This window comes from Burkholderia sp. AU45251, from assembly GCF_030482905.1.
GTDB classification, from domain to species: Bacteria; Pseudomonadota; Gammaproteobacteria; order Burkholderiales; family Burkholderiaceae; genus Burkholderia; species Burkholderia aenigmatica.
Genome location: NZ_JAUJQH010000001.1, coordinates 343701 through 457170, shown reverse-complemented (window position 1 = coordinate 457170; position 113470 = coordinate 343701). Strand labels below are relative to the sequence as shown.

Sequence of the window (113470 nt, the reverse complement as noted above, 5' to 3'; positions counted from 1 at the left end):
CGTTAGCCATCCAGACACCCCTACATTGCGTCGATAAACGCGCGCTGCCGCGAACGGCCGCGCGCCGGTTGACAGAAAACACCAGGCCGCCGGGCAGGCATGCACCCGGCGGCAGTGACGGCGGGCACGCCGGCCCGCCATCGTTCCGCATGGGGCCGCGCTCAGCGCGCGGCCGCCGTCGCCTTGCGGAGTTTCGCGACGTCCGCCGCCTGCACCGCCGGCGCGCCGTTGTTCCAGCCGGCGCGCATGAACGTCAGCACGTCGGCGATCTGCTGGTCGTTCAGCTGGTTCGAGAACGCCGGCATCGGATACGCGGACGGCACGCCATCGATCACGAGCGTCTCGCTGCCGTTCAGCGTCACGTTGATCAGCGACGCGGCATCGGCTTCGAGTACGTTCGGATTGCCGGCGAGCGGCGCGAGCAGCGGCGCGTAACCGCGTCCGTCCACGCCGTGGCAATGCAGGCAGTAAGCGTTATACACCTTCGCGCCCGGATCGGCTGCCGGCCGGCCCAGCGCGACCTGCGTCGCCTTCGGATCGTAGCGGTACGGCGGTGCGCCCGTGCCGCCCGTCGCCGGCAGCGATTTCAGGTAACGGGAAATCGCCGCCAGATCGTCGTCGGAGAGCGCCTGCGTGCTGTGGTTGATCACGCTGACCATCGAACCGAACGCGGTCGCATGGCGGTTCGCGCCGGTCTTCAGGAACTGCGCGACCTCGGCCTCGTTCCAGCGGCCGAGCCCCGTGTTGGGTTCGCCGGTCAGGTTCGATGCGAACCAGTTGTCGATCGGCGCACCCGACAGGAATGCCGCGCCGCCTTCGTCGAGCGCCTTCTCCTGGAAGCCGACACCGCGCGGCGTGTGGCACGACCCGCAGTGCCCGAGCCCCTGCACGAGATACGCGCCGCGGTTCCACATCGCGTCCTTGGACGGTTTGTCGGCATAAGGCGTCGTGTCGAGGAACACCATGTTCCACAACGCGAGCGGCCAGCGCATGTTGAGCGGCCACGGGATGTCCGACGGCCGGTTCGCCTGCTTCACCGGTTCGACGCCGTGCATGAAGTACGCGTACAGCGCCTTCACGTCGTCGTCCTTCAGCTTCGCGTACGACGGATACGGCATCGCCGGATACAGGTTGTGACCGTCCTTCGCGACGCCCTTGCGCAGCGCGCCGGCGAATTCGGCCTCGGTATAGCCGCCGATGCCCGTGTCCGGATCGGGCGTGATGTTGGTCGTGTAGATCGCGCCCATCGGCGTGACCATCTTCAGGCCACCCGCGAACGGCGTGCCGCGCGGCGCGGTGTGGCACGCGACGCAGTCGCCCGCTTTCGCGAGATACGCGCCGCGCGCGACGAGTGCGCTGTCGGGCGTGGCGGCCTGTGCGGTCACAGCGGTGCCCAGCGCGCAGAGCGTGCCGATGGCGATCAGCGACGCACGAAGGGCGTGAGCGGCATGGGTCAGGGTCAGATTTCGCATCTCTTGTGTCCTCCCCTTACGCCGTCTTCAGCTGGTCGCCGACCGGCAGCTTGCGCAGCCGCTTGCCGGTCGCCGCGAAGATCGCGTTCGATACCGCCGCGGCCGTCGCGGCCGTGCCCGGCTCGCCGATCCCGCCCGGCGCTTCACCGCTTTTCACGAGATGCACCTCGATCGGCGGCGTCTCGTTGATCCGCAGCATCCGGTAGTCGTTGAAGTTGCTCTGCACGACGCGGCCGTCCTCGATCGTGATCTCACCATACAGCGCGCCCGTGATCCCGAAGATGATGCCGCCCTGCACCTGTGCCTCGATCGTGTTCGGGTTGACGACCATACCGCAATCGACCGCGCACACGACACGCTTCACCTGCACCTCGCCGTTATCCACCGCGACGTCGACGACGATCGAGAAGAAGCTGCCGAACGCGTGCATCACCGAGACGCCGCGCCCTTGCCCCTTCGGCAGCGCCGGGCCGCCCCAGCCGGCCGCCTTCGTTGCGACGTCGAGCACGTTGCGCGCGCGCGGTGTCTTGTCGAGCAGCGCGCGGCGATACTGCACCGGGTCGGTCTTGGCCTGCGCGGCCAGTTCGTCGATGAAGCTCTCGACCACGAACGTGCCGCGCGTCGGGCCGACGCCGCGCCAGAACGCGGTCGGTATGTGGCGCGGCTCCTGGCGCACGTAGTCGACCAACTGGTTCGGCAGGTCGTATGGCAGCTCGGCGGCAACCTCGACCGCATCGGGATCGACGCCGTGCTGGAACGCCGGCGGCGCGAAGCGCGCCATGATCGACGAGCCGACGATCCGGTGCTGCCACGCAACCGGCTTGCCATTCGCGTCGAGGCCGGCCGAAATCCTGTCGTAGTAGCACGGCCGGTACATGTCGTGCTGCACGTCTTCCTCGCGCGTCCAGACCACCTTCACCGGTGCGTTGACCTGTTTGCCGATCTTCACGGCCTGGCCGATCATGTCGGTCTCGAGCCGCCGGCCGAAGCCGCCGCCGAGCAGGTGGTTGTGCACGACGATCCGGTCGGGCGCGAGGCCCGTGAGTTGCTGCACGGTATCGCGCGCCCGTGTCGGCACCTGCGTGCCGACCCAGATCTCGCAGCCGTCGCCGCGCACGTGCACCGTGCAATTTACCGGTTCCATCGTCGCGTGGGCGAGCAACGGTTGTTCATAGACGGCGTCGACGCGTGTCTTCGCATTCGCGAATGCCTTGTCGACGTCGCCGTCCTTGCGTGCGACCGCGCCCTTGCCGTTCGCTGCCGCATGCGCGAGATCCGCGAAAAGATCCTTCGTCGAGACCTTCGCGTCCGTGCCTTCATTCCACTTCACGACCAGCGCCGATGCGCCACGCTTCGCGGCCCACGTGTGATCGCCGACCACCGCCACCGCGTTGTCGACGCGCACGACCTGGCGCACGCCGGGGATCTTCTTCGCGGCCGCATCGTCGACGCTCGCGACCGTGCCGCCGAACACCGGGCTGTTCACGATCACCGCGTACAACATGCCGGGCAGGCGCACGTCGAGCCCGAACTGGGCCGTGCCGTCGACCTTTTCCGGTGAATCGAGCCGCTTCGCGGGCGTGCCGATCAGCTTGAAATCCGCCGGCTTCTTCAGCGCGACATCCTTCGGCACCGGCAGCTTGGCCGCCGCATCGGCGAGCTGGCCGTACGACGCGCGCCGGCCGCTCGGCGGATGCTGCACTTCGCCGTTCGCGGCGCGACAGGATGCCGGATCGACATGCCATTGCTTCGCGGCGGCCGCGACCAGCAGCGTGCGTGCGGTCGCACCTGCACGACGCAGCGGTTCCCACGCGTAGCGAATCGACGTCGAGCCACCGGTGAGCTGGCCGCCGAGCAGCGGATCGAGGAACAGCTTCTCGTTCGGCGGCGCATGGTCGAGCGTCACGCTCGACAGCGGCACTTCGAGTTCTTCCGCGACCAGCATTGGAATCGACGTATAGACGCCCTGCCCCATCTCGACCTTCGGCATCACCAGCGTGACCTTGCCGGCGCGGTCGATCTGCACGAACGCGTTCGGTGCGAACACGCCGGCGCGCGCGGTTTCATCGCCGTCGCCGCCGATCACCGAACGGCGCGCATCGTCGCCCGCGGCCGGCAGGCTGAAACCGAGCAGCAGGCCACCGCCCGCCGCCGCGCCCAGCGACATGCCGAGCTTGAGGAACGAACGGCGCGACACGCCCGCGCCGGCCCGACCTGCTTCGATCAGTCCTCGGGACATGTCAGGCCTCCTTGGCGGCTTGCTTCACGGCCGCGCGAATCCGGTTGTACGTGCCGCAGCGGCAGATATTGCCGGCCATCGCCGCGTCGATGTCGGCGTCGCTCGGGTTCGGGTTCGATGCGATCAGCGCGGTGGCGGCCATCACCTGCCCCGACTGGCAATAGCCGCACTGGACGACGTCGAGCTCGCGCCACGCCTGCTGGACCTTGTGGCCGGCCGGCGTCGCGCCGACGGCTTCGATCGTCGTGATCTTGCGGCCCGCGACGGCCGCGACCGGCAGCACGCACGAGCGCGCGGCGACACCGTCGAGATGCACGGTGCACGCGCCGCACTGGGCGATCCCGCAGCCGAACTTCGTGCCGGTGAGGCCGACGACGTCGCGCAGCACCCAGAGCAAGGGCATGTCGTCGGGGGCGTCGACCGAGCGGGTTTCGCCGTTGATGTTGAGGGTGATCATTCAGCCTCCGGGGCCGGTGTATTGGGGAGGTGGCGCGAACGGCGCGCCGCGTGATGTCGTCATCGCCGCCGCGTGCCGTGCGGCGGGTGCCGTGCGGCACGGGTGGGCTCGGGCCGCGACGGTGGTGCTGCGTGGTTACTCGGCGACGTCGATGCCCGACAGCACCTTGATGACCGGCGGCGCGGTGAACCAGTCGGCCGACTTCGTACGGAATTCACCGAAATACGGGCTTGCGAGATGCGCGTCGAAGGCGGCCTGGTCGTCGTAGATCTCGTACAGGTGCAGGTTCGGCGAGCCGTCCTGCTCGCGGAACAGGTCGTAGCGCCGGTTGCCCGGCTCGGTGCGCGTCTTCGCGACCATGCTGCGCAGTTCCGCCTCGGCGGCCTCCGCGTGTTCGGGTTTCAGGAACAGGGAAGCAATCACGTGAAGCGCCATCTTGTCACTCCTATCGAAACGGAATCGGGAAAGCCGCCCGCCGGCGTCAGGTATTTCATGTAACGCCGGCGGGCGGCCGGTTGTTGCTGCAAGCCGGTACTGTCGTGTCAGGCCAGTTCGTCCGGACCCACGCGCACGACGACCTTGCCGAAGTTCTTGCCGGCGAGCAAGCCGATCAGCGCTTCAGGCGCATCGGCGAGATCGGGGACGACGTCCTCGAGCGTCTTCACCTTGCCATGCGCGACCCATTCGCTCATTTCCTTCATGAACGGCGCATAGCCGGTTGCATAGTGATCCAGGATGATGAAACCCTGCATCCGGATGCGCTTGCGCAGGATCGTGCCCATCAGTGCCGGCACGCGGTCGCGGCCGGTCGATACAGCCTTGTCGTCGTAGGCCGCGTCGTTGTAGTGCGCGATGATTCCGCATACCGGCACGCGCGCATGGTCGTTGAGCAGCGGCCACACCGCGTCGAACACGGCCCCGCCGACGTTCTCGAAATAGATGTCGATGCCGTTCGGGCAAGCTTCCTTCAGCTTCTCGGCGAACGCCGGGTCGCGGTGGTCGACGCACACGTCGAATCCGAGCGTATCGGTTACATACGCGCACTTGTCGGCGCCGCCCGCGACGCCGACCACGCGGCAGCCCTTCAGCTTCGCGATCTGGCCGACCACCGCGCCGACCGCACCGCTGGCCGCCGCGACGACCACCGTTTCACCGGCCTTCGGCTCGCCGATCTTCAACAGCCCCGTATAGGCGGTGAAGCCCGGCATGCCGAGTACGCCGAGCGCGTACGACGGATGCGCGAAGTCGCGGCCGAGCGGAATCAGGTCGCGGCCGTCGGACACTGCATAGTCCTGCCAGCCCGCACCCGCGACCACGAGGTCGCCTTCGCGGAACGCGGGCAGGTTCGACGAAACGACCTGGCTGACCGTGCCGCCGACCATCGGCTGGCCGAGTTCGGCCGGCGCGGCATAGGACGGCGCGTCGCTCATCCGGCCGCGCATGTACGGGTCGAGCGACAACCAGACCGTGCGCAGCAGCACCTGGCCGGCGCCGGGCGTCGGCACCTCACCGGATTCGGTACGGAAGTTGCCCGGCGTCGGCGCGCCGACCGGGCGCGAATTCAAGATGATCTGGCGGTTTGCGGTCTTGCTTTGCGGCATGTAAGCCTCCGTCAACAGGAATGGACGTGCTTCGTGGGCACGATCGGATCAGGGATGGACCAGCAGGAGACGCGCGCATGCGGCGGCGGCGCTCAGGCCGTCGCGACTGCATGCGTGCGGTTGAAACAATCGGGACAGCGTAACGCGGCGTGGCACGTTCGTCATGCGCATTGAGTAGACCAGTCGTCTAGAAAAAGGGTAAAACCAAGGCGCGCCAATGCGCGCCCGGGTTACGCCTGCGCTCCGCTCGGCTCGAGCGGCGGCAGGTTCAGCATGCGCCGCGTTTCGACCATCGCCCGTTCGAGCGGTTTGCGGTTGCGGTGAATCTTTTCCAGCAGCGTCGCGCCCAGCCACAGCTCGTAGAGGATCGCGGCCGTATGCGACGGATCGGCGACCGCGCTCAGCGAGCCGTCGGCCAGCCCGGCCTCGATGCCCCCCGCGAGCCGCTCGATGATCTGGCTCGTGCCGTGCCGCAGCACCGCGCGCATCGCTTCCGACAGATCCGACACTTCCGCGCCGAGCTTCACCGCGAGGCACTTGCCTTCCGGATCGTCCGCGCATTGCGTGTGCAGCCAGTTGCTCCAGTACGTCATCAGGCGCTCGGCGCCCGTGCCGGCCTGGTGCTTGAACAGGTTGTCGAGATGCGCGAGATAGCCGTCGAAATACGATTCGAGCAGGGCTTCGCCGAATGCCTCTTTCGAGCCGAAGTAATGGTAGAACGAGCCCTTCGGGATGCCCGCCGCAGCGAGAATCTCGTTCAGACCGACCGCCGAAAACCCCTTGTGGAGCATGATCGGCTTGGCGATGTTCAGGATGTGCTGGCGGACTTCCGCGCCTGAAGATGCATTCATGATGGCGTATGGTAGCAACGATTAGACCGGTCGTCTAGTAACGTCGATCCGGTATGTTGAGCGGCACTTTACCCGATCCCCGCCGGGCACCCAAACGTTGCGCCGGCATGCCTCGCTCCGCTCCCGCCCTGGCGGGTGCACGACGTCACACGCACGACTCGGTTTCGTCGCGGGCGTTTCATCGATCTCCCGCATAAATACGCGCGGCGCACATGCCGGCAATCGCAGCATTACGGCCGGCATTGCACACGTGTGCAATGCGCCGGATCGTCGTTGCCGCCTCCCGAACCCGTGACCAGGAACGCCCATGACCGCTTCGAAACCCGAACGCCCGTCCGCGCCGAACCGCCGGCGCTTCATCCAGCGCGGCGCCGCGCTGACCCTGTCGCCGCTCGTCGGCACATTGGCCGCCTGTGGCGGCGACGGCAACCCGACGTCCGCGTCGTCATTCGCCGCCGCCGGCGCCGCGGATGCGTCCACGCGCAACTACGGGATCGCCGACCGCTCGATCACGATCAACGTCGTCAATGCGATCCCGTCGACGGCACTCGCGTACGGTAATGCGGCAAGCCAGAGCGGCTCGCTGCCGCAGGCGTCGCAAGCGCAGATTTCGACCGGGCAATCGACCGCCGTCAGCGCGTCGAACAGCTGGGGCGATTGCACCGGATCGTTCAGCCTTGCCGGCGGCGACGCGTCGTTTGCGATCGCGTACACGCATCCGTTCGGGTCGCAACCGACCACCGTGAGCGTCACGCCGTCGGCCGGCTACGTGTCGGGCGCCGACGCCGCCACGTTTCCCGGTCACGATTCGGTCGCGAATCTCACGCTGTATCGCGGTGTCGCGACGGCAAACGGGGCGTGGGTCGTCCCGCTTGCGCAGCTCGCGACGCCGCCGGCCAACAACTGCCAGGATTTCGCGAACAGCATGTTCGGCAGCAACGTGCGTACGGCTGCGGCAATCCAGTCCGCGTACCAAAGCACGGGCCCGCTCGGCTACGTGCCGCCCGCCGACTTCACCGGCGGCCAGCTCGCGGGCTTCGTCGCCCAATGGGTGCAGCGCTGGCAAAACGGCGCCGCGTATGGCGTGCTGCCCGCAGCCGATGCGCAGCTCATCGATGCGCTGAACCAGTACGTGTCCGGTGCATCGAACGCCGGCCCGCTGACGATGTGGGTGCCGCAGATCGCGTGGCAGGCCGGTACCGATCCGGCGGTGTTCGCGCTGACGGGGTATCGCGCGTTTCCGTTCGTCGATGCGCAGGGCAACTGGAACGCGGGCACGCTGTCCGCGTTCCTGACGCTGCTGGCGGCCGGTTCGCATATCGTCGCGATCAGCGCGACGAGCGACCTGCCGGCGGGCATCACGATGCAGGCGTTCGACAGCTTCATGGGCGCGAGCGGGCTGACGACGTCGACCGATATCGGCAACTCGCATTACGCGTCGGTCCTGAACACGACCGGCCGCTATTACCTGAGCGTCGGCAGCGATTTCGCGCCGGCGAACTGCGGGCTGATCCTGTCGTTCCTGTACGGGCGCACGGTGAACAACCTGCTCGCGGGTGCCGGCACGTACAACACGTTTATCCAGCTCGAAGGCTGGCAGGCCGGTGGGTCGCGGCACAACGCCGACTATGCGACGTATCAGCAGACGCTGTGGAACATCTCGACGTATGGTGCGTCCGCGTATAGCGAGAAGCGTGCGACGTCGATCTTCCTTGCGCCCGCGGGGTGGACGCCGCAGGTCTACCAGACGACGCGGATGATGCCGTACGTCGGCGCGTATGCGCAGTCGAATGGCTCGCCGCAGGGTTGGCTGAACACGTCGCTCGTCACGATTCCGGCGGATGCACCGGCGCTGCCGTCGCGGTATGTGTCGAGTTGATTTGGTTGGGTGGGCGAGTGGTTGGGGGTGTAGCGGTATCGCTGCTTGCTTACCCACTTGCTCGCTTACGGGCTTCACGCGTGCGTCACCATCGGCTGACGCGCGCGTGCGGTTTTGCCGTCAGCGTGGCGCTTCGTCGGCGCGCTTGCGCGTGCGCGCGCGCCGCTCATCCCGTTGCGCGGCGGGCGCAGCCTTCGCGCCCCGCAACGGTGCCCGACGCGCGAGCACCGTCATTTCCCGTCGCAGCGCATCGAGTTCCTTGCCGCGCGCCACATCGGTCGCCTGCGCGCCGTCGAGCTGCCCCTGGAGCATGCCGCATCGATGCAGCGCGTCGCCGAGTTGCGCCTGCAGCGCGGCCACGTCCTTGCGCTGCTGCGCATCGCGCTGCTCCGTGCGGGATGCCGACGCATCGAGTTCCTTTTGCAGCCGAGCGGCCGCGAGGCGCTCACGATCGATTTCCTGAAGCGCCCGCTTCTCCGACGCGCGCAGGCGCTCCTCGGCCCGGCCGGCGTCGTCGCGCAGCCGGTCGAGCTGGGTGGTGAAATCCGCGCGTGCCTGCGCGAGTGCGCGATCGCCTTCCGCGTTGTCAGTCGTGAGGCGTTCGATATCGGCTTGCAGCGCCTGCCGCGATGCGTCGTCCGCCGCCCTCGCCTGTTCCAGTTCCTGAATGCGCACCTGCGCGGCCAGCAGCGCGGCCGTGCGTTGCTCCAATGCAGTTTCGGTGCGGGCCAGTTCAGCCTGCAGCGCCGCCACGTCCGCCTGTGCCGCCACCCGCTCGGCTTCGACCTCTGCGCGCAGCGCATCGAGCGCGGCGGCCGCGGCGGCGCTCGACCGATTCCATAGCGCAGCCACCAGTTCCCCAGCGGCCGCCTGCAGATCGGCTGGCAAGTCGGGATGCTCGATGCGGACACGACTCTTCTCCCGCAGCTCTGCCCAGAACTCGCCGAGGACGGCCGTCGGCGTGCTCATGCTGCCCTTGCGGACGAGCTGGTACAGACGGTTCGCGGTGGGCGTGATGCCGAAGCGGAAGAACAGCAGCGCGCAGGCTTCGCGATACAGCTCGCGGGTTTTCGGGAATTCGGCCTTGAGGCGCTCGATTTCGGCGGTCAGGCGGGATTCGTCGGCAGCGAGATCGGACATGGCGAGGTTGGGTTGATGATTTCGTCAATAATATAACGTAAACCGTTAAATATCCAATTCAACAAGCCGTGTGATTTGACATTATTTCTATAATGTCGAGATTGGCGTGTGGATTGCCAGTCACGCTGGTTGTCGTCGTGCCCGATTGTTCATACGCTTATGGATCACTCCTGCCTGGAGACCCGAAATGGTGGACTTCAGATTGAACGTGCCGATGGTCGATCAGAGTGGTGTAAAGAAGACCAAGTCAGGATCCAAAGCACTGAACAACGCATGCTGGTATGCGGCGGCGTGCATGGTGTCGTACTTCCACCGCCCCGGGCCGCGTCTGGGTATTCCGGCGCTCTGGCAGGCAGACCAGGGGCTTCCCCCGTCGAGGATCCCTGACTTGTGCGCGGCCGAAGGACTCGTGGCGCTCAATCAGCCCACGGTCATTACGCCCGAGTGGCTGGCCGCGGTCCTGAAGGACTTCGGTCCGATCTGGGCCGCGGGGCATTTCCTGGACAGGCCTGGCCAGCCTGAAATCGGTCACGTGATCGTCATCACGGGGATCAAGCACCGCACCGTTCATTACAACGACCCGGAGGGGCCGCCCGCGCGCACGATGCTTCTGGCGACACTCGACACCGGACGGTGGAAACCCGACGGACTGCTGGTGAAGGGGCCGCACCGCTATTGAGTCCATTGCGGGCGTCCCTCCACCCTCCCGTCAATAACGCCCCAGCAACCGCCTCCGAAAACCGTCAACATGGCGCAATTGAAAGCCGGTTGCGCTGCCTTGCCGTGTCGTCGGCATTCATCCGGTGCGTCCGTCAAGCAAACAGAACAACAAGGAGCCCGCGTTGCGCACATTCCGGATCGGCTTCCGCGGCTTGTTCGTCAAGCTCGTGCCGACGTTCATCGTCGTGGGGTTCGTGGCGATGGTGCTGTCGTCGCTGCTGACGAGCGTGCTGTGGCGCGCGCATGCCGAAAGCGACATCCGACGGTTTCTCGGCAACCTCGACCGTCCTGCGCTGGCCGCCGCGACCGGCGCCGTCGACTGGCGCGACCCGGTTGCGTGCCGCGCCGCGGCCGACGCACTGTTCTGGCAGATCGCGCGGGTCGGCGCGCGTGACGTGATGGATTTCGCGCCGATGATGGGTTTCTTCGGCACCGGGCGACTGCAGGTGCGCATTGCGCGACCGGATGGCGCCGGATGCGCGACCGCGCCGGCCGCGTCGCCACTGCTGTCCGACGCGTTCGCAACTACCCCGGCCGATCCGGCCGCGCCCGACACGATGCTGCGCCGCGACGGCGACTGGGCCATCGTCACGCCCGTCGCGCTGGCGGGCGGCGCCATCGCGCGGATCGGCGTCCATTACTGGCCAGGCTGGCAACTGCACTACGAGATCGCGGACGATGCGTCGGCGTACGACCTGATACGCACCCTGCTGTATCTCGGCGCGATGGGCGCGAGCTTCGCCGGGCTGCTGGTCTGGTTGCTGGTGCGGCGCGTGCGGCGGATGACGGCCGCCGCCGATCGCTGGGCGGCCGGCGACCTGTCGGCGCGGATCGCCGATGCGTCTCGCGACGAGCTCGGCGAACTGGCCGCGCATTTCAACCGGATGGCCGATGCGCTCGCGCGTGCATTCGGGATGCAGAAGGCGCTCGCGGTGTCGGTCGAGCGCACGCGGATCGCGCGCGACCTGCACGACACCGCGAAGCAGCGCAGCTTCGTGCTCGGCCTCAAGCTGACCGAGCTGGATTACGAGGCGCAGCGCCACCCCGACCTGTTGCCGACGGTCGGCGCGGCGCGGCGTCTGGCCGATCATCTTCAGCAGGATCTCGACAACGTGGTGACCGGCTTCAGCCTGCCCGCGATTGCCGAGGACGGGCTGCGTGCAGCCGTTTCGCAGGCGGTGCACGACCTGCTGGCCGGCTCGGGCATCGATTGGTCGCTCGATCTGCCGGAACGTGCTGCGCACACGCTCGACGCTCACCCGTCGGCCGCGCACGAACTGCTGATGATCACCCACGAGGCCGCCGCGAATGCGTTGCGCCATAGCGGCTGCCGTCGTATCGACATCGCGTGCGAACCGGGCGACGCCGTGCGTGCGCCCTCCGGCGCAGCGTCGTCGCGCTGGCGCTGGGTCGTGCGCGACGACGGCAGCGGCTTCGACCCGGCTGCCGTGCCGACCGGTATGGGGCTCGGCAACCTGCGCTGGCGCGCCGATGCGCTACCCGGCGGCATGCTCGACATCGCGTCGGGCGCGGACGGCACGCGCGTGACCGTTCATTTCCATCCGATGGAGACGGCATGACCACCATCCTGATTGCCGACGACCACGCGGTCGTGCGCGAAGGCATCCGCGGGCTGTTGCGGCTCGATGCGTCGTTCGAGATCGTCGCGGAAACGGACGACGGCGCGTCGACGATCGAGCAGGTACGCACGCATCGTCCCGACGTGCTGCTGCTCGACCTGATGATGCCCGGCATGGGTCACACCGGCGTGCCGGCCGTGATTCTTGCGATCCGCGCGACGAGCGCCGATACGCACATCATGGTGCTGACTTCGTCGGACGACGATGCGCTCGCGCTCGCCGCGATCGACGCCGGCGCCGATTCGTTCCTGCTGAAATCGATGCGCGGCGAGCGTCTGCTGCAGGCGATCCATGCGGCCGTCCACGGCGAACCCACCCTTCACCCCGGCATCGCGCAGCGCATGATCGGCGCGTGGCGCAAGCCGCCGCGCAGCCCGTTCGCCGGGCTGACCGCGCGCGAACTGGAGGTGCTGCGCTGCCTGGCCGAAGGCGGCAGCAATGCGCGCATCGCCGCGACGCTCGGCATTACGGAAAAGACCGTGAAGACGCATCTCGGCAACGTGATGTCGAAGCTGCATCTGTCCGACCGCACGCAGGCCGTCGCGCTCGCGTGGCGGGAAGGACTGATGGCGCCGAAGCCCTGACATCCGCTGCCGGCAGCGCGTCGGCAGTACGCCCCGCCACGCATTCCAGCGTCGCGCACCGGCCCCGGCGATACGCACCGTCTGCGACTTTGGTCGCATCCTTTCCGGCCCGAGCACACGACCTTCGCCCGATGTGCGGACGCGACGGCGTCTCTAAAGTGGCGCTGTCGCGCGATCACGCGCATTCGCTACGGCGGAAACATGAGACCTCTCTGGCTGCTGTTCCTTCCTGCCGCGCTGGCGGCGTGCGTGCCACTCGAGCCTTCCGCCGCCGGCCGCGACGTGCGCATCGTCATGCGCGACCCCGGCGGCAGCTGCCGTCACCTCGGCGACGTGACGGGCAGCCGCGGCAACTTCCTGACCGGCGGCTTCATCCCGGACGCGACGCTCGAGACCGGCGCGCGCAACGACCTGAAGAACCGCGCGGCCGCGCTCGGCGGCAACGTCGTGGTGCTGCTCACGCAGCGCGGCGTGCAGAGCGGGAGTTTCGACGGCAGCGAAGGCGGCTATCTGCGGCAGACGGGTGTTACGCTGACCGGCAGCGTCTATCGCTGTCCGGGCACCGGAGCGTGACGATGCGCCTGTTTGCGACCCTGATCTGGAGCCTCGGCGTGTCCGGCTGGTTGCCCGGCTGCGGCCGCGACGCCAACGAAGCCGTCATGCCGGGCGGCTTGCCGGCGCCGCCGCCCGGGATGCGGTGCGCCGCGTCCTGGCCGGACGACATGCCGGAAGCGATCGCGACCCGCATCGTGACGCCCGCCGCGCCACGCGTGGCGCAACGGGCGCAGTAACGCGCCGGCACCGGTTCAGCGCGAGGCCGGCGCGGCGACTGCCGCCCGTGACGCGCGTCCGCGCTTCGCCGGGTGCGTCTCCGGCATCCGCCAGTACACGAGCAGCGAAATCGCCGCGCACGCGGCGACGTACCAGAAGAACATCGTCTCGTTGCCGCTCGCCTTCAGCCGCAGCGCGACGAATTCGGTCGTGCCGCCGAGGATCGCCGTCGTCAGCGCATAAGGAAGCCCGACCGCCAGCGCGCGGATCTGCGGCGGAAACAGCTCGGCCTTGACCAGCATGTGCACCGACGTGAAGCCGCTCAACACGACGAGCCCGGCGAACACCAGCGCGAACGCGGCGAGCGGCTCGTGCACGTGCCCGAGCGCCGTGAAGATCGGCACGGACAGCAGCGTGCCGCCGATTCCGAACCACAGCAGCACCGGCCGGCGGCCGACGCGATCCGACACGAGGCCGAACAGCGGCTGCAGCGGCATGTACAGCAGCAGCGCGGCGGTGCAGATCCAGGTCGCCGTTTCCTTGTGCAGCCCGACCGAATTGACGAGGTACTTCTGCATGTAGACCGTGTACGTGTAGAACGCGACGGTGCCGCCGACCGTGATGCCGATCGCGAGCAGCAGCTCGCGCCAGTGGGCCGCGAGGTCGGCCGTCATGCGCGTCTTCGCCGCGCGCGCCCGGCTGGCGATGAACGCATCGCTCTCGACGACGTTGCGGCGCATGTAGAGCGCGAACAGCGCGAGCACGCCGCCGACGAAGAACGGAATCCGCCAGCCCCAGCGTTCGAGGTCGTGCGTACCGGCAAAGATCCGCTGCATCGCGAGCATCAGGCCGAGCGCGACAAGCTGGCCGGCGACCACGCTCACCTGCAGGAAGCCGACGTAGAAGCCGCGCCGGTCCGGCGGTGCGATTTCGCTCAGGTAGGTCGCGCTGGTGCCGTATTCACCCCCCATGCTGAGCCCCTGCAGCAGCCGCGCGGCGACGAGCAGCGCCGGTGCGAGCACGCCGATCGTCGCGTAGCCGGGGGTGACGGCGATCAGCATCGATCCCGCGCACATCGCGAGCACCGATTTCGTCAGTGCGGCCTTGCGTCCGCGCCGGTCCGCATAGAGGCCGACGAGCCAGCTCCCCGCCGGCCGCGCGACGTATCCGACCGCCGCGATCGCCGCGGTGTTCATCAACTGCACGGTCGGCCGGTCCGCCGGAAAGAACGCCGGCGCGAAGTAGATCGAGAAGATGCTGTACGCGAGAAAGTCGTACCACTCGATCAGGTTGCCGGCCAGGCCGCCGACGATCGAACCGATGCGCGGCGGCTCGCCGGCCGCTCCGGTAGGGAAAGTTGCCACGGGTTGTCTCCTGTCCTGTCTTGTCCTGGCATGGTCATGCCGGGCGGCCGTCCTCGCCGCCCGTGTGCCGGCGCGCTTATGCGCGATCGGCCCCGTAGCGGGCATCGAGCGCGTCGAAGCGCGCCTTGTCGACGAGCCGCTGCCGTTCGGCGAACGGCGCGACGAGCGCGGGATCCTCGTCGAGCCGGCCCGTATCGCGCAGCACCGTCAGCGCGGCCTGCATCCCGTGCACCGCGCCCTGCAGCGCCGCGTTCGCGTACAGCACCACGCCGTAGCCGAGGCGCGCCAGGTCGTCGCGCGAGCGCGTCGGCGTCTTGCCGCCGATCACGATGTTGATGAGCTGCGGCGTGTCGAACAGCGCCGGCAGCCGCTCGACGTCCTCCGCCGTATCCATTGCCTCGATGAACAGCACGTCGGCCCCCGCTTCCGCGTAACGGTGCGCGCGCTCGATCGCGTCATCGATGCCGTGGACCGCGGCCGCATCGGTGCGCGCGACGATCAGCAGGTTCGGATCCACGCGTGCGTCGACGGCCGCCTTCAGCTTGCCCACCATCTCGCCGGCCGGAATCACTTCCTTGCCCGCGAAATGGCCGCATTTCTTCGGCAGCACCTGATCCTCGAGCTGGATCGCGTCGGCGCCGCTGCGTTCGAGCGTGCGCACCGTGTGCAGCACGTTCAGCGCATTGCCGAAACCCGTATCGGCATCGACCATCAGCGGCAGCTCGACCGCATCGCGCACGCGTGCGGTGTGCTCGGCCAGCTCGCCGAGCCCGACGAAACCGAGATCGGGCAAACCGAGCGACATGTTGGTGACGCCGGCGCCGCTCAGGTACAGCGCGCCGAAGCCGAGATCGGCCGCGACCCTGGCGCTGAGCGCATTGAACGTGCCGGCGACGAGCAGCCCCTGGCGGGCGGCGATGCTGCGCCGGAACCCGGCGCGACGAAGTGCGGTGTGATCGGACATGCGGAGCCTCATTGGTCGAAACGGAACAGGGTTCTCGGCGCATCGCGCAGCACGCGCATGCGCTCGCCGGGGTCAGGCAACCAGCGCGCGAGCGCCGCATACGCGCCATCGAAATCGACGCGCTCGCGATGCTGCGTGTGCGGCCAGTCGCTGCCCCACACCAGCCGCTCGGCCGTGAACGCGGTGCGCAGCGCCCGCGCGGCACCGAACGCGTCGATCGCGCCGTCGCCGGCCACGCTGTTGCGATACGCGGCCGACAGCTTGACCCAGACGCGGCCGGTATCCGCGAGCAACAGCAGGCGGCGGAAGCTGGGCGCGCGCTCGCCGAGTGCAGGCGACGGGCGACCGAAATGGTCGATCACCAGCGTGCACGACTGCGCGAGCAGCGGCGCGGTGATCGCATGCAGATCCTCGATGCCGCGATGGATCTCGACATGCCAGCCGAGCGCGTTGATGCGGGCGAACAGCGCGCGCCAGACGGGCGCGCCGAAGTCCGGGATCGGCAGCCCGACGAGGTTCAGCCGCATCCCGACCACGCCAGCCCGGTCGAGCGCGTCGAGATCGCTGTCGGAAATCGCCGGATCGACCATCGCGACGCCGCGAAAGCGCTGCGGGTAACGGCGCAGCACGTCGACGAAGTACGTGTTGTCGGTGCCGAGGAAGCTCGGCTGCACCAGCACCGCGTGCGTGATGCCATGCGCGGCGAGGTGCGCGACGTACGCGTCGAGCGACGCGTCGTAGTCGGGCGCATGCCGGATCACGGGCGCGAGCGGCAGGCCGCGCGCGAACACGTGCGCATGCGCATCGATGGCGGCCACGGCGGGGTTCCCTGCGTACCACGCGTCCACTGACGGCGCGGCCGGAACCGGTTCGGCGAGGTGATTCACGAGACAATCCATGACGAGTCTGCAAGAGGCGCCCGGCCGCTGCACCGGGCGATTCGATGACGGGAGGCGGCGAGCCCTACAGCGACGCCTCGGCGCGCGGCTGGCTTTCGGCATTCGCCTCGCCGCCCTGCGCCGCACCGGACAGCCGCAGGCTGCGCGTTTCGGGCAGGAACCACACCGCGATCACGACCAGCCCGTATGCGATGCCCGCATCGATGCCGAGTGCCGTGCCGAGCGGCAGCGACTCGCCCATCCGCCCGACCAGCACCGGGAAGCCGGCCGACACGATGCGGCCGAAGTTGTAGCAAAAGCCGACACCGCGGCCGCGCACGTTGCGCGGGTAAAGCTCGTTGAAGAGCGCGCCGAGCGTCGCCGGGATGCCGGCCGAGAACAGGCCGAGCGGAAAACCGAGCAGCAGCATCGCGACATCGTTCAGCGGCAGGAACACGTACAGGTTCACCATCACCGCGCAGCATGCGGCGAACAGCATCACGTTGCGGCGGCGGCCGATCTTGTCCTGCAGGTACGCGCTGAGGAAGCAACCGCAGATGAACGCGACGATCACGACCGCGAGATACGCGCCGGTGCCGAGCACCGACAGGTGCCGCTCGGTCTTCAGGTAGGTCGGCAGCCAGATCGTGATCGCGTGATAGCCGCCGTGCGCGCCGACGCCGATCAGCCCGCCGACCACCGTCGCGCGCACCACGGAGCGGTCGAAGATGCCGATCGTCGGCCCTTCATCGCCGCTCGCCGTTGCCTGCGCCGATGCGTCGACCGGCGTCGCCCGCGGCGGCTCCGGAATCGCGCGGCGGATATACAGCACCAGCAGCGCGGGCAGTGCGCCGATCGCGAACAGCACGCGCCACGCCCATTCGGCCGGCAGCCATGCGAACACCAGCATGTACAGCAGCACGGCGCCGCCCCAGCCGAAGCCCCATGCACTCTGCACGATGCCCATCGCCTTGCCGCGATGGCGCGCGCCGACCGTTTCGGCGAGCAGCACCGCGCCGGCCGTCCACTCGCCGCCGAACCCGAGTCCCTGCAGCGCCTTCAGCACCAGCAACTGTTCGAAGTTCTGCGCGAACGCGCTCAGGAACGTGAACAGCGAGAACCAGCACACGGTGATCTGCAGCGCGCGCACGCGGCCGTAGCGGTCGGCGATCATGCCGGCCAGCAGCCCGCCGAGCGCGCCCGACACGAGCGTCGCGCCGCCGATCAGGCCGGCCTGCCCCTTGCCGATGCCCCAGGTCGTGAGCAACGCGGGGATCACGAGACTGAACATCTGCGTGTCGAGCCCGTCGAGTGCCCAGCCGGCAAAGCAGCCGCGCAACGTGCGCCGTTCGGTCGTCGATAGCTCGCGGGTCCAGTTCAATGCAGGTCTCCTCGTGTCGTCATGCCGTCGCCGGGCGCCGGATGTTGTGGCCCGATGAGCATCCTATGAAGCGTGGAGATAATTCGCTACTATGTTTTGAATAATTATTCATAACGCTAGCTTATGGAAATCAGGCACGTTCGCTACTTCCTCGCGATCGTCGATACGGGCAGCTTCACGCGCGCGGCCAGCGAGCTCGGGATTGCGCAGCCGGCGCTCAGCCAGGCCCTGAACCGGATGGAGAAGGAGTTGGGCGTCCGGCTGTTCGACCGTTCGCGGCGCGGCGCCACGCTGACTGCCGCCGGCCTCGCGATGGTCGACGACCTGCGCCTGAGCCTCGCACGCCTCGACGCGGCCGCGCATCGGGCCGGCGAAATCGGCGCGCAGCGCGCCGGGCGCCTGACGATCGGGTTCGTCAGCGCCGCGCTGTTCGACACGCTGCCGCGCACGATCCGCGCGCTGCGCGCAAGCACGCCCGACGTCGAACTCGTGATGCGCGAGATGAGCAATGCCGAGCAGGCGATTGCACTCGAGCGCGGCGAGATCGATATTGGCCTGCTGCATACGCCGGTCCCCGTCAACGGCCGGATGCGCGAGAAGCTGATCCGGCGCGACCCGCTCGTCGCCGTCCTGCCGAACGATTTCCGGCGCCAGCCCGACGGCACGGTCACGCTGCAGGATCTCGCCGGCACCGGCCTCGTGTGGTTTCCGCACGACCAGTTGCCGCTGATCCGCGCGGGCATCCTGAGTGCATTCCGGCAAGCCGGCCACCCGGTCGACATCGTGCTCGACGTGAACCGCACGCTGACCGTGATCTCGTGCGTCGCCGCCGGATGCGGCGTGTCGCTGCTGCCGCATTCGATCCATACGTTCGCGTTCGAAGGCGTCACCTACAGCACCATCCGCGACGGCAGCGCACTGCCGCTGTTCGAACTCAGCGCGATCTGGCCCGCGCGGTCGCGCCCAACGCTCGCGGATCGCTTCGCCGCGCTGCTGCCGTCGGCAGACGTGCAGCGCTGACCGGCCGGGCGGCGTCCTGCGCCTGTCACCGATCTGCCACCGTCGACCGGTAGCGTTCGGGTCTGACCCACGCTATCGACAGACGAATTCGCCATGCAGCGCACGTCGCGCGCCACGCCCCACGATTATGCGGCTACGTCCCGCGCCCTCGCCGTCAGCCTCGCGATCAACCTGTTGCTGCTCGCCGTCGAGACGGTCGCGGCCGGGTCCGCGCATTCGTCGGGCCTGCTGGCGGACGTCGCGCATGCGGCAATCGATCTCGCGGCCGATGCGCTGATCCTCGTCGCGTGCCGGCTCGACGCGCGCCTGCCGCCGGAACGGCGCCCGACCTACGAACCGCTCGCGCTCGCGGGCCTCGGCGCATTGCTCGTTGCGACCGGCGCGCAAATGATCTGGCACGCGATGAACCGGTTCACGACGCCGCCCGTCGTGCAGCCGGGCGCGACGACGCTCGCGCTCGTCGCCGTCACGCTTGCCGGCAAGGCCGCGCTGTCGCACTGGATGCTGCGCAAGGCTCGCGAGACGGGCTCCGCGCTGCTCGAGGCGAGCGGCTGGCATGTCCGGACCGATGCGCTGTCGTCGCTGCTGGCGGCGCTCGCGATGAGCGCGGCGCTGATCGGCTTCGGTCGGCTCGACGATCTGGCGGCGCTCGCGATCGGCGCGCTCGTGATCCGCACGGGCGTTGGGTTCATCCGGCGCGGCTGTGCGCAGTGGCCGGCGCTGTCGGCATGGGCGGATCGGTCGACGCGCGGCTCGTGAACGCAGGGGGCATCGCCCATGCATCGCGGGCGGCTGAATAGTCGCTACCGTCCCCGCTGAACGAACAAGAGGCTCGCATGTTGCGAGCCTCTTTTGCATGATGTCGCCGCTATCGTCCGGCACGCGACGCGTTGACCGATGTCGATGTATCGCCAGACGAATGCGGCCGGTTCCGATGGATCGGCATCGGCAGTCGCTTACCCGAGCGGCACGACGCTTCCGAGCAGAATCCGCACGAGCGTCGCCTGGCGTGTCACGCCCGTCTTCGAGAAGATCGCGCGCAGGTGCGTGCGCGCCGTGTTCTTGCTGATCCCCGATTCCTCCGCCGCCTCCTCGAGCGTCAGCCCGTTCGTCAGCAACAGCGCGAGCGACGTCTCGGCGGGCGTCAGGTCGAACAGCTTGCGAATGATTTCCTGCGCGCCCTGCGGCTTGCGGTCGGGGTCGCGCAGGAACAGCGTGACGGCCGGCCGCCGCTTGTTGTCCTCCGACCAGTCGGACAGCAGCACCGTGCGCACCAGCAGCCCGAGGCGCGGCTTGTCGAAGCTGCGCGTGATCGGCATCGCTTCGACGGTTGCCGCGGCGGTGCCGTGGTGTCCCATCACCGCGTGGCGGATCAGCCGCTTCAGCGTGCGGTTCTCCTGTGCGTCGGCCGCCTCGATCGTGCCGCGTGCAATCGTCAGGCCGTTGTTCTGCTTGAGGATCTCGTCGGCGACGCTGTTCAGGTCGATGATCGTGCCGTTCTCGTCGAGCGTGATCGTGCCGATCTGCATCCGGTTGATCGCGTTCGCATAGATCGAGCGTTCGACCTCGGCCGTGTCGAGCCGCGAATGCAACTCGACCGCGCGCTTCAGGTGCGGCAGCAGCAGCGCGCAGATCGCCTTGTCGCGCGCGGAAAACGGCTTCGACGCATGGTTGCGGCACACGCGGAAGCGGCACTCGACGCCCGACGACGTGCGCAGGTCGGCACCGAGGATATAGCGCACGTCCTGCGGCTTCAGGAACTGCTTGTACAGTTCGCTCGACAGCCAGCCCGTGTCGCCGAATACCTCGTCGACCGTGACCACGCGATCGGCCGGCAGGCCGACGAACGGGTCGAGCGAATAGTAGTAGTTGTTGTACGACGCCTCGCCGTCGCCCGGGACGACCGGCCCGAATTCCGACGCGTGCACGGACAGCGGCGCGCGGCGGTCGCTCGCGGCCGCACGCAGGATCAGCGTCACGTAGTTCGCCTGCAGCCAGCGACGGACCAGTTCGAGCGCGCCGGCCCACGGCGGTGTCTCCAGTGGCCCCTGGTAGATGCGCGCCATCAGCTCGCTGAAATCCGCGACGCCGATGTCGGCCTCGTCACTGGTTGCCTGGCTCTCTTGCGGAGCCCATCTCGTCTCCATCAGCACGCTCCATCCTCCATACGACATGTTTCCGGCGCGACCCAACCGCGCCGCCATGATTAAGACGCGTCTAAATTCCGGCGTCATCGGGAGATTCACTGAATGGTGAGAATTGGCGATCCGGACGAACCAACCATCGTCCGATCGGATGATGTGGCGCCCTGCCCGCTGCGCTGGAATGCCCGTCAGGCCGTGCCGGCAAGCGTCCGGCGCGGACTCAGGGAAAACCGCGACACGGGTTTACCTGATTCAAACCGCATACGATTCAGACAGGAGTCCCCATGCCGCTCGACCCACAGGCGCAGGCGCTGCTCGCCGCGTTCGCCCAGGCACCCGCGATCGATTTCGCGCAGCTCACCGTACCCGCGTATCGCGCGAGTCTTGCCGCCGGCGGCGCATTCGCGCCGGGCGATGCCGTCGCCGCTGAAGAGGACTGGCAGATCCCCGCATCGGGTCGTCAGTTGTCCGCACGGCTGTATCGGCCCGCTGCCGACGGGCCGTTGCCGCTGACCGTGTTTTTCCACGGCGGCGGCTTCGTGTCGTGCGGCATCGATTCGCACGCGAACCTGTGCCGCAGCCTCGCGGCCCGTGCGCGCACGCTCGTGTTGTCGGTCGACTACCGGCTCGCGCCCGAGGCGCGCTTCCCGGCCGCCGCGCACGATGCATGCGACGCCGTGCGCTGGGCCGCCGCCAGTGCGCGCGATCTCGGTGCGCGCGCCGGCGCGGTGGCGGTCGCCGGCGACAGCGCCGGCGGCAATCTTGCGGCGGTTGCCGCGCTGCAGTTGCGCGGTTCGGGCATCGCGATCGCGCACCAGTTGCTGCTGTATCCGGTCGTCGATTGCGCGACTGAGCATCCGTCGTACGAAACGCTCGGCACCGGCTATTTCCTGACGGCGGACATGATGCGCTGGTTCAAGCGGCACTATTTCGACGACGGCGCCGATCGCGCGTCGCCGCTGGCAAGCCCGCTCGCCGCGCCGGACGTCGCGGGCGCGGCACCGGCGACCATCGTGAGCGCCGAATTCGATCCGCTGCGCGACGAGGCCGAAGCGTATGCGTTGCGGCTCGCACAGGCCGGCACGCCGGTGACGCTGGTGCGCTGGCCGGGCCAGCTTCACGGCTTCGCCAGCATGCTCGGCGCCATCGATGCGGCCGACCGCGTGCTGACCTTCGGCGCTGACGCGCTGCGCCGCGCCTTCGGCGCGACGGAGGCACCATGACGCTCGCCGGTACGCTGGAGATCGTCGACGCGCTGCGTGCGGGCCGGATGGTCCTGCTCGTCGACGAAGAGGATCGCGAGAACGAAGGCGATCTCGTGATCGCGGCCGATCACGTGACGCCCGACGCGATCAATTTCATGGCGCGCTTCGGACGCGGGCTGATCTGCCTGACGCTGACCGCCGAACGCTGCGAGCAGTTGCGGCTGCCGCCGATGGCCGATCGCAACGGCACGCCGTTCGGCACCGCGTTCACCGTCAGCATCGAGGCGGCCGAAGGCGTGACGACGGGCATTTCGGCGGCCGATCGTGCACACACGATCCGTGCGGCGGTGCGGGCGGGTGCCCGTCCGGACGATCTCGTGCAGCCCGGCCACGTGTTCCCGATCGCCGCGCGCCCGGGCGGCGTGCTCGTGCGCGCGGGGCATACCGAGGCCGGCTGCGATCTCGCGGCGCTCGCCGGGCTCACGCCCGCCTCGGTGATCTGCGAGGTGATGAACGACGACGGCACGATGGCGCGGCTGCCCGAGCTGAAGACGTTCGCCGCGCGTCACGGGCTGAAGATCGGCACGATCGCCGACCTGATCCATTACCGACGCGAACACGAATCGCTCGTCGAACGCGTCGGCGAGCGGCCGCTGCATACGCCGTGGGGACGATTCCGCGCGATCGAGTATCGCGACACCGTGCACGGCGCGCCGCATCTCGCGCTCGTGCGCGGCGAGCCCGATCCGTCGACGCCCGTGCTGACACGCGTGCACGAATGCCATTCGCTGCTCGACCTGCTCGATGCGGAGCCGTCCGCGCATTCGTGGCCGCTGCATGCCGCGCTGCAACGGATCGACGCGGCCGGCTGCGGCGTGGCGGTGCTGCTCGACTGCGACATGCGCGGCGACGCGATGCGGATGCCGGCCGGCCCTGCCCGCCGCGACGGACGCGTGACGGGGATCGGCTCGCAGATCCTGCGCGAGCTCGGCGTGCGGCGGCTGAACGTGCTGTCGAGCCCGTTCCGGCTGCCCGCGCTGTCGGGGCACGACCTGGAGATCATGGCGTTCATTCCGCTCGGCGACGACGATCCGGAAAGCGCACGGAGCGCGCACGCGAACCCGCTGCGGGCGGCGTGAGGCATTGACGCGGGATGGTCGGCCGGTTTTCCGTTTAACAGGCTATCGTTTGTTTTGGTTAAATACAGCCTTGGATTTGTATTTTGACGATACATGCCATAGACTGTATTTCCCGATTACAAACGATCGCCTGTCATCCCGCGGAGCGCCCGATGGCCTTTCCTGTCCAGACCCTGACCCAGCTGCGTCCGATACTCGTCGGCTTCCGGAAAGCCGCGGGCCTCACGCAGGCGCAATTGGCCGCCCGCCTGGGCGTCACGCAGCAATCCTACGCGCAGCTCGAAGCCAACCCGTCGGCGGTCAGCATCGAGCGGCTCTTCAAAGTGCTGAACACGCTCGGTGTTCACATGACGCTCGCGCAAGGCAAGCAGGATGTCCCGGCGGAATCGGCCGGCCCTGTTCCCGCGCCCGATGCCGCGCCGGCGGTTCGCAAACCGGCGGCGAGCAAACGCAAGCCGGATGCGGCGCGCGGCACCACGCCCGCCAAAAGTCCCGCCAACCCCACAACCGGCGTCGCACGCAAGCGGCCCGCGACGGCAACACCGGCCAAGCCACGGGTATCGAAGCGGGAGGACTGGTGACGATGGCCACGCGCACCCGTCACGACCGGCTCGACCTGTGGATGAACGGCATTCCGGTCGGCTACTGGGAAGTCCGGCGCGGCGTCGAGCGTCTCGTCTACCTGCCGGCCTGGCTCGACGATCCGCAGGGGCGGCCGCTGTCGCTGTCGCTGCCCTTCACGCCCGGCAACCAGCCGCACCAGGGCGCGATCGTCGCCGATTACTTCGACAACCTGCTGCCGGACAGCGAGCCGATCCGCCGTCGCATCGCGCAGCGTTACCGGCTTCGATCGACGGCGCCGTTCGAACTGCTCGCGTCGATCGGCCGCGATTGCGTCGGCGCGATCCAGATGCTGCCGCCCGGCGAAACGCCCGTCGATCTAGAGGCGATCGACGGCGTGACGCTCGACGACGCGGCTGTCGCCGACGTGCTGCGCCACGCGACCGCCGCGCCGCTGCCCGGCCGCCCGGAGCCGGAAGGCGACCTGCGCCTGTCGATTGCCGGCGCGCAGGAAAAGACCGCGTTGCTGCGCCAGGGGAACCGCTGGCTGCGGCCATCGGGCAGCACGCCGACGACGCACATCTTCAAGCTGCCGCTCGGGCGTGTCGGGAACATGCAGGCCGACATGCGAACGTCCGTCGAAAACGAATGGCTGTGCTCCAGGCTCGTCGCCGCGTACGGGTTGCCGGTCGCGCGGTGCGAGATCGGCCGGTTCGACGACCAGAAGGCGCTGATCGTCGAGCGCTTCGACCGGCGCGCTTCGCGCGACCGCACGTGGATCCTGCGGTTGCCGCAGGAGGACATGTGCCAGGCGACCGGCACGCCGTCGGGCGCGAAGTACGAATCCGACGGCGGCCCCGGCATCGAGACGATCATGGGCATCCTCGCGAATTCGGCCGACGCCGCGCACGACCGGATGAATTTCTTCATCGCGCAGCTCGTGTTCTGGGTGCTGGCGGCGATCGACGGGCACGCGAAGAACTTCAGCATCGCGCACCTGCCCGGCAACACGTACCGCAGCACGCCGCTGTACGACGTGCTGTCCGCGCATCCGATCCTCGGCACGCGCCGCAACCAGCTTCCGCCGCGCCGCGCACGGCTCGCGATGGCCGTGTGCGGGAAGAACCGGCACTACGTGATCGGCGAGATCCAGCCGCGTCACTGGATCGCGCAGGGCCGGCGCGTCGGCCTGACCGAAGACGACGTGCGCGCCGCGATGGCGGCCGTCGCCGCACGCACGGAACCCGCGATCGCCGAAGCCGCCGCGCAGATCCCGGCGGATTTTCCCGCGGACGTGGCAGACGCGATCTTCGATGGCATGCGCCGGCAGGTTCGCAAGCTCGGGGCTGGCGAACCCGCGTAATGGCTTGACGGGTGGCTGTTGGGTTTGGGGCAGGCTCGAGCGTCGGGTGGCTTTCGATGCATCGATCGAGGTCAGGTCCGTTTCAGGTCGCGCTCGCGCATCGGCCGGGCTTGAGAACCGGATATGGCGATTCAATGCACGGACTCGATAGATCATCCGGGCCGGACGCACACATCCGCCGCGATCGAGATCCCGTCCAGTACAGGTTGCGCTGGCGCATCGGCCAGGCTCGAGAACCGGATACGGCGATTCAATGCGCGGACTGGACGGCTCACCCGACCGAACTGACGCATCCGCCGCGATGCTGGAATGGAAGCAGCCGGCATCGCATCCCGTCGGATGACGAACGAAGCTTCCGGGGCGCGAGGCCGGCCTGGCTGGCGCGCCCGACGGCACACCGGCTTGCCATCACCGCCACCCGGCTCGTCCACCCGGACGATGCGCGCCTGCGCCGCCGCCGCACAATGGTCGCCGTGCCCATTCCCGACACCCGCCCCCTCATGGAATCCGCCGACCTCACGACCGCGTTCAGCCCGCTGCAGATCGGCCCGCTGACGTTGCGCAACCGCCTGATCAAGTCCGCCACCAACGAGGGCATGACGCCGAACGGCGTGCCGTCGCGCGCGCTCGTCCGCTTTCACGAACGCATCGCCGAAGGTGGCGCCGCGCTGACGACCGTCGCGTACTGCGCGATCAGCGACGACGGCCGCACGTTCGTCGACCAGGCGCGGCTCGACGTGCCGACGGTCCGCCAGTTCCGCGCGCTGACCGACGCCGTCCATCGCCACGGTGCCGCCGCCTCCGCGCAGATCACGCACGGCGGCTGCTTCACGTTCCTGCCGTCGCTGTCGACCGCACGGCCGTTGAGCGCATCGGGCGGCTTCAACAAGGTCGGCGTGATGAGCGGCCGCTTTCTGAAGCAGGCGATGACGCGCGACCAGATGTCGGCCGTTGCCGACGAATTCGCGCAGGCCGCACGCCATGCGCGCGACGCCGGCTTCGATGCGGTCGAGATCCACATGGGGCACGGCTATCTGCTCAGCCAGTTCCTGTCGCCGCTGTACAACCGCCGCCGCGATGCGTACGGCGGCGACGCGGCAAGGCGCGCCGCATTCCCGGTCGAGGTGCTGCGCCGCGTGCTCGATGCGGTGGGCCGCGACCTCGCCGTCGTCTGCAAGATCGGCGTGACCGAAGGCGTGCGCGGCGGCGGCACGGCCGACGACGCATGCGAAATCGCGCGGCGGCTCGAAGCCGAAGGTGCGCACCTGCTCGTGCTCAGCGGCGGAATGAACGTCGAATCGGTGTGGCAGCTGTTCGGCAGCCCGCTACCCGGCGACGCGCGCGCGAATGCCGACAACGCGATCGTGCGCGCCGCGATGGCGCTGCAGAAGCTCACCGAGCCGAAGATGGGCGCGTTTCGCGAGATGTATTTCCTCGAGCACTCGCGGAAAGTGCGCGCGGCCGTCAGGATGCCGCTCGCCTACCTCGGCGGCGTACGTTCGCGCGGGAACGTCGAGCTGGCGATGCGCGAAGGGTTCGACGCGGTCGCGCTTGCACGCGCGCTCGTATTCGAGCCGGGTTTCGTCAACGGGCTGCGTGACGGCCGGCTCGCGCAGTCGGGCTGCACGTCGTGCAACCGCTGTGTCGTGTCGATGTATACGCCGGGCGGCACCGCGTGCGTGCTGCGCGAGCCGAACGACCCCGCGCCGAACCGCGTGCCGGCCGTCGGCGCGTGAAGCATCAGCTATCGCGTGTGACGCCCGATGCGGGCGCCGCGGCCGCTCAGCCGGCGTCGCGCGCGCGGGCGAGCGCCGCGAGATTCCCTTCCCCGAACCCGTGATGCCCTTTGCGCTGCACGACTTCGAAGAAGATTTCGCCGGGCCGCCGCTTGACGAAGGTCTGGAAGAACAGGCGCGGCACGCCGTCGCTGCCGATCTCGCCGTCGACCAGCACCGCCCGGCGGCGCAGCGCGTCGAGATCGACGCCGTGCCCCGGTAGCCGCGCGTCGACGTCGTCGTAATAGCGGGCCGGCGGCTCGATGAATTCGACGCCGTTCGCACGCAGCGCATCGACGCACGACAGGATGTCGTCGGTGGCCAGCGCGACATGCTGCACGCCCTCGCCCGGATGGTCGGGAAGATACGCGTGCATCAGCTCGGTGCGCCGCGTACCTTCCTCGTAGACCGGAATCCGCACCGCGCCGCACGGCGACACCATCACACGCGATTCCTCCGACACATGCCAGTGCGCGTCGATTTCGTGGATCTCGCGAAAATGCAGCAGGTCGTGGTAGAAATCCAGCCACTCCTGCATGCGCCCCGCGCCGACTGTCTGCGTGAAATGATCGACCTGCTGCAGCCCGACGCCCACGCAGTCGAGATCGGTATGCGCGGTCGCGATGTCGATCGGCCGGAAATCGATGTCGAAGATCGAGATATCGCCGACGCCGCCACGCTGGCCGTCGCGCCCGCGCCAGCGGTCGACGAAATAGAGGTGCGAATCGCCGATGCCCTGGATCGCCGGAATCTTCAGCTCGCCGACCCCGACCTTCTCGCCTTCGAACGCCCACGCGCCGAGCTCGATTGCCCGCTCGAACGCGCGCCGCGCGCTGGCCACGCGCAACCCGATCGCGCAGACGCCCATCCCGTATTCCTCCGCGTAGCGTGCGGCGAACGATTCGGGCTCGGCGTTGATCAGGAAATGCATCTGCCCTTGCCGATAGAGCGTGACGTTCTTGCTGACATGCCGCGCGATCGCCTTGAACCCGAGCTGCTCGAAGCGCTGCGCGAGCGCTTCCGGCACGGGCGCCGCGAATTCGACGAATTCGAGGCCGGCCATCCCGAGCGGATTGGCAGCCGGATCGGCAACGGGCGGCGTATCGCTGGACAGGGGGTGGGAATTGCCGGGCATTCCAGTCTCCGGGGGCATGCGTCGATGGGGATGGCGCCCGTCGCGTGCGGCATGCGCGGCCAGGGCGGCCGCCGCGCATCCGCCCCGAACGGGCGAGTTATCAATGCTGCCGATTTTAACCAGATCGTTCACGCCGGCACACCCTGGCCAAACGGGATATCGCCACGCCGCCTAGTGCAAACCCGGAAAGCGTTCGATAATCGCACGGATTTGAACGATAATCGCGCACCTTGCCCGTTTGGCCAATTGCCGCCGGGCGGCGCGCGCCCTATTCTCCGTTCACCCACCGACTTCAATGCAGCATCGGACGCGGCACCGCCACGATTCCTCGATGCGCCGTGCCAGGAGACACCGCCATGACCCCAACCATCGACACACTCGACGCCACCGTCAGTGCCCGCATACGCAGCCAGGCCCGCAAGGCCGCGATCGGCAGCTTCGTCGGCGCCGTGGTCGACTGGTACGACTTCCTGCTGTACGGGATCGTCGCCGCGCTGGTATTCAATTCCGAGTTCTTCCCGAAAGTCAGCCCGACGATGGGCACGCTCGCGGCATTCGCGACCTTCGGCGTCGGCTTCCTGTTCCGGCCGCTCGGCGGCGTCGTGTTCGGTCACTACGGCGACCGGCTCGGCCGCAAGCGGATGCTGGTGCTGACCGTGATGCTGATGGGGCTGTCGACGGTCGCGATCGGCCTGCTGCCGGCGTTTTCGACGATCGGCTGGTGGGCGCCCGTGCTGCTGGTGCTGATGCGCGCGATCCAGGGTTTCGCGGTCGGCGGCGAATGGGGCGGCGCGGCGCTGATGGCCGTCGAGAGCGCGCCGAAGCAAAAGAAGGCGTTCTACAGCAGCGGCGTGCAGGTCGGCTACGGCGTCGGCCTCGTGCTGGCCACGGGCATCGTGTCGATCCTGAGCCACACGCTCGGCGAGGCCGCATTCAAGTCGTGGGGCTGGCGCCTGCCGTTCGTGTTCAGCATCGTGCTCGTGCTGATCGGGCTGTGGGTGCGCAAGAACATGGACGAATCGCAGGAGTTCGTCGACCAGGTCGAACACGGCAACCGCAAGCTGCGCCTGCCGGTGCTCGAAGCGCTGACGCGCCATCCGAAGGCGTTCCTGCTGATCATCGCGCTGCGCCTCGCCGAACTGTTCACGATGTACATCGTCACCGCGTTCGCGCTCAGCTATTCGACGACGAATCTCGGCATGTCGCGCGACCTGTTCCTGAACATCGGCCTGCTGGTCGGCGCGGTGAGCTGCGTGACGATCCCGTGCTTCGCGTGGCTGGCCGACCGCTACGGCCTGCGCCGCATCTACCTGATCGGCGCGCTGATCGGCGTCGCGTCGGCGGTGCCGTTCTTCCTCGCGCTCGAGGCGCGGTCGATCGCGTGGATCGTGATCTTCTCGATCCTGCTCGCGAACGCCGCGCACGACATGGTCGTGAGCGTCCAGCAGCCGCTGTTCACCGAGCTGTTCGGCGCCGAATACCGCTATAGCGGCGCGGGCGTCGGCTACCAGTTCGCGAGCGTGGTCGGCGGCGGGTTCACGCCGTTCATCGCGGTAGGCCTCGTCAGCGTGGCCGGCGGTTCGTGGCACCTCGTCGCCGGTTATCTCGCGGTGGGCTGCCTGATCTCGCTGGTCGTCGCCGCGCGGATGCGGGCGGCGCAGTAACGCAGGAAACGCCCGTCGCCGTTACGCGCGAACGAGACGCGGCAAACGTGCGTAAAGGCGTTCTACGAGTTGTCTGGCGTTTTCGCCGTAATGCAACTCACGGTGGCAGTTTGGGCAAACAGCCACCGTATTCGACACAAGATCGGGACCCAACTCCGCCAGCTTGCGGACATGGTGCGCTTCCAAATACGGCAGGCCATCTGCTCCCTTGAACGGCGCGGGCTCGCTACAGCATTCGCACGTCCCGTTCGCTTGCGCCAATACCCACGCCTTGACCAATGGATCGCGGCGAATTTGGGTCACGGTCGCACTGGTGGCCGCAGGATTCGCGTTTCCCGGCGGTGGCGCAATCTGCGCCTTTTTCAACGCGTCGCGCACGTCGAGTTCGAATTTCACGGCCGGAGCAGCCGGCCGCTGCCCCAGTTCGTTGATGAATTGCTCGATCAGCACACCGTTCGAACCAACGTTTTTCGCCGGCTTGAGCCCGGGAAGCCATTGGCGCCCCATCAACGCCAGTACATAGGAAATATTCTGCATTCGGTACTCGAACGCTTTCGCCGTGCGATTGAACAGCCCGGCCAGCCTGTCGTACACGGCCTTCTTGACGTAAGGCTGCCCCGCGCGCTCGCTCTCGAGCATTTTGAGATATTCATCGACTGAAGAACGGAGTTCTTCATGCGTCCACGGCCGACCGTCGGCATTCGCGGAAACGTCGTCAGATACGAGGGATTTTGGTGTTGGCGTCGACATGAAGGGCCGCATTCGGGAGTCCGGTCTCTATTTTACGAGATAAGAAACCGGTCTGATCCCAGTCACCGCAGCTGACTATTTCCGTTTCTGCGCGCCAGTCTTAGCGTTGGATTGCCGATATCGTCCGTGTCCAACGTCAAACACCGTCAATCACACCCACCGATTCCCCCTTTTCCCCTCTGAACATTCCACGCCGCCCGCCGACCAATGGCATCATATGGGCCTACGTCAGTCACCGATACGCCCCCATATCATGTCGAATCTCATCGTCCACGGCGGCACTCCGCTGCGCGGGGACATCAAGCCGTCCGCGAACAAGAACGCCGTCCTGCCGATTCTGTGCGCCACCCTGTTGACCGATCAGCCGCTGCGTCTCATCGGCGTGCCGGATATCACCGACGTACGCAAGATCCTCGACATCTTCCGCACGCTCGGCAGCGATGTATCGGTCGACTTCACGACTGGCCTGCTCGAGCTCCACCATCGCAACACGAAATTCGATCCGGCGGTCCATCGGCTGCCGGAAGCGATGCGCTCGTCGATCATGCTGATCCCGCCGCTGCTCGCGCGTTTCGGCGTCGCCCGCCTCGAGAACGACGTGAAGGGCTGCACGCTCGGCGTGCGCGAAATCGATCCGCACGTCGAGGTGTTCGAGCGCTTCGGCGCGCACATCGAGCGCACGCCCGATTCGCTGATCGTCCGCACCGACGGCCCGCTGACGGCCAACGACCACTGGCTCGACTACGCGTCGGTGACGACCACCGAGAACTTCGCGCTGTGCGCGACGACCGCGAACGGCACGTCGACACTGATGAATGCCGCGTCCGAGCCGCATGTGCAGGAGTTCTGCCAGTTCCTCGCGATGATCGGCGTCGCGATCGAGGGCATCGGCACGTCGCGGCTCTGCGTGACGGGCGGCCGCAAGCTCGGCGGCGGTGAGTTCCGCTTCGCCGAGGATTTCCACGAGATCGCGACGTTCCTCGCGCTCGGCGCGATCACGGGCGGCGACATCACGGTGCGCAACTCGTCGCCCGAACACTTCCCGCTGATCGACCGCACGTTCGCGAAGTTCGGCGTCAACGTCACGCACCGCGACGGCTGGTCGCGCGCGGAACGCGACGGCCCGCTGCGCGTGCGCCGCCCGTTCACGCAGAACATTCTCACCAAGGTCGAAGCCGCGCCGTGGCCATACCTGCCGGTCGACCTGCTGCCGATCTTCATCGCGCTCGGCGTGCGCGCGGAAGGCAGCGCGATGTTCTGGAACAAGGTCTACGACGGTGCGCTCGGCTGGTCGGGCGAACTGTCGAAGTTCGGCGCGCACGTGCTGCTGTCCGATCCGCATCGTCTGATCACGTTCGGCGGCCTGCAACTGACGCCGGCGCGCGTCGAGAGCCCGTACATCATCCGCGTCGCGATCGCGCTGCTGATGGTGGCCGCAAGCATCGAAGGCCGCTCGGAAATCATGAACGCGCTGCCGATCCGCCGCGCACACCCGCACTTCGTCGAGAACCTGCGTTCGGTCGGCGCGAACGTCGAGTGGACGAGCAGCGAGTAACGAGCGCTGCGCCGGAGGCGGTACGCGTGATATCGCGGCCGCCTTTTCCCTTTCCGTGTTCTTCCGGCTGCCTCGACAGTCAGCCCGGCAATCAGCATCACCTGCCCGTCGGCCGGTTCCAGCCGGCCGTGCTCCCCGCTTGGCGTCACTCCCCGCAGTCGACGTCGCCCGCGCCCATGTGATCGAAGCCGTACAGCATCACGCGGTCGTCCCGCGTGCGGGATGGCTCGGCCGCTGGCCGAGGCTGTCGTCGGTCGGGCTCGATGAATACCGGACGCTCGTGTCCATCCAGTTGTCCGAAGCCTTCCGCAGCCCTGAAAACGGCGCACCTCGCCACGACGTCATGACTGCCGCTCAGTGCGACGTCCCCAACGCCATCGTTTTCACTACGCTGCGGAACAGCGGCAAGGCTTTCGGCATGTCTTCCACATAGGTCGCGCACGTCAGGCTGATCCGGTAGTTCGGTGTATCGCCGAGCGCCATGTACAGCCTGACGCGCTCATGATCGGGCCCGATCTTCGGCGAATACACGGTTTCCTGCCCCTTCACGCCGCCGCCGAGCTCGATCGGCGACATGCGCTCGATCACGCCGAGGATCGAAATCGTCGACTCGATCGACGCCTTCAGGTTGGCGATCGCCTCCGGTGAATTCAGTTGGCGCTGCGATACGTCGGCCATCGCGGAAGATTGCGACTTCAGCGCCACCGCGCACAGGCTGCTCGATTTCCCCGCATAGCGCGGCACCGGCTCGGGATTCGTCACGTCGACGACCAGCGGCATCGACGGCCGCGTATGCCGTTCCCCCAACTGCAGCGGCACCGGCACCGAGAACGACAGCCCCGTCATCGCATCGCTGAACCGCCGCCCGTCGCCGGCATCCGGTTGCGCCGAGCCGAGATCGAAGACGATCGGCACATTGAGCAGCATCGAATCCTGGGGCATGTCCGGCGAGAACGCCGGCACGTTCCCGCCCCGGAACGCGGCCACCGCCGCCTGATCCAGATCCGTATAGCCCGACGACTGCCCGATTTCCACCTGCGTCACCGAACCGTCGCGGCTGATTCGTGCGCTCAGGCGCGCCTTGTAAGTGCCGGACGACGGATGGCCCGACCCGGCCGGGATCTGCAGCCGCTGCAGGATGGCCTGCCTGACCGCCACGGTCCATGCGTCCTGCGTGGCCGGCACCCCTGCACAAACCTGCGCCGCCGGCAACGACACCAGCGCCGCCAGCACGGCGCAGCGGGCGATACGGCGGGCGATTGGCAGGAGGAGATATCGGTTGTCGTCGACGGTCATGTTCCGGGCTCGGGGCACACATCCAGCGTCGAATCATACAAGCCCGGCCATGCGTTGCGACAGAGCCGATTTGCGCGATAATCGCCCATTCGTGCGCGATTACCGCGCACCCAGGCGCCCCTCCTACGATGAAAAAGCCCGAACTCGACCGACGCGACTGGATTGCCGGCCTCGAAAAAGGCCTGGCGATCCTCGAGGCGTTCGACAGCCACCACGCGCGCATGACGCCCACCCAGGCCGCCGCGCGTACCGGCCTCACGCGCACGGCCGCGCGGCGCTACCTGCTGACGCTCGAATCGCTCGGCTACGTGTACACCGACGGCAAGCTGTACGGCCTCACACCGCGCGTGCTGCGGGTCGGCTGGTCGTACTTCGATTCGGCGCGGCTGCCGCGCACGGTCCAGCCCTATCTGCAGCAATTGAGCGCATCGCTGAACGAGTCGGCGTATGTGAGCGTGCTCGACGGCTGGGAACTCGTGTTCATCGCGCGCAACGGCGTGTCGCGCGTGATGACGACCGGCTTCGTGCTCGGCGCGCGCGTGCCGGCGCCGCTGACGTCGCCGGGTGTCGTGCTGCTCGCCCATCATCCCGATCGCGAAGCCGTGCGCGCGTGGCTCGACGACACCGAACTGCCGCCGTTCACGCCGCACACGATCACCAACAAGGCACGCCTGCTCGAACAGGTCGACCAGGCACGCGACGCCGGTTTCGCGGCGATCGAACAGCAATTGCAGGTCGGCGTGCGCGGGATCGCGGTGCCGCTGAAGAACCGTCACGGCGAAGTGGTCGCCGCGCTGAGCACGAACATGCCGATCGGCGCGGAGACGACCGACGCAGCCGTGCGGCGCGTCCTGCCGCACCTGCAGGAAGCCGCGCTCGCGATGCTGAATGTGCTGTAGCGGCAGCACCCGCCCAGGCCGCGGCCGCCCGATCTCGTTACGCGACGGATGGCGCCCACCTGCCGGAATCGGCAGTCTGCCGGCAGCGCTTCTTCCGTCTCACCCGATCCGCCACCACCGCGGCAGCAGATCGCGCACTTCGCGCCGCCGGTAACGGTCGTCGATCAGATGCACGACGCCTTCGTCGTGCTCGGTGCGGATCACGCGCCCGGCCGCCTGCACGACCTTCTGCAAGCCCGGATACAGGTACATGTAGTCGTAGCCGTTGCCGAAACGCGTGTCCATCGCGCGCCGCATCTGCTCGTTGACGTCGTTGACCTGCGGCAGCCCGAGCGTCGCGATGAACGCGCCGATCAGCCGCTCGCCGACCAGGTCCACGCCCTCCGAGAACGCCCCGCCCAGCACCGCGAAGCCGACACCGCGCCCGCCCGCGTCGAAGCGCGCGAGAAACGCGTCGCGCTCGCTTTCGGCCATGCCGGGCGCCTGCGCCCAGACGGGCACGTCCGGATGCCGCGTCTGCATCAGCGCGACCACGCGCCCCAGGTAATCGAAGCTGCTCAGGAAGCCAAGGTAGTTGCCGGGCCGCGTCGCGTACTGCGCGGCGATCAGGTCCACGATCGGTTCGAGCGAACGGTCGCGGTCGCGCCAGCGCGTCGACACGTGGCTTGCGACGCGCACCGTCAGTTGCTCGGCGCGGAACGGCCCGTCGACGTCGAGCCAGCCCGTGTCGCCGGGCAACCCGAGCGTGTCGCGATAGAAATGAAACGGGCTCAACGTGCCCGAGAACAGCACGGTCGCGCGCGCGGCTTCGTAGCGCGATGCGAGAAAGCCGGCCGGAATCACGTTGCGCACGCACAGCGTCGACTGCACGCGGCGCCGGCGGCCGGGCGCCGCAACGCCGTCGAGCGCCGGCTGGCGCGGCATCGGCTCGCCATGCAGCGTCGCATCGAAGATCGACGCGCTGTCGAACGCTTCGGCCAGCACGCCGAACTGGATCGCCTCGAAATGAAACCGCAGCAGCGCGTCGCCGTTCGCGCGCGGCGCGTCGGTCAGGTGTTCGCCGATCGCCGCGACGAGATTCTGCACGGCCGACACGATCGGGCCCGGTATCTCCGGATATGCGGCATAGCGCTCGGCCTGCGCGCGATTGACCGTACCCCATGCGCGGGCGAGCCGGTCGAAGGCCTTGCGCAGCGCGGCGGGCGCGGCCTCGCGCGCGGCCGCGAATGCGAACGGATCGAGCGACGCGCTGTACATCTTGCGCGCGCGATCGAGCAGGTTGTGCGCTTCGTCGACGAGCACGCCGACGCGCCACTGGTTCTGCTGCGCGAGCGTGTGCAGCATCGCGCTGCCGTCGTAGTAGTAGTTGTAGTCGCCGATCATCATGTCGGACCAGCGCGCGAGCTCTTGCGACAGGTAGTACGGGCAGACGTCATGCGCGAGCGCGGCCGCGCGCACCGTGTCCCGATCGAGCAGCCCGGCCTCGATCGCCGCATCGCGCGCGGCCGGCAGCCGGTCGTAGAAACCTTTCGCGAGCGGGCACGATTCACCGTGGCACGCGCTGTCGGGATGCTCGCATGCCTTGTCGCGCGCGACGAGTTCCAGCACGCGCAGCGGCAGCGCGGGCGTGCCGGCGCCGAGCGTCGTCGCCGCTTCGAGCGCGAGCGCGCGGCCAGGTGTTTTCGCGGTCAGGAAGTACACGTGGTCGAGCTCGCCCTCGCCGCAGGCCTTCAGCAGCGGAAACACGGTGCCGAGCGTCTTGCCAATACCGGTCGGCGCCTGCGCCATCAGGCAACGCTCGTCGCGTGCCGCGCGATAGACGGCCACCGCCAGCTCGCGCTGGCCGCTGCGGAACTGTCCGTGCGGAAACGCGAGCGCGCGCAGGGCCGTGTCGCGCGCCGCGCGATGGGCCGTCTCGCGCTCGGCCCAGCCGACGAAGCACGCACACTGCTCCGCGAAGAACGTCGCGAGCTCGGCCGCCCCCAGCGTTTGCGTCAGCATCGTCTCGCGCTCGGACACGATGTCGAAATAGACGAGCGCGACGTCGATTTCCGTGAGGCCGCGCGCGTCGCACATCAAGTGCGCATAGACCTTCGCCTGCGCCCAGTGCAGCACGCGATGGTTGGCCGGCATCGCATCGAGGCTGCCGCGATAGGTCTTGATCTCCTCGAGGCGGTTCGCCACCGGATCGTAGCCGTCTGCGCGGCCGCGCACGGTGAGCGCGCCCCACGTGCCCGTCAGCGCGATCTCGGTTTCGTAGCGTGCGCCGCGGCTCGACGTGACCGCGCCGTGGCCGGCGATGCCTTCGAGCGCGGTCGGCGCGGGCGTGAAGCGCAGGTCGAGATCGCCGCGTCGCGCGGTGAACTCGCACATCGCCCGCACCGCGACGACGTAGCTCATGCGGACAGACCCGCCGCTTCGGCGTACGCGACGCCTTCACCGGCCCACTCGACATCGATCACGCGCACCGGGATGCCGTGCGCGACGCAGTAGGCGAGCCAGCGCGTCTGGTTGTCCTGCAGGCGGTCGCCGGGGCCTTTCACCTCGATCAGCTCGTAGCGGCGCTCACCGGGCCAGAAGCGGACGAGATCGGGCAGCCCCGACCGGTTGCTGCGGATATCCGCGAGCAGGCGCGTGAACCACAGCCGCAAGTGCTCGGCCGGCAGGCACGCGAGCGCCTCGTCGAGCAGTTCGTCGCTCAGCACGCCCCAGAACACGAACGGCGATTGCAGCCCCGCCTTCGTCGCGAAATGCCGGCGAATCGTGTCGCGATAGGCGCCCGAATCGAGTTGCGCGAAACACGCGGCGAACGCGTCTGCCCGGCGCGCGGCGAAATCGGGCGCGTGCAGGTCGGCCGGGCCGCGTTGGAACGGGTGGAAAAACGCACCGGGCACCGCCGCGAACACCGGTTCCCAGCACAGCAACCCGAACAACGAATTGATCAGTGTGTTTTCGACGTAATGAACCGGCGAAGCCGCTTGCGCGAGATGGTCGCGCACCGCGAATTCGACGCTGACGAACGCATCGGGGCGCGCCAGCACGAGCGTTTCGCGCGGTACGTCCGCGGCGGCGGCCGCACGTTCGACGCGCTGGCCGAGCCGCCGCTGCAGGCGCGGCAGCATGCGCTCGACACGCTGGCGTTCCTCGTCGCTCTCGAAGCCGCGGCGCGCATCGAGCGCCAGCGCGAGCGCGTGGTCGTCACGCCCGCAGCGTTCGAGCACGCGGATGCGCCGATGGCGGCTGCCGGGCCATGCGCTGCGCGCATACGCGTCGAGCGCGGCAGTCCAGTCGGCCCGGCGCTCGCAAGTCTGCCCGAGCGCGAACAGCAGCTTCGCGCGACGCGTCGCGAGCCACGGCTGCCCGCAGCCGACCGCGTCGATCGCGCGCATCAGGTCGTCGAACGGCAGATCGTCGGGCCATGCGTCGAGCGCATCGCGGCACATCTGCAGCGCGAGATACGCGTCGACGTCGCCTCGCTGCTGGAACGCACGGGACGACGGTGCGATCGGCACGCTTTCGTACTGGAACACGCCGAGATCGGCGAGCACGAACTCGCTCCAGTCCTGATGGAGATTGCCGAAGAACATCAGGCGCAGCCGGTCGCACAGCGCGCCCACCGTCACGCGCAGCACGCGGTCGCCGGCCTGCGCGCACCACGCGTCGAGCGGTTGCGCGACGTCGTGCTCGGGCCGCAGCCGTTCGAGCCATTCGGGCTTGCGCTCGCCCGCATGCGCGGCGAGTGCCGGGAAGATGCGCAGCAGATCGGCCTTGGTCGATAGCGCGAACAGTTCGTCGAGCGTCAGCGCGGGCGCCGGATCGACCCAGCCGAGTTCGACGAGCGGCGCGGCCGCGTCGAGCGTGCAGCCGATTTCGTCGTACACGAGCTTGCTGGCGCGGAAGTCGGCCCCGTTGCGCATCAGCATCCGCACGAGCAGCGCGCGCGACGCCTGCGGCAGCGTCGCGAACTGCCGGACGAACGCGTACTCGTGCGCGTCGAACAGATCGTCGTAACGCTCGCCGAGCCAGGCCAGCGCGCGTTCGAAATTGGTCAGGTAGTAAAACGCCGGGGGCGTCGGCGAAGCAGGCGTCACGGGGATTGTTCACTGTACATTTGTACAGGTCGGAATCATATCAAATGTGCCGGCAGATGCCCCACCCCGTATCGTCGCGCCCTGCTGCCCGGCCGCCGTCAGAACTGGTAATTCACCGACATGTCGAACACGCCGTTGGTCGACTGCTGCGTGATCGGGCTACGCGCGGCGCGGCCGACGAGCTGCTCGATCGCGCCGTCGATCGTGACGAACCAGTGCTTGTTCACGAACCAGGCCATCGTCACGCCCGCGCCGAACGACTTGAGCCCGGCCCCCGACGAATAGGCCGGCAGCCCGGAACGCGCGGCGGCGCCCTGGTTCACGCCGAACCAGCTGTTCATGTAGCGCGAATCGGCGAACGACACGGTCGGCCCCGCGAACCAGAAGAAATGCTCGTTGCTGCCCGGCAGCGGCATGTACGCGGAGAAATCGCCGACCCAGCCATTCGAGCCGCCGAGGCTGCGCCGGATATCCGCGCGCAGCACGAGCGGAAATTCCTTCGAGATCACGTAATCGGCCGCCAGTTTCATCACCGGTGCCGCGTTGATGTTGTCGAGGCCGTTCAGGTGTTCGGTATCGTCGGCCGAACGGCGCCCGAGGTCGTAACCGACCGACAGGCTCACGCGCCAGTTCGGCCCGCGCAGCACGTTCGCACCGAGCCCCTCGCCCGTCGACAGGAAGAACAGGTCGCGATAGCGGATGTCGAGATTCGGGCCGCCCATCACGCGATAGCGATCGGAGCCCGCATAGCGCGGCTGCAGCGTCATTGCGGCCCCCACGCTGATATCCCAGGTGGAGATGTTCGGGTCGTACAGTTTTTCGAGCGGCACACCCGCCGAGTATTGCCATTCGCCGAGCGGCGAAGGCGTCTGGGCCGACGCGTCGCGGGCACCGGCCGCGGCGAGCGCCGCAAAGGCCGACACACCGGAAACGAACCGGCGTGCGCCGGGCGACAGCAAAGGGCGAGCAGCAGTCATCAAGGCGGTCCCCGTCGGTTGCGCGAATCGAACCTGAAGGAAAGCGCATCGCGCCTCTTCGGCTGCAGCGGCTGGCAGCCTGCGGCGCGAACGTAGCGTGCGCTGAATTAACGGACATCCTACGCGACACGCGCGCAGACGCAAAGCGCCCGCTACGCGCGGGCACTTTGCCGTAGGCCGGCACCGACCGGTGAAGCGTGGTGGAATCAGAAGCGCTCGACGTGATAGTCGCCGGCCAGCGCGGCCGGGCTGCGTGTCGACATCATCCGCGAGAAGCCATCGGCAAGCCTTCCGAGCGCGAGCTGCTTCTGGCTCGCATCCCAGTGCGTATAGGTGTCGTACGCGGCATCGTCGAACGACACGGTGACGGCGACCGGGTGGCCGCTGGCGCGAAAACCGATCTGCAGCACGCCGCCCGGCAATTCCTCGATGTGATAGCGCAACGAGCGCGATTCGAAATAGCGGCCCAGCACCTGAGCGATCGCGCGCTTGTCTGGCGATTGCACGTGAATGTCCATGAGGGTCCTCCTTTTTTCAGGTTTCGCGCGGCCGGTTGTGGCGCACCGCTACCTCCCGGCATCCGCATCGGCGGCGGGTGCGACGGTGGGTCGCCCTGCGGCAGCCCGTCGGGTACCGGCGGATCGACGGGATCGTCGTGCCCGGGCGGCGGCGGATCCGGGTCGACGTCGGGCGTTGTCGGCTCGGGGCGGTGCAGCGTGAATGGCGTCTTCATGTCTCTCCTGCGCGACGGCGCGCGCATCTCGATGGCGCTGGCACCGCGCGCAAGCGGCGTGCCCGCTGCCGCGCCGTTTTCCTCCGGTTGCCCGCTCCGGTCGGGCGCTGCGGTGCGGTGCGCTCAGTCGTCGTAGGCCGCCATCACCAGCCACATCGCGCGCCCCTCCGCGATCAGCCGCACCGCGAGCGCGCACCGGTCGGACGGCGTGCATTGCGCGACGAGCGCCCGCTGCGCGCGCTCGGGGCCGTCGTAGACGGTGTCGTTCAGTTCGCGTACCTCGTCCTTGCCGTCGAACATGCGCCGCTCGGGCCGATAGACCAGCGATTCGCGCTTCCACGTGTCGAAACGTTCGCGCACATGGGAGAAATCGCCGCCGCATACGTTCGCGTCGTAACGTATCCTTTTCTTGGATGCATTCATCACGATGTCCTCTCGTCCACGCCGACGGCGCGCGTGGCTGCGCCGCGCCCCGTCCGGTTCCGCCGACGCGCAAGCGTCGTGCCGTCGGCCCGCGCAGGCATGGCGCTTGCGCCCGCATCCATGACCAAGGAGGTTCGACCATGACCGTTCACGCCCCCGGCCGCCACGACGCCGTGTCACCGGCTGCCGGACTGCTCTGGCTCGCCACGTCGCGCCCGCCGTCCAAAGACAAGACGGAGGAACGCATCGACGAGGGACTCGAGGAGACGTTTCCGGCCAGCGACCCGCCCGCCGTTGGCGGCGCGACCCGTATCGATCCTGCCAAGCCGTCCGGCAAGCACGAACGCCGCGCGCCGCACGTTCCTTCCCCGCCCCCCGATCACGGCTGACGGTGGCACCCGGCCCGCGCTGCGCGGCGGCGCAGCGGCGCGCCGGAGCAATCCGGAGTTGATCTGATGAAACGCCTTGAACGCAGATGGCATGAAATCAGCGGCGCCGCCGGCGTCGCTGCGCTGGCGGCGATCGAAAGCGCAGTGGTGCTCGCGATCGTCGCGATGACGGGCATCGGCCACTGACGTTCCGCCCCGCCCGTTCACGGCTGCCGCCGTGGAAGATGTACAAGCGGGCTGGCAAATTTCTCCGTCGCCTGGCGGTCGCGCCCCGGCGTGGGCGGCATGCGCGCGGCACGCCGTCTGCTTCCTCATCGTCTCGCTCACGAAGGAGACGTTCATGTATCGCGTCACCGAGATCATGTCGCGCGACGTGGTGTGCGTCGCGCCGACCGACACGATTCGCCATGCGGCCGAACTGATGCGGCGCTTCGATATCGGCGTGCTGCCCATTTGCGACGGCACCGAACTCGTCGCGATCGTGACCGATCGCGACCTCGCCGTGCGCGGACTATCGCACGGTCATGCGTCCGATACGCCCGTCAAGGCGGTCGCGTCCACGCCCGTGCAATGGTGTGTCGAGGACGACGGCGTCGGCGACGTCCAGCAGCGGATGGCCGACGCGCAGTTGCATCGATTGCCGGTGCTCGACCGCAACCGGCGGCTGGTCGGCATCGTGTCGCTCGGCGACATCGCGACACGCGCGGGCGGCCCCGAGCGCGACGAGCTGGCCAATACGCTCGAGGACGTGTCGCTGCCGCGCCGGCGCTGACCGGCGCCCGTTCATGCCGCGTGGCCCGCCCCGGGGTGCCGCTTCGACCAGGAGGTGTTCGATGACAACGGACAGACCGTCGCGCGCCGACACGCGCATCGTCGGCGGCATCCGTCGCGCGGCGTGCCGGGGAGCGGCGACAAGCTGCTCGCCGTGCCGTGGAACGTGCTCGTGCTCGACGTCGGGCGCAAATGCTTCGTGCTGCCGGTCGCCACCGAACGCGTGCGCGAAGCCCCCGGCTTCGACCGGAACCGCTGGCCGGCCATGGCCGATCCGGACTGGGCCGAGGCACTGCATGCGTACTACGGCAGTTCGCCATACTGGCTGATCGAGGAAGGCGAAACGGTGCTCGACGCACCGTCGTGCCACGTGCTTTCCGTTGCGTCCATCGTGCCTCCTTGCCTCGTGGCTGACCGGGCGAGCGTCCGCGCCGGCGGCTACCGGCCGCGGGTGTGCCGACCGTGCTCGGCGTCGGGTGCGACATCGGCAATCACGCTCGCCAGCGTCGGCATGTCCACCGGCTTGCACAGATACGCGTCGAAGCCGGCGGCCATCACGCGATGCCGGTCGGCGTTGCCGGCGTGCGCGGTGACCGCGATGACGGGCAGATGCCCGCTGCCGCCCGGCAAATGGCGGATGCGGTCGAGCAGCCAGAAGCCATCGCCGTCCGGCATCGCGAGATCCGACAGCACGACGTTCGGCGCTTGCCGTTCCACCACATCGAGCGCGTCGTGCCCCGATTGCGCGGTCGACACCTGTGCGCCCATCGTTTCGAGTGCCGCGGCAAGGCTCGCACGCGATGTCGCATCGTCGTCGACGACGAGCACGCGCTGGCCGTCGAGCGCCACCGTGTCCGGCGTGCCCCCCGCGTGCAACAGGTTCTCGGCCGGATCGGCGGCGTCCCAGCCTGCCGGCAGCGTGACCGTCACGGTCGTCCCGCGCCCGGTGCCGGCACTCGTCGCGACGACCTCGCCGCCATGCAGTTGCGCGATGTTGCGCACGATCGACAGGCCGAGCCCGAGGCCGCGCTTCGGCGACGCGAATGCGCGTTCGGGCCGGCTGAACGTCTCGAACAGATGAGGCAGGTATTCCGGCGCAATCCCCTGCCCGGTATCGGCGACCGACAGCCGCACGCGCTCGCCGGCACGGGTCAGCGACACGACGATGCGGCCGCCCGGCGGCGTGAACTTGATCGCGTTCGACAACAGGTTCGACAGGACCTGACGCACGCGCTCGCGGTCCGCCGGAATCACGCAGGTCGGCATCTCGCATTCGGTCGACAGTTCGAGCCCACTCGCCTGTGCGGTCGCGTCGAGTTCACGCGTGGCGTCGCGCACGACCCGCACGAGATCGACCGGCACGCGCTCGAGGCGCAAGCGGCCCGTTGCGAGCGCCGACGCGTCGAGCAGGTCGGCCACCATGTGCGACAGCGACCGCGCGCTGCGATCGATCGCATCGACCGCCTGTTGCGCGAGCCCCTGGCCATCGACGTTGCGCAGTACCTCGACCCAGCCGTAGATCACGTTCAGCGGCGTGCGCAGTTCGTGCGACACCGTCGCCAGCAGCTCGTCCTTCAGCCGGTTCGACGTGTCCGCCTGGGCACGAGCGTCGCGCGCGCCGCGCAGCGAGCGCATGTTGCGCCGCTCGCCACGACGGCGTTCGCGCGCTTCGCGCAATGTCATCGACAGGCCCGTGCAGTGGCCCTGCGCATCGACGATCGGCGACGCGGCGAAGGTTGCACGAAAACGGCTGCCATCGCGCCGTATGCACAGCACGTCGAGCGGCCCGACCAGTGCATGCAGGTTCGCGAACGATGCGGGCACCGGATGCCGCCGCAACCAGCGCGGCGCGATCATCGCGGTGATATCGCGCCCGGTGGCCTGCGCCGCGTCGATGCCGAAGATCCGTCGCGCGGCCGGATTCCAGCTCGTGATCCGGCGTGCGGCATCGACCCCGACGATCGCGTCGGGCGACGCATCGACCACGCGGCGCAGCAGGCCGTCGTCAGGGACGGGAACGGGGACGCGGGCGGCAGGCGCCGGCTCGCGCGCAGCGGCGTCGCCGTCGTCATCGGGTTCGCGCAGACGATCGTTCGCGAGCAACGGCTTCACGGCCATCACGAGCACGCATTCGACGAAGCTGATCGCGATGAATGCGCCGGCCTGCGCGAGCAGCGTGGCCAGCGGCGCATCGCGCCACCACAACACGCCGATCACGGCCACGCTCGCGGCCGCCGCGGCCAGGCCGCCGCCGAACGACGTCAGCCATGCCGCAGCCGCCACGCCGACATAGAAAGGCAGCGGCGCAAATGGCGCATGCTCGCCGACGACGCGAACCGCCCACGCCTGCAGCGCGGACGCCAGCCCGACGGCCAGCACCACCCATGCACCCTGCCGTAACAGCTCACGGGTCAGGGTTCTCATTGCATCCTTGCGTCGCGCCGGCTCCCGTCGCACGGTGTCATGCCGCTGGTCGGCAGCAGGCCTGCCGTCGAGCGTGCCGGGCGAGCGTGATGGCATCCGCAAGTGGCATACCCGATTCCGGCCGTGGATGGCCGATGGCACGCCGTGCCGGTTACCTGGCTGCCTGGCGGCCCCAAGTACGGGGGCGGCGGCCGGTCGGGCACCGACCGGTGTCACGGGCCGCATCGGCGCATCATGGCCGCGACCGGCCTTTTTATCGAAATGCTGTAAAAAAGCACCGATACGACCCAGGATGGCCCGGAAGTGCCGCGATTCGTGTCAGGAATCGATGGCCTGTTTCTTCCGCCCTCGCCGCGCACATTGGAAATTTCTATTCCGCGGCACCTTTACGGTCGTTTCGCTGTCGATGATAAATATTGCAATCAACGGAACGCGTGGTGCCGATTTTCAAAACGGCCCGCCAACACCGATGGGAGAAACCGCCAACCGTTCGAAGCAGCGCGCAGACGGCCGCCGGCTGTCAGGCCGGTCGTCCGCGATGCGCACGCTGCTCGGCCGCATCGAAAAAATCGCGCCGACCCGCGCGAGCGTGATGATTGCCGGCGAAAGCGGGGTCGGCAAGGATATCGTCGCGCGCCGGTTGCACGATCTCAGTGCCCGGCGGGATGGCCCGTTCGTCCCCGTGAATTGCGGCGCGATTCCGCCCGATATCGCGGAATCGCAGTTGTTCGGGCACGAGAAAGGCAGTTTCACCGGTGCGATTGCGCAGCGGGAAGGTTTCTTCGAAGTCGCGCGCGGCGGCACGCTGCTGCTCGACGAGATCGCGGAAATGCCTGCACCGCTGCAGGTGAAACTGCTGCGGGCGATCGAATCGAATGCGATCGTCCGGGTGGGCGGCACCGACGCGATTCCGCTCGACGTGCGCATCGTGTCGGCCACGCGCCACAACCCGGCCGAAGCCGTGCGCGACGGCCGGCTGCGGGAGGACCTGTTCTACCGCCTCGCCGCGTTTGCGCTGTACGTGCCACCGCTGCGCCAGCGCGACGGCGACATCGAGACGATCGCGCTGGAATTCGTCGACGCGCTCAACACGCGGCATCACTTGCACAAGCGGCTGACCGAAGCAGCGATCGCCGCGTTGCGCGCGTATTCGTGGCCCGGCAACGTACGCGAGCTGCACAACACGATCGAGCGCGCGTACATCCTGGCGGACGAGGGTATCGACGTCACGCTGCCGAAGCCGGCGTTGCCGCCCGAGCGCCTGTCGGAGAACACGATGGCGCTGCCGCTCGGCGCGACCTTGCACCATGCGCAGCAGCGCTTCATCGCGGCGACGCTGCGCCACTTCGATGGCAACAAGCCACGCACCGCGAAAGCGCTCGGAATCAGCCTGAAAACGCTCTACAACCGGCTCGCGCTGATGCGCGACGGCGGCCGCTCCTGAGCGGTGCGGCCGCGCTTCCCGCGCGCCGCGTTACGCGACCTTGAAGCGCCCGACCGTCGTCGCCAGCGCGTTCGCCTGCGACTGCAGCGCGGTCGCGGCAGCGGTCGACTGTTCGACGAGCGCCGCGTTCTGCTGCACCATTTCGTCGAGCTGCGTGACCGCGCGATTCACTTCCTGGATGCCGCGCGTCTGCTCGTTCGCCGCGTGCGTGATCTCGGAGATGATCGTCGTCACGTTCGACACGTTGGAGACGATCTCGCGCATCGTATCGCCGGCCTGACGCACCTGCCCGGACCCGGCCGACACGCTCGCAACCGTCGATTCGACCAGCACCTTCACTTCGCGCGCGGCCTGCGCACTGCGTTGCGCGAGGCTGCGCACCTCCTGCGCGACCACCGCGAAGCCGCGGCCCTGCTCACCCGCGCGCGCCGCTTCGACGGCCGCGTTCAGTGCGAGGATGTTGGTCTGGAACGCAATCCCGTCGATCACGCCGATGATGTCGCCGATCCGGCCCGATGCTTCCTCGATCTTCTCCATCGTCGCGACGACGTCCGACACGACCACGCCACCATGCGACGCGATCCGCGACGCGGCCGCCGCGCGTTCGTCGGCCTGGCCGGCCGCCGCTGCCGACTGGCCGACGGTCGCGGTGATCTCTTCCATCGATGCCGCCGTTTCCTCGAGGCTCGCCGCCGCCGATTCGGTGCGCGACGACAGATCCTGGTTGCCCGCCGCGATCTCGTTCGCGGCCGTGCGCACCGATTCGCTCGCATCACGGATCTGGCGCATCACGTCGTTCAGCTTGTCGACGAAGCTGTTGAACGAGCGTGCGATGTCGGCCACTTCGTCGCGGCCGTCAGCCGGCAGGCGCTGCGTCAGGTCGCCGGCGCCCGAGCCGATCGCGGCCATCGCCTGGCGCACTTGCGACAGGCGGCGGAACGCGGTCGCGGTGATCGCGCCGATGATCAGCGACGCGACGGCGACGATCACGAGCAGCGTGATCAGCGACGCGGTCAGCAGCGAGCGCATGCCGGCCGTCGCTTCGCTCTTGTCGAGCAGCACCAGCGCGTACCAGTCGGTGCCCGGCACGGGGCGCGCGCGCACCAGCTTCGCGTCGCCGCCGACGCTCACCTCGACGGGCGCGGTCGCGGCCGCGATCGTCGCGCCGTTCGTCGCGCCGAGTTCGGCCGACACGTCGGCGACCGGCTTCAGCGTGAGCTTCGGGTCCGGGTGCGCAACCACGTGGCCGTTGCTGTCGATCAACATCCCGAAGCTCGCGGGCGTCGGGTGGATCGACTTCACGTTCGCGATCACGGTGTCCATCGACACGTCCGCGGCGACGACGCCTTTCAGGGCGCCGTCGCGCAGGATCGGTACCGCGAACGTGACGACGAGGTTGCCCGTGCCGGCGTCGACGTAAGGCGGCGTGACGACCGGCTTGCCGGCCTGCGCGGCCTGCTTGTACCACGGGCGGCCGGTCGGATCGTAGTCGGGCGGGATGCCGGTCGGGTCGGAGAAGTGGAACGCCTTGTCGGCATAGCCCGCGTAGACGTTCGTGAAGCCGCCGGCCGTGGCCATCTGCTTGAACACCGGCAGCGGATCGGGAGTCAGCGCGGCATCCTGCAGCGACGCGATCATCCGGCTCCGGGTGGCGACCCAGTCGGCGATCCCGACCACGTGGCCGCTTGCGACGGAGGTCAGGTTGCGATCGATCGCGTCGTCGTTGTACGAACGCGCGATGAAATAGTTGATGAGCGTGGTGGCGACGAGCGCGAATACGACGATGGAGACGCACGCGGCGAGGATGCGGGCGCGGATGGACGAGAACATGGCAACGACTCGGTAAGGGAGCGCGAACGCCCGGTGGACGAATTCACCGGGTAAACGGCAATCGCGCCGCTTACTTGAGGCCGCCGTGACAATTCAGTGAAACGTATGACGAAACGCAACGTCGGTTTTCAGGAGGGCGCCGGGATCGCCGCACCCGGTCGGCACCGCGCGCACACGCCGTCGCCGGATGCGACGACGGTGCCGGCGATCTTGCGCACGGCAATCGAAAGGGAATGGGAACAGGCCGGTTCGCTGTCGACGGATGCCTGCATGTCGATCAGGATCCGGCCCTGGCCTGGCGGCGAAGCGCGTCACGTCCGCGGCGTCAACCGCGGCGCGTGCCCGTCACAGGCGGTGGCTCGGACGCGGATCGGATTCCGTGGGCGACCCGTCGGCCCGCGTGTCGTGGTCGAAATCGTCCTGCTGGCGCATCCGTTCGCGCAGGTGCCGGATCGCGAACACGTGGATGTAGTCGTGCACCCGCGCGTCGGACGACAAGACGCGCACTTCGTCGTCGAGCATCGCACGCAACTGATCCGAACCGATCGCGCGCTGTTTGGCGGCTTCCTTGAGTGAATCGAGCAAATTGTCCTTGGACATCGACGGACTCCTGACGGTCGAGGAACGAAAAGAAGTAGATACCGGAAGCTTAAAGACTGAACGGCAGCGCGGCGTGCGATGCGCCGGCGCGTGTTTGCGCGCGATCAACAGCACGTTGCGTGCCGCCGCGCCGATTCGTCCCTGAACCGGCCGCGCAAGATTCGCGGCGCGAACTGCCCGCGAACGAGACTGGAAGCCCTGCCACGCCACCCCGAGGCGCGGCACCGGTGGCGGGCAAACGATGGAGGCCGCTCGACGCCGATGCAGTGACGAAGTTAGACCGGCCGAAATCATGCGTCAAGCGACCGCCACCACGCCCCGCCCATTCGTCGGAACGAACGCGCCGGATCGTCGCCGGGACGGCCGATCGGTCGCACTGCGTGTCAGCGGATTCCGATACGCCCCGCGCAATCCCTGACAGCGACTTCAGCGCGCGCTGCTTGGCAGCGCTCGGGCGCCACACGATACTGATGACATGGACGAAACGTTCATACGGGCAATCGCTCAGCCGGCCATCGAGCCGGCATGCGGGGCCTGGCGCAGGAGACCAACCATGGGACATCGCAACTTACCGGGCCGGGACGGCCAGCGGCGCGCGTCGGGCAACGCGCGCGCCCTGCCCGCCCGTGCCGTGCCGGCCGGCAACCGTCCGTCCGACAATATCGACACCTTGCTTGCGCTCGCACGCGAAGCCGGGTTGCTCGTCACGCTCGACGGGCAGATCGGCCGCGAGAAGTACCAGAGCGTCGCGGGCTCGGTCCTCGCGTTGCAACGGTTCGCCGCGGCACTCTGCGCGCGGGCCGCCTCCGACGCGGCGGCCGTTGCGGAGCCGCGCCGCAAGGCGCGCCCCGGCTGGCCGCATGCAAACCGCCTGCGCAACCGCACGTGCAGCGCGTGCGCGCCGCTGCATGTCGCGCGCCAGCGGCCGCGGGTGTGCCGCGGCGCGGGCCGCCGGCACGACCTGCGGTCGATGCTTCGCACCCCTTGAGCGTGCAGGCAGCCGGCACGGCACGGGGCCGTGCGCCGGCTGTGCACCGCGCCACCTCGGCAGCGCCTGCTGCACGCCGTGCCTGTATGGCGGCGGCGCGCCTGCCGCGATCATCACCGATCCGCATTGGCGCGACCGCACGCCATCACGCATCGTGATGCGCCGTTCCACACGGCCGCCATGACAACGATTCCTGCGGGGAAAGCAATCCAGACGGGGCCAACGACAACACGAACGCGGAAAGCGGACGGGGTGACTTGCACCCCGCCCGTCCTCCAAGGCAGCCGTCGGCTGCCTACCCTCGTGCCAGAGAGTTCTCGGTCGGATGACGCGCCGTGCCATGCACGTCGCGGCTCCGGAAAATGATGTGACGACGGCGAATGCGCCGCCGAGCGCACGCCGTGACGCTCGCGTGGCTGCGTCGCTGCGCGGTAGATCCACGACAGACCGGCCACGTGGCCGGATGTTCCATCAAGGTCTCACGCGATACGCGTGCCGTTTCTGATGCAGATCAACCCAAGCCCGCTTCGTTCGTGACACCGCGCGATTTACTCGGCACCGCGCACGAGCAACACGGGCACCTGGGCGAGATGCGCCACGCGGCGCGCGACGCTGCCGATCAGCCAGGCGGCGATGCCACGCCGGCCGTGCGTGCCGACCACCAGCAGCTCGGCACGCCAGTGCACGGCGTCGCGCATCAACGCATGGGCCACGTCGTCGCTGGTCGGCCGGGTTTCGACGACACCGCGCTTGGTCGGGTTCCCGGTCGCATGGAACAGCGGGCCGATCTTCGCGAGCGCATCCTCGCCCTCCGCGCGATAGGCATCCTCGAGCGCGCGCACCGGCACGATATCCGTCAGACGAACCGCGCGATCGATCACGTAGGCCGCGTACAGCAACGTCGTCGGCGCCGCGAAGCCGAGCCCGACGCGCACCGCGTTTAGCGCCGGCTCGCTGCCGTCGACCGCGAACATCAGCCGCTGCAGGCCGCCGTCCGACGGTCGCGCATAGGCGGCCGGCACGATCAGCAGCGCGCAGCGCGCGCGCGTCGTCAGCGTGTCGGACATCGCGCCTTCGACCAGGCGCAGCAGCCCATGATGCGGATTCGCGCCGACCACCAACACGTCCGCGCGCCACGCCGACGTATCGCTCACCAGTGCATCGGCCACCGTGCCGCCCGTCACCGACGTGTCGATGATGGCCTGCTCGACCTCGATGCCGCTGTCGGCGAACAATGCGGCGATCCGTTCGCCGGTGGCTTGCGCTTCGCGCATCATGTCCTCGCGCGCGGACGTCAGCAGCGCGTCGATGCGCGGGATGTCGGGCAAGACGAGGCGCGGGTTGTCGATGGCGCAGACGATGCGCAATCGCATGCCGGGACGCAACAGCGTGCGCGCATAGCGCGCGGCGGACAGCGATTCGGGCGTCGGATCGACGGCCAGCGCGATTCGCGCAGGCGTCGGGATGGGCTGGTCAGGCTGCATGGCGAAGGTCTCCGTGCGTGCGCGTCGTCGCGGAACGACGACGGGAGCTTCGCGCGGAAGCGGCGCGCGGCGGCCGGACAGCCGCCGCGGTCGCGGGAATCGGCAGAATGCCACGCGAAGCGCGGACAATCGATGCGTTCAGCATAGAACGTCCGGCCCGCGTGCGCATGATCGCGATCAAGGGTCGCGCGGTGCCTGCCCGTGCCGCTTACGACTTCGTCGGCACCGATGCCGCCGGACGGTTCGCGTAGAACAACGCATACGTGATGCCGAGCAGCACGATCCATACCGGCCCGATCACGAGCGCGACGCGCGTGTCGGGCGTGAACGCCATCAGCACGACGACCAGCACGAGAAAGCCGAGCGCGACGAACGAACCGAGCGGATAGAACGGCACGCGAATCGGCAGGCGCGCGATCTTGTCGGCCGACAGCGTGCGGCGAAAGCGCATCTGCGCGATCAGGATCACGCACCACGTCCAGATTGCGCCGAACGTCGACACCGACGTGAGCCACGTGAACACGTGCTGCGGCGCGAGATAGTTGAGCAGCACGCCGATCAGCAGCAGCGCGACCGACACGATCACGCCATACACCGGCACGCCGTTGCGATTGACCTTGCCGAGCTTGCTCGGCGCCTGGCCCTGCTGCGCGAGGTTATAGAGCATCCGCGCAGTGCTGAACAGGCCGCTGTTGCACGACGACAGCGCCGCGGTCAGCACGACGAAGTTGATGATGCCGGCGGCAGCCGGGATGCCGAGTCGCGAGAACGTCATCACGAACGGGCTGCCCTGCGTGCCGATCTGGTCCCACGGATACAGAGACATGATCACGAACAGCGCGCCGATGTAGAAAATCAGCACGCGCCAGAACACCGAATTCACGGCCTTCGTCAGCGACTTCTCCGGGTTGCGCGCCTCGCCGGCGGTGAGGCCGAGCATCTCGACGCCGAGATACGCGAACATCACGATCGGCAACGCGGCGATCACGCCGTTGATGCCGTTCGGCATGAAGCCGCCATGCGCCCACAGGTTCGAGAGGCCGATCGCGACACCGCCGTTGCCGATGCCGAACGCGATCATCAACCCGCCGCCGATGATCATCAGCACGATCGTGACGATCTTGATCAGCGCGAACCAGAACTCGAATTCACCGTAGAGCTTGACCGCGATGAAGTTCACCGAGCCCATCGCCATGAGCGCCGCGAGTGCCCAGATCCAGTTCGGTACGCCGGGGAACCACATGTGCATGTAGACGCCGACCGCCGTGATTTCCGCCATGCAGGTGACGATCCACACGAACCAGTAGGTCCATCCGGTCAGGTAGCCGGCGAGCGGGCCGAGGTAATCGCGTGCGTAGCGGCTGAACGCGCCGGCGACCGGATTGGCGATCGCCATCTCGCCGAGTGCGCGCATGATCAGGAAAATCGCGATGCCGCCCAGCAGGTAGGTCAGCAGGATGGCCGGGCCGGCGACGCGGATCGCAGTGGCCGAGCCGAGGAACAGGCCGACGCCGATCGTCGCGCCGAGCGCCATCAGGTTGATGTGCCGCTCTTCCAGCCCACGGTGCAACTGGTCTTCTGGTTGTTTCAAGTCCGTCTCCTGGCAGCCGCGAACGGGCCGCCGTCATTGTCGATGTCAATGCGCGACCGTTCATGCCGATACCGGCATGCCGAAAACGAAATAATCTCCGCCGTCGTTTTCCAGACGAGAAACGACACGGATACTGCGTCAATCCGAATGGAATCGCCGCGGATTATCCGTATTTTCCGGAACAATCCAGAAAACGGATCGGGCCTTTCACGGAATACGCCCGTGCGGCCCGTGTGACGCGGCTGTGCGCGTGACGGACGGCGACGGGATCAATCGCTTTCGGCGCGAACGAACACGCCTCGAATGTGCGCAATCATGCGCACGCAATATGCAGGCGGGATTATATGGAGGATCAGCGGTTTCACGCCAGTCGATTTTGGAAAAATCGCGGCGGGTGAAACAGGCGGCGGAATTCGAATGCGCCGAATGCGCGCGTATGCCGCGCGCGGATTTACTTGGACAGCGTCGCGCGCACCGTATATTCGCCTTCGAGCGCGCCGTGTTCAGGACGCACGAAATACCGCGACGCATCGAGATCGGCCGGCATCGGCTCGACCGGGAAGCCGTGCTTCTCCCAAGCATCGAGCCCGCCCTTCAGCGCGCGGATGTTGTGGATCATCTTCTTGCGCTGCATTTTCGCGATCAGGCGCTTCGCGGTGGCCTCATTCGGGCACACGCAATAGACGACGATCGGCCGTTTCAGCAATTCCGGGTCGAGCAGATCGGGTGAATCGAGATCGACCGGCACCGCGCCGGCGATCCGGTACGGTTCGCGCTCGCGAATCGCTTTCGGCCGCGCATCGAAGATCAGCGGCGGCTCGTCCGACGTCATCATCTCGACGAGTTGCGGCGGCGAGATGCGAACCTGCGCGAGATAGCGGCGGAACTGCACGCGTCGCACCCAGCGGTACAGCAGGAACGTGATGAAGATCGCAAGGAACGCATCGAGGATCGTGCCGCCGCTCGCACGCACCCACAGCACGAACTGGACGATCTGATCGTGAATGGCCGCGCCGCCGATCAGCCAGAACGCGGCCCACAGTGACGCGCCGGCCAGATCCCAGAACAGGAACACGCCGACGCCGATCGCGGTCGTACCGAGCAGCGGCGCCGACACGAGGCCAAGGCCCGGCAGGAATTTGGACAGCACGAGCAACGGTGCGCCGTATCTTTCGAATACGTTACGCGCGAAACGCAGCGTCGTGTCGAGCGACAGCGAGAAGCGCACGAGGCCGTTCAACAGGCGCCGGCCACGCGTGCGGCCCATGAAGAACCACAGCGAATCGGCCAGCATCGTCGCGCCGATCGCCGCCGCGAACATGCTGACCCAGGACGCCTGCCCCATTGCCGCCATCGTGCCGCCGAGAATCAGCATCGGCACGGCCGGCACCGGCACACCGAGCTGCGTGATCAACACGCTCGCGAACACGGCCCATGGGCCGAGCGACGATGGAATAGCGATGGGAAAGTGCCACACGGCGGCGCTCCTGGAAGGCATCCAGCCGCGCGACGGGGACCGTCGGTACGGCTGGGCACCGGCCGCCGCGGCACGTCCGCAACCGACCTGATGCATCACGGCATTCTAAACGGGTTTGGCCGCGATCGCGCGGAACACGCGCCATCGGCACGGGCTTCGCGCCATTAGGCTGCACCACCGTGACGGTCACATGTCCGTGCGCTGAGCAAGCTGCACGACGTATTCCGCGTAGTCGGGAAACGCGGCGGCCAGCGCGGCCGCGTCGGCCAGTTCGAATTCCGCGAACTCGAAGCCGGGCGCCACCGTGCAGCCGACGAGCGCAACGTGCTCCGGCGCCGCGCAGCGCGCGCCGAACCAGCTCCCGGCCCGCACGACCGCCTGGAACACGGTGCCCGGATGCGTGAGCGGATTGCCGAGCCGGTGGATCGTCAATCCGTCGCGATCGTCGAGCACCCACACTTCGATCGGGTCGCCCGCGTAGAAATGCCAGACCTCGTCGGAACGGATCCGGTGCCACGACGAATACGCGCCGTCGCACAGCAGGTAGTAGATCGCCGTCGACGCGGCGCGTGGCGCACCGTCGGCCGGACGCACGACCGAATCGGTCGCACGGTAGGTTTCGCGGAAATAGCCGCCTTCGGGATGCGGCTGCAGGTCGAACTGGCGAATCAGGTCGGTAGCGGAAATCGGCATGGCGGATGACGTCGGTAAAGTAAGGAACCGGGCACCCGGCGCACGGCCTCGCTTCGCTCATCGCGAACGCGGCCGTATTCCGCCGGATGCCGCTGCGTCGATCGCCGCTGCCATGCGCGCGGCGAACAAGCGGACACCGGTCGATGCTGCCAGAACTGCGTGTCGGGATGCAACCGCGGGCGCGGGATTGCGCGCGTGGAGACGCATCGGGCGTGCCGCCCTCGCCCGGCCGATGCGACAGAAACGACAGCCGCGCTCACACGCCGTGCGTCGACCGGCGCGTCGTGCGTTTCCGTTTCATCAGGCCATCATTCGGCGCGGGCGCGCGACAGTCGCCGGCGCGACCGCTCATGCGTCAGCGTCGTGCCTCGTACGTCACGCAGCCGCCGACGCGCCGGGCTCGTTGTGCCGCACCAGCAGCACGGGCCGGTCGGCTGCGCGCAGCAGCGATTCGGCGACACTGCCGAGCAGCAACCGGCGCAGGCCGTGCCGCCCGCTCGTGCCCATCACGATCAGGTCGGCGTCGGCTTCGGCCGCCGTGCGCATCAGCACCGTGGCGACATCCTCGCCGTATGCGTCGAGCGCGCGCACAGTGCCTGGCACATGCTCCTGCGCGAGCACCGCTTTCGCATCGTCGAGCACCGGCGTCGCGGCATCGGTCGCGGCCGCATCGCCGGCGCGCGCGGCCGCGAAGCCCGCATCGACGTCGACGAGCTGCGGTCGATGCTCGACGACATACGCACAGGTGACTTCACCGCCGGACGCCGCCGCGATCCGGATCGCCTCGTTCAGCGCGAGACGCGCACTCGGGCTGCCATCGAGCCCGACGAAAATCCGCTTGTACATGGTCCGTCCCTCCGACCGGGCACGCGTCGCGCGTTGCGCGACGGCGGCCCGTTATCGCCACCCGGCCCGGTGCCGGCTGGCCTGCCGAACAGTCTGCCCCACGTGCCGACGCGCCCGTTGATGCGCGTCAAACGCGGCCGGCGTGCCCGCTGCTTCACGCCAGTTGCCGCAATTTCTAGTGACCCCATTACAAAAAACGTGTAAATCGCGCACAATTTCATCTTGAAAATAGACGTTGCGTGCAGCCGGTGCGAGTTTTGACCGGTTTTGCTGCGCTGCCCCCGTGCCACGGGGCGGCCCCCGACAACAGAATGGCCATCGAATGACCGCAAGTGGAACCCCGACGCGTGACGCCCGAGGGCCCACGCGCCTCCAGATCATGTTACGCCAGCCGCTCGCGGCCGGCGTCGTTACGCTGTGCGCCGGCGCGGCGCTGTCGCTCGGCGTCGCGCTGCTCGTGCGCGACCAGTGGCAAGGCGCCGTCCATACGCGTTTCGAACGCCGCACGTCGCACGTGACCGCGATGCTCCGCCACGAGCTGCAATCCGGCGTGGCCGTGCTCGAAGGCGCGCGCGGCGCGTTCAGCCTCGTCCCGGGCATGACGCCCGAGCAATGGCGCCGGTATGCGGACACGCTCGATCTCGACAGCGCCCGCTCGCCGGTCCGCCAGATCGGCTATGCGCCGCTGGCGCCCGCGACGCGCACCGCCCTCGCCGGCGCAAAGCCGATGCCGGCCGGCACGCTCGCGACCGCCGCGCTCAGCGCACCGGCGTCGAATTCGCCCGTCGTGCGCTTCGGCGCGTCCGACGCGGCACCGCTCGCGCGCGCGCTGCAGACCGGCGACATCGCGCTCGGCGTCCACCCGGCCGACGACGACACGTCCCGCGACGCCCGCACCTTCACGCTGTTCCTGCCGGCCGCCGCGTCGCCGCATGCGGCCGGCACATCGCCCGGTACGCACGAAGCCGGCGCCGATGGGGTGCTGTTCGCAGCGTTGAGCCCGCGGCGCCTGATCGAGCGCGCACTCGACGCGGAGCGCGGCATCGACGTTTGGATCACCGCCGGCGGCGATTGGCGCGCGATCGTCAGCGTCGAAACGACGACCGACGAGGCGTCGGCATCGCCCGACCTGATGCGGCGCACCGACGAGCTGAATTTCGGCGGCACCATGCTGACGCTCACCTATTCCGCGGACGGCCGTCCGAGCGCAACGGGCGCGCAGCGCGCGGCCGGCACCGTGCTCACCGCAGGGCTGATCGCGTCGATCGCGTTCGCCGTGCTCATCCATGCGCTGCTGCGCGGCCGCGCCGGCACCGCCGATTCCGGCGCGAGCAGCCGCGGCATCCTCAACGAGGCGCGGATGATGGGCATCATCCGTTCGTCGATGGAAGCGATCATCACCATCGACGAAAAGCAGACGGTCGTGATCTTCAATCCGATGGCCGAGCAGGTGTTCGGCGTGTCCGCGATGGAGGCGATCGGTGCGCCGCTGTCGCGCTTCATCCCCGAGCGGTTCCGCGCCGCGCACGCGAAGCACGTCGACCAGTTCGGCGTGACGGGCGTATCCGAGCGGCAGATGGGCCGCCAGCGGGTGCTGTTCGGGCTGCGCGCCAACGGCGAGGAATTCCCGATCGAGGCGTCGATCTCGCAGATCCGCGATGCGTCGGGCAAGCTCTACACCGTGATGCTGCGCGACATCACCGAGCGGCAGCGTGCCGAGAACGCGCTGAAGCAGTCGCGCGAGGAATTGCGCGAACTGTCGGCGAACCTGCAGAACGTGCGCGAAGAGGAAAAGACCCGCATTGCGCGCGAACTGCATGACGACCTCGGCCAGCAACTCACCGCGCTGAAGATGGATCTGTCGGTGGTCGAGCAGCAGTTGCGCGGCCCCCGCCATGCGCCGCCCGACGAGGGCGTGCTCGGGCATCTGCAGGGCATGCGGCGGCTGATCGACGCGACGGTCGCGTCGGTGCGGCGCATCGCGGCCGACCTGCGGCCCGTGATGCTCGACGATCTCGGCCTCGTGCCCGCGATCGAATGGCTCGCGAACGATTTCACGAACCGCTACGGGATCGATGTCGAGCGGCACATCGAAACGGGCGGCCTCACGTTCACCAGCGCGGGCGCGACCACGTTGTTCCGGATCGTGCAGGAAGCGCTGACGAACGTCGCGCGCCATGCGGATGCGACGCGCGTCGCGCTGCGGCTCGACGTCGAGGAAGGCTTCTGCGTGTTGCGCGTCGCGGACAACGGCCGCGGCTCGGCGCGCGGCGGCTCGGCCCACGAAGACAAATCGTTCGGCCTGATCGGCATTCGCGAACGCGCCCACATGCTGGGCGGCACCGTGACGATCGACACCGCGCTCGCGCGCGGTTTCTCGATCACCGTCGCCCTCCCGCTCAGTACCGTACAACAGGAAACGCTCATCATATGATCAAGGTGCTCATCGCCGACGACCATACGCTCGTACGCGACGGTCTGCGGCACATCCTCCAGAACGCCACCGGATTCGAGGTGGCCGGCGAAGCCTGCGACGGCCCGTCGACGATCGCGCTCGTGCGCGCCACGCCCGCGCAGGTGCTCGTGCTCGACCTGTCGATGCCGGGCCGCAACGGCGTCGAACTGATCAAGCAGATCAAGGACGAGAAGCCCGCGCTGCGCGTCCTCGTGCTGACCATGCACGCGGAGCAGCAATACGCGGTGCGCGCGTTCCGCGCCGGTGCGTCGGGGTATCTGACGAAGGAAAGCGCGAGCGCCGAGCTGGTGGGCGCGGTCACGAAGGTGGCGTCGGGCGGCGTCTACGTGAGCCTCGCGATGGCCGAGCAGTTCGCGCAGAGTCTGAACGAGCCTGCCGAGACGCTACCGCACCAGCGGCTGTCCGACCGCGAATTCGACGTGTTCCGGCGGATCGCCGCCGGCCAGACGCTGACCGAGATCGCCAACGCGCTGTGCGTGAGCGCGAAGACGGTCAGCACGTACAAGACGCGGATCCTGGAAAAGATGCAGATGCCGCACGAAGCGGCGCTGGTACGTTACGCGATGCGGCACAAGCTGCTCGACGAAACGGACGACGTGTAACGGACGACGTGTAACGGACGACGTCCGGCAGCGGACGGCGGGCGCCACCGGCCGCGCGGCAGGCGGCCGGCCGGGGCGGCGCACGACGCTTACTTGGCCGGCACCGGGCACGCGAGATCGCCTTCCTCGCAGGACAGATAGCCTTTCAGCGTTTCGGTGCGCGCCTTGGTCAGATCGTCGAGGCAGGTCGACACGACCATCGGATACACGCTGCCGCCCTCGGCATTCGCGCTGGAGAAGTTGCACTCTGCATCGCGATACGCGATCCACGCACGCTGCGCATTCACGAGTTTGTCGGCAAGCGGCCGCGCTTCGTGCAGGCGTGCGGTGACGGCCTGGTAGGTCCGGTTCAGCTCCCCGTCGGATTTCTTGTAGGCGCGATCGGCGCATGCCGTCATCGCCGCCTGATCCGTCGCGTCGGCACAATTCGCCTGCGCATGGGCGACGTTCGCCGCCAGCGCCAGCGAGCACAGCAGACCGGTCAAGACACGCATGGATGCTCCTTGTTGTTCGTTGAAGACGGGGAACCCGGTGCCGGGCTTGCCGCGCTGACGCGCATCGCGCCGCCGTCTCGCGGCGACACCGATCGCGATGCTAGCGCACGCGCGCTGGCTTGTCAGCCGGCCTCGCAGCCTGCGACGGCTTGCATATCGGCCCTCCACACCTACACTTGAAAATCGATACGCCGCTTCAGGCCCGCGCTATCGCATCCATCCCGTCTCCGCTTCCGCGCATTCCTCAGCGCATTTCGCGTTCGCATCGCCGAGCGGGGTGACGATTCGTCTGTCAGCTTCCCCCACCCAGCCCAACGTGCCATCGCCGTCGCTCCCTGGAGGGAATCATGAGCTATCACCTTGAAGGCCGTCTGCTCGAGGTCTGCAACTGTCGCGTACTTTGCCCGTGCTGGATCGGCGAGGATCCGGATTTCGGCGTCTGCGACACGATCGTCGCGTGGCATGTCGACAAGGGCGCCGTCGACGGCGTCGACGTGGGCGGCAATACGATCGCCGCCGTGTGCCGCGTGCCGGGCAACATCCTGCAAGGCAACTGGACGGCTGCGATCTATCTCAGCGACACGGCGTCCGAGGCGCAGGAGCAGGCGCTGCTCAAGGTCTACACGGGCCAGGCCGGCGGCCCGCTCGCCGAACTCGCCAAACTGATCGGCACGGTCGTGTCGATCGAACGCGCCCCCATCACGTTCAATGTCGAAGGGGCACGCGGCACGCTGTCGATCGGCACCGACTACCACGCGGAACTCGAGCCGTACCTCGGCCCGAGCGGCGCGCAGACGACGCTGACCGACACCGTGTTCTCGACGGTGCCCGGCGCGCCGGTGTTCGTCGGCAAGGCGCCCGTCTATCGGTCGAAGAACGCGGCGATCGGCATCGACGTCGATCTGAAGAATCACAACGCGCTGCAGAGCACGTTCCTGTTCGACGCGTGAAGCGCGATCGTACGCCAACGGTCATGGCTGCGTCGCTGCATCGGCGCGTGTTTCCGCTCGTGCTCGCGAGTCTCGTCGCGTTCGCGTGGCTCACCCTGTGGGCGTGGACGCGCAGTCCGTACGGGCGGTACCTCGACCACGGCGACAGCACACTGCCGTCGCCGTTCAGCGCGCTTTGTCGCGCGCTGCCGGGCGGCACACTGTGGCTGCCGGCCGCGCTCGACGCGGCCGGCTGGACCCTGATGATCCTCGCCATGATGCTGCCGACGACGCTGTCGCTGTTCGATGCGTTCGCCCGCGTCGTCGCGAGCCGCCCCGACCAGACGCGCCTGCTTGCGCTCGTCGGCATCGGCTACGTCGCAACGTGGAGCGGCTTCGGCCTCGTCGCGCACGGCCTGCACGGGCTGCTGCTGACCGGTGTCGCGCAGGTGCCGGCACTCGCGTGGCGTGGCTGGCTGATCGGCGCGGCCGTCTTCGCGCTCGCCGGCGCGTTCCAGTTCAGCGGACTGAAGACGCACTGCCTCGACCGCTGCCGAACCCCCTTCAGTTTCGTGATCAGCCGCTGGCGCGGCCGCACGCCGATGCGTCACGCGTTCGCGCTCGGCGTCAGCCACGGGGTCTTCTGTGTCGGCTGCTGCTGGGCGCTGATGCTGCTGATGTTCGTCGTCGGCGCCGGTAGTCTGGGCTGGATGCTGTCGCTCGCCGCGTTGATGGCCCTCGAGAAGAATGCGTCGTGGGGGCAGGCGCTCACCGCGCCGCTCGGCGTCGCGTTGTTCGGCGCGGCCGTGCTGATCGTCGCCAGCCACGCGTGAGGCCCCGATGCGACCGCCCGCCTCCACATTCGCGCTGCATGTCCGGCCGGGCGTGCGCATCGTCGCATTGACGACGATCGCGATGCTCGCGTTCGCATCGAATTCGCTGCTGTGCCGACTCGCGCTGCAGGCCGGACGGATCGACGCGGCCAGCTTCGGCAGCCTGCGCCTCGTATCGGGCGCGCTGATGCTCGCGGTCGTCGCACGCGTGGGTGCCCGACGGCCCGCCCCGCCCGCTGACTGGCCGGCTGCGGCGATGCTGTTCGTGTACGTCGCATGCTTCTCGTTTGCGTACCTGACCGTCAGCGCGGCCACCGGTGCGCTGATCCTGTTCGGCGCGGTGCAACTGACGATGTTCGCGGCGGGATGGCATGACGGCGAACGGTTTGCCGCGACCGGCTGGGCCGGGTTCGGCGCGGCGCTCGGCGGGCTGGTGTATCTCGTGTCGCCCGGGCTCGCCGCGCCGACCCCGCAAGGTGCCGCGCTGATGACGGCCGCCGGCATTGCGTGGGGCATCTATTCGATACGGGGCCGTCGGCCCGTCGATCCGGTCGCGGCGACCGCCGGCAACTTCCTGCGTGCGGCGCCGCTGGCACTCGCGCTGAGCGTCGCGCTCGCCGCCCGCTTTCATGTCACGCCGGCCGGCGTCGCGCTCGCCGCGCTTTCCGGCGCGCTGACGTCGGGCCTCGGCTACGTGCTCTGGTATACCGCGCTGCGGCACCTCACGGCCATGCGCGCCGCGGCGGTTCAGCTCTCCGTTCCGCCCATCGCCGCGTGCGGCGCCGTGCTGTTCCTGTCGGAACAGCCGACATGGCGGCTCGCGCTCGCATCGGCCGCAATCCTCGGCGGCGTCGCGGCCGTGCTCGCGACGCGGGCTCGGCAGGCGAGTACTGCGCGGTGATGATGGGTGGAATCGAAGCCCATGTGTGGGCCCGTCGCATGGATGTCAGGGAGGCCGGCAACACACGTTTTTGTGGGTTGGCGCGCGGCTGAAACCCTGGATTTGCCTGACGGAAGGATGGCGCAGTCCCCCAAATCGCCGGCTCAAAAGGAGCCGCCGGAGGATCGGGCCCAAACCGTCAGTAACGGTACGCGTAACCGGTGCCGATGTATTCCTCCGTCAGTTTGCTCGCCGTATCCGACAAACCGAGCAACTTGAGAATCTTTCTGGTTCTCCGCCCATTGATCAATTCACCGCGGAAGGCCAACAGCACGAAGAGAGCCGCAACAGACGCCGTCGTGGCCAGCAGGAAAGGCATCAGCTCAAAAAAATCGCCCCAGGTGGATGCCACGAACGCAAGCACCAAGGCTTCGCCAAAAAATAAAAGCGCGCTCACGGCGAGGTACGCGTAAAGCAAGGATCGGTTGAAAACGGGCTTCAGGCCTTCAGGGCAAGGCGGCTTGAATACGATCAGCCTCGCCAACGGGTTATGAAGCGCCATCAACAAACCATTCTTGTCACACACCGCGTCGACATGCCCGCCGTTCTCGAACGAGATACTGCCGAACCAGCCTTTGAGCGTTCGCCCCACCACCTCTATCTCGATCCAGTACCCTTTGGCTGGTTCGGGGCGGACTCTGTCGGGATCGTTCAGCGCTGCACTGCTCATCGCCATACCATTTTCACCAATGGCCTCGAGCAATAAAGGCGCGAACTCCGTTGCCGTCTCTTCGAATTGTTGAAATTTCGATGCCGAATACGCCTCGCGCGAAAAGCGCAAATTTGACACTGTTCCGCTAACCAAATACAGGCGCATCGCTTCTCCGTTGATTGAAACCGCCATTCCAGTCTCGGGCGATCTTACTCTAACGATGCAACCCGGCAGAGTATCCGGCGTACGTTGCATGCGACATGATGATTGGCACGGGTTCATATTGCATTCGCCACGTCCCTCGCTTTCCTCGCTGACGAAAGCATCGCGCCGCCGCGTTCCAATAAAAAGAGCCCGCACTCCAACCGAGTGCGAGCTCTTTTCAATGCGAGGCTTCCAGCAGCGGCAAACGCCGCCGCATGGCAACTGGCTTAGTGGCCGAAGAATACCGACGAACGGTCGGTTGCGGCCGGCACGACCACGCGCTGACCCGACTGCGACGCCGCGGCAGCGTTCGCACCGTAGCCCGTTGCATCGGCTTGCGCGCCGGTGTTCTGCGCGGCTGCGATCTTTGCTTGTGCGGCCTGGATGTTTTCCGGGTAGTTCATCCAGTCGTTCGGGTTGTAGCCGGCCTTTTCGAGCTGGACCAGCTCGGCGCGCACTTGCGCGCGCGTCAGCGGCTGCTGGCTCTGTGCGAACGAGACGACCGGTGCGGCCACCAGAGCGGCCAGTGCAACTGCCTTGATCAGCGATTTCATGATGCGTTACCTCCAGAATTGTTTTGTCAGGCGCTTCGGACTCGGGGTCGTTGCGCATGAGTAGAAGTCTAGGAGGCTGCACTATCAGGGTAAATACTTAAATCGCGAATTCACTGTTGACGGAAAATATACAATCGCCGCGGAAACCGTTGAATCATCAGATGATTATCGGCATTCACGCACTGAATACTGCGGCACGGCACCCGGTCCGCCCGTCCCCATCAGCGCCGCCGATCGGTATCCGACGACGCCATCAGCCGGTCGAACAGCAGCGCCTTGAGGCGGATCAGGTCGTCGGCGCCGATCTCGCCGAACGCCGCGTGATGCAGCGTCAGCGCGGGCGCAGCCGGATCCGCATGGACGGCCCGCACCGTACCCTCGAGCGCCAGCAGTTCGACCCGGTCGCCCGCAGCGTACGGAAGCAGCACGCGCAACGGTTCGCCGGTTGCCGCAATCGGCCGGTCGACGGCAATCGACAGCCCGCTCACGCTGATGTCGTGCACCATCCCGAGGCCATCCGCCCCCTCCGCCCCGCCCGCGCAGCAGGCGGCGATCCGCACCGGCACGCGCGGCTCCGCGCGCGTGCGCAGCCGGTCGACGAAGCCGGGTGGCGACAGGATCAGGAACCGCGCGGCACCCGACGTCTGCACCGACTCGACCGTCGCACCGAAACGCGACACTGCGGCACGGCCGATCGCGACCGCCTCGATGTCATCGCCACTCGCGAAGTCGAACGCAGCGGCCGGCTGCGGTTCGACGAACAGCGCGCCCGATGCGGCGATGCCGATCAGCCGGCAGCGCTGCAGCCCGCGTGTCGCGCCGACCCGACGGCGGAGACCAATCGCGGCGCCCGCCGACAACCCCATCCGCGCGGCGTGCGGCACCGCGTCGGGCACGCGTGGCTCGGCGTCGGCGCCGTCGCGCCGGCGTACCGGGTGGAAATGGTCGAACAGGAACGCATGTTGCGCGGCATCGCGCAGCGTCGTGCCGGCCGGCAGCAGCGCGGCGCCGTCGGCATCGTAGAGATCGAAGCCGAGCGGGATGCCGGCGGCGAGATCGTCGCGCACGAGCGGGACGTAGTCGGTAGATAGCCTCATTGGGGAGGCGCGGAGCGACCGCGCGAGCTGTCATGACAACATGATTACGGCAGCATCGCGCGAAATCTGAACGGCTCCGTTACTGCGAAGCGCCGGTCGCGTCGGGCGCGACCGGTACGGGCGGCTGAGACGGCTGGGACGATGGGGCTGCGGCCGGTGCGGTGCCGAAGCCCGCGCTGCCTCCGCTCGCCGTGCTCGCCCCCGCCGGCGGCTGCGCTGGCTGCGGTTGCGATGCGCCCGCCGACAGCGCGGCGGCCGACGCGGCCACTTCGGACGCCGGCACCCATTCCTCGACGATACCGCCCGATGCCGCTTCGGGCGCCGAGGCGGCCGACGCGGCCGAGGCCGCGCCCGTGTCAGCCTCAGGCGCACGCTCCACCCGCTGCGTCCTGACCGGCGCCGGGGCCTTCTTCGCCTCGGGCGGGAACCACGTGTCGAACAGGTCCGTCACGCGCTCGCGCAGCGACGCGAACCAGCCCGGCGACGGCTCGGTATCGAATTTCGCCTTCGTGTCGACGATCCGGGCGCGCTGCGCACGCTGGAAGAAATCGCCGACGATCGGCAGCGCACTATGCGCGCCCTGCCCCCAGTAATCGCTGCGCAGCGTCACGCGGCCGTCGTCGAAACCGACCCACGCGCCGGCGACGAGGCCGGGTTGCATCAGGATGAACCAGCCGTCCGCGTTGTCCTGCGTCGTGCCCGTCTTGCCGGCCACGTCGCCGCGGATCCCGAAGCGCGTGCGGATGCTGCCGCCCGTGCCGCGTGTCACGACATCGCGCATCACGCTGAGCAGCGTCTTGTCGGTTTCCGCGTCGAGCGCACGCTCGGGCGGCGCCGGCGCGTATTCGGCGAGCACGTCGCCCTGGCGGTTCTCGATGCGCGTGACCATCTGCGGCTCGACATACAGCCCGCCGTTCGCGATCGTCGCGTACGACGCGACCATCTCCTTCAGCGTGACCGGGCTCGTGCCGAGCGCGAGCGACGGCACGCGTTCGAGCGGGCTTTCGCGCACGCCCATGTCGCGCGCGAGCCTGGCGACGGAAGCCGGCCCGACCTTCTCCATCACCTGCGCGGTGATCCGGTTGCGCGACAGCGCGACCGCGTCGCGCAGCGTCATCGGCTTGCCGGTCGGCGGCACGTCGTCGTTCGGCCGCCAGATCTCGCCGCCCTTCAACGGGATCTCGACCGGCTGGTCGATGAACGTGTCGTCCGGCTTCATCCCGCTCGCGAACGCGACGCCATAGACGAACGGCTTGAACGTCGAGCCCGGCTGGCGCCGCGCCTGCGCGACGTGGTCGAACGGTTCGTTGGTGAAGTCGCGGCTGCCGACCCACGCGCGGATCTGACCGTTGCGCGGATCGATCGCGAGGAAGCCGGCCTGCACGTCGGTCTTGGTCTTGCACAGCGCGCGCATGAAGCCGCGGTCGGCCGCGAGCAGCTTCATCGCGGCCGCGTCGTCCTTGCCGGCGTCCTGCGCAGCCTTGTACTCGGGCGACTCGCGCATGAACGTGCGGAACACCTCGTTGTCGGTACCGCAGCCGTCGCGGCCACTCCATGCGTTGTTCGCGATGCCCTGCAACTGGTTGCCCTGCAGCGTGAGCGCCTGGGTCGCCATCTGCTGCAGCCGCGAGTCGATCGTCGTGCGCACAATCAGCCCGTCCGCGTAAATGTTGTAGTCGTTGCGGTCGGCCCACGCGATCAGCCATTTGCGCAGCTGCTGCGCGAAATGCGGCGCGGGCCCCGGCGGCTCCTTCTGCCGCTCGAAGTCGATCCGCAACGGCCGGCGCTGCAGCTGCGCGAACTGCGCGGGCGACAACTTGCCGTACTTCACCATCTGGCCCAGCACCGTATTGCGCCGCTGCAGCGCGCGCTCGGGATTCAGCACCGGGTTGTAGTAGCTGTTGCCCTTCAGCATCCCGACGAGCGTCGCGCTGTCGAGCACGTCGAGCTCGTCGGCCGACTTGTCGAAATAGGTGCGCGCGGCCATCTCGACGCCGTACGCGTTGTACAGGAACGGCACCGTGTTCAGGTAGGTCTCGAGGATCTGGCCCTTGCTGTAGACAGCCTCGATCTTCAGCGCGGTGATCGCCTCCTTCACCTTGCGCGTAAGCGTCGGCGCGCGGCCGATCTCGTCCGGATACAGGTTGCGCGCGAGCTGCTGCGTGATCGTCGAGCCGCCCTGGCGGCTGCCCGAGAACGTATGGAGCGCGGCCGACGCCGTGCGCTTCCAGTCGAGGCCGTGGTGTTCGTAGAAGCGGTGATCCTCGGTCGCGATCAGCGCATCGACCATGTGCGGCGAGATCTGCTTGAGCGACACCCACTCGCGGTTCGACGGCTTGAATTCGGCCAGCAGCTTGCCGTCGGCAGACAGCACCTGCGCGGGCTGGTCGACGCGCGCCTTGCGGATGTCGCCGATGCCCGGCGTGAACGGGATGAGCACGACCACGTACACCACGAACAGCGCCGGTACGGCGGCGCCCGCGAGCAGCACGCCGCGGCGCGTCGGATGACGGACATGGTGCCACGCGGTGGCGGCGAGAGGCTTGACCCGCGCGACGGCGGCAGCCGCGACGGGTTGGGCGCGCGCGACCCATCTGGCACAGAAGTCACGCACTGACGACACGTTTCGGCGATTCACGCGGGTGGAGCTCGGCTGAAAAGGGTGCATCGTACCAAACTCGCGCGGCCCGACCGACCGCGATAGCGTCGCACCGATACACTCGGGACGGCTGCGCGGGCGGCACCCACGTAAAAAAGGCGCGCGCCCCGCAACGGGAACGACGCGCCAAGCCTGGTACTACAACCGGGAGGCCGCGCGACGCGCGGCCGATCGGCGCTGCCACTCAGCGCACGAGAAAACCGTAGGTGAGCGGATCGCGTTCGTCGACGATCCAGTTCGCGAACCCGCAGATATGCGCGCTGCCCTCCACTTCCGGAATCACGGCCGGGATGTCGCCGACTGTCGTTTCGCGCAGCACGCGCCCCTTGAAGACCGTGCCGACGATCGATTCGTTGACGAGCGTGTCGCCGGCCGCGAGCAGCCCGCGCTGGTAGAGCTGTGCAACCCGGCCGCCGGTGCCGGAGCCCGTCGGCGAACGGTCGACCTCGCGATCCGCGAACACGCAGCAGTTCGCCTGCGTCGAGCCCGGGTGGCGCGGCGCATTCGCGATGATCGTGCCGTAGATATGGTTGATTTCCGGAATCTCCGGATGCACGACCGGGTACTTCGCGTTCGCGGCGGCCTTCACTTCCGCGCCGAAGCGAATCAGCTTTTCTACACCCGCTTCGCGCACCGGGAGATCGAACGGCGCGCCGTCGACATAGAAATAGAACGCGCCGCCGTACGCGATGTCGCCCGTCACGGTGCCGAACGACGGGGTCTCGACCGACACATCGCGCTGCCAGATGAACGACGGCACGTTGACGAAGCGCACCGGCCCCGCATGCTCGCCGTCCCACTTGACGAACGCCTCGATGAAGCCGCAAGGCGCGTCGATGCCGACCCGCGTTTCCGGCACCGTGCGCTGCACCCAGCCGAGCTCGACGGCCGCAGTCGACAGCGCGATCACGCCGTGTCCACAATGGTCGCTGTAGCCTTCGTTGTGCAGGAAGATCACGCCGAAATCGGCGTTCGGTGACACGGGCTCGGTCAGGTAGCCGCCGTACATGTCGGCGTGGCCGCGCGGTTCGAACATCAGTGCGCGGCGGATCTCGTCGGCGTTCTCCTTGAGCCACGCGCGGCGCTGGACGATCGTGTCGCCCGGCAAACGCGGCAGCCCGCTCGTGACGATGCGGAACGCTTCGCCGCCCGTATGGACTTCGACGGTGGAAAGGGATCGGGAAATTTTCATGGGTGATCGAATGCGTTGAAACGAAGAACGGCGGCCGCGCCGCCGTCCGATGGCAGGCTGGCCGGTTACTTCGCGTACGGTTCCGGCAGGCCGTTGCGGATCACGTAGACGGTGGTCGGCGCGCCCTTCAGGTCGCCGTTCGCGTCGAACGAATAGGTGCCCGCGACGCCCTTGTAGTCCGACTTCGCGAGCTGCGCGATCAGCTTCGCCTTGTCGGTGGTCGTGCCGGCCTTGACCATCGCGTCGGCGAGCAGCTTCATCCCGTCGTAGTAGTTCACACCGTAGACCTGCGTATCGGTGTGATACGTGTCGTGGTACTTCTTCAGGAATTCGCGGCCGGCCGCCGTCTTCTCGAGCGCGACGCCGCCCTGCGCGCAGTAGACGATCGACGCTGCGTCGCCCGCCACCTTGCCCATGTCGGCCGAGCAGATGCCGTCGCCGCCGAGCAGCTTCGCACGCAGGCCGCGCTGCTTCATCTGCTTGGCCATCGGCGCGCCCTGTGCCGCATAGCCGCCGAGGAAGATCACGTCGGGGTTGCTGGCCTTGATCTTGGTGAGAATGCCGAGGAAATCGGTAGCCGACGAACTCGTGTATTCCTGGTCGACGATCTTGATGCCGTTCGCCTTCGCGACGTTCATGAACTGCTCGGCCACGCCCTGCCCGTATGCGGTGCGATCGTCGATCACGGCGGCGGTCTTCGCGTTCAGCGTCTTCGCGGCGAAGGTAGCCATCGTGCCGCCGAGCTGTTCGTCGCTCGCGCCGATCCGGAAGATGTTCTTGAAGCCTTGCTTCGTCAGCGCCGGGTTCGACGCAACCGGCAACATCGGCACGCCGGCAGTCGAGTACACGCGCGACGCGGGAATCGCGACGCCCGAGTTGTACGGCCCGAGCACCGCGACGACGCCCTTGTCGACGAGATTCTGTGCGACCTGCACGCCGGCCTTCGGGTCGGCCTGGTCGTCATCGGAAACCAGTTTGAACGTGACGGTCTTGCCGGCGACCTTGATGCCGGCCTTGTTAAGTTCATCGACGGCCAGGCGCGCGCCGTTTTCATTGTCCTTGCCGTTCGCGGCCTGCGGGCCGGTCAGCGGCGCCGAATGGCCGATCATGACGACTTCCTGCGCCTGCGCGGAAGTCAGCGCGCCGGCGGCGATGGCCACCGAGAGCGCGGTAACGAGGTATCGCATGATGTCTCCTGATTGGTTTTGTGTGAAACCAATGTAGGATACGCGTGGTCACCATGCAAGCAATATCAAAATAAAAACTTCGATTCTGGTCATTTTTCAGACCAGAACGAACCTGGCGCCGTCACTTCGGCGCGATGTCGCGCCGCACGCGGCGGATGTGCTGCTCGACATAGAACGCCGCCGCGTCGGCGTCGCCGGACACGATCGCCTCGTAGATCAACCGGTGTTCGGACACGTAGAGCCGGATCCGGCCCGCATCGTAGATGCCGTCGTCCTTCAGGCGTTTCCACAGCGGCTGGTCCATCGTCTTCGCGACTTCGTCGGCGATCTTCACCATCAGCGCATCGCCGGTCATCAACGCGAGCTGCCGGTGGAACAGCCGGTCGCTCTCGTTCCACAGCGCGCGCTGATGCGGATCGTCGACGTCGGTAATGGTTTCCATCTGAGCCAGATAGCGTTCGGCGCCGGCGTCGGCTCGACCGTGCGCGGCCGCGAGGCGTGCGATCGCGGGCTCCAGGATCAGCCGCACGTCGAGCGTCGACGTCGGGCTGAAATCGGGTTCGGACGCCGTGTGCGTGTCACCGCGCTGCGCGAGCACGTCGAGCGGCGACGCGACGACGTAGGTGCCCGAATTGCGCTTCGTGAACACGAGCCCTTCGTTCTGCAGCGCGCCGAGCGCCTCGCGCACGGCCGGCCGGCCGACCTGGAACAGCCCCGCGAGCTCGCGTTCGGACGGCAGCCGCGACTCGGCGGCATAGCGCCCCGCGCGAATTTCGTCGCGGATCTTCTCGGCCACCTGCTCGTAGATCTGCAGCGGCCTGAAACCGCCTTCGGGTGTGTCGGGACGCGCGGACATCATCGTATTGCTCCTGCCCGGTCGCGGGCGTGAATCTGGAATGGGTTCGCACTATACCGGAGCGCGCCGGCATCGACGCCGTGACGGTCCTTCTGGACAGATATTAGAACCAAAAACAGCGAACCGTTTTATTTTCTGGGTTGCGGGTGGGCCAGCAAGTGGTATAGATTCGATCCACACTGCCCTGTGTCACGGTATTCGGCAGCCCTGTGGCGGGCGCGGCATGCGCCCGTCGTCCACGCTCACCGACGCATACGACGTACACGATGACCGCTCTTTCCCCGATTCCCGTTTTCGATGCGGCCGACACGGCCGCGCTGCTCGACTACCCGGCGCTGCTCGCCACGCTCAGGCAGGCTGTCGCCGACTATGCGTCGGGCGAGATCGTCAGCCCCGAACGCCTGGTCGTGCCGCTGCAGGCCGGCGGCGTGATGCTGTCGATGCCGTCGAGCGCGCGCGACCTCGCGACCCACAAGCTCGTGAACGTGTGCCCGGGCAACGGTGCGCGCGGGCTGCCGACGATCCTCGGCCAGGTCACGGCATACGACGCGACCACCGGCGAGATGCGCTTCGCACTCGATGGCACGACGGTCACCGGACGCCGCACGGCGGCCATCACCGCGCTTGGCATCCAGGCACTGCACGGCGCCGCGCCGCGCGACATCCTGCTGATCGGTACCGGCAAGCAGGCCGCCAATCACGCAGAAGCGCTCGCCGCGATCTTTCCCGAAGCACGCCTTCACGTGCGCGGCACGAGCGCCGACAGCGCGGCTGCATTCTGTGCCGCCCATCGCGCGCACGCGCCGCGTCTCGTGCCGCTCGACGGCGACGCGATTCCCGATGCGATCGATGTCGTCGTCACGCTGACGACGAGCCGTACGCCCGTCTATCGCGAAGCCGCGCGCGAAGGCCGGCTCGTGGTCGGCGTCGGCGCATTCACCGCGGACGCGGCCGAGATCGACGCGAACACGGTGCGCGCCAGCCGGCTGGTGGTCGACGATCCGGCCGGCGCGCGCCACGAAGCCGGCGACCTGATCGTCGCGCAGGTCGACTGGCAGGCCGTCGCGTCGCTGGCCGACGTGCTCGGCGGCGCATTCGACCGCAGCGGGCCGCTGCTGTTCAAGAGCGTCGGCTGTGCCGCGTGGGATCTGGCCGCGTGCCGCACGGCGCGCGATGCGCTGGACGCACGCCGGGCCGGCTGATTCGGCGGCGCAGCCCGCTGGCCGCGCTCGCGGCACCCCCAGCTCGGCGCCGCTCCGGCGATTTTCCGTACGCGTTGTAGGAATCGCCCTACAACGCGTCGCAGCGGCCTACATCAACTTCCAATTCGGCCGATTTCATTTTCGGCGGCGCAACACGATACTGCCGGCATGAATGCCAGCCAGTTGCCCGCCGCACTCCGGGTGTTTCTCGTCGATCACGCTGTCGCCGTCCGGCAGCGGATCGCGCTGCTCGTCGGCTCGATCCGCGGCGTCGCCGTCGTGGGCGAGGCGGAGGACGGCCAGGACGCGTGGACGCATATCCGCAGCAGCCAGGCGGACGTGGTGATCGTCGACCTGCGGCTGGCGGACGGCAGCGGCCTCGACCTGATCGGGACGCTGTCGAAAGCCGCGCCGCGCATCGTCACGATCGTGCTGACGAATCACTCGGCGCCGGCATTCAGAGAGGCATGCGCGTCGGCCGGAGCCGATTACTTCTTCGACAAGACCGTCGAATTCGACGCTGCATGCCGTGTCATCGAATCGCTGGTGCACGCCCGCGCGCACCGCCCCTGACGAGCCGGAGTGACTCATGTCCACAGCCACCATCTGCGCCGCCGACGTACCCATCGCACCTCGGCCGACGATTCCGCTTCGCGCGGTCACGCGCGCCGACGCAGCCAAACATCCCGCCGCGCGCTGCTCGGTCTGCGCGATGCGCTCGATGTGCCTGCCGCCGCACCTGACCGCGGCCGAATACGGCCGCCTCGACGCGATCATCTGCACGACCCGGCAGGTTCGCCAGGGCGACGCGCTGTTCCGCACCGACGATCCGTTCCAGAGCATCTATGCGGTGCGCGCCGGTTCATTCAAGACGGTGATGATGCATCGCGACGGCCGCGAGCACGTGACGGGCTTCCAGATCGCCGGTGAAACACTCGGGATGGACGGCATCGGCGGCGGCCAGCACTGCTGCGACGCGATCGCGCTCGAAGACAGCGTCGTGTGCATCATCCCGTTCGGCGCGCTCGAAGCGGCGTGCCGCGAGATCAAGCCGATGCAGCACTTCCTTTATCAGATGCTGAGCAGCGAGATCGTCCGCGAATCGAGCCAGATGCTGCTGCTCGGCACGATGTCGGCCGAGCAACGCGTCGCGCATTTCCTGCTGAACCTGTCGTCGCGCTTCGAGGCGCGCGGTTATTCGGCGACGGAATTCAACTTGCGGATGACGCGCGAGGAAATCGGCTGCTATCTCGGGATGAAGCTCGAAACCGTGAGCCGGATGTTCTCGCGGTTCCATCGTGAAGCGCTGGTCGAAACGCGCGGCAAGCGCATACGCATCATCGACTCGCAAGCCCTCGCACGGGTCTGACGGACCCAGACCCGGACTGCGTCTGGCGACCCGCACGGCCCCGGCACCGCGCGCGATGCATCATCGCAACGCGCCGCCGGCCGCCGCGTTGCGCAGCCCCACCCTTGCACCGCCCGCCTGGCATGCGATCAGCGCCTGTTCGGCCTGCATGAACGCACGGCGCAGCGTGTCGTCCACGTCGCCGCCGACGCACGACGGCAGCGACCACAGCGCCGTGTCGTGCATCACGAGCTCGAGCCGCACGTCGTACTGGCGTGCGCCATCGGCGGCGGTACGCGATTCGATGGCGAGATGGCAGCCGCCAATCAGCGCGCGAAACCGTTCCAGCCGGACCAGCTGCGCGCCGGCTTCGGCTTCGATCGCGGCGGACCCCGCGAATCCGTGGCAGGCGATCTGCATGCCCACGCCCATGTCGTGTCTCCTGACGGGGCCGCCCGCTCGTCGACCGCCTTGCAAGTGCCGCCCGCACCGAAAGGCAGCGGCACGTGTTGCCCGTGGCGCGGCGCGAATGCTTCGATCGCTGCCGGCCGATAGTCTGCCCGCGCCTTCGTCGGCGCGGGACGGTTCATACGTTGAAGGTCTGCGACGCCTTCATCTCGATCCACGTCATGCCCGCCCGCAGCCCTTCGATCATCGCCTCGCGCTCGGTCGGATACGCGTGGCTGTGCTCGAACGTGTGATGAAAACGCGCGGCACCGGTGCCATGCTCGACCGACACACGGCAGCGGAATTCGCCTGATTCGCACGGGCGCGTCTCGACTTCGACGGACCAGTCGCGTTCGTGAATGTTGCCCTGCAGTGTCATGCGCCCTCCTGCGGTATCAGTCTTCGAGCCGGAAGTGGCCGCTGTGCAGCAGCACCGGCCGGCCGCCGATTTCCTCGAGCATGCGTCGCGCCATCGCCTCGATCGCCGACCGGTGCGCTTCGAACGCAGCCAGCAGGTCGCGTTCGAGCAGCGACGGCGCGCCGAAATGATCTTCCAGCGCCTCGGCCGTGACCGCGCACTGCACGCAACGTCCGTCGACCAGCGCCGAAAACGCCACGACCAGGTCGCGTGCGCAATATTCGGGTGGTTCCGGCGGGAAGACAATCTGCATCTGTCGGCCTGTCATCGTCGTGATGGCTCCATGACAAGAGCATAGTGGCGCGCGCGCCCGCGCGCTTGACCCACGTCAACCGGTTCGCTGCGCCGCACGATAACGACGCAGCAGCGTGCCGGCGCGGCTGCGCGACGCCGCTTCAAACCGCGTTCAGCCCGCGTCGGGCTCGATTGCCGCGCCGCGCTCCGCGAGCAGTTCGCGCAGCACGCTGCGGTGGCAATGGCGTTCGTCGTCGCAGTAACAGCCGATCGAGAACGCGGTGGTCGCCGACAGCGCCGCCAGCAGGTCGAGCACCTTCGACGCATCGCCATGCGCCATCTCCGCGCGGAAGTGACGCCGGAACGCGTTCCATTCGGCATCGGTTTCGGCGGCCTGCGCCTGTGCGACGAGCTCCGGGCTCGGCGACAGCGTCGGCAGCCATACATCATAGTAGTTGCGCGACGCGAATTCCGCCTTCGGCACGCCGCGCGGCGGCCGCCGCACCGTGCCGATCCGCAGGCCCTCGCCGGCCGCGCGCGGCGTGCCGAGCTGGATGATCCGGATGCCCATGTCGCTCCTTTCGAGTGATGTTCGATCCCGTGATCGTACCGCCGCGCCTGCCCCCGCGTCAGCCGGGCGACGCACCTTGCGGTCGCCCAACAAAAAACCGGCTGCCCCCTTGCGGGAGACAGCCGGTTCGGCCTGCCGCTGGCGCGCCGGAGCGCGCCGCGATCAGACGCCGCTCTTCAGCACCTTGCCGATTGCATCGGCGACGATGGCGACGTTCGAGTCGTTCAGGCCCGCCACGCACATCCGGCCCGAACGCAGGATGTACACGCCGTGCACTTCGCGCAGCGCGTCGACCTGCGATTCGGTCAGACCCGTGTACGTGAACATCCCGCGCTGCTTCACGTAGCGCGTCAGTGCCTCACCGCTGACGTGGTCGCGCAGGCCGTCATGGATCGACTGGCGCATCCGTGCGATGCGGCGGCACATCGCCGCCAGTTCCTCTTCCCACTGCTTGCGCAGCGCAGGCGTGCCGAGCACGGCTGCCACGACCTTCGCGCCGTAGGTTTGCGGGTTGCTGTAGTTCGAGCGCACGGCGCCGGCCAGCTGGCCGAGCACGCGGTCGGCCGCGGCGGGATCCTCGCAGACGACGCTCAGGCCGCCCACGCGCTCGCCGTACAGCGAGAAGTTCTTCGAGAACGAGTTCGCGACCAGCGCCGGCACGCCGCGGCGGGCCAGTTCGCGCACCGCGAAGGCGTCCGCGTCGAGGCCCGCGCCGAAGCCCTGGTACGCCATGTCGACGAACGGCAGCAGCCCGCGCGCCTCGATCACGTCGATCAGCTTCTCCCACTGGCCTTCGTCGAGGTCGACACCGGTCGGGTTATGGCAGCACGCGTGCAGCAGCACGATGCTGCGCGCCGGCAGCGCGTCGATCGCCGCGAGCATCGCGTCGAACTTCAGGCCGCCCGTCGCCTCGTCGTAGTACGGGTACGTGTTCACCGTGAAGCCGGCGCGCTCGAAGATGAAGCGGTGGTTTTCCCAGCTCGGATCGCTGAGCCATACCTGCGCATCCGGGAAGTAGCGCTTCAGGAAATCGGCGCCCACCTTCAGTGCGCCGGAGCCACCGAGCGTTTGCAGCGTCGCGATACGGCCGGCCGCGCGGGCCGGGTGATCGGCGCCGAACACGAGCGCCTGAACGGCGTCGCGATATGCGGCCAGGCCGACCATCGGCAGGTACGGCTTCGCGCTGCTGTCGCGCTGCAGCGCGGTTTCGGCTTCGCGCACGGCGCCCATTACCGGAATCCGGCCTTCGGCGTCGAAGTAGATGCCGATGCTCAGGTTGACCTTCTGGTCGCGCGGATCTTTCTGGAAGTTCTCGTTGAGCGTCAGGATCGGGTCGCCCGGGTACGCGTCGATGTGTTCGAACATGGCTATGTCGGTCTCGTTTGGAAGAATGATCGGTCGTGGCCTGCTTCAGCGTGCGGATGCGCTGTCGTGCACCGCATAGCCTGCATTCTTCTGACGGAAGCGATACCCGACCGCGAGCACCGCGAGCCATACCGGGATCAGGTACACCGACAGGCGGAGATCCGGCGTCAGGTACATCACGACGAGAATGCCGGCCATGAATGCCAGGCACAGGTAATTCGTGAAAGGATAGCCCAGACTGCGGAAGGAAGTCTCCTCCCCGGCCGCGCGCTTCGCCTGGCGGAACTTCAGGTGGATCAGGGTAATCATCGCCCAGTTGATGATCAGCGCCGACACGACGAGGCCCATCAGCACCTCGAATGCCTTGCCCGGCATGAAGTAGTTGATCAGCACGCACACGCCGGTCGCGAGCGCCGACGCGCCGAGCGCGGCGAGCGGAATGCCGCGCTTGTTCACCGAGCACAGCACCTTCGGCGCGTTACCCTGCTGCGCGAGGCCGAACAGCATCCGGCTGTTGCTGTACACGCCGCTGTTGTAGACCGACAGCGCGGCCGTCAGCACGACGACGTTCAGCACGTTCGCGACCACGTTGCTGCTCAGCGCATGGAAGATCAGCACGAACGGGCTGCCGCCGCTGACGACCTTTTCCCACGGATACAGCGACAGCAGCACAGCGAGTGCGCCGATGTAGAAAATCAGGATCCGGTAGATGACCTGGTTGGTCGCACGCGGAATGCTGCGCTTCGGATCATCGGCCTCGGCCGCGGTGATCCCGATCAGCTCCAGCCCGCCGAACGAGAACATGATCGCCGCCATCGACATCACGAGCCCCGACACGCCGTTCGGGAAGAAGCCGCCGTGCTGCCACAGGTTGCGCACGGTGGCCTCCGGCCCGGCGTGGCCGCTCGCGAGCAGCCAGCCGCCGAAGCCGATCATGCCGACGATTGCGGCAACCTTGATGATCGAGAACCAGAATTCCGTCTCGCCGTACGACTTCACGCTCGCCAGGTTGAGCAGGTTGATCGCGACGAAGAACACCAGCGCCGACACCCAGGTCGGCACGCCGGGCCACCAGTACTGCACGTAGATCCCGACGGCCGACAGCTCGGCCATGCTGACGAGGATGTACAGCACCCAGTAGTTCCAGCCGGACAGGAAGCCGGTGAAGTGGCCGACGTACTTGTTGGCGAAGTAGCTGAACGAGCCGGCGACAGGCTCGTCGACGACCATTTCGCCGAGCTGGCGCATGATGAAGAACGCAATGATGCCGGCCACCCCGTAGCCGAGCAGCACGGACGGGCCCGCCATCTTGATGGTCTGCGCGATGCCGAGGAACAGCCCCGTGCCGAGCGCGCCGCCGAGCGCAATCAGCTGGATGTGCCGGTTCTTCAGCCCGCGCTTCAGGCCGTCGCTCTCGTTTCCAGAAACCATGTCTTCTCCACTCTGTCCGCCTCCGCCTGAAGCGGTGCGGCGCGCCTCGGTGTGCCGGGCGCTGTTTTGCTGTGCCGGGGCCGTTCGTGGAGCCGCCGGGTTGGGGACTGCAATCTTCGCGTGGCGGCGCCCGAATCGTGTCGGCGTGCCCGCCAGACCGGCCGCCGACAGTCGCCGCGCCCGCATTGCTGCGTTCGCACACGAAAATCCGGCGTCAGTTTAGCGTCGCGACGACGAAATCGGGTTTCGTAACCCGTTCATGCAAACCCTACATTATGAGATAAGATTGCATCCAGGAGACAGATAAGGAAACAAAAATGCATGAACCGGTTCTAGATCGCCTCGATCGCCACTTGCTCTCGATCCTGCAGGAGAACGGCCGCGCGTCGAACCTCGATCTGGCGAAGGCCGTCGGCCTGTCGCCCGCGCAAACGCTGCGCCGCCACCGGCGGCTGGAGGAGATCGGCGCGATCCGTCGCTACGAAACCCGGCTGTGCCCCGACACGCTCGGTTTTGGCGTCACCGCTTTCGTGCACGTGACGATGGAGCGCGGGCATATCCGCGACCTGTCGAAGTTCCAGAAACTGGTGTCCGATCTCGCGCAGATCCAGGAGTGTTTTTCCGTGACGGGCGACATCGACTACGTGTTGAAGGTCGTCGCACACGACCTGAAGGGCTTGTCGCAGTTCCTGCTCGAGACGCTGATGCGAACGCCCGGTGTGAGCGGCGTGCATTCGAGCGTGTGCCTCGACGAGATCAAGTGCACGAGTGCGATGCCGGTCGAGGGCTGAAGCCGCGGGCCGCGCACCCCGCCGGCCCGCTCACCGCACCGCTTCAAACGCGCTGATCAGCAACGCCCCCGCCGCGATCACGATGCAGCCGGCCGCCCGGCGCGGCGTCAGCCGCTCGCCGAGATACACGCGAGCGATCAGCGCCGCGAACACCACGCTCGTTTCCCGCAGCGCCGACACCGGCCCCATCGGCGCGCGATCCATCGCCCAGATCACGATGCCGTACGCGAGCGCCGCGAACACGCCGCCGCATGCAGCCTTCGCCGTTTCGCCGACATCCTGCGTCAGCCGCAGCGGCCCCGCCCGCAGCCGGTAGTACGCGGCCATCATCGCGCCCGTCAGCACGAACATCCACGCGGTATAGCCGACCGTGTTGCCGCTTTCCCGCACGCCGATCCCGTCGACCACGCTGTAGGCCGCGATCGACACGCCGGTCGCGAACGCGGTCGGCAGCACCTGCATCATCCGGTGCTTCGCGCCGCGCCCGCGCTCCAGGCCGATCGCCATGATGCCCGCGCAGATCAGCACGAGCCCGGCTTGCGCGCCCGCATTCAGGTGCTCGCCCGCGAACGCCGCCGCGCCGAGCGTGACGAGCAGCGGCGCAGTGCCGCGCGCGACCGGATACGCGACGGTCAGGTCGCCGTGCTCGTATGCGCGCACCAGCAGCAGCGTGTACACGACGTGGAGCACGGCCGATGCGACGACATAAAGCCAGCTCGCGGGCGTGATCGGCGCGGCGGCCGGCAGGAACAGCAGCGCGAACAGCCCGATCGCGATCTGCAGCACCGTGGCCGACCGCAGCCGGTCGCCGCTGCTGCGGACGAGCGCGTTCCATGACGCATGCAGGAACGCCGCACACAGAACGGCAAACAAAACGGGGATCGGCACGATGAATACTCGCTGACGGTCGGCCACGCGAATTCGTCGCCGCAGGGTTTTCATCCTACGAATCCGTCATCCGATTGTCAAAAAGCCGGTGCCGCGTCGCATCGTGCGCAAACGGGGCAAAGGCGCCCTTTCGCCCGCCCCGCGCGGCATCCACGGCAGCGGCCCCGCGCGCCGCGGAATGTGACGCCAAGGTGGCATGCGGTCTGCCCCTTTCCTTTCTCTTTCGCACCGCATTCCGCCGTAATGAAATCGATACCGCAGCGCAATCGATGCGAAATCACTCCGTCCCCATATCTTCATACGCGACTGTTTCAATGCGCGTGCTCTCTCACGAGCTCCGCGCCGAACCGACACGGCGACGGGGCCGTTCTCCACCATCGAAGACCTTACCTGGAGTTTCCCGATGTTCCGTCAAGCCTTGCTCGTCACCGCCTGCGCTGCCGCAGCGCTGGCGCTGTTCGCCTGCGGCGGCAGCGATCCGACGTCGACGCCCGCCGTGTCGTCGCAGGATGCGCTGCAGACCGCCACGCCGATCAAGCACGTCGTCGTGATTTACGGTGAAAACATCTCGTTCGACCACTACTTCGGCACCTACCCGAACGCGACGAACCCGTCGGGCGAACCGGCGTTCAACGCGAAGTCCGGCACGCCGACGTCCAACGGCCTGACGGGCACGCTGCTCACCGCGAACCCGAACTTCACGAACACCGCCAACGGCACCGACGCGGCGAACCCGTTCCGCCTCGACCGTACGCAGGCCGCGACCGCCGACCAGAACCATGCGTACACGGCCGAGCAGCAGGCCGAGGACAACGGCCTCGCCGACCTGTTCCCGAAATACACCGGCAAGGGCTCGTCCGGCGGCGCCGGCGCGTTCGGCACGAAGGGCCAGGTGATGGGCTACTTCGACGGCAACACCGTGACCGCGCTGTGGAACTACGCGCAGCGCTTCGCGATGAGCGACAACACGTACACGACGTCGTACGGCCCGTCGACGCCGGGCGCGCTGAACGTCGTGTCGGGCCAGACCAACGGGATGCAGGTCGTCAAGACGTCCGCACAGCCGTCGACGCTCGCGAAAAGCTCGTACTACATCAATGACGGCCAGGGCGGCTTCACGATGATCAACGACGTCGATCCGGGCTACGACGTGTGCTCGAGCACGACCGACCAGGCGATGATGGCGGGCAAGAACATCGGCGACCTGCTGAACGGCGCGAAGATCACGTGGGGCGGCTTCATGGGCGGCTTCAACCTGTCGGCGACGAACGGCAACGGCACCACGGGCTGCGCCCGCAGCACGGTCGCTACCGCCGTGAACGCCGCGACGTCCGACTACATCCCGCACCACAACTGGTTCCAGTACTACGCGTCGACCGCGAACCCGCAGCACACGCGCCCGAGCTCGGTCGCAGCGATCGGCTCGAGCCTGCAGACCGACGGCAAGACCGCCGAACCCGCGAACCACCAGTACGACACGGACGACTTCTTCGCCGCCGTGAAGGCCGGCAACTTCCCGTCGGTCAGCTACCTGAAGGCCCCGGCCGCACAGGACGCGCACGCAGGCTATTCGGATCCGCTCGACGAGCAGGCGTTCGTGACGAAGGTCGTCAACTTCCTGCAGCAGCAGCCGGACTGGCAGAACACGGCCGTGATCGTCACCTATGACGACTCGGACGGCTGGTACGACCACGTGTACACGGCGCCGACGCGCGCGTCGTCGGACCCGGTCGACCAGGTCAACGGCAGCGGCAAGTGCGGCACGGGCGGCACCACCGGCGTGAACGGCGCGACCGTGAACGGCCGCTGCGGCCCGGGCGTGCGCATTCCGCTGATCGTGATCTCGCCGTACGCGAAGCAGAACTACGTCGACCACACGATGATCGACCAGTCGTCCGTCGTGCGCTTCATCGAGGACAACTGGCTCGGCGGCCAGCGCATCGGCGGCGGTTCGTTCGATGCAACGGCGGGCGACCTGCGCAGCCTGTTCGACTTCACGTCGAAGCCGAACACGACGCCGCTGTATCTCGACCCGACGCTCGGCACCGCATTGAGCGCGGCACCGGCGATCTGACCGGTACGTCGTGACCGCATGGCCGGCGCATCACGCGCCGGCCGTTTCCATTTATTGCGCCGCTTCGTGCGGCGCCCGATTTCCGACCGACAGCATGACAGCTCGCCCCGCGTTCCCGTCCCCCGACACCACCGGCACCCGCACGCCTTCCCGCCTCCTGCGCCGCGCGGCGTTCGTGATCGGCGCCGCCGTGCTCGGCTACGGTGCGTTCGCGATCGCGTTCCCCGCGCAGGTGCCCGCGGCGATCGGCACCGTCGTCGCCGACTGGACGGGCGCGAACCCGCATCCGGTCGTGCTGCAGCGGCCCGCCGCGCAGCCGCTGTCGGCGGTCGCACAGCTCGGCCGCGCGCTGTTCGCCGATCCGTCGCTGTCCGCATCGGGCAAGCAGTCGTGCGCGTCGTGCCACAGCCCCGATCATGCGTACGGCCCGCCCAACGCGCTCGACGTGCAGCCGGGCGGCCTCGCGATGACGCAGCAGGGCTATCGACCGCCGCCGTCGCTGATGTACCTGTACCGCCAGCCGAACTTCAGCATCGGCCCCGATGCCGGTGAAAACGACGCCGCACCGACCGTCGCGCAACAGGCCGCGTCGGCGGCCGGCGTCGTCAAGGCGCAGAAGGTGGCCGGCACGTCGGCCGCGCCGCAGCTCGTGCCGCAGGGCGGGATGTTCTGGGATGGCCGCGCCGATACGTTGCAGCAGCAGGCGTTCGGCCCGCTGCTGAATCCGGTCGAGATGGCGAATGCGAGCATCGACGACGTCGCGCACAAGCTCGCGCAGTCGTCGCACCGCGCGCAGCTCGAGCAACTGTTCGGCGCGCGCGTGTTCGACAGCCCGCAGCTCGCGGTGTCGGAAGCGATGTTCGCGATCGCGCGCTACCAGGTCGAGGATCCGTCGTTCCACCCGTACAACAGCAAGTACGACCGCTGGCTCGAAGGCCGTGCACGTCTCACGCAGGCCGAACTGCGCGGGCTGCGCCTGTTCAACGATCCGGACAAGGCGAATTGCGCGGGCTGCCACCTGTCGAAGCCCGGCAAGGACGGGCTGCCGCCGATGTTTACCGATTACCAGTACGAGGCGCTCGGCGCGCCGCGCAACCAGGAACTGGCGCAGAACCGCAACCCGGCGTTCTACGATCTCGGCGTGTGCGGGCCGTTCCGCGACGACCTGAAGGACCAGACGCAGTATTGCGCGATGTTCCTGACACCGACGCTGCGCAACGCGGCGACGCGCCACGTGTTCTTCCACAACGGCGTGTTCCACACGCTCGACCAGGTGATGGCGTTCTACAACGAGCGCAGCATCTCGCCGCAGAAGTTCTATTCGCGCGGCGCGGACGGGAAGATCGACGAGTACGACGACATCCCGCCGAAATATCGTGCGAACGTCGACGTGACCGATGCGCCGTTCGACCGCAAGCCTGGCGACAAGCCCGCGATGACGGCGCAGGATATCAAGGATATCGAAGCGTTCCTCGGCACGCTGAACGACGAGCCGGTGCGGTAAACCGCGCGCGCCCCGCGCATGGCGGGGCGCGTGGCACCCACGCGCCAGCGGTCAGCCGGCGCGCTGCACCCTCGTGTGCGCGTGCTGGCGAAGCTGGCCCGCCCGTTTCACGCGAATCGCATCGATGCATGCGTCGAGCCGCCGGTTGCTTTCCGCGATGCCGAAGCATGCTGCGCGATCGAACGAACGCGCGGCGAGATCCGCCCGCAGCACATCGTCGGACAGCAACTGCGCCATCGCATTGGCCAGCGCGTCGACGTCGCCGACCGACACCAGCAGCCCCGCGCGACCGTGATCGAGAATCTCGCGCGGCCCGGTCGGGCAGTCCGTCGACACGATCGCCTTGCCGAGCGCGAGCGCCTCGATCAGCACCATCGGCATCCCTTCGTTCTTCGAGCTCAGGACCAGAATCGACGCGCCCGCCATCAACGGATGCGGGTTGTCCATCTGCCCCATGAAATGCACCCGCGCACCGATGCCGAGCGCAGCCGCCAGACGTGTGAGCTCATCGCGGTGCGCGCCGTCGCCGGCCAGCACGAGATGCTCGGGCACGTCGCGCTGCGCGACGAGTTGCGCATACGCGCGCAGCAACGTGCGGTGATCTTTCTGGAGCTCGTCGAGACGTGCGACGGAGACGATGTACGGGACCCCGCCGGGCAGTGCCGGGCGCGGCGCCGTCGCGTTTGCGCGAATCGCGTCGATGTCGATGGCGTTGGGCAGGACCGTCACCTGTTGCAAGCGGTCGCCGAACATCCGGTCGGCTTCGTCGCCCATCTGCGGGTTCAGCGCGGCAATGCTGTCGTAGCGGCTGTACTGGTCGAGCAGGCGGCGCACGCGGCGGCCCTGGCCGCCGAGCCGTGCAACGAAGCTGAAGTGGTTGACGCCGATCCAGGCCACCCCGAACCGGCCGGCCAGGCGCCGCAGCGACAGGTCGTAGTCGACGATGACGTCCACGTTGCGCGCGAGTTCGGCAACGCGCCGCGCGATGTGAGGGCGCACCGCGAGCGCACCGTGAAGATCGCGCGCGATCCGGCCCGCCTTGCCGAGCTTGTGCGCGTGACGGCGATCCTGGAAGTAGCTCAGCCACTGCGGACGCACCAGGATCTCGATCGGGATGTCTGCCGGGATCAGCGCGCGAAAGCGCTGGGCCAGCATCGGCGACGCGTACGTAATCGACAGGACCGCGCGGAAACGCTGGCGGTCGAGGATCCGCAGCCACTGGATCAGGGACGATTCGATCCCGCCGTTGCCGAAATCGGTCACATGAAACAGGACCCGCACGCGCGTGTCCTCACCCTCGATATACCCCTGTTTATCCATGATTTTTCTTGGTACTGCGAATGTGATCCGTTGTTCGAAGGTATGCCAGGCTCGCTCTCGGCGCCTTTATAACATAGCGCCTTTCGCTCGCCAAGCAACGAACGGCTGACAGCCTGCAACGTTTGAATCTGTCCCGTGCAAGCGCCCCCGCCGCGGCTCCGCAGTCCCCAACCCGTAAGAAACAGTGTCGATTGCGGCCGCCCCATATCGAATGGCCTGGAACAAATGGAAGTCATGGCCGTACCGGTCAGCCAGCCCTTCGCCTGCCCCCTCGTTTTCCCCGATCCCGTTCGCCTTGACTCCACGCCCTCCCGCGACCACACTTCGCACATCGCAAGTGTGATCACAGATCGCAGATCAAACCCAGGAGAACCCGCCTTGGCGCCACGTATCGTCCCGCCCGCCCTCAAAGCCATCGAACAGGAAACGATGGCCGACAAGGTCTACCAGCAACTGCGCGAAGCGCTGATGAGCGGCCGTTTCGCGCCCGGACAGGCGTTGAGCCTGCGCAGCGTCGCGGAGGCGGTCGGTTCGTCGACGATGCCCGTGCGTGCCGCGCTCACGCGGCTGCGCGCCGAACGCGCACTGGTCGACGGCCCGAACCGCGCGCTCGTCGTGCCGCCGATGACGCTCGACATGCTCGACGAACTGCGCGACGTGCGAATCGCGCTCGAAGGCTGCATTGCCGAACGCGCATGCGCCCGAATGACCGATGCGCAGATCGCCGGCGTGCGCAAGACCTGCGAGACGATGCAGGCACACGTCGAGGCCGGCCGGTCGCGCGCTTACCTGCAAAGCAACTTCGCCTTCCACAGCGCGATCTACGCACACGGCGCGAGCGAAAGCACGCTCGCGATCGTCGAGAACCTGTGGATGCGCGTCGGGCCGTTCCTCAACATGGTCGCGCTCGACATCCCGCATATGCGGCGCTCGATGGATGCGCACCGTGCGATCGTCGATGCGCTCGAGCGGCGCGACGGCACGGGCGTACGGGCCGGCATCGCACTCGACATCGGCGGTGCCGCGCACGACCTTGCCGAGACGCTGCGTGCCGAACAGACCCCGCGCACCGCGAACGCGAAGCCATAGCGGCCGCTTGCCGCGATCGCCGATCGCGGGCGGCCGCATCCGACAACATCAACGATGGAGACAACCCGGCATGACAGCTTCCGACCTGCTGAAACCCTATGACGGCCTGCGCGTCCTCGTGACGGGCGGTGCCTCGGGCATCGGTCTCGACATCGCGGACGCGTTCGCGGAGTGCGGCGCGCGTGTGCATGTCTGCGACGCGTCGCAGGCCGCGATCGCCGCGCTCGCCGACCGGCCGCCGCGCGCCGGAGCAAGCGCGATCGGTGCGACGCTGGCCGACGTATCCGATCCGGCTGCCGTCGCACGGGTGTTCGACGACGTATCGGCCACGCTCGGCGGCCTCGACGTACTCGTCAACAACGCTGGCATCGCCGGCCCGACCGGCGGCATCGACGAAATCGATCCCGCGCAGTGGGAGCAGACGGTCGCGATCAACCTGAACGCGCAGTTCCAGTTTGCGCGCCGCGCGGTGCCGCTTCTGCGCGAATCGAAACACGGCGGCGCCATCATCGCGCTGTCGTCGGTGGCGGGTCGGCTCGGATATGCGTTCCGCACACCCTACGCGGCGACCAAGTGGGCCGTGGTCGGCCTCGTGAAAAGCCTCGCGATCGAACTCGGGCCGCTCGGCATCCGCGTGAACGCGATCCAGCCCGGCATCGTGCGGGGCCCCCGGATGCGCCGCGTGATCGATGCGCGCGCGCAGCAGCTCGGCGTCAGTTACGACGAGATGGAAAAGCGCTATCTGGAGAAGATCTCGCTGCGGCGCATGACCGATCCGGCCGAGATCGCCGCGACCGCACTGTTCCTGTGCTCGCCCGGCGGACACGGGATCACCGGACAGGCGATCTCCGTCTGCGGCAACGTCGAAGTGCTCTGACGCCTCCTGCATCGCTCACCGAAGGGATTCCCTCCATGGCAAACGCTCGCAAAGTCATCATCACCTGTGCGCCGACCGGCGCGATCCATACGCCTTCGATGTCGCCGTACCTGCCCGTGACGCCGCACGAGATCGAGACGGCCGCCGTCGCGGCTGCCCGGGCCGGCGCGGCGATCCTGCACCTGCACGCCCGCAATCCGTCCGACGGCAAGCCGACCCAGAATCCTGCCGTGTTCGCCGAATTCCTGCCGCGCATCAAGGCGCAGACGGATGCCGTGATCAACCTGACGTCGGGCGGCAGCCCGCACATGACGGTCGACGAGCGGCTGCAGCCTGCGCTGCATTTCCAGCCCGAGGTCGCGTCGCTGAACATGGGTTCGATGAACTTCGGGCTGTACCCGATGCTCGAGCGCTTCCGCGAGCTGAAGCATCCGTGGGAACGCGAACATCTGGAGAAGAGCCGCGACCTCGTGTTCAAGAACACCTTCGCCGACATCGAAACGATCCTCACGCGCTGCGGCGCGAACGGCACGCGTTTCGAATTCGAGTGCTACGACATCTCGCACCTGTACAACCTCGCGCATTTCGTCGACCGCGGACTCGCGAAGCCGCCGTTCTTCGTGCAAAGCGTGTTCGGCCTGCTCGGCGGGATCGGTGCGCACCCGGAAGACCTGATGCACATGCGCCGCACGGCCGACCGCCTGTTCGGCGCCGACTACGTCTGGTCGATCCTCGGTGCCGGCCGCAACCAGATTCCGCTCGCGACGATCGGCGCCGCGCAGGGCGCGAACGTGCGCGTCGGGCTCGAGGATTCGCTGTGGATCGCGCCCGGCCAGCTCGCGGAATCGAGCGCCGCGCAGGTACTGAAGATGCGGCAGGTGCTCGAAGGCCTGTCGCTGGACATCGCGACGCCGGCCGAGGCGCGCGCGATGCTCGCACTCAAGGGGGGCGACGCGGTGAATTTCTGATCGCCGCTTCGCGACCCAACACCAGGACCCGCAAGCGCAGTGACAAGGCGCCGGTCGCAGCCGGCCGGCGCCAGGACGCCCATCATCGCCCCGCTCCGTTCGAGCGCCGCCGGCGCGGCTCCGTCGTCTGCCCATCCGCTGCGCACGTCGCAGCGGCATCTGCCGAACGCGGCGCGCCGTGCTTGCCGCGCGCGCCGGTTCGCCCTTACCGGAGTCGTCCGCATGTCCACACATCAAGCCCAGGCCCTGCCGTCCGCCACCGGCGACGCAAGCGCGTCGCTGAACCGGCTGCTGTTCCGCAAACTGATGCCGCTGCTGATCGCCGCCTACGTGATCAGTTTCCTCGACCGCACCAACATCGCGTTCGCCAAACACTCGATGGGCGTCGATCTCGGCATTTCATCGGCCGCGTACGGGCTCGGCGCGGGCCTGTTCTTCCTGACCTATGCGCTCTTCGAGATCCCGAGCAATCTGGTCATGCATCGCGTCGGCGCGCGCTTCTGGATCACGCGCATCATGATCACCTGGGGCGCACTGTCGGTCGCCATGGCGTTCGTCCGCGGCGAAACGTCGTTCTACGTGATGCGCCTGCTGCTCGGTGCCGCCGAGGCCGGCCTGTTTCCCGGCGTGATGCTGTACCTGACGTACTGGTTCGGCCGCGAAGAGCGGGCGCGCGCAACCGGCTACTTCCTGCTCGGCGTGTGCATCGCCAACATCGTCGGCGGGCCGCTGGCCGGCGCGTTGATCGAACTCGACGGCACGCTCGGCTTCCACGGCTGGCAATGGCTGTTCGTCGTCGAAGGCATCCCGGCGATCCTGCTCGCGTTCGTCGTGTGGACGCGCTTGCCGGACCGCCCGAGCGCCGCGCCATGGCTCTCCGCGGAAACCGGCCGTGCGCTCGAGCGCACGCTGGCCGCGGAACAGGATGCGGGCGTCGCCGCGCACGGCGGCCATGCGTTCGGTTCCGCGCTGCGCGATCCGCAGATCTGGCTCGCGATCTTCGTGTACTTCTGCCATCAACTGACGATCTACACGGTGATCTTCTTCCTGCCGGGCATCATCGGCGCGTCGGGGCGCTTCTCGCCGTTCGCAGTCGGATTGCTGACCGCACTACCGTGGCTCGCCGCAGCGATCGGGGCCGGGACCCTGCCGCGCTTCGCGCGAGAGTCGCGGCATTCACGGCGGATGCTGTGCGCGGGGCTGGTCGTGATGGCGGCCGGAATGGTCGGCGCCGCGCATGTGTCGCCTGTCGCCGGGCTTGCCTGCGTGTGCGTGGCCGCGTCGATGTTCTTCGTCGTGCAATCGATCGTGTTCACCTTTCCCGCGTCGCGGCTCGCCGGCAGCGCGCTGGCCGGCGGGCTCGGGCTCGTGAATACGTGCGGGTTGCTCGGCGGCTTCGTCGGGCCGACCGTCGTCGGCGCGATCGAACAGGCCACCGGCAATGCGAAGAACGGGCTGACGCTGCTGGCGGCCGCGCTCGTCGTCGCGGCGTTTGCGAGCATGGCGCTGCGTCATGGGCACGAGCATGCCGACGCGCGGTCGCACGGTTGACCGCCCGCGCCATTCAAGCCGGCGCGATGCGCGCGTCAAACGCCGCCCGCATCGCGCCCTACTGCGTCAGAACAGATACATCCCCGCAATGAAGACGACGCCCGAGAACAGCAGCGTCGTCACGCAATACCCCATGATGTCGCGCACGCCGAGCCCGGCGATCGCCAGCGCGGGCAGCGCCCAGAACGGCTGCGCCATGTTGGTCCACGCCTCGCCGTACGCGATCGCCATCGCGGCCTTGCCGAGATCGGCGCCGAGCGCTTGAGCCGCCGGCATCACGAACGGGCCCTGCACGACCCAGTGGCCGCCGCCGGACGGCACCGCAAAGTTGATCACGGCCGAGCTCAGGAACGCGAGCAGCGGGAACGTGTGCACGTTCGCGATATCGACGAACCACTTCGTGATCACGCCCGCGAGCCCCGAGTGATCCATCAGCGCCTGGATGCCCGCATAGAACGGGAACTGGATCATGATCCCCGACGCGCCGCGCGCCGCGCCGGCCACCGCGCGCGCATAGGCCATCGGCGTCCGGTGCAGCAGGATGCCGGCCGCGAGGAATGCGAGGTTCACGGTGTCGATGTCGAGCGCGAAGCCCTTCTGCACGAACTTCAGCACGAGGAACGCCGCGCACAGCGCCGCGACGAGGACCGACAATGCGCGGCTCTCCTCCATCCGCTCCGCGAACGTCGCGTCGGGCCCGAGCTGGCGCTCGACGCTCGGCGGTTCGGCGAGCAGCGCCGGATCGACGCTGACGACGTCGCCGGGCTTCGGCATCATCATGCGCGCGAGAAACGGCAGCATCACGATCAGGCCGATCGTGATGAACGCGTTGTAACCGGTGAAGATCGTCTGCGACACGGGAATCAGCCCGATGGTCTTCTCCATCGGATTGCCCTTCGTGGCCGCGACGAGCGGCACCGAACCCGACAATCCGCCGTGCCAGCTCAGGAAGCCCATGTATGCGGACGCCACGAGCAGCCGGTAATCGCTGCCGGCGACACGGCGCGCCACTTCGCGCGCGAGCATGGCGCCGAGCACGAGGCCGAAGCCCCAGTTGATCGCGCAGGCGAGCGCGCCGACGAACGCAACGAGCATCACGCCCTGCCCCGGCGTGCGTGCGGTGCTCGCGAGTGCGACGAGCATGCGCTTCACGGGCGGCGAACTCGCGAGTGCGTGGCCGGTGACGAGAATCATCACCATCTGCATCGAGAACGCGAGCAGGTTCCAGAAACCCGAACCCCACATCGTCGTGAGCTGCGCGGGCGTATTCGGCGTCAGGCCGAACGCGAGCGCAAACGTGACGATCGTCAGCAGGATCGCGAAAATCAACGGGTCGGGCAACACGCGGTGAACCACCTGCGTGAAAAAGCGGGAAATGCGCTGAATCAACTTGAGCTCCTCGTTTCCTGATAGGGACGTCCGCGCGTGTCGTTGTTGGTTGAGGCGCGGAAACGCGCGGATTCTTGCACAGAACCGGCGAACGCGCTTGGGCGCGCGCGGCTGCGATTGCGTGCTGGCACGGCGGTGGAAACGGGGAGGAAAACGGCAATCGGCGGTGCAGTCGGCACCGCCGGTGACAAGGACGGATGCGCGTGCGTTAGCGAACGGCCGTCGCAGGTGTGCTCACGGTTGCAACCGAATCCACCCGCCGCTCGGCCAACCGCTGCGCGAACCGGTATGCGACGAGCGACCCGGCCACGGCAAGCAGCATCGGCACGAGGCTGTCGTGATCCGCGCGCGTGAATTCGGCCAGCAGCACGACCGCCGTGATCGGCATCTGCATCGATGCGGCGAGAAACGCGGTCGCGCCGACCAGCGCGCATCCGCCGATCGACGCCCCCGGCCACACGAGGCTCCACAGCCCGCCCAGCACGACGCCGAGCAGCGCGCCGTTCGCGAGGCCCGGCGTCAGCAGGCCGCCTTCGGCGCCCGCCCGCAGGCTGCCGGCCTCGATCAGCACCTTCAGCACGAGCAGCGCCGCGGCAAGGCCGATCGTCAGCGTGCCGTCGAAGCCCAGCGACGCCGGGCCCTTGCCGTTGCCGAGCAATTGCGGAAACCGCATCGCGAGCATACCGATCGCCGCGAAATTGAGCAGCGCGAGCACGGGCAGCCGCCCGTCTTTCGGCGCGTTCGCCCGGGCTCGCGTCGTGAGCCGCACGAAGCCGTATGCGGCAAAGCCGAACAGCGGCCCGCAGACGATCGACCACGCCACCAGCGGCGTGCTCAGCACGAACGCCGGCACCGTGTACTGATGCTCGTTGCCGAGGCCGATCCATGCGACAGCCGCCGCGATCGCCGACGTCGCGACCGCCACGACCAGCGCACGCAGTTCGAACGTGCCGAGCAGCACTTCGAGCACGAAGATCGCGCCGCCGAGCGGCACGTTATAGACGGCCGCGAGGCCCGCGCCCGCCCCACACGCGACCATCAGCCGGCAATCGTCGGGCGTGAGCCCCGCGCGATGCGCAAGCCGCCCGGCAAGCAGCGAACCGATCTCGCGCGGTGCGACTTCGCGGCCGAGCGGCGAGCCGAGCGCGACGGTAACGATCTGCAGCAGCGCGTGAACCGTCGTACTGACGAACGGCATCCGCGGATCGGCCGCGCGCACCGCGCGGCGGATGCTGACGAGCGGCCGGCCATACCGGTACAGCGCCCACCACCCGCCGCCGGCGACGATCCCGCAGACGGTCAGCACCACGAGCCGGCGCAACGGATCGGCACCGGTCACGCCGGTGAGGAAGCTCTCGGTGCCGATCACGTGCGCGACGCTGTAGCCATACGCAACGTGCTGGATCGCATGCAGCAGCAGCGCGAGCAGCATGCCGCCGAGGCCCGCGCCGACGCCGGTCAGGATCGTGACGACGGCCACCCGCGCGAACGGGCTGGCGGCCGGCGAAGAAGAGGCGGGAGCGGACGGGGGATCGAGGCGCATGGGGTCGGCGAATGGGATCGAAAAGACGGCGCGCAACACGCGCGCCGTCGTCAGGACCGCATCGTAGGCCGGTGCCCATCATGAGACAAACGTATTTTTCGAATCGACTCATGCATTTGGTGAATACATAAAGACAGGCAGGCCATCACCCTTCGTCGTCCTTCGTCCGCCTCAATCCGGATACGTGACGCGCGCCGGTCGCACCGATCAACCGCCGTGCCCGCGCGCGCGCATGTTGCAACGACGCGACAGGCTCTCCGCGATGAACGGATACCAGCCGCGTGCGATCACGCAAGAACGGCCGTCGTCTCGCGCGTGCGGCGCGTCGTGTCAGTTTTGTGAAGGACTCTTGCCGGATCCGGAAAGGTGCGCTCGCGGCCCCCGGTGGCCTTGCACGCGCGAGGCATTCCTATACTTGCGCCGAACTTTCGTTCCCAGTCCCACACGCAGGAGCCTTGACTTGAAAAAAACCCTCATCGCCGGCGCATGCACCGCCGCGCTGTTCGCCCCGCTCGCTCACGCACAGAGCTCCGTGACGCTGTACGGCCTGATCGACGCCGGCATCGTCTATACCAACAACGCCAACGGTGCGTCGCTGTGGCGCCTGAACAGCGGCACCGTCAACGGCAGCCGCATCGGGTTTCGCGGCACCGAAGATCTCGGCGGCGGCCTGAAGGCGCTGTTCGTGCTCGAGAACGGCTTCAACGTGAACAACGGCGGGCTCGGGCAGGACGGCAAGCTGTTCGGCCGCCACGCGTACGTCGGCTTGAGCCAGAGTGGCTATGGCACGCTGACGCTCGGCCGCCAGTACGACACGATGGTCGACTTCGTCGCGCCGCTGTCGGCCACGGCCGGCGACTTCGGCGACACGAGCTTCGCGCATCCGTTCGACAACGACAACCTGAACCACTCGCTGCGCATCAACAACGCGGTCAAGTACACGAGCGAGACCTACGCAGGCTTCAAGGTCGGCGCGATGTACGCATTCTCGAACGCGACCAGCTTCGGCGCGAACCGCGCATACAGCGTCGCGGCGAGCTACACGAACGGCCCGCTGAAGCTGGCCGGCGCATACCTGCAGATGAACGGCACGAAGGGCTCGACGAGCGCGAGCCCCGGCGCGACCGATGCGGCCGAAGCGAAGAGCCTGAACCAGGGCGGCTGGTCGATCGGCTCGGACCGCATGCGTTCGTACGGCGGTGGCATCAGCTACGGGTTCGGCCCGGCCACCGTCGGCTTCGTCTATACGCGCTCGCAGTACGACAACACGGGCTCGTTCGGCTCGACCGGCCAGGTCGCGTTCAACAACTACGACGTGAACGTGCGCTATGCGGTGACGCCGGCCGTCAGCCTCGGCGCGGCCTACGTGTACACGGACGCCAGCGTGTCGAACCCCGACAGCAAGCACGGCACCGATCCGAAGTGGCATCAGGTCGACCTGCAGGCCGTCTACAAGCTGTCGCGCCGCACGGACGTGTACGCGGAAGCGATGTATCAGCACGCATCGGGCCGCGGCTACCAGGCGTTCATCAACGGCTCGGGCGGCGCATCGAGCACGGCGAACCAGATCGTCGGCACGATCGGCATGCGCACGCGCTTCTGACCGGCGCGCGGCAACGTCGCCCGTTGGCCACGCACCCGCGTTCTCACGCGGGCGCGTTCGCCGCGGGCGGCTTGCGCCAATGTTGTTCCATCTGGAAGGCTGCCTGCCTGGAATCGGGGTTTTTACGCGCGCGGGTGCTGCGTAGACTGCCAGCAAAGGTCGGGGTCACGCATCGCGCGTCGAACCGGCCGCCCACCCCGTCCCCAGGAGAACCTTGTGAAATCGCTCGTCGTTACCGCCGCCGCTGCCGTCCTGCTCGCTGCACCGGCCCTGTCGTTCGCCCAGTCGGCCAAGTCGCCCGTCACGCGTGCGCAAGTGCTGCAGGAGCTGATCGATCTCGAGTCGGTCGGCTACAACCCTGCGCGCGGCGAATCCAACAACTATCCGGACGACATCATGGCGGCGCAGGAACGACTCCACGAAAAGCGTCTCGCGGAACAGAAGGCCGCGCATGCCGCGTACGGCCCGGCCGGCGAAGCGGCAACGGAATCGGGCGCGGCGGCAAAGCCCGCGCTGTAACGGCACGACGATGCGCCGCGCCCGCGTGAACGATGTGCCGCGGGCGCGGCGCAGGTTGCATTCGCGTTCGTGTGGTTTGCTTGAAGAGAAAAAGCCGGCAGGACGCCGGCGCGCGTCCGCCGCTCAGGCGGCCTGCGGTTCGCGATCGATCGCGTTGAGCATCTCGACGTCGCGCGCAATCATTCCCGGCACCTGTGCACGCAGCATCTCGACCCAGGTCCGCACCTTCGCATCAACGAAGCGACGCGACGGATACAGCGCGTAGACGTTCATCTTCTGCAGGATATGCGCGGGCAGCACGCGGACGAGCGTGCCGTCGCGCAGCGCATCGATCGCCGAGTACAGCGGCAGCATGCCGATCCCGATGCCGTCGCGGATCGCGAGGGCGAGCGATTCGGCCGTATTGGTCTGCACCGGCCCCGCGACGTGGATCTGCTCGACGCCTTCGGGCCCTTCGAGCACCCATTCGTGCGTCGGGAACGCCGGCGTGCACAGCGTCAGGCACGCGTGCGCGGCGAGATCCTGCGGACGAACCGGCGCGCCGTGGCGTTTCACATAGTCGGGCGACGCACACAGGATGCTGAAGGTCGAGCCGAGCAGGTGCGACACGAGTTCGGAATCGGGCAGCGACGACGCGGTCACGACGGCCATGTCGCTCGTACCGTCGAACAGGTCGGGCATGCGCTGCGACAGCGACAGCTCGATCGACACGTCCGGAAACTGCGCGTGATAGCGCGTCAGCGTGGGCAACACATAGTGATGGCCAACGCTCGCGAAGCTGTGCATGCGCAGCACGCCGGCCGGCCGTTCGTGCGCGCAGCTCGCCTCTTCTTCCGCGCGGTCGACGTCGGCGAGGATCTGGCGGCAGCGCCGCAGATAGCTTTCGCCGGCCGACGTGAGCGCGAGACGGCGCGTCGAACGATTCATCAGACGGGTGCGCAGGCGCGCTTCGAGTTCCGACACCGCGCGCGACATCGCGCCGGTCGTCGAATTCAGCGATTGCGCGGCGGCGGTGAAACTGCCCGTTTCGACGACGCGCGAAAACACCCGCATGTTTTGTAGGGTATCCATTCCTGTGAGCAACCTGTAGCGGAGCCGCTATTTTCCTCCACGGGATGCGACAGATTGTTACTCCGTCTGCAACTATCGTTTCCCCGCAGCTGCGTTAATGCGCGGGCGCCGCACTCCTACAATCGGCGCCTCACCAGTCGAACGGACCGTTCGGACAAGCCGCGGCACCCCGCCCGACGCCGTACGAGCCCCACCCCAGTCATGAAGCCATCACCTGCGATCGAGCGACCGTCCATCGAACCGGCACGATGGAGGACCTGGCTCGATCCACTCGGCGACGCGGCGCGCGACTGGGCCGCGAGCGACGGGCTGATCTGGCTGCACCTCGCGAAAACCGTACTCGCGGCGCTCCTCGCGATGGGCATCGCGATGCGCCTGGAAATGTCGCAGCCGCGCACCGCGATGACGACCGTGTTCGTGCTGATGCAGCCACTGTCGGGGATGGTGTTCGCCAAGAGTTTCTACCGCGTGCTCGGCACGGCGGCCGGCCTCGTCGCCGCGCTCGCGCTCGGCGGGCTGTTCGCGCAGCAGCCCGAGCTGTACATGGCCGGCATCACGCTGTGGATCGGCACCTGCATCGCGCTCGCGGTGCGCAACCGCCACTTCCGCTGGTACGGCTTCGTGCTCGCTGGCTATACGGCCGCGCTGATCGGCCTGCCGTCCGTGATGACCCCGCAGACGCTGTTCCAGTCCGCGCTCACCCGTGCCGCGGAAGTCGCGCTCGGCATCGCGTGCTCGGGCGCGGTCAGCGCGCTGATCCTGCCGCTCAGCTCCGCGAAGGCGCTGATGCGCTCGCTGGGCACCCGCCATGCGACGTTCGCGGCGTTCACGGCCGGCGCGCTCGCAGGCGACGTTGCACGCGGCGATTTCGAGCGACGTTTCGCCGATTTCGTCGACGATATCGTCGGCTTCGAGGCCAACCGCGCGTTCGCGTCGTTCGAGGATCCGCACATTCGCGCGCGCAGCCGCCGCCTCGCGCGGTTGAACAGCGAGTTCATGAACGCGTGCACGCGGCTGCATGCGCTGCACCAACTCGTCAAGCGGTTGCGCGCCAATGGCTCGGACGCGGTGCTCGATGCGCTGGCGCCGCACGTCGATGCGCTCGCGCAGCGCTTCGCCGCGCTGCGTGACGAGCGGCAGCGCGGCATCGCGCCGGCCACCGGCGCACTGCTCGAGCTGCGCCGCTTCCACAGCGCGTTGCCGAAAGCTGCGCGCGCGTCGCGCCGAGACATCGAGGCGCATGCGGCCGGCGGCCTGCTCGACTTCGATACGGCGATCGAGCTGCTGTACCGCTTCATCGGCGAATATCTCGGTTACGCCGACACCTATGCGTCGCTCGACCAGGACGATCACGCGTTCGAGCGCTCGGTCACGCATTACGCGGTGAAAACCAACTCGTTCTTCGTCGGGTTCGCGTTCCTGCGCACGATCGTCGCCGTCGGCGCGATGAGCGCGTTCTGGCTCGCGTCCGAATGGCCGAGCGGCCCGCTCGCGGTGATCGCCACCGCGATCGCGTGCGCACTCAGCTCGACGTCACCGCGTGCACCGAAGTTCGTCGCGCAGATGAGCGTCGGCGCGGCATTCGCGACCGCCGTCGGCTACGTGTTCCTGTGCTACGTGTATCCGAACATCGACGGCTTCCCGCTGCTGTGCGCCGCGCTCGCGCCGGTGCTCGGCCTCGGCGCGTTTCTCGCGATGCGACCGGGACTGTCCGGCTACGGGATCGGCTTCGCGGTGTTTTTCTGCTTGCTCGCGGGGCCCGACAACGTGACTGCATACACGCCCGAGGTGCTGATCAACAACGGCCTGGCGATCGTCATCGCAATGCTCGCGTGCTCGCTCGTGTTCGCTGTCGTGTTCCCGACCCACATGCCGTGGCTCACCGGCCGCATCGCGCACGACCTGCGCCGCCAGGTCACGCTGGCATGCGAAGGGGCAACGGACGGCCTCGCGCAGCGCTTCCAGTCGAGCACGCACGACCTGATGGCGCAACTGCGCACGCTGCTCGTGCGGCGCACGCGACAGCATCGCGACGCGATGCGCTGGATGCTGTCGACGCTCGAGGTCGGCCACGCGGTGATCGACCTGCGCGACGAACTGAATGCGTTCTCCGCATCGAAACCGCCGCAGACACTGCGCTGGACCGGTTCCGTCGAAGCTGTGCTGCACGAGCTGCCGCGCTTCTTCGACGATCCGACGCCCGGTCATCATGCGCGCACGCTGAAATCGGTGAATCTCGCGATCCGCGCGGCGCAGCACACGCTGCAGGCGTGGTATTCGGTGCCCGACGAGCGGCACCGCATGCAGCGGATCGTCGGCTGCCTGCACTTCATGCGCAGCGCACTGCTGGACAAGGACGCGCCGTTCAACCGGCATCGCCATTGACGATCGGTGCGTGCGCAACGTGATCCTTGTTCCGGATGGAAATAAGCTCTACAGCCGCGGTGATTAATCTTTAAGCAGTACGAGCCTATAGTTTCCTCACTGCCAGCGAGACTGGCACTCACCCAGGAGAAACCAAAATGAAGCCGCTGCACCTCGCCCTCGTTGCCCTGTCGCTCACCGCTGCTGTTGCTCATGCACAGCCGGCACCGGCAGACGTCGCACAGCAACAGGCGAACCGCGCTGAAGCCGTCGCAACCGCCGGCCGCGTCGATCGTGCGCAATCGAAGCAGGAAGACCCGAACGCCTGTGTCGGCCCCGTCAGCTTCTGCAACGTCTACTTCGGCAGCTGAGCATGACGCCGCGTCGTCACGGCCAGGCCTGCACCGCCCGCACTGCTTGCGCGGGCGAGCGGCGGCCCGGCCGATCGCCGCATCGCCGCTCGCCCCCACGCCGCTTCGATTGAAGCGGCGCATGCCGTTTCAGGCGCCGCGCCCCGGCCGCCAACCCACCTCGCGCAACGCATCCAGCAAGCGCGCCTGCCCCAGCCCCTCGACCCGCGCACCGCGCGACTCGACGTCGCCGCCCGCCACGAGCGCATTCACGATCGCCTCCTCCACCGCCTCCGCCGCCGCGACGAACAGCGCGGAAATATGGTCGTTGTTGACCATCTTCACGCCGGTCGTCGGTGCCCCTTTGCTGCCGTAGTTCGCCGCCGGCAGGCCATCGTTGCCCGTTGCGAATGCCAGGAAGATGTCGCCGCTCGAATCCTCGGTGCCGCCGCCGACGCGCGCCAGCCCGACGCTCGCACGCTGCGCAAGGCGCGTGCACTGGTGCGGCAGCAGCGGCGCGTCGGTCGCGATCGTCACGACGATCGAGCCCATCCCGGCCTCGCCTTGCGCGTCCGGCGCACGGAACGGCGAAGGCACGTGCCGCAGCACTTCGCCGACCGGGTAGCCGGCCACGCGCAGCATCTCGCGCACACCGTAGTTCGCCTGCACGAGCGCGCCGACGGTCCAGCCGCCCGCCTCGGCCGAAAGCACACGCGACGCGGTGCCGATGCCCCCCTTGAACTCGTGGCAGATCATCCCCGTGCCGCCACCCACGCCGCCTTCGGCAACCGGCCCCGACTGTGCAGCGGCCAGCGCACGCTGCACGTGCGCGGCGCTCACGTGCTGCCCCCAGATGTCGTTCAGCAGCCCGTCGTAGGTTTCCATCACGACCGGCATGCACCAGTACACGCGGCCGGCCGCCGCTTCGCGCTCGTTCGCGACGAGCGCATCGCGCACCGCACCGACGCTGTGCGTGTTCGTATAGGCGATCGGCGTGGTCAGCAAGCCGGCCTCGCGGATCCATTCGAGCCCCGTCGCGTCGCCATTGCCGTTCAGCACGTGCACGCCCGCGAAACACGGCGAATCGTGCGCGGCGCCCGCGCGCGGTTCGATGACGGTGACGCCGGTGCGGATCGACGCGTCGCCGTTCTCGACGTTCAGCGTGCAATGTCCGACCCGCACGCCCGGAACGTCCGTGATCGCGTTGAAGCGGCCCGGTGTGCCCAGTCCGATGCGGATGCCGAGATCCCTCGTGCGCATGATGCAATTCCTCCAGTCTTTCAATGGTTCGGTGTTTCAGTGTTTCGGTGCGGCAAGCTTTCGATCCGGCGCTCAGAGCGTACGGAAGGCTTCGCTGTGGCGCGCCCAGACTGCATACATCACGAGCGCGGCGATCAGCAACCCCGCGATGATGATCAGGTCGGTCGGTTTCGTCGCCGTTGCGAGCGTCGTGTAGAGCGTATACGCGGCGCCGGCTACCGCGACGAGCGGCGTCACGGGCCACAACGGCATCTTGTAATGGTGTTCGACGTCACGGCGTACGAACCGGCTCGCGAGCGCGGCCAGGCCGACGACCAGATAGATCAGCAGCAGCAGGTCGACCGTGAACGCGGTCAGCGCGTCGAGGCTCGACACGAACACGAGCCCGGCCGACGGCACCGCGAGCGCGAGGGTGGCGAGCCACGGCGATTCGAAGCGCGGGTGGATCGTCGAGAATGCGCGGTTGCAGGTGCGCGACCAGAGCGCGTGCCGGCCGCTGCTGTACAGCAGGCGGCCCATCGTGATCACGATCGCGATGATCGCGTTGAATACCGACAGGAAAATCCCGCCGCTAACCACGCGCGACACGGCCGGATTGCTCAGCGAACGCACCACATAGCCGATCGGGTCGGCGCTCTTCGTCAGTTCCGTCAGCGACGGCGCGCCGAGCACGATCGCGGTGAGCGGAATCAGTTCGACGACGAGGATCACGAGCAGCGAATAGATCACTGCCTTCGCGACATTGCGGTTGCCGCCGCGCAGGTCTTCCGCGAGATAGGCGGCCGAGCCGAAGCCGTTGTAGCAGAAGATCGCGGTGCCGATCGCCGGGACGATCGCAGCCAGCGTCGCCGGCACGAGCGCGTTGCCGCTCGCGACGACCGGTGCGACCAGCACGTCGGCGCCGCGATGCGGCGAACCGAAGCCGAGGCCCGCGATCAGCATCAGCACGCCGATCTCCACCACCAGGAACGCGCCCGTGATCCACGCGTTCGTCTTGATGTTCAGCATGCCGAGCAGGTAGCTGAGCAGCACGATCGTCAGCGCGACCGACTGGTTGCTGAAGTGCGTGCCGAGCGCGTTGTTCAGGTAAGGCGCGGCGCCGCTCGCGAGCACGGCCGGAATGAACACGCTGACGGACAGCACCGTGATGAAGGTCAGGTAGCCGGGCAGCGTGCCGAACACGCGCTTGGCCATCACGTACTCGCCGCCCGCGCTGCGATGCGCGGCGCTGAGTTCCGCATAGCAGAGCGCGAACGCCAGCGCGAGCACGCCGCCGAGCAGGAACGACAGCACGGCGCCGCTGCCGGCCTGCTGGATCGCGAATGGCGCGATCACGAAGATCGAGCTCGCGGGCGTCACGCCCGAGACGGTGATCATCACCGCATCGCGCACGCTGAGCGTCTGCGACAGCGCGCGCGGCGCGTCTTCCGTTGCAGGCGCCGCTTGCAGCGTGCCCGTCGATTCCGACATCATCGCCATTTCGTTCTCCTGTGCTTGGGCCAATCCTTTGCCACTTTTTTTTGAACGCCCATACTCGGGCCCGATTGATTGCGTGGCAGTCTAGGAAGCCAATTTCAGGACCGCTATTCCCCCTTCGTGTTACGCCCTTCCGGTGGTGGTATGGATCGTCTCTTTTCCGAAATCGCGATGCACCAGGCGCTCGGCCGCGCAATCGATCATCTCGGCCAGCCGCGTTTCTGGCGGTTCCTGGTGCTGCTGCTCAATGAAATGGTGCCGTTCGACAACGCGCTCGCGACCGCGATCGGCCCCGACGGCGTACCGCTCGTGCTCGACGAATACGACACGGGCGGTACCGATGCCGCATCGCCCGTGCCGCTCTACCTGAACGGCGTGTATCTGCTCGATCCGTTCCTGCAGGCCGCGCACGACGGGCTCGCCGACGGCTGCTACCGGCTCGAGGAAGTCGCGCCCGACCTGTTCCGGCAGAGCGAATATTTCCTGAGCTACTTCCGCGATGCGGTCGGCGACGACGAGATCCAGATCCTCGTGCGGCCGAATGCCGACATGCTGCTGTCGCTGTCGCTCGGGGCGGGCGCGCGGTTCGACGTCGAGCCGCTCGGCAAGCTGACGGCCGCGATGCCGTGGGTGCTCGCGGCGATCCGGCAGCACTGGCGGCTGGTGGGCGACGCGGCACGCGCGGCGCCCGACGCCGACCTCGGCGCGCGGGTCGAGCAGGCGCTTGCCCGCTTCGGCGCGGGCGTGCTGACCGATCGCGAGATGTCGATCGCGCGAATGGTGCTGCGCGGCAATTCGTCGAAGGCGATCGCCGAGCGGCTCGCGATCTCACCCGAAACGGTGAAGGTGCACCGGCGGCATCTTTACGCAAAGCTCGGGATCTCGTCGCAACCCGAGCTGTTTTCGCGGTTCATCCAGGCGCTGGGGGAAGACGCGGCCGGATGACCGCGTCGATGCTGATGGGATGGCAACCGGCGCGGAATCGGGCACACTCCGTCAAGCGCCACATGCCGTGTTCATCCCGCGACACCGATGCGGACGCTTCGTCGACAACAAGATTGCCCGAAAACAGGAATCCCGATTCATGTCGCTCATTCCGATCATGGGACTTGGCTGGCTGTTTCTGTGTGCGATCAGTGCGGCATCGATCGTGCTCGTACCGCCCGTGGTGCTGGTTGCCTGGCTGATGGGGAAGAACATCTGGTCGATCCTGACCCGTGGCCGGCTGCAATTCGCGTTCCTGGCCTACCTCGGTTCCGCGCCGGTGCCGGCCGTCTTCACGTTCCTGCTGGAAATCGGCGCCACGGCCGGGAATCACGGTGGCACGGCGTCCACCAGCGAGTATCAATGGAACCAACGGTTCTTTTTCGTGTTCGTCGCCGCGGCGGCACTGAGCGGCCTGCTGTTGCTATTGCGACCGAAGGACAGGCAAGCGGCGAACGTCGAACCGCCGCAGCCTGCGCGTTAGTCGGCGCGCGAGCGCCGCGCCATGCCGCCTGCCCGGTTCTCGAGCAGGCGCAGGGGCATGTGCAGCTTCCCGCTACTTCCACTTCGCACCGAGTTGCGCGAGCCCGGCATTCCGGAGATCGTCCGGCAACATCACCACGCGAAACTCGCAGTCCGCATTCAACATCAGGAACCACGGCTCCGCGAGCGCCGGGATCTGCGACGGATCATTCACGTCGACGATCACGACGGCCCCGCGTCCGCCGCTCTGCTCGGTGAAATACACGGCCTCCGGCTTGACCGCTTCGAGTATTCGCCCGATCACGTCGCCGACGCTGCCGTCGCGCACCAGCGTGTTGAACGGCTCGTGAGGGATTCGTATGTTGAGAAGCATGCGCATGACCATCCTCCTTGGGCTCCGCCCGGCCTGGGCCCTTCAAGCATAGGTGCTGCGCGATGCCGCGCCAGTGGCGCCGCAAGCATTGGCCGATTCGCATTCACATTCCGACGATTCGATGACACCGCATCGCGCGAACGCCAATCGTTAGCGACGCGCCAATCCACCGGGAATGGCGTCGCATTCGATGCGCCGTCGAATCGGCGCCCCGCTCGCCCGGCCGCGCCGCACGCATCACACGATACCGCCGTCCGCAGCGGGCGCGATCGCGAGATGCAGCGGCCGCTCCGGCCGCAGCGTCACGTTCAGCACCGGCCGCGGCGGCATCATGCCGGGCGGCACCGACAATGCGTAGCGCTGCAGGATCATCGCCGCGACGACCGTCATTTCCGTCATCGCCAGATGCTGCCCGAGACACACGCGCGGCCCCGTGCCGAACGGCATGTAGGAGCCGCGCGGCGCGGCCGGCGCGTCGTCCCCAAACCGCTCGGGACGAAACGCGTCGGGCTCAGCAAACCATCGCGCATCGCGCTGCATGAGTTGCAGCGGCAGCATGAACAGCGTCCGCGCGGGAAACTGCCACGGCCCCAGCACGATCGGCCGCGATGCCCGGCGGCTGATCAGGATCGGCGCGGACGGATACAGGCGTAGCGTTTCCTCGAGCGTATGCGTCAGGTAGTGCAACGACGATCGCGTCTCGGCGGATGGCGCGCGACCGCCCAGCACGCGCGCCACCTCGTCGCGCGCGGCGCCCTGCGCCGCCGGATGCGCTGCCATGCACCAGGCCCACCAGGTCAACGCCCCGGCCGTCGTCTCATGGCCCGCGAGGAACGCCGTCATGCATTCGTCGTGCACGGCCTGCAGCGGCCATCGCCGTGCGTCGTCCCGATGCAGCCGCAACAGGCGCGACAGCAGATCGTCGGGCCACGCGTGCGTCGGCAGATCGAGACGCGCATGCAGTTGCCGGTCGATCAGCCCGTTCAGCACGGCCATCGCCCGCGCCTTGCCGCGCTTCCACGGCATCCAGTCCGGCGTGCTTGCCGGCCAGTAGAAATCGGCGTTGGCCGCCGCGCTCACCACGCGCACGGCTTCCTCGGCCGCACGCGCCTCGTCGCCGATCGCGTCGGAGAACATCGTGCGCATGATCACGTCCATCGCCAGCGACGTCAGCGCGCTTTCGATCGGCCAGTCCGGATCTCGCGCGGGCCACTGCGCGAGCGCATGTCCGGCCGTCGCCGCGATCGACGGCACGAACGCCTGCACCGGCTTCGGCATGAAATTCGGTTGCAACGCCTGCCGCTTGTCGCGCCACGCGTCGCCTTCGGCGATCAGCACGCTATGGCCGTGAACCTCCGCAAACACCCGGACGGCACGCTCCCAGCGCCCGAGCGCATCGTGATGCGTCACCATGAGTTCGCGCACGAGCGCGGGATCGGTCACGACCACCGCATGCTCGGGCCACATGCGCAAGTGCACGACGTCACCGTATGCGCGCTGCCAGCCGGCCAGCGTGCCGAGCAGGTCGCGCGACATCGTGCGCAGCAGCCCCCAACCCGTCAGGCCGGCACGCGGCCCCGGCGGCCATACGCCGGGCGGGTGAAGCACGGGCGCCGAAGCCGAAGCGCCCGCATGGAATGGACATTGGGAAGTGGATCGCGTGTTCATGGGCCGGATTATCCGAATCGGCATGCGGGCGGTCTTGAACGCAAACGACATCGACACGCGTCTGGCCGGTCCCTATACTCCGGCGTCATGTTCTCCGACCCGTCATCGATCTCGCCGTCGTGCCCCGATCCGCTGGCGCGCGCTCCCCGCGCGCTGAGCGACGGGCGGTCGCCGCATGGACGGCTGTACCCCGCGCCGGCTGCCCTGCAGGGCGCGGTGGTCGCGATCGTGTTGCACGACACGCGCGGGTTCGTGTTGACCGACGCGCAACGGCTCTCGCATTTTCCGGCCACGCCGCTGGTGTGCGTGTCGTGGTATCGGGATCTCGACGTGGGCTTCGTCGAACCCACGGCCGACGGGCCACGGTGGCGCCCCTTCGGTGCCGCAGCGACGCTGTCGGGCAGCCATTCGGCCCCGACCGTGGCCTGGGCGCCGACGGGCGGACGGATCGGCATGATCTGCTTCACCGCCGATGCGGCGCGGGCACTGTTCGGCATTGCGCTGGCGGACATCCACGACCGCGTGCTCGACGCGCACGCCTGCCTCGGCGACGACTGGCATCCGCTGCTCGATGCGCTGGTGGGCGCGGAGCGCGATGCCGATGCGCTGGCGGCGATCGAACGTCATCTTGCGCCTCGCTGGCAGGCGCTGCGGCCCGCGACGCCGCTGTCGTCGCTCCGCAATGCGGGACGCAGTTGGGTCGAGCGCCTCGCACTGCAGGCGCGCGAATGGCGGCATACCCACAGCCCACGCCAGGTCGAGCGGCGTATCAAGACCTACAGCGGCCGATCGCTGCGCGAATGGCAAACGCTCGTCAGGACGGAAAGCGCGTTCTTTGCGGCGCGCGACCGGTTCGAAGCCGGTGCCGCGTTCAACTGGGCGACGCTCGCACTGGACGAAGGGTTCGCCGACCAGGCGCACCTGAGCCGCGAGGTCAAGCGCATCACGGGATTCTCGCCGAGCGAATTCACGCAACGCTTCATCGAGGACGAATCGTTCTGGATGTACCGGCTGTGGGTGTGACGCACGGCGGCGCCACGATGCCGGCCATGCGAAATGGGTCATACATTCCAATAGTAGAATGTTAGGCATTGCCCCGCCCCCCTCCACCGCCCGTATCATTCCAGGAGCCCGTAATTGAACCCGTCGTCGCCCCCAGAACGCAAAGGGGTCGCCCTTTATGCGCGAATTGCCAGCCTGCTGCGCGGACGAATCCACCAGGGCGAATGGAAGCGCGGCGACCAGTTGCCGCCGATTCCCGAGCTGTGCGCGTTCTATCAGGCGGGCACGATCACGGTGCGCCAGGCGCTGGCCGAACTGAGCGCCGAAGGGCTCGTGAGCAGCGCACGTGGCCGCGGCACGTTCGTCACGGCCGAGATCGTCTCGCCGGCGGATAACCCGGCGCTGCGCGCCGCGATCAACGATCCGCTCCAGCTCGCACCCGGCCAGACCCTGCGCGTGCTGCTGCGCGACGCCGTGACCGAATTGCCCGCCGCATTGCAGACGGGCCAGCCGATGCGCGCCGCCTACATGCGGATCCGTACGCTTCATCTACACAACGGTGCGCCTTACGGCGTGATGGACAGCTACGTCGCGCGCGAAACCTACGACCGCTTTCCGAAGGGCAGCGACGCACGGCACAAGGTCGGTTATCTCGTCCGTCAGTACAACCGGCTACCGCTCGCGAAGGCCCGCCAGGAAATCACGGCCGCCTATGCGGATCAGGAAACGGCCGACCTGCTCGCGTCCGGCAGCGCCGACTGCAGCATGGCCGACATGCTGATTCGCATGCGCCGCTGGTGGACGGACGGCGACGGCTGCATCGTCCACGCCGGGCTCTACCTGTATCGCGCCGACCGTTTCGTGCTCGATATCACGCACGATCTCGACGGCGACGACCGCAGTGCCGACCTGATCCCGTCGCCGCGCACGGGCGTCCGGAAAACCGCACGCAAGCCGTCGGCCTGACCCGCGCACCGCGTCACGCCGACGTGTCGACGTCGTCGTCGCACATCGCGCCGTAGACCCAATGCCGCAGGTCGCGGCGGATCCGGTACGTCGTCGACGGCAGCAGCTGCGTCATGAACACGACGATCAGGTCCTCGGCCGGATCGATCCAGAACGCCGTGCTGGCACCGCCGCCCCAGAAGTAATCGCCGACGCTGCCCGGCTGCATCGTCGCGGCCAGGTCCTGCGTCACCGCGAAGCCGAGCCCGAAACCGAGCCCTGGATACACGGCCTCGCTGAACGTGGAGCGCGACATCCGGTCGAGCGTCTGGCCGCCCGGCAGATGGTTGATCGTCATCAGCTCGACGGTTTTCGGGCTCAGGATCCGGTGCCCGTCGATCGATCCGCGATTCAGCAGCATCCGGCAGAAGCGCAGGTAATCGCCGGCCGTCGACACGAGCCCGCTCCCGCCCGATGCCAGCGCCGGCGGCCGGCGAAACGCGCTGGCGGCCGGGTCGTCGTGCAGCACGAGCGCGCCATCCGCACCCGGTCGATAGCACGCGCACAGGCGCTCGGCCTGCTCGTCCGGCACGAAGAAGCCGGTGTCGGGCATGCCGATCGGGTCGAACAGCGCTTGCTTCAGGTAGTCGGCGAACGACTGCCCGGAGATCTTCTCGATGAGATAGCCGAGCACGTGCGTCGCGACCGAATAGTTCCATTCGTCGCCCGGCGAGTAGTCGAGCGGCAGCCGGGCCAGGTCCGCGATCATGCCGTCGAGACCGCCCGGGTTGCCCGGTTCGCCGAGCGCGAGTTCGCGGTACGCGGCATCGACGTTCGTGCGGGCCTGGAAGAAATACGACAACCCGGCCGTATGACGCAGCAGATCCACCATCAGCATCTCGCGCGCGACCGGACGGGTCTGGAACCCGCCGAGGCTCCGCGCGCCGGCCACCGCCACGCCCAACTCCTTCCATGCCGGAATCACGCTCGACACGGGATCGTCGAGCGCCACCAGCCCCTGCTCGACCAGCGTCATGAACGCGACGCTCGTGATCGGCTTGGTCATCGAATAGATGCGGAAAATCGCGTCGTCCCGCATCGGCTTCGCCCGCTCGACGTCCATCGATCCGACGACGTTTACGTGCGCCAGCTCGCCACGGCGATGGATCATCGTCACCGCCCCCGGCAGGCGCCCGGACGCCACGTACCGTTCGTTCAGCCGCGTGTCGAGCGCCATCAGCCGCTGCGACGACAAACCCGGATGTGCCACCTTGGTCATGCTCCTGCTCCTGTTTCCACTTCGGTCTCGACACGCCGGAACCCGCGTCACTGCGCTTCCCCAAACACGCCTGCCCGGCTCAAACATTCTAAAAATAGAACTATATCATTTTAAAGAATGCACGAACCGTCGCGAGTCATCGGCGACACGCGGTGCGCGCCATGCGGGCCGGTTGCTCGATTCGAGACACGCGGGCATGATGTCGCGAACCCTGGCGGCGGCCCTGCGAACCGCTCATCGCAACGCGCCGTCAATCGCGCCGGCCGGGATCCGCTTCGCACCCGGCTGCCTCTGCCCACCTCCGTCCGCTCATGTCATTACGCGCATTCAGAACGCTGGTCGCCATCGCCCGATACCGGACGTTCGCGCGCGCCGGCGAAGCCATCGGCCTCACGCAATCGGCTGTGAGCCTGCAGATCAAGACGCTGGAAAGCGAATACAACGTGCAGTTGTTCGATCGCTCGCGCCGGCAGCCGGTACTCACCGAGGCCGGCAACATCCTGCTCGCGCAGGCCGAGCAGGTGCTCGCGATGGTCGACCGGATTCCCGATGCGCTCAGCGACGAGAAGAAGCTGGTCGGGCGCCTGCGGATCGGTGCGATCCAGACCGCGCTGTCCGGCCCGCTGCCCGACGCGCTGCTCGCGCTCCGCGATGCGCATCCGGGGCTGCGCGTGCACGTGTCGGCCGGGATGTCGGCCGAACTGGCGAACCGCGTCGCGGCCGGCGAACTCGATGCGGCCATCACGACGAGCCCGGTGCGCCCGCATCCGGCGGAACTGACGTGGACCACCCTGTACGAGGATCGCTTCTGGCTGCTCGCGCCGCCGGATCATGCGGAACGCGACGCGGTCACGCTGCTCGACACGCTGCCGTTCATCCGCTTCGATGCGCAGGCATGGGCCGGCCGCATGATCGCCGCCGAGCTGCGCCGCATCGGCGTGCGCGTGCGCGAGGAGATGGTGCTGGACAGTGCGGAAACGATCGCGCGCATGGTGGCGAGAGGGCTCGGCGCGGCAATCGTCGCGCTCCCCGATGCGACGCTTGCGCGCCTGCCGCCCGTCACGCGCTTGCCGTTCGGTCAGCCGCAGATGGGGCGCGCGGTGGTCCTGCTCGAACACCAGTCGCGTCCGGCCGAACGTTTCGCGCGTGCGCTCGCGGCCGAAGTCACCGCCTCATCGATGAGAATTTCTCATTGAACACCCGATAATTAACAATTATTCCTGTTGCTTGCGCGTGTTAACTTGGCGGCATCGTCACTCTTTCGATTGCGTGTCGCCATGTTGCCCGCAGGATGGATTCCCGCCTCGTTCCGCCGCTTTGCATGCCAGCCGCTCGCTGCGGCCCGCATGGCCCGCACGGCTCGCGTGAAGGCGTGCCGATGATCGGCCCGATCCTGCTCGCGTTGGCGCCGGTCGCGCTGCTGGTCGGGTTCGGCCACGGCCTGCGGCGCACGGGCTTCATCGCCGACGCGTTCTGGCCGCAGGCCGAGCGGCTGTGCTACTACGTGCTGCTGCCCGCGCTGTTCGCGGACGGTCTCGCGAACGCGCGGCTGCAATCGCTGCCCGTTTTACCGCTCGCGGCTGCGCTGGTCGGTTCGACCGCACTCGCCGCGGCGCTTCTACTGCTGGTCCGCCGGTTCGTGCGGGTCGACGGCGCCGGCTTCACGTCGGTATTCCAGGGCGCCGTGCGCTTCAACAACTATGTCGGCACCGCGCTCGCGGCCGGGTTGTTCGGCGCACAAGGCATCGCGCTCGCAGCCGTGTGCGTCGCAGCGATCGTCCCGACCGTTAACCTGATGTGCGTGCTCGTGTTCGCGCGCTACGGTGACACGCGGCTTGGCGCGGCGGCGCTCGCGCGCCAGATCCTGTCGAATCCGCTCGTCGTCGCGTGCGCGCTCGGGATCGCGATGCAGGCCGGCGGCGTCGCGTTCCCGGCGGCTGTCGAGCCGGCCGTGCGCGCGCTCGGCGTCGCGTCGATGCCGCTCGGCCTGCTGTGCGTGGGCGCGGCGCTGCGATTCGATGCGGCGCGTGCGTGGCTGCAGCCGGTGTGCGTCGCGTCGGCGTTCAAGTTCATGGCGATGCCGCTCATCACACTCGCCGCCGGCCGGCTGTTCGGGCTCGGCGACGCGGCGCTGACGGTCGCGCTGCTGTTCCAGACGCTGCCGACGTCGTCGGCGTCGTACATCATGGCGCGCCAGCTCGGCGGCGACGCGCCGCTGATGGCCGGCATCACCGCGTTCCAGACGATCGCCGCGGCGCTCGCGATGCCCGTCGTACTGACCGCCCTCGCGTCGGCGCCCGCGTTTCGCTGACGACGACGCCGCGCCCGATCCGATCCCCCTGAATCCAGCCTGCACCGTAGCGATCGCGCGATTCGCAATCGCCGGCCGCGCACGGTCGCTCATGCGTTGCCGCAGGCGCTCACCGAGAAACCCCGTCACATGAACGCTCCCGCCCCGCCCGCCGCCATCGCCGCCGCCCGGCCGCACGCGGCCATCTACGTGAAGCTCACGCTCGTCGCGCTGTTCTGGGGCGGGACGTTCATCGCAGGCCGGATCCTGGCCGCGACGATGTCCGCGACCTCAGCGGCCACCGGCCGCTTCGCGATCGCCGCGCTGCTGCTGGTCGTGCTGACGTGGAAGATCGAAGGCGGGCTGCCGAAGCTGAGCGGCCACCAGATCCTGACGACCTTCGGACTCGGCGCGACCGGCATCTTCCTGTACAACGTGTGCTTTTTCGCGGCACTCGCGCGGATGCCGGCGGGGCGCACCGCGCTGTTCGTCGCGCTGAATCCCGTCGCCACCGCCGTGCTGCTGTCGATCGTCGTGCGCGGGGAACGCCTGTCGCTGTCGCGCTGGGCCGGCATCGCCGTCGCGCTGTTCGGCGCGCTGATCGTGATCAGCCGTGGCGACTTGCTGCGGGTGCTGACCGATCTCGGCAACACGTTCGGCGCGGGCGAACGCTACATGCTCTGCGCGGTGCTGAGCTGGGCCGCCTATACGGTGATCGGCCGGCGTGCGCTCGACGGGCTGTCGCCGCTGGCGGCCACGACGTATGCGGCGCTGTGGGGCCTCGCGCTGCTGATCGTCGCGCACCTGTTCGGCTCGCCCGCCAGCAGCGGCACGCCGCTGACGTGGCAGGCCGTCGCGTCGATGCTCTATCTCGGCGCGATCGGCACGGTGGTCGCGTTCGTCTGGTATTCGCAGGGGATCCGCGAACTCGGGCCGGCCCGCGCGGCCGTGTTCACCAACCTGGTGCCCGTGTTCGGCGTGCTGCTGTCGGTCGCGCTGCTCGGCGAGCCGTTGTCGCCGTCGATGCTGGCCGGCGGTGCGCTCGTGATCGCGGGCGTCGCGCTGACCAATCGGGCGAGACGTCAGGGTGTCGCCACGGGTTCGAAGTGACCAGGCCATGCACCGCACGGTTTGATAGTCCGCTCCTGATTCGAGCCAGAGCTGTTGTGCTGCGCGCCACACCGGCAAACGCACCATCGCTATTCCGGCACGTCCCGATGGCGCGCCACATGGCGAATGCTCGACAGATCGCACCCGAACTGCGACCGGACCGCCTGCATTGTGGTCAACAACCGGCCGAACGGATTCTGCATGCGCGCCTCGAGACGTTCGTCCAGCGCTATCGGTGCGCAACCGAGTCTGCTCAATATGTAAGCGCATTCATCCGTCAGGTCCCCGGTTTCGAGTTCGTGATCGACACGTCGAACAAGATCGAGAAACAAACGCCCTCTGGACGTCATCTCATATAACGCCTTGTCCCGATCCGCCCGAATGAATCCGGCGCCCTTCAATAACAACAACTGCTCGCGAACAGGGCTCGCACTCACTTGAAGTCGCTTTGACAGGGTCGAGATATTCAAGAACCCTTCTGTCGCAATGACATAGAGGATCGCAAGATTGAGCCCGAGCGTTCCCGATGCATCGAGAAAGAACTGCACATGCTCTTCCGCGATGTGTCCGAACACGACATTGAAGATAATGTCGTCGACGATCTTTTCGGTCAGCAAGCGTTCGACGCAGTCGCGCTGCGACGCGTTGTCCGCGTCGAAATCGGACGGCACCGGCAACAGCTTCAATCTTGCAAGCCGGCCACGGGCCGGGGAATTCCGATAGCTTGCAATGATCTCTTCCAGTGCCTGATACGTTTTTACGGAATCTCGAACGATGTACGGCGTAATCTCGGCTCCGTCATCGTGGAGAAGCGAACGCACGTCCTTCTCGATACCGTCGGTATGCCCCCATAGAACCTGTCCGACCAGCGGTCTTTCCCAGTCGCGCTCCACCAGGCATGAAAAATCAAACAGCTTTCGGTCGGTTTCACAAAATCCATAAAGGTCGATTCGCGAGAACCGCTTCAGGACAGTCAGAAACGTCTGCTTAAGGAACAGGTGCTCGGCACTTTCAGCCATGTCCGTAGTCGCTTCCATCAAAAGTGACGGACCCCGAGCGTACCAGCCGCCTCCCGGAAATGGCTGTTTTTTGTTCTCAGACAACCTGCGTCACGGTCGAACGGGTCCAACCCCTTTCTCACACCTGCGGCCCAAAACGCCTATCGTTGAAACGGTGGTCGATGTGACAGGTTGCATCACGACCGTTCCGGCTACCCTAGCGGGTCGCTGCTCGCCTGCCCGCATGCATCGTCGAAAAATCTGGAGCCGCACATGAAACTCTCGCTTCTCGTCAGTTCCGCCCTGCTCGCCATTGCATCCGCTTCGGCGTCGGCCCAAGGCTCGATCACGAAAGTCGAAAACGGCGCGCTCGTCGCCGCAAACGGGATGACCGTCTACGCATTCGACCACGACAAGCCCAACGCCGGCACCAGCGCCTGCACGGGCCAATGCGAATCCTTCTGGCCGCCCTACAAGGCCAGCGCGACCGATGTCCCGGTCGGCCCCTACACGATCGTCAAGCGCGATGACGGCAGCCCGCAATGGGCGTACAAGGGCAAGCCGCTGTACTTCTTCTCGAAGGACATGAAACAGGGCGACCGCAACGGCGACAACTTCAAGAACATGTGGCACGTGGTAGCGCCGTAAGCGTTCTGCTGCCTTCCGCCCTCTCCGTGCAGACATGAAAAAGCCCGCTCCGATCGACGATCGGAGCGGGCCTTTGCCCGTCATGCCGGCTGCATGCAGCCGGCATGCGCGTCAGCGGTTCGACGGGAAGCTGAACACCGTCCCTTCGCGCACGCCGGCCGACGGCCAGCGCTGCGTGATCGTCTTGCGCTTCGTGTAGAAACGCACGGCGTCCGGGCCGTACGCGTGCAGGTCGCCGAACAGCGAGCGCTTCCAGCCGCCGAACGAGTGGTACGCAACCGGCACCGGCAGCGGCACGTTGATGCCGACCATGCCGATCTGGATGTTGTCGCCGAAGTAGCGCGCGGCCTCGCCGTCGCGCGTGAACAGGCACGTGCCGTTACCGTACTCGTGCGCGTCGATCAGCGCCATCGCCTCGTCGAGCGACTTCAACCGGATCACGCCGAGCACGGGCCCGAAGATCTCGTGCTGGTAGATCGGCATGCCGGGCTTCACGTTGTCGAACAGGCACGGGCCGAGGTAATAGCCGCCGTCGTGGCCGTCGACCTTTACGCTGCGGCCGTCGACGACGAGCGTCGCGCCCGCTTCGACACCCGCTTCGACGAAGCCCGTCACCTTCTCGAAATGCTGCTGCGTGACGAGCGGGCCCATGTCGACGCCCGCGCCGGTGCCCGGGCCGACCTTCATCTTCTCGATCTCGGCTTTCAGGCCCGCGACGACCTTGTCGCCCGTCTCGTCGCCGATCGCGACGACCAGCGGAATCGCCATGCAGCGCTCGCCGCACGAGCCGTACGCGGCGCCCATCAGCGCGTTCACCGCGTTGCCGATGTCGGCGTCGGGCATCACGACCGCGAAGTTCTTCGCGCCGCCGAGCGCCTGCACGCGCTTGCCGTGCGCGCAGCCGGTCGAGTAGATGTATTCGGCGATCGGCGTCGAGCCGACGAAGCTCACCGCCTTCACGCGCGGGTCGGTCAGCAGCGTGTCGACCGCTTCCTTGTCGCCGTTCACGACGTTCAGCACGCCCGGAGGCAGGCCGGCTTCGAGCGCGAGCTCGGCCATGCGCAATGTAGACGACGGCGTGCGTTCGGACGGTTTCAGGACGAACGTATTGCCGCACGCGACGGCCATCGGCCACATCCACAGCGGCACCATCACCGGGAAGTTGAACGGCGTGATGCCGGCCGCGACGCCGAGCGCCTGGAACTCGCTCCACGAATCGATCGCGGGGCCGACGTTCTTGCTGTGCTCGCCCTTCAGCAGCTCGGGTACGTAGGTTGCGTATTCGACGTTCTCGATCCCGCGCTGCAGTTCGCCCATCGCATCGGCGAGCACCTTGCCGTGCTCGGCCGTGATCAGCGCGCACAGTTCTTCCGCGTGCTCCTCGAGCAGCGTCTTGAAGCGGCTCATCACGCGGGCGCGCTTCAGCGGCGGCGTGTTGCGCCAGGCCGGAAACGCGGCCTGCGCGGACGCGATCGCGGCTTCGACGGTCAGCTTGTCGGCGAGCGCGACGCTCTTGTGCGATTCGCCGGTGGCCGGGTCGAACACCGGCTGGACGCGGCTGCCGCCGTCGACGCGCTTGCCGTCGATCAGGTGGCCGACGGTGGAGGTTACGTTGCTGTCGTGTTTCATGTATCTGACTCTTTCGTGAATTCGGTTATCGCTCAGGGGCAAGCCGCGGCTCAGTCCACTTCGTTCAGCGCATCCGACAGCGCGTTGATCAGGTTGTCGATCTCGCGCTTCTCCGAGATGAACGGGGGCGCCAGCTGGATCGTGTCGCCGCCGTAGCGCACGTAGAAACCCTTCGCCCAGCAGCGCATCGCGATCTCGTACGGGCGCCGTGCCGGCTCGCCCGGCAGCGCCGCGATCGTCAGGCCGGCTGCGAGGCCGTAGTTACGGATGTCGGCGATGTGGCGCTGGCCCTTCAGCCCGTGCACCGCAGCCTCGAAATGCGGCGCGAGATCGCGCACGCGGGCCACCGCGTCTTCCTTCACCAGCAGGTCGAGCGCCGCGACACCGGCCGCGCAGGCCACCGGATGCGCCGAATACGTATAGCCGTGCGGGAACTCGAGCATGTACTCGGGGCCGCCTGCGGCCATGAACGTGTCGTAGATTTCCTTCGTCGCGATCACGCCGCCGAGCGGCTGCACGCCGTTC

General features: G+C 67.8%; 104 protein-coding genes and 1 pseudogene (2 of these 105 only partly in view). 48 read left to right on the top strand and 57 right to left on the bottom strand.

The features are described from left to right. The 7 genes from QZM67_RS02040 to QZM67_RS02010 all read right to left on the bottom strand — a co-directional run. Positions 1–10, bottom strand: partial view of an NAD-dependent succinate-semialdehyde dehydrogenase gene (locus QZM67_RS02040; protein ID WP_301800446.1) — the start only. It extends 1436 nt beyond the left edge of the window; the window shows 10 of its 1446 coding nt (coding positions 1–10); its start codon is at positions 8–10; the stop codon falls past the left edge of the window. A 151-nt stretch (positions 11–161) separates the two neighbouring features. Next, positions 162–1472 carry a cytochrome c gene (locus QZM67_RS02035; protein WP_301800445.1) on the bottom strand — a complete coding sequence of 437 codons (1311 nt, stop codon included), beginning with the start codon at positions 1470–1472 and terminating at the stop codon, positions 162–164. Positions 1473–1488: 16 nt separating this feature from the next. Continuing rightward, positions 1489–3711 (bottom strand): xanthine dehydrogenase family protein molybdopterin-binding subunit, encoded by a 2223-nt coding sequence (locus QZM67_RS02030; RefSeq protein WP_301800444.1) that lies wholly within the window; start codon positions 3709–3711, stop codon positions 1489–1491. 1 nt (position 3712) lies between these two features. Further along, a complete protein-coding gene (locus QZM67_RS02025) occupies positions 3713–4168 on the bottom strand; it encodes a (2Fe-2S)-binding protein (RefSeq protein ID WP_043183740.1) in 456 nt (151 codons plus the stop codon). A gap of 135 nt (positions 4169–4303) precedes the next feature. Then, the gene (locus tag QZM67_RS02020; RefSeq protein ID WP_175042172.1) at positions 4304–4603 is read right to left on the bottom strand and encodes a putative quinol monooxygenase; all 300 of its coding nucleotides are present in this window, start codon (positions 4601–4603) and stop codon (positions 4304–4306) included. Between the two features lie 107 nt (positions 4604–4710). Next, positions 4711–5769, bottom strand: a complete 1059-nt coding sequence (locus QZM67_RS02015; RefSeq protein WP_301800443.1) for an NADP-dependent oxidoreductase — start codon at positions 5767–5769, stop codon at positions 4711–4713. A gap of 230 nt (positions 5770–5999) precedes the next feature. Further along, positions 6000–6620, bottom strand: a complete 621-nt coding sequence (locus tag QZM67_RS02010; protein ID WP_301800442.1) for a TetR/AcrR family transcriptional regulator — start codon at positions 6618–6620, stop codon at positions 6000–6002. A 307-nt stretch (positions 6621–6927) separates the two neighbouring features. Between QZM67_RS02010 and QZM67_RS02005 the strand changes: the two genes are divergently transcribed. Next, positions 6928–8499: a hypothetical protein gene (locus QZM67_RS02005; protein WP_301800440.1), complete on the top strand. Its 1572-nt coding sequence runs from the start codon at positions 6928–6930 to the stop codon at positions 8497–8499. Between the two features lie 120 nt (positions 8500–8619). On the opposite strand, the gene QZM67_RS02000 is transcribed toward QZM67_RS02005, so the two are convergent. Further along, entirely contained in the window at positions 8620–9639 is a 1020-nt protein-coding gene (locus QZM67_RS02000; protein ID WP_301800439.1) for a DNA-binding protein, read from the bottom strand. 187 nt (positions 9640–9826) lie between these two features. On the opposite strand from QZM67_RS02000, the gene QZM67_RS01995 reads away from it, so the two are divergent. The 5 genes from QZM67_RS01995 to QZM67_RS01975 all read left to right on the top strand — a co-directional run bounded on the left by QZM67_RS01995 (position 9827) and on the right by QZM67_RS01975 (position 13374). After that, positions 9827–10318 (top strand): papain-like cysteine protease family protein, encoded by a 492-nt coding sequence (locus QZM67_RS01995; RefSeq protein ID WP_301800438.1) that lies wholly within the window; start codon positions 9827–9829, stop codon positions 10316–10318. Between the two features lie 163 nt (positions 10319–10481). Next, entirely contained in the window at positions 10482–11939 is a 1458-nt protein-coding gene (locus tag QZM67_RS01990) for a HAMP domain-containing protein (protein WP_301800436.1), read from the top strand. Next, entirely contained in the window at positions 11936–12583 is a 648-nt protein-coding gene (locus QZM67_RS01985) for a response regulator transcription factor (RefSeq protein WP_301800435.1), read from the top strand. Before QZM67_RS01990 ends, QZM67_RS01985 begins: the two co-directional genes overlap by 4 nt. Positions 12584–12784: 201 nt before the next feature. Further along, complete coding sequence (locus QZM67_RS01980; protein WP_301800434.1) at positions 12785–13156, top strand: DUF4156 domain-containing protein; 372 nt, start codon at positions 12785–12787, stop codon at positions 13154–13156. A gap of 2 nt (positions 13157–13158) precedes the next feature. After that, complete coding sequence (locus tag QZM67_RS01975; protein ID WP_043183727.1) at positions 13159–13374, top strand: hypothetical protein; 216 nt, start codon at positions 13159–13161, stop codon at positions 13372–13374. 15 nt (positions 13375–13389) lie between these two features. Here QZM67_RS01975 and QZM67_RS01970 read toward each other — a convergent pair whose 3' ends face one another. The 4 genes from QZM67_RS01970 to QZM67_RS01955 all read right to left on the bottom strand — a co-directional run bounded on the left by QZM67_RS01970 (position 13390) and on the right by QZM67_RS01955 (position 17941). Further along, the gene (locus QZM67_RS01970; protein ID WP_301800433.1) at positions 13390–14718 is read right to left on the bottom strand and encodes an MFS transporter; all 1329 of its coding nucleotides are present in this window, start codon (positions 14716–14718) and stop codon (positions 13390–13392) included. 76 nt (positions 14719–14794) lie between these two features. Further along, on the bottom strand, positions 14795–15682 hold the full coding sequence (locus QZM67_RS01965; protein WP_011355217.1) for an oxaloacetate decarboxylase: 888 nt from the start codon (positions 15680–15682) through the stop codon (positions 14795–14797). A gap of 8 nt (positions 15683–15690) precedes the next feature. Then, a complete protein-coding gene (locus tag QZM67_RS01960) occupies positions 15691–16581 on the bottom strand; it encodes an amidohydrolase (RefSeq protein ID WP_301800432.1) in 891 nt (296 codons plus the stop codon). A 64-nt stretch (positions 16582–16645) separates the two neighbouring features. Further along, complete coding sequence (locus QZM67_RS01955; RefSeq protein WP_301800431.1) at positions 16646–17941, bottom strand: MFS transporter; 1296 nt, start codon at positions 17939–17941, stop codon at positions 16646–16648. 123 nt (positions 17942–18064) lie between these two features. Between QZM67_RS01955 and QZM67_RS01950 the strand changes: the two genes are divergently transcribed. Together QZM67_RS01950 and QZM67_RS01945 are read left to right on the top strand one after the other, a co-directional pair. Next, the gene (locus tag QZM67_RS01950; protein WP_301800430.1) at positions 18065–18961 is read left to right on the top strand and encodes a LysR family transcriptional regulator; all 897 of its coding nucleotides are present in this window, start codon (positions 18065–18067) and stop codon (positions 18959–18961) included. A gap of 93 nt (positions 18962–19054) precedes the next feature. Beyond that, positions 19055–19720 carry a cation diffusion facilitator family transporter gene (locus QZM67_RS01945; RefSeq protein ID WP_301800429.1) on the top strand — a complete coding sequence of 222 codons (666 nt, stop codon included), beginning with the start codon at positions 19055–19057 and terminating at the stop codon, positions 19718–19720. A gap of 197 nt (positions 19721–19917) precedes the next feature. On the opposite strand, the gene QZM67_RS01940 is transcribed toward QZM67_RS01945, so the two are convergent. Beyond that, complete coding sequence (locus QZM67_RS01940) at positions 19918–21108, bottom strand: LuxR family transcriptional regulator (RefSeq protein ID WP_043183719.1); 1191 nt, start codon at positions 21106–21108, stop codon at positions 19918–19920. A 281-nt stretch (positions 21109–21389) separates the two neighbouring features. On the opposite strand from QZM67_RS01940, the gene QZM67_RS01935 reads away from it, so the two are divergent. The 5 genes from QZM67_RS01935 to QZM67_RS01915 all read left to right on the top strand — a co-directional run bounded on the left by QZM67_RS01935 (position 21390) and on the right by QZM67_RS01915 (position 27109). Continuing rightward, positions 21390–22328 carry an alpha/beta hydrolase gene (locus QZM67_RS01935; protein ID WP_175024041.1) on the top strand — a complete coding sequence of 313 codons (939 nt, stop codon included), beginning with the start codon at positions 21390–21392 and terminating at the stop codon, positions 22326–22328. Then, complete coding sequence (ribBA, locus tag QZM67_RS01930; protein ID WP_301800428.1) at positions 22325–23449, top strand: bifunctional 3,4-dihydroxy-2-butanone-4-phosphate synthase/GTP cyclohydrolase II; 1125 nt, start codon at positions 22325–22327, stop codon at positions 23447–23449. The genes QZM67_RS01935 and ribBA overlap by 4 nt, the downstream gene beginning before the upstream one ends. 152 nt (positions 23450–23601) lie before the next feature. Further along, positions 23602–24030, top strand: a complete 429-nt coding sequence (locus tag QZM67_RS01925; protein ID WP_175024039.1) for a helix-turn-helix transcriptional regulator — start codon at positions 23602–23604, stop codon at positions 24028–24030. 2 nt (positions 24031–24032) lie between these two features. After that, the gene (locus QZM67_RS01920) at positions 24033–25373 is read left to right on the top strand and encodes a type II toxin-antitoxin system HipA family toxin (protein ID WP_175024038.1); all 1341 of its coding nucleotides are present in this window, start codon (positions 24033–24035) and stop codon (positions 25371–25373) included. 500 nt (positions 25374–25873) lie between these two features. Next, positions 25874–27109 (top strand): NADH:flavin oxidoreductase, encoded by a 1236-nt coding sequence (locus QZM67_RS01915; RefSeq protein ID WP_301800426.1) that lies wholly within the window; start codon positions 25874–25876, stop codon positions 27107–27109. A 46-nt stretch (positions 27110–27155) separates the two neighbouring features. Here QZM67_RS01915 and QZM67_RS01910 read toward each other — a convergent pair whose 3' ends face one another. Then, positions 27156–28283, bottom strand: coding sequence for a 4-hydroxyphenylpyruvate dioxygenase family protein (locus QZM67_RS01910; RefSeq protein ID WP_175024036.1), 1128 nt, complete (start codon positions 28281–28283; stop codon positions 27156–27158). A gap of 356 nt (positions 28284–28639) precedes the next feature. Here QZM67_RS01910 and shiA point away from each other — a divergent pair, with 356 nt between their 5' ends. Then, positions 28640–29947 carry a shikimate transporter gene (gene shiA, locus QZM67_RS01905; RefSeq protein ID WP_301800425.1) on the top strand — a complete coding sequence of 436 codons (1308 nt, stop codon included), beginning with the start codon at positions 28640–28642 and terminating at the stop codon, positions 29945–29947. Between the two features lie 21 nt (positions 29948–29968). Here the strand turns inward: shiA and QZM67_RS01900 are convergent, their stop codons facing one another. Further along, positions 29969–30697 carry an HNH endonuclease gene (locus QZM67_RS01900; protein ID WP_301800423.1) on the bottom strand — a complete coding sequence of 243 codons (729 nt, stop codon included), beginning with the start codon at positions 30695–30697 and terminating at the stop codon, positions 29969–29971. Positions 30698–30950: 253 nt separating this feature from the next. Here QZM67_RS01900 and QZM67_RS01895 point away from each other — a divergent pair, with 253 nt between their 5' ends. Further along, positions 30951–32252 (top strand): UDP-N-acetylglucosamine 1-carboxyvinyltransferase, encoded by a 1302-nt coding sequence (locus QZM67_RS01895; RefSeq protein WP_060359039.1) that lies wholly within the window; start codon positions 30951–30953, stop codon positions 32250–32252. Positions 32253–32606: 354 nt separating this feature from the next. Here the strand turns inward: QZM67_RS01895 and QZM67_RS01890 are convergent, their stop codons facing one another. Further along, entirely contained in the window at positions 32607–33548 is a 942-nt protein-coding gene (locus QZM67_RS01890; protein ID WP_301800422.1) for an energy transducer TonB, read from the bottom strand. A 128-nt stretch (positions 33549–33676) separates the two neighbouring features. Between QZM67_RS01890 and QZM67_RS01885 the strand changes: the two genes are divergently transcribed. Beyond that, positions 33677–34447, top strand: coding sequence for an IclR family transcriptional regulator C-terminal domain-containing protein (locus QZM67_RS01885; protein WP_175024032.1), 771 nt, complete (start codon positions 33677–33679; stop codon positions 34445–34447). Between the two features lie 99 nt (positions 34448–34546). Here the strand turns inward: QZM67_RS01885 and QZM67_RS01880 are convergent, their stop codons facing one another. The 5 genes from QZM67_RS01880 to QZM67_RS01860 all read right to left on the bottom strand — a co-directional run bounded on the left by QZM67_RS01880 (position 34547) and on the right by QZM67_RS01860 (position 40671). Next, entirely contained in the window at positions 34547–36847 is a 2301-nt protein-coding gene (locus tag QZM67_RS01880) for an ATP-dependent DNA helicase (protein ID WP_301800420.1), read from the bottom strand. Beyond that, on the bottom strand, positions 36844–38538 hold the full coding sequence (locus tag QZM67_RS01875) for a VRR-NUC domain-containing protein (RefSeq protein ID WP_301800419.1): 1695 nt from the start codon (positions 38536–38538) through the stop codon (positions 36844–36846). The genes QZM67_RS01880 and QZM67_RS01875 overlap by 4 nt, the downstream gene beginning before the upstream one ends. A 98-nt stretch (positions 38539–38636) precedes the next feature. Further along, positions 38637–39515 carry a MipA/OmpV family protein gene (locus QZM67_RS01870; RefSeq protein ID WP_175024029.1) on the bottom strand — a complete coding sequence of 293 codons (879 nt, stop codon included), beginning with the start codon at positions 39513–39515 and terminating at the stop codon, positions 38637–38639. Positions 39516–39721: 206 nt separating this feature from the next. After that, positions 39722–40033 (bottom strand): hypothetical protein, encoded by a 312-nt coding sequence (locus tag QZM67_RS01865; RefSeq protein WP_011355236.1) that lies wholly within the window; start codon positions 40031–40033, stop codon positions 39722–39724. A 338-nt stretch (positions 40034–40371) separates the two neighbouring features. After that, complete coding sequence (locus QZM67_RS01860) at positions 40372–40671, bottom strand: hypothetical protein (RefSeq protein WP_301800418.1); 300 nt, start codon at positions 40669–40671, stop codon at positions 40372–40374. 140 nt (positions 40672–40811) lie between these two features. On the opposite strand from QZM67_RS01860, the gene QZM67_RS01855 reads away from it, so the two are divergent. From QZM67_RS01855 to QZM67_RS01845, 3 genes and pseudogenes are all read left to right on the top strand, one after another. Next, positions 40812–41060, top strand: a complete 249-nt coding sequence (locus tag QZM67_RS01855) for a hypothetical protein (RefSeq protein ID WP_175024027.1) — start codon at positions 40812–40814, stop codon at positions 41058–41060. Between the two features lie 340 nt (positions 41061–41400). Continuing rightward, positions 41401–41832 (top strand): CBS domain-containing protein, encoded by a 432-nt coding sequence (locus QZM67_RS01850; protein ID WP_301800417.1) that lies wholly within the window; start codon positions 41401–41403, stop codon positions 41830–41832. A gap of 114 nt (positions 41833–41946) precedes the next feature. Further along, positions 41947–42192, top strand: a pseudogene (locus tag QZM67_RS01845) (photosystem reaction center subunit H); the annotation flags it as partial. Between the two features lie 77 nt (positions 42193–42269). On the opposite strand, the gene QZM67_RS01840 reads toward QZM67_RS01845, so the two are convergent. Continuing rightward, entirely contained in the window at positions 42270–44255 is a 1986-nt protein-coding gene (locus tag QZM67_RS01840; protein ID WP_301800416.1) for an ATP-binding protein, read from the bottom strand. Positions 44256–44661: 406 nt separating this feature from the next. On the opposite strand from QZM67_RS01840, the gene QZM67_RS01835 reads away from it, so the two are divergent. After that, on the top strand, positions 44662–45699 hold the full coding sequence (locus QZM67_RS01835; RefSeq protein WP_301800415.1) for a sigma-54-dependent Fis family transcriptional regulator: 1038 nt from the start codon (positions 44662–44664) through the stop codon (positions 45697–45699). Positions 45700–45729: 30 nt separating this feature from the next. On the opposite strand, the gene QZM67_RS01830 is transcribed toward QZM67_RS01835, so the two are convergent. The 3 genes from QZM67_RS01830 to QZM67_RS01820 all read right to left on the bottom strand — a co-directional run bounded on the left by QZM67_RS01830 (position 45730) and on the right by QZM67_RS01820 (position 48129). Then, entirely contained in the window at positions 45730–47529 is a 1800-nt protein-coding gene (locus tag QZM67_RS01830; protein WP_175024023.1) for a methyl-accepting chemotaxis protein, read from the bottom strand. Between the two features lie 128 nt (positions 47530–47657). Next, positions 47658–47801: a hypothetical protein gene (locus QZM67_RS01825; protein WP_301800414.1), complete on the bottom strand. Its 144-nt coding sequence runs from the start codon at positions 47799–47801 to the stop codon at positions 47658–47660. 73 nt (positions 47802–47874) lie between these two features. Continuing rightward, the gene (locus QZM67_RS01820) at positions 47875–48129 is read right to left on the bottom strand and encodes a DUF3562 domain-containing protein (protein ID WP_175024021.1); all 255 of its coding nucleotides are present in this window, start codon (positions 48127–48129) and stop codon (positions 47875–47877) included. 553 nt (positions 48130–48682) lie between these two features. Between QZM67_RS01820 and QZM67_RS01815 the strand changes: the two genes are divergently transcribed. Beyond that, positions 48683–49117 (top strand): hypothetical protein, encoded by a 435-nt coding sequence (locus QZM67_RS01815; protein ID WP_301800412.1) that lies wholly within the window; start codon positions 48683–48685, stop codon positions 49115–49117. A 548-nt stretch (positions 49118–49665) separates the two neighbouring features. Here the strand turns inward: QZM67_RS01815 and QZM67_RS01810 are convergent. The 5 genes from QZM67_RS01810 to QZM67_RS01790 form a co-directional block, all read right to left on the bottom strand. Then, positions 49666–50601: a universal stress protein gene (locus QZM67_RS01810; RefSeq protein WP_301800410.1), complete on the bottom strand. Its 936-nt coding sequence runs from the start codon at positions 50599–50601 to the stop codon at positions 49666–49668. Between the two features lie 208 nt (positions 50602–50809). Then, on the bottom strand, positions 50810–52192 hold the full coding sequence (locus QZM67_RS01805; protein ID WP_043183686.1) for an amino acid permease: 1383 nt from the start codon (positions 52190–52192) through the stop codon (positions 50810–50812). 451 nt (positions 52193–52643) lie between these two features. After that, complete coding sequence (locus tag QZM67_RS01800) at positions 52644–53669, bottom strand: DedA family protein/thiosulfate sulfurtransferase GlpE (protein WP_174958403.1); 1026 nt, start codon at positions 53667–53669, stop codon at positions 52644–52646. A gap of 186 nt (positions 53670–53855) precedes the next feature. Next, a complete protein-coding gene (locus tag QZM67_RS01795; RefSeq protein WP_301800408.1) occupies positions 53856–54362 on the bottom strand; it encodes a cupin domain-containing protein in 507 nt (168 codons plus the stop codon). A 375-nt stretch (positions 54363–54737) separates the two neighbouring features. Continuing rightward, positions 54738–55208, bottom strand: a complete 471-nt coding sequence (locus QZM67_RS01790) for a universal stress protein (RefSeq protein ID WP_301800407.1) — start codon at positions 55206–55208, stop codon at positions 54738–54740. Between the two features lie 322 nt (positions 55209–55530). Between QZM67_RS01790 and QZM67_RS01785 the strand changes: the two genes are divergently transcribed. Both QZM67_RS01785 and QZM67_RS01780 read left to right on the top strand, forming a co-directional pair. Then, positions 55531–57642, top strand: coding sequence for a PAS domain-containing sensor histidine kinase (locus tag QZM67_RS01785; RefSeq protein WP_301800405.1), 2112 nt, complete (start codon positions 55531–55533; stop codon positions 57640–57642). Beyond that, the gene (locus QZM67_RS01780) at positions 57639–58286 is read left to right on the top strand and encodes a response regulator transcription factor (RefSeq protein WP_006483707.1); all 648 of its coding nucleotides are present in this window, start codon (positions 57639–57641) and stop codon (positions 58284–58286) included. Before QZM67_RS01785 ends, QZM67_RS01780 begins: the two co-directional genes overlap by 4 nt. Before the next feature lie 89 nt (positions 58287–58375). Here QZM67_RS01780 and QZM67_RS01775 read toward each other — a convergent pair whose 3' ends face one another. Continuing rightward, positions 58376–58780, bottom strand: coding sequence for a lysozyme inhibitor LprI family protein (locus QZM67_RS01775; RefSeq protein ID WP_089453011.1), 405 nt, complete (start codon positions 58778–58780; stop codon positions 58376–58378). 347 nt (positions 58781–59127) lie between these two features. On the opposite strand from QZM67_RS01775, the gene QZM67_RS01770 reads away from it, so the two are divergent. Genes QZM67_RS01770 through QZM67_RS01760 form a run of 3 tightly spaced genes read left to right on the top strand, consistent with a single transcriptional unit; the run spans position 59128 to position 61443 of the window. Then, positions 59128–59730, top strand: a complete 603-nt coding sequence (locus tag QZM67_RS01770) for a DUF1326 domain-containing protein (protein ID WP_301800401.1) — start codon at positions 59128–59130, stop codon at positions 59728–59730. 23 nt (positions 59731–59753) lie between these two features. Beyond that, positions 59754–60542 (top strand): DUF2182 domain-containing protein, encoded by a 789-nt coding sequence (locus tag QZM67_RS01765; protein WP_301800399.1) that lies wholly within the window; start codon positions 59754–59756, stop codon positions 60540–60542. A 7-nt stretch (positions 60543–60549) separates the two neighbouring features. Continuing rightward, entirely contained in the window at positions 60550–61443 is an 894-nt protein-coding gene (locus QZM67_RS01760; protein WP_301800398.1) for a DMT family transporter, read from the top strand. 178 nt (positions 61444–61621) lie between these two features. On the opposite strand, the gene QZM67_RS01755 is transcribed toward QZM67_RS01760, so the two are convergent. The 7 genes from QZM67_RS01755 to QZM67_RS01725 all read right to left on the bottom strand — a co-directional run bounded on the left by QZM67_RS01755 (position 61622) and on the right by QZM67_RS01725 (position 69886). Then, the gene (locus QZM67_RS01755) at positions 61622–62326 is read right to left on the bottom strand and encodes a hypothetical protein (RefSeq protein ID WP_301800396.1); all 705 of its coding nucleotides are present in this window, start codon (positions 62324–62326) and stop codon (positions 61622–61624) included. 239 nt (positions 62327–62565) lie between these two features. Beyond that, positions 62566–62892 (bottom strand): DUF4148 domain-containing protein, encoded by a 327-nt coding sequence (locus tag QZM67_RS01750; RefSeq protein WP_043183673.1) that lies wholly within the window; start codon positions 62890–62892, stop codon positions 62566–62568. Between the two features lie 221 nt (positions 62893–63113). Next, positions 63114–63989, bottom strand: a complete 876-nt coding sequence (locus tag QZM67_RS01745; protein ID WP_301800394.1) for a PilZ domain-containing protein — start codon at positions 63987–63989, stop codon at positions 63114–63116. 79 nt (positions 63990–64068) lie between these two features. After that, positions 64069–66657 carry a penicillin-binding protein 1A gene (locus tag QZM67_RS01740; RefSeq protein WP_301800393.1) on the bottom strand — a complete coding sequence of 863 codons (2589 nt, stop codon included), beginning with the start codon at positions 66655–66657 and terminating at the stop codon, positions 64069–64071. 175 nt (positions 66658–66832) lie between these two features. After that, the gene (gene lhpH, locus QZM67_RS01735) at positions 66833–67840 is read right to left on the bottom strand and encodes a trans-3-hydroxy-L-proline dehydratase (protein WP_301800392.1); all 1008 of its coding nucleotides are present in this window, start codon (positions 67838–67840) and stop codon (positions 66833–66835) included. 65 nt (positions 67841–67905) lie between these two features. Further along, positions 67906–69027 carry a branched-chain amino acid ABC transporter substrate-binding protein gene (locus QZM67_RS01730; protein WP_175024744.1) on the bottom strand — a complete coding sequence of 374 codons (1122 nt, stop codon included), beginning with the start codon at positions 69025–69027 and terminating at the stop codon, positions 67906–67908. A 121-nt stretch (positions 69028–69148) separates the two neighbouring features. Further along, on the bottom strand, positions 69149–69886 hold the full coding sequence (locus QZM67_RS01725) for a FadR/GntR family transcriptional regulator (protein ID WP_175024743.1): 738 nt from the start codon (positions 69884–69886) through the stop codon (positions 69149–69151). A 263-nt stretch (positions 69887–70149) separates the two neighbouring features. Here QZM67_RS01725 and lhpI point away from each other — a divergent pair, with 263 nt between their 5' ends. From lhpI to QZM67_RS01710, 3 genes are all read left to right on the top strand, one after another. Then, entirely contained in the window at positions 70150–71085 is a 936-nt protein-coding gene (lhpI, locus tag QZM67_RS01720; protein WP_301800390.1) for a bifunctional Delta(1)-pyrroline-2-carboxylate/Delta(1)-piperideine-2-carboxylate reductase, read from the top strand. Between the two features lie 168 nt (positions 71086–71253). Further along, positions 71254–71658 carry a response regulator transcription factor gene (locus QZM67_RS01715; RefSeq protein WP_175024741.1) on the top strand — a complete coding sequence of 135 codons (405 nt, stop codon included), beginning with the start codon at positions 71254–71256 and terminating at the stop codon, positions 71656–71658. Positions 71659–71674: 16 nt separating this feature from the next. Next, positions 71675–72454 (top strand): helix-turn-helix domain-containing protein, encoded by a 780-nt coding sequence (locus QZM67_RS01710; protein ID WP_089453019.1) that lies wholly within the window; start codon positions 71675–71677, stop codon positions 72452–72454. Between the two features lie 60 nt (positions 72455–72514). Here QZM67_RS01710 and QZM67_RS01705 read toward each other — a convergent pair whose 3' ends face one another. The 6 genes from QZM67_RS01705 to QZM67_RS01680 form a co-directional block, all read right to left on the bottom strand. Next, the gene (locus QZM67_RS01705; protein WP_301800389.1) at positions 72515–72865 is read right to left on the bottom strand and encodes a metal ABC transporter ATPase; all 351 of its coding nucleotides are present in this window, start codon (positions 72863–72865) and stop codon (positions 72515–72517) included. A gap of 154 nt (positions 72866–73019) precedes the next feature. Further along, a complete protein-coding gene (locus QZM67_RS01700) occupies positions 73020–73259 on the bottom strand; it encodes a UDP-glucose 4-epimerase (protein ID WP_089453021.1) in 240 nt (79 codons plus the stop codon). 16 nt (positions 73260–73275) lie between these two features. Then, complete coding sequence (locus QZM67_RS01695; protein ID WP_043183659.1) at positions 73276–73566, bottom strand: DUF1488 domain-containing protein; 291 nt, start codon at positions 73564–73566, stop codon at positions 73276–73278. Between the two features lie 138 nt (positions 73567–73704). Then, positions 73705–74103, bottom strand: a complete 399-nt coding sequence (locus QZM67_RS01690; RefSeq protein ID WP_043183658.1) for a DUF488 domain-containing protein — start codon at positions 74101–74103, stop codon at positions 73705–73707. Positions 74104–74265: 162 nt separating this feature from the next. After that, complete coding sequence (locus QZM67_RS01685; RefSeq protein ID WP_043183657.1) at positions 74266–75468, bottom strand: amino acid aminotransferase; 1203 nt, start codon at positions 75466–75468, stop codon at positions 74266–74268. A 45-nt stretch (positions 75469–75513) separates the two neighbouring features. Next, positions 75514–76899 (bottom strand): amino acid permease, encoded by a 1386-nt coding sequence (locus QZM67_RS01680; protein ID WP_043183656.1) that lies wholly within the window; start codon positions 76897–76899, stop codon positions 75514–75516. A 317-nt stretch (positions 76900–77216) separates the two neighbouring features. Between QZM67_RS01680 and QZM67_RS01675 the strand changes: the two genes are divergently transcribed. Further along, positions 77217–77690, top strand: coding sequence for an Lrp/AsnC family transcriptional regulator (locus QZM67_RS01675; protein ID WP_043183655.1), 474 nt, complete (start codon positions 77217–77219; stop codon positions 77688–77690). A 30-nt stretch (positions 77691–77720) separates the two neighbouring features. Here the strand turns inward: QZM67_RS01675 and QZM67_RS01670 are convergent, their stop codons facing one another. Then, positions 77721–78578 (bottom strand): EamA family transporter, encoded by an 858-nt coding sequence (locus tag QZM67_RS01670; protein ID WP_175024758.1) that lies wholly within the window; start codon positions 78576–78578, stop codon positions 77721–77723. Positions 78579–78981: 403 nt separating this feature from the next. On the opposite strand from QZM67_RS01670, the gene QZM67_RS01665 reads away from it, so the two are divergent. Further along, positions 78982–80652, top strand: coding sequence for a phospholipase C (locus tag QZM67_RS01665; protein WP_301800388.1), 1671 nt, complete (start codon positions 78982–78984; stop codon positions 80650–80652). Positions 80653–80746: 94 nt separating this feature from the next. Further along, positions 80747–82156: a cytochrome-c peroxidase gene (locus QZM67_RS01660; RefSeq protein ID WP_301800387.1), complete on the top strand. Its 1410-nt coding sequence runs from the start codon at positions 80747–80749 to the stop codon at positions 82154–82156. A 51-nt stretch (positions 82157–82207) separates the two neighbouring features. Here QZM67_RS01660 and QZM67_RS01655 read toward each other — a convergent pair whose 3' ends face one another. Further along, positions 82208–83476: a glycosyltransferase gene (locus QZM67_RS01655; RefSeq protein ID WP_301800386.1), complete on the bottom strand. Its 1269-nt coding sequence runs from the start codon at positions 83474–83476 to the stop codon at positions 82208–82210. 378 nt (positions 83477–83854) lie between these two features. Between QZM67_RS01655 and QZM67_RS01650 the strand changes: the two genes are divergently transcribed. The 4 genes from QZM67_RS01650 to QZM67_RS01635 all read left to right on the top strand — a co-directional run bounded on the left by QZM67_RS01650 (position 83855) and on the right by QZM67_RS01635 (position 87961). Next, complete coding sequence (locus QZM67_RS01650; protein WP_301800385.1) at positions 83855–84565, top strand: GntR family transcriptional regulator; 711 nt, start codon at positions 83855–83857, stop codon at positions 84563–84565. A gap of 70 nt (positions 84566–84635) precedes the next feature. Then, a complete protein-coding gene (locus QZM67_RS01645) occupies positions 84636–85442 on the top strand; it encodes an SDR family oxidoreductase (RefSeq protein WP_301800384.1) in 807 nt (268 codons plus the stop codon). 35 nt (positions 85443–85477) lie between these two features. Next, complete coding sequence (locus QZM67_RS01640; RefSeq protein WP_301800383.1) at positions 85478–86410, top strand: 3-keto-5-aminohexanoate cleavage protein; 933 nt, start codon at positions 85478–85480, stop codon at positions 86408–86410. Positions 86411–86632: 222 nt separating this feature from the next. Next, positions 86633–87961 (top strand): MFS transporter, encoded by a 1329-nt coding sequence (locus tag QZM67_RS01635; RefSeq protein ID WP_301800382.1) that lies wholly within the window; start codon positions 86633–86635, stop codon positions 87959–87961. 66 nt (positions 87962–88027) lie between these two features. On the opposite strand, the gene QZM67_RS01630 is transcribed toward QZM67_RS01635, so the two are convergent. Then, entirely contained in the window at positions 88028–89350 is a 1323-nt protein-coding gene (locus QZM67_RS01630; RefSeq protein WP_089453030.1) for a TIGR00366 family protein, read from the bottom strand. 208 nt (positions 89351–89558) lie between these two features. After that, the gene (locus QZM67_RS01625) at positions 89559–90893 is read right to left on the bottom strand and encodes a chloride channel protein (protein WP_301800381.1); all 1335 of its coding nucleotides are present in this window, start codon (positions 90891–90893) and stop codon (positions 89559–89561) included. Between the two features lie 460 nt (positions 90894–91353). Here QZM67_RS01625 and QZM67_RS01620 point away from each other — a divergent pair, with 460 nt between their 5' ends. Then, a complete protein-coding gene (locus QZM67_RS01620) occupies positions 91354–92496 on the top strand; it encodes a porin (protein WP_043183640.1) in 1143 nt (380 codons plus the stop codon). Positions 92497–92712: 216 nt separating this feature from the next. Next, positions 92713–93015: a DUF4148 domain-containing protein gene (locus QZM67_RS01615; RefSeq protein ID WP_301800380.1), complete on the top strand. Its 303-nt coding sequence runs from the start codon at positions 92713–92715 to the stop codon at positions 93013–93015. Positions 93016–93138: 123 nt separating this feature from the next. On the opposite strand, the gene QZM67_RS01610 is transcribed toward QZM67_RS01615, so the two are convergent. Further along, a complete protein-coding gene (locus QZM67_RS01610; protein ID WP_043183638.1) occupies positions 93139–94086 on the bottom strand; it encodes a LysR family transcriptional regulator in 948 nt (315 codons plus the stop codon). 201 nt (positions 94087–94287) lie between these two features. Between QZM67_RS01610 and QZM67_RS01605 the strand changes: the two genes are divergently transcribed. Then, positions 94288–96471 carry an FUSC family protein gene (locus QZM67_RS01605; protein WP_175024729.1) on the top strand — a complete coding sequence of 728 codons (2184 nt, stop codon included), beginning with the start codon at positions 94288–94290 and terminating at the stop codon, positions 96469–96471. 137 nt (positions 96472–96608) lie between these two features. Next, positions 96609–96821, top strand: coding sequence for a hypothetical protein (locus tag QZM67_RS01600; RefSeq protein ID WP_043183635.1), 213 nt, complete (start codon positions 96609–96611; stop codon positions 96819–96821). Positions 96822–96950: 129 nt separating this feature from the next. Here QZM67_RS01600 and QZM67_RS01595 read toward each other — a convergent pair whose 3' ends face one another. Further along, positions 96951–98060 carry a P1 family peptidase gene (locus QZM67_RS01595; protein WP_301800379.1) on the bottom strand — a complete coding sequence of 370 codons (1110 nt, stop codon included), beginning with the start codon at positions 98058–98060 and terminating at the stop codon, positions 96951–96953. 72 nt (positions 98061–98132) lie between these two features. Next, entirely contained in the window at positions 98133–99539 is a 1407-nt protein-coding gene (locus tag QZM67_RS01590; protein ID WP_301800378.1) for an APC family permease, read from the bottom strand. A 141-nt stretch (positions 99540–99680) separates the two neighbouring features. Between QZM67_RS01590 and QZM67_RS01585 the strand changes: the two genes are divergently transcribed. Together QZM67_RS01585 and QZM67_RS01580 are read left to right on the top strand one after the other, a co-directional pair. Further along, positions 99681–100481 carry a helix-turn-helix transcriptional regulator gene (locus QZM67_RS01585; protein WP_175024727.1) on the top strand — a complete coding sequence of 267 codons (801 nt, stop codon included), beginning with the start codon at positions 99681–99683 and terminating at the stop codon, positions 100479–100481. 19 nt (positions 100482–100500) lie between these two features. Next, complete coding sequence (locus tag QZM67_RS01580) at positions 100501–101004, top strand: hypothetical protein (RefSeq protein ID WP_301800377.1); 504 nt, start codon at positions 100501–100503, stop codon at positions 101002–101004. A gap of 72 nt (positions 101005–101076) precedes the next feature. On the opposite strand, the gene QZM67_RS01575 is transcribed toward QZM67_RS01580, so the two are convergent. Both QZM67_RS01575 and QZM67_RS01570 read right to left on the bottom strand, forming a co-directional pair. Continuing rightward, complete coding sequence (locus QZM67_RS01575; protein WP_089453035.1) at positions 101077–101382, bottom strand: panthothenate synthetase; 306 nt, start codon at positions 101380–101382, stop codon at positions 101077–101079. 231 nt (positions 101383–101613) lie between these two features. Continuing rightward, on the bottom strand, positions 101614–103044 hold the full coding sequence (locus tag QZM67_RS01570; protein WP_301800376.1) for a cytochrome P450: 1431 nt from the start codon (positions 103042–103044) through the stop codon (positions 101614–101616). Between the two features lie 87 nt (positions 103045–103131). Here QZM67_RS01570 and QZM67_RS01565 point away from each other — a divergent pair, with 87 nt between their 5' ends. Together QZM67_RS01565 and QZM67_RS01560 are read left to right on the top strand one after the other, a co-directional pair. Next, on the top strand, positions 103132–104067 hold the full coding sequence (locus QZM67_RS01565) for an AraC family transcriptional regulator (RefSeq protein ID WP_301800375.1): 936 nt from the start codon (positions 103132–103134) through the stop codon (positions 104065–104067). Between the two features lie 114 nt (positions 104068–104181). Further along, on the top strand, positions 104182–105012 hold the full coding sequence (locus tag QZM67_RS01560) for a GntR family transcriptional regulator (RefSeq protein WP_301800374.1): 831 nt from the start codon (positions 104182–104184) through the stop codon (positions 105010–105012). Between the two features lie 13 nt (positions 105013–105025). Here QZM67_RS01560 and QZM67_RS01555 read toward each other — a convergent pair whose 3' ends face one another. Beyond that, positions 105026–106270: a serine hydrolase gene (locus QZM67_RS01555; protein ID WP_301800373.1), complete on the bottom strand. Its 1245-nt coding sequence runs from the start codon at positions 106268–106270 to the stop codon at positions 105026–105028. Between the two features lie 311 nt (positions 106271–106581). Between QZM67_RS01555 and QZM67_RS01550 the strand changes: the two genes are divergently transcribed. The 3 genes from QZM67_RS01550 (at position 106582) to QZM67_RS01540 (ending at position 109670) form a co-directional block, all read left to right on the top strand. Then, a complete protein-coding gene (locus tag QZM67_RS01550) occupies positions 106582–107466 on the top strand; it encodes a LysR substrate-binding domain-containing protein (RefSeq protein WP_043183625.1) in 885 nt (294 codons plus the stop codon). A 182-nt stretch (positions 107467–107648) separates the two neighbouring features. Continuing rightward, positions 107649–108581, top strand: coding sequence for an AEC family transporter (locus QZM67_RS01545; protein ID WP_301801394.1), 933 nt, complete (start codon positions 107649–107651; stop codon positions 108579–108581). A 129-nt stretch (positions 108582–108710) separates the two neighbouring features. Then, positions 108711–109670, top strand: a complete 960-nt coding sequence (locus QZM67_RS01540) for a DMT family transporter (RefSeq protein WP_301800372.1) — start codon at positions 108711–108713, stop codon at positions 109668–109670. A gap of 89 nt (positions 109671–109759) precedes the next feature. Here the strand turns inward: QZM67_RS01540 and QZM67_RS01535 are convergent, their stop codons facing one another. Beyond that, the gene (locus QZM67_RS01535; RefSeq protein WP_301800371.1) at positions 109760–110707 is read right to left on the bottom strand and encodes a hypothetical protein; all 948 of its coding nucleotides are present in this window, start codon (positions 110705–110707) and stop codon (positions 109760–109762) included. 234 nt (positions 110708–110941) lie between these two features. On the opposite strand from QZM67_RS01535, the gene QZM67_RS01530 reads away from it, so the two are divergent. Further along, positions 110942–111316 carry a hypothetical protein gene (locus tag QZM67_RS01530; protein ID WP_301800370.1) on the top strand — a complete coding sequence of 125 codons (375 nt, stop codon included), beginning with the start codon at positions 110942–110944 and terminating at the stop codon, positions 111314–111316. A gap of 111 nt (positions 111317–111427) precedes the next feature. Here QZM67_RS01530 and QZM67_RS01525 read toward each other — a convergent pair whose 3' ends face one another. Both QZM67_RS01525 and QZM67_RS01520 read right to left on the bottom strand, forming a co-directional pair. Continuing rightward, positions 111428–112945, bottom strand: a complete 1518-nt coding sequence (locus QZM67_RS01525; RefSeq protein WP_301800369.1) for a CoA-acylating methylmalonate-semialdehyde dehydrogenase — start codon at positions 112943–112945, stop codon at positions 111428–111430. A gap of 50 nt (positions 112946–112995) precedes the next feature. Further along, positions 112996–113470, bottom strand: partial view of an aspartate aminotransferase family protein gene (locus tag QZM67_RS01520; protein WP_301800368.1) — the 3' portion only. 881 nt of this gene lie beyond the right edge of the window; 475 of the gene's 1356 nt are visible here — the last part of the coding sequence; its start codon lies beyond the right edge, outside the window — the gene reads right to left on this strand; its stop codon occupies positions 112996–112998.

Bases quoted from the DNA above. Each gene is read 5' to 3' on its own strand.
- QZM67_RS02035 (WP_301800445.1), bottom strand. From the start codon at position 1,472: ATGCGAAATCTGACCCTGACCCATGCCGCTCACGCCCTTCGTGCGTCG.
- QZM67_RS02030 (WP_301800444.1), bottom strand. From the start codon at position 3,711: ATGTCCCGAGGACTGATCGAAGCAGGTCGGGCCGGCGCGGGCGTGTCG.
- QZM67_RS02025 (WP_043183740.1), bottom strand. From the start codon at position 4,168: ATGATCACCCTCAACATCAACGGCGAAACCCGCTCGGTCGACGCCCCC.
- QZM67_RS02020 (WP_175042172.1), bottom strand. From the start codon at position 4,603: ATGGCGCTTCACGTGATTGCTTCCCTGTTCCTGAAACCCGAACACGCG.
- QZM67_RS02015 (WP_301800443.1), bottom strand. From the start codon at position 5,769: ATGCCGCAAAGCAAGACCGCAAACCGCCAGATCATCTTGAATTCGCGC.
- QZM67_RS02010 (WP_301800442.1), bottom strand. From the start codon at position 6,620: ATGAATGCATCTTCAGGCGCGGAAGTCCGCCAGCACATCCTGAACATC.
- QZM67_RS02005 (WP_301800440.1), top strand. From the start codon at position 6,928: ATGACCGCTTCGAAACCCGAACGCCCGTCCGCGCCGAACCGCCGGCGC.
- QZM67_RS02000 (WP_301800439.1), bottom strand. From the start codon at position 9,639: ATGTCCGATCTCGCTGCCGACGAATCCCGCCTGACCGCCGAAATCGAG.
- QZM67_RS01995 (WP_301800438.1), top strand. From the start codon at position 9,827: ATGGTGGACTTCAGATTGAACGTGCCGATGGTCGATCAGAGTGGTGTA.
- QZM67_RS01985 (WP_301800435.1), top strand. From the start codon at position 11,936: ATGACCACCATCCTGATTGCCGACGACCACGCGGTCGTGCGCGAAGGC.
- QZM67_RS01980 (WP_301800434.1), top strand. From the start codon at position 12,785: ATGAGACCTCTCTGGCTGCTGTTCCTTCCTGCCGCGCTGGCGGCGTGC.
- QZM67_RS01975 (WP_043183727.1), top strand. From the start codon at position 13,159: ATGCGCCTGTTTGCGACCCTGATCTGGAGCCTCGGCGTGTCCGGCTGG.
- QZM67_RS01965 (WP_011355217.1), bottom strand. From the start codon at position 15,682: ATGTCCGATCACACCGCACTTCGTCGCGCCGGGTTCCGGCGCAGCATC.
- QZM67_RS01960 (WP_301800432.1), bottom strand. From the start codon at position 16,581: ATGGATTGTCTCGTGAATCACCTCGCCGAACCGGTTCCGGCCGCGCCG.
- QZM67_RS01950 (WP_301800430.1), top strand. From the start codon at position 18,065: ATGGAAATCAGGCACGTTCGCTACTTCCTCGCGATCGTCGATACGGGC.
- QZM67_RS01945 (WP_301800429.1), top strand. From the start codon at position 19,055: ATGCAGCGCACGTCGCGCGCCACGCCCCACGATTATGCGGCTACGTCC.
- QZM67_RS01940 (WP_043183719.1), bottom strand. From the start codon at position 21,108: ATGGAGACGAGATGGGCTCCGCAAGAGAGCCAGGCAACCAGTGACGAG.
- QZM67_RS01935 (WP_175024041.1), top strand. From the start codon at position 21,390: ATGCCGCTCGACCCACAGGCGCAGGCGCTGCTCGCCGCGTTCGCCCAG.
- ribBA (WP_301800428.1), top strand. From the start codon at position 22,325: ATGACGCTCGCCGGTACGCTGGAGATCGTCGACGCGCTGCGTGCGGGC.
- QZM67_RS01925 (WP_175024039.1), top strand. From the start codon at position 23,602: ATGGCCTTTCCTGTCCAGACCCTGACCCAGCTGCGTCCGATACTCGTC.
- QZM67_RS01920 (WP_175024038.1), top strand. From the start codon at position 24,033: ATGGCCACGCGCACCCGTCACGACCGGCTCGACCTGTGGATGAACGGC.
- QZM67_RS01915 (WP_301800426.1), top strand. From the start codon at position 25,874: ATGGAATCCGCCGACCTCACGACCGCGTTCAGCCCGCTGCAGATCGGC.
- QZM67_RS01910 (WP_175024036.1), bottom strand. From the start codon at position 28,283: ATGCCCGGCAATTCCCACCCCCTGTCCAGCGATACGCCGCCCGTTGCC.
- shiA (WP_301800425.1), top strand. From the start codon at position 28,640: ATGACCCCAACCATCGACACACTCGACGCCACCGTCAGTGCCCGCATA.
- QZM67_RS01900 (WP_301800423.1), bottom strand. From the start codon at position 30,697: ATGTCGACGCCAACACCAAAATCCCTCGTATCTGACGACGTTTCCGCG.
- QZM67_RS01895 (WP_060359039.1), top strand. From the start codon at position 30,951: ATGTCGAATCTCATCGTCCACGGCGGCACTCCGCTGCGCGGGGACATC.
- QZM67_RS01890 (WP_301800422.1), bottom strand. From the start codon at position 33,548: ATGACCGTCGACGACAACCGATATCTCCTCCTGCCAATCGCCCGCCGT.
- QZM67_RS01885 (WP_175024032.1), top strand. From the start codon at position 33,677: ATGAAAAAGCCCGAACTCGACCGACGCGACTGGATTGCCGGCCTCGAA.
- QZM67_RS01880 (WP_301800420.1), bottom strand. From the start codon at position 36,847: ATGAGCTACGTCGTCGCGGTGCGGGCGATGTGCGAGTTCACCGCGCGA.
- QZM67_RS01870 (WP_175024029.1), bottom strand. From the start codon at position 39,515: ATGACTGCTGCTCGCCCTTTGCTGTCGCCCGGCGCACGCCGGTTCGTT.
- QZM67_RS01865 (WP_011355236.1), bottom strand. From the start codon at position 40,033: ATGGACATTCACGTGCAATCGCCAGACAAGCGCGCGATCGCTCAGGTG.
- QZM67_RS01860 (WP_301800418.1), bottom strand. From the start codon at position 40,671: ATGAATGCATCCAAGAAAAGGATACGTTACGACGCGAACGTATGCGGC.
- QZM67_RS01855 (WP_175024027.1), top strand. From the start codon at position 40,812: ATGACCGTTCACGCCCCCGGCCGCCACGACGCCGTGTCACCGGCTGCC.
- QZM67_RS01850 (WP_301800417.1), top strand. From the start codon at position 41,401: ATGTATCGCGTCACCGAGATCATGTCGCGCGACGTGGTGTGCGTCGCG.
- QZM67_RS01840 (WP_301800416.1), bottom strand. From the start codon at position 44,255: ATGAGAACCCTGACCCGTGAGCTGTTACGGCAGGGTGCATGGGTGGTG.
- QZM67_RS01835 (WP_301800415.1), top strand. From the start codon at position 44,662: ATGATAAATATTGCAATCAACGGAACGCGTGGTGCCGATTTTCAAAAC.
- QZM67_RS01830 (WP_175024023.1), bottom strand. From the start codon at position 47,529: ATGTTCTCGTCCATCCGCGCCCGCATCCTCGCCGCGTGCGTCTCCATC.
- QZM67_RS01825 (WP_301800414.1), bottom strand. From the start codon at position 47,801: ATGCAGGCATCCGTCGACAGCGAACCGGCCTGTTCCCATTCCCTTTCG.
- QZM67_RS01820 (WP_175024021.1), bottom strand. From the start codon at position 48,129: ATGTCCAAGGACAATTTGCTCGATTCACTCAAGGAAGCCGCCAAACAG.
- QZM67_RS01815 (WP_301800412.1), top strand. From the start codon at position 48,683: ATGGGACATCGCAACTTACCGGGCCGGGACGGCCAGCGGCGCGCGTCG.
- QZM67_RS01810 (WP_301800410.1), bottom strand. From the start codon at position 50,601: ATGCAGCCTGACCAGCCCATCCCGACGCCTGCGCGAATCGCGCTGGCC.
- QZM67_RS01795 (WP_301800408.1), bottom strand. From the start codon at position 54,362: ATGCCGATTTCCGCTACCGACCTGATTCGCCAGTTCGACCTGCAGCCG.
- QZM67_RS01790 (WP_301800407.1), bottom strand. From the start codon at position 55,208: ATGTACAAGCGGATTTTCGTCGGGCTCGATGGCAGCCCGAGTGCGCGT.
- QZM67_RS01785 (WP_301800405.1), top strand. From the start codon at position 55,531: ATGACCGCAAGTGGAACCCCGACGCGTGACGCCCGAGGGCCCACGCGC.
- QZM67_RS01780 (WP_006483707.1), top strand. From the start codon at position 57,639: ATGATCAAGGTGCTCATCGCCGACGACCATACGCTCGTACGCGACGGT.
- QZM67_RS01775 (WP_089453011.1), bottom strand. From the start codon at position 58,780: ATGCGTGTCTTGACCGGTCTGCTGTGCTCGCTGGCGCTGGCGGCGAAC.
- QZM67_RS01770 (WP_301800401.1), top strand. From the start codon at position 59,128: ATGAGCTATCACCTTGAAGGCCGTCTGCTCGAGGTCTGCAACTGTCGC.
- QZM67_RS01765 (WP_301800399.1), top strand. From the start codon at position 59,754: ATGGCTGCGTCGCTGCATCGGCGCGTGTTTCCGCTCGTGCTCGCGAGT.
- QZM67_RS01760 (WP_301800398.1), top strand. From the start codon at position 60,550: ATGCGACCGCCCGCCTCCACATTCGCGCTGCATGTCCGGCCGGGCGTG.
- QZM67_RS01755 (WP_301800396.1), bottom strand. From the start codon at position 62,326: ATGGCGGTTTCAATCAACGGAGAAGCGATGCGCCTGTATTTGGTTAGC.
- QZM67_RS01750 (WP_043183673.1), bottom strand. From the start codon at position 62,892: ATGAAATCGCTGATCAAGGCAGTTGCACTGGCCGCTCTGGTGGCCGCA.
- QZM67_RS01745 (WP_301800394.1), bottom strand. From the start codon at position 63,989: ATGAGGCTATCTACCGACTACGTCCCGCTCGTGCGCGACGATCTCGCC.
- QZM67_RS01740 (WP_301800393.1), bottom strand. From the start codon at position 66,657: ATGCACCCTTTTCAGCCGAGCTCCACCCGCGTGAATCGCCGAAACGTG.
- lhpH (WP_301800392.1), bottom strand. From the start codon at position 67,840: ATGAAAATTTCCCGATCCCTTTCCACCGTCGAAGTCCATACGGGCGGC.
- QZM67_RS01730 (WP_175024744.1), bottom strand. From the start codon at position 69,027: ATGCGATACCTCGTTACCGCGCTCTCGGTGGCCATCGCCGCCGGCGCG.
- QZM67_RS01725 (WP_175024743.1), bottom strand. From the start codon at position 69,886: ATGATGTCCGCGCGTCCCGACACACCCGAAGGCGGTTTCAGGCCGCTG.
- lhpI (WP_301800390.1), top strand. From the start codon at position 70,150: ATGACCGCTCTTTCCCCGATTCCCGTTTTCGATGCGGCCGACACGGCC.
- QZM67_RS01715 (WP_175024741.1), top strand. From the start codon at position 71,254: ATGAATGCCAGCCAGTTGCCCGCCGCACTCCGGGTGTTTCTCGTCGAT.
- QZM67_RS01710 (WP_089453019.1), top strand. From the start codon at position 71,675: ATGTCCACAGCCACCATCTGCGCCGCCGACGTACCCATCGCACCTCGG.
- QZM67_RS01705 (WP_301800389.1), bottom strand. From the start codon at position 72,865: ATGGGCGTGGGCATGCAGATCGCCTGCCACGGATTCGCGGGGTCCGCC.
- QZM67_RS01700 (WP_089453021.1), bottom strand. From the start codon at position 73,259: ATGACACTGCAGGGCAACATTCACGAACGCGACTGGTCCGTCGAAGTC.
- QZM67_RS01695 (WP_043183659.1), bottom strand. From the start codon at position 73,566: ATGACAGGCCGACAGATGCAGATTGTCTTCCCGCCGGAACCACCCGAA.
- QZM67_RS01690 (WP_043183658.1), bottom strand. From the start codon at position 74,103: ATGGGCATCCGGATCATCCAGCTCGGCACGCCGCGCGCGGCCGGCGAG.
- QZM67_RS01685 (WP_043183657.1), bottom strand. From the start codon at position 75,468: ATGTTCGAACACATCGACGCGTACCCGGGCGACCCGATCCTGACGCTC.
- QZM67_RS01680 (WP_043183656.1), bottom strand. From the start codon at position 76,899: ATGGTTTCTGGAAACGAGAGCGACGGCCTGAAGCGCGGGCTGAAGAAC.
- QZM67_RS01675 (WP_043183655.1), top strand. From the start codon at position 77,217: ATGCATGAACCGGTTCTAGATCGCCTCGATCGCCACTTGCTCTCGATC.
- QZM67_RS01665 (WP_301800388.1), top strand. From the start codon at position 78,982: ATGTTCCGTCAAGCCTTGCTCGTCACCGCCTGCGCTGCCGCAGCGCTG.
- QZM67_RS01660 (WP_301800387.1), top strand. From the start codon at position 80,747: ATGACAGCTCGCCCCGCGTTCCCGTCCCCCGACACCACCGGCACCCGC.
- QZM67_RS01655 (WP_301800386.1), bottom strand. From the start codon at position 83,476: ATGGATAAACAGGGGTATATCGAGGGTGAGGACACGCGCGTGCGGGTC.
- QZM67_RS01645 (WP_301800384.1), top strand. From the start codon at position 84,636: ATGACAGCTTCCGACCTGCTGAAACCCTATGACGGCCTGCGCGTCCTC.
- QZM67_RS01640 (WP_301800383.1), top strand. From the start codon at position 85,478: ATGGCAAACGCTCGCAAAGTCATCATCACCTGTGCGCCGACCGGCGCG.
- QZM67_RS01635 (WP_301800382.1), top strand. From the start codon at position 86,633: ATGTCCACACATCAAGCCCAGGCCCTGCCGTCCGCCACCGGCGACGCA.
- QZM67_RS01625 (WP_301800381.1), bottom strand. From the start codon at position 90,893: ATGCGCCTCGATCCCCCGTCCGCTCCCGCCTCTTCTTCGCCGGCCGCC.
- QZM67_RS01610 (WP_043183638.1), bottom strand. From the start codon at position 94,086: ATGGATACCCTACAAAACATGCGGGTGTTTTCGCGCGTCGTCGAAACG.
- QZM67_RS01605 (WP_175024729.1), top strand. From the start codon at position 94,288: ATGAAGCCATCACCTGCGATCGAGCGACCGTCCATCGAACCGGCACGA.
- QZM67_RS01600 (WP_043183635.1), top strand. From the start codon at position 96,609: ATGAAGCCGCTGCACCTCGCCCTCGTTGCCCTGTCGCTCACCGCTGCT.
- QZM67_RS01595 (WP_301800379.1), bottom strand. From the start codon at position 98,060: ATGCGCACGAGGGATCTCGGCATCCGCATCGGACTGGGCACACCGGGC.
- QZM67_RS01590 (WP_301800378.1), bottom strand. From the start codon at position 99,539: ATGGCGATGATGTCGGAATCGACGGGCACGCTGCAAGCGGCGCCTGCA.
- QZM67_RS01585 (WP_175024727.1), top strand. From the start codon at position 99,681: ATGGATCGTCTCTTTTCCGAAATCGCGATGCACCAGGCGCTCGGCCGC.
- QZM67_RS01580 (WP_301800377.1), top strand. From the start codon at position 100,501: ATGGCAACCGGCGCGGAATCGGGCACACTCCGTCAAGCGCCACATGCC.
- QZM67_RS01575 (WP_089453035.1), bottom strand. From the start codon at position 101,382: ATGCGCATGCTTCTCAACATACGAATCCCTCACGAGCCGTTCAACACG.
- QZM67_RS01570 (WP_301800376.1), bottom strand. From the start codon at position 103,044: ATGAACACGCGATCCACTTCCCAATGTCCATTCCATGCGGGCGCTTCG.
- QZM67_RS01565 (WP_301800375.1), top strand. From the start codon at position 103,132: ATGTTCTCCGACCCGTCATCGATCTCGCCGTCGTGCCCCGATCCGCTG.
- QZM67_RS01555 (WP_301800373.1), bottom strand. From the start codon at position 106,270: ATGACCAAGGTGGCACATCCGGGTTTGTCGTCGCAGCGGCTGATGGCG.
- QZM67_RS01550 (WP_043183625.1), top strand. From the start codon at position 106,582: ATGTCATTACGCGCATTCAGAACGCTGGTCGCCATCGCCCGATACCGG.
- QZM67_RS01545 (WP_301801394.1), top strand. From the start codon at position 107,649: ATGATCGGCCCGATCCTGCTCGCGTTGGCGCCGGTCGCGCTGCTGGTC.
- QZM67_RS01540 (WP_301800372.1), top strand. From the start codon at position 108,711: ATGAACGCTCCCGCCCCGCCCGCCGCCATCGCCGCCGCCCGGCCGCAC.
- QZM67_RS01535 (WP_301800371.1), bottom strand. From the start codon at position 110,707: ATGGAAGCGACTACGGACATGGCTGAAAGTGCCGAGCACCTGTTCCTT.
- QZM67_RS01530 (WP_301800370.1), top strand. From the start codon at position 110,942: ATGAAACTCTCGCTTCTCGTCAGTTCCGCCCTGCTCGCCATTGCATCC.
- QZM67_RS01525 (WP_301800369.1), bottom strand. From the start codon at position 112,945: ATGAAACACGACAGCAACGTAACCTCCACCGTCGGCCACCTGATCGAC.